Source organism: Bacillus nitroreducens, from assembly GCF_964021195.1.
The window spans coordinates 230,686-346,028 of the sequence record NZ_CAXHYI020000001.1 but is presented as its reverse complement, the minus strand read 5'-3'; the positions used below and the strand labels follow the sequence as shown (position 1 = coordinate 346,028).

108 protein-coding genes, 1 pseudogene and 1 riboswitch (1 of these 110 running past the window's edge) are annotated in these 115,343 nt (G+C 37.7%); of the genes and pseudogenes, 70 read left to right on the top strand and 39 right to left on the bottom strand.

Going from position 1 to position 115,343, the window contains the following annotated elements; translation table 11 throughout:
* From ACWPVE_RS01760 to ACWPVE_RS01725, 8 genes are all read left to right on the top strand, one after another.
* Window positions 1–16, top strand: partial view of a hypothetical protein gene (locus ACWPVE_RS01760; RefSeq protein ID WP_453990305.1) — the 3' end only. Its footprint begins 179 nt before the window's first position; 16 of the gene's 195 nt are visible here — the last part of the coding sequence; its start codon lies off the left edge, out of view; its stop codon occupies window positions 14–16.
* A 92-nt stretch (window positions 17–108) separates the two neighbouring features.
* Window positions 109–561, top strand: coding sequence for a MarR family winged helix-turn-helix transcriptional regulator (locus tag ACWPVE_RS01755; RefSeq protein ID WP_453990303.1), 453 nt, complete (start codon window positions 109–111; stop codon window positions 559–561).
* Window positions 562–669: 108 nt separating this feature from the next.
* Window positions 670–1,413 carry a GTP cyclohydrolase II gene (locus ACWPVE_RS01750; protein ID WP_453990301.1) on the top strand — a complete coding sequence of 248 codons (744 nt, stop codon included), beginning with the start codon at window positions 670–672 and terminating at the stop codon, window positions 1,411–1,413.
* 305 nt (window positions 1,414–1,718) lie between these two features.
* Window positions 1,719–2,309, top strand: a complete 591-nt coding sequence (locus ACWPVE_RS01745; RefSeq protein ID WP_453990300.1) for a cell wall hydrolase — start codon at window positions 1,719–1,721, stop codon at window positions 2,307–2,309.
* A 92-nt stretch (window positions 2,310–2,401) separates the two neighbouring features.
* Window positions 2,402–3,960, top strand: a protein-coding gene (locus tag ACWPVE_RS01740) for an IS3 family transposase (protein ID WP_453990298.1) whose coding sequence is annotated in 2 segments (ribosomal slippage) — window positions 2,402–3,035 and window positions 3,035–3,960 — 1,560 coding nt in all. Because the reading frame shifts where the segments join, the coding sequence is not laid out codon by codon here.
* A 163-nt stretch (window positions 3,961–4,123) separates the two neighbouring features.
* The gene (locus ACWPVE_RS01735; RefSeq protein ID WP_453990296.1) at window positions 4,124–5,080 is read left to right on the top strand and encodes a nucleoside hydrolase; all 957 of its coding nucleotides are present in this window, start codon (window positions 4,124–4,126) and stop codon (window positions 5,078–5,080) included.
* A gap of 198 nt (window positions 5,081–5,278) precedes the next feature.
* Window positions 5,279–5,635, top strand: a complete 357-nt coding sequence (locus ACWPVE_RS01730; protein ID WP_453990294.1) for a DUF4257 domain-containing protein — start codon at window positions 5,279–5,281, stop codon at window positions 5,633–5,635.
* A 223-nt stretch (window positions 5,636–5,858) separates the two neighbouring features.
* The gene (locus ACWPVE_RS01725; protein ID WP_453990292.1) at window positions 5,859–7,478 is read left to right on the top strand and encodes an ABC-F family ATP-binding cassette domain-containing protein; all 1,620 of its coding nucleotides are present in this window, start codon (window positions 5,859–5,861) and stop codon (window positions 7,476–7,478) included.
* 141 nt (window positions 7,479–7,619) lie between these two features.
* Here ACWPVE_RS01725 and ACWPVE_RS01720 read toward each other — a convergent pair whose 3' ends face one another.
* Window positions 7,620–7,832 (bottom strand): spore germination protein, encoded by a 213-nt coding sequence (locus tag ACWPVE_RS01720; RefSeq protein WP_453990289.1) that lies wholly within the window; start codon window positions 7,830–7,832, stop codon window positions 7,620–7,622.
* Between the two features lie 106 nt (window positions 7,833–7,938).
* Window positions 7,939–8,124 carry a hypothetical protein gene (locus ACWPVE_RS01715; RefSeq protein ID WP_453990287.1) on the bottom strand — a complete coding sequence of 62 codons (186 nt, stop codon included), beginning with the start codon at window positions 8,122–8,124 and terminating at the stop codon, window positions 7,939–7,941.
* A 175-nt stretch (window positions 8,125–8,299) separates the two neighbouring features.
* On the opposite strand from ACWPVE_RS01715, the gene ACWPVE_RS01710 reads away from it, so the two are divergent.
* Window positions 8,300–8,455 carry a hypothetical protein gene (locus ACWPVE_RS01710; protein WP_453990285.1) on the top strand — a complete coding sequence of 52 codons (156 nt, stop codon included), beginning with the start codon at window positions 8,300–8,302 and terminating at the stop codon, window positions 8,453–8,455.
* A gap of 66 nt (window positions 8,456–8,521) precedes the next feature.
* On the opposite strand, the gene ACWPVE_RS01705 is transcribed toward ACWPVE_RS01710, so the two are convergent.
* Together ACWPVE_RS01705 and ACWPVE_RS01700 are read right to left on the bottom strand one after the other, a co-directional pair.
* Entirely contained in the window at window positions 8,522–8,716 is a 195-nt protein-coding gene (locus tag ACWPVE_RS01705) for a small, acid-soluble spore protein, alpha/beta type (RefSeq protein ID WP_453990283.1), read from the bottom strand.
* 292 nt (window positions 8,717–9,008) lie between these two features.
* A complete protein-coding gene (locus tag ACWPVE_RS01700) occupies window positions 9,009–9,944 on the bottom strand; it encodes a CobW family GTP-binding protein (RefSeq protein ID WP_453990282.1) in 936 nt (311 codons plus the stop codon).
* A 680-nt stretch (window positions 9,945–10,624) separates the two neighbouring features.
* On the opposite strand from ACWPVE_RS01700, the gene abc-f reads away from it, so the two are divergent.
* Entirely contained in the window at window positions 10,625–12,313 is a 1,689-nt protein-coding gene (gene abc-f / locus ACWPVE_RS01695) for a ribosomal protection-like ABC-F family protein (protein WP_453990280.1), read from the top strand.
* A 46-nt stretch (window positions 12,314–12,359) separates the two neighbouring features.
* Here abc-f and ACWPVE_RS01690 read toward each other — a convergent pair whose 3' ends face one another.
* The 4 genes from ACWPVE_RS01690 to ACWPVE_RS01675 form a co-directional block, all read right to left on the bottom strand.
* On the bottom strand, window positions 12,360–14,291 hold the full coding sequence (locus ACWPVE_RS01690; RefSeq protein ID WP_453990278.1) for a TRAP transporter permease: 1,932 nt from the start codon (window positions 14,289–14,291) through the stop codon (window positions 12,360–12,362).
* Between the two features lie 18 nt (window positions 14,292–14,309).
* Entirely contained in the window at window positions 14,310–15,320 is a 1,011-nt protein-coding gene (locus ACWPVE_RS01685) for a TAXI family TRAP transporter solute-binding subunit (protein WP_453990276.1), read from the bottom strand.
* A gap of 53 nt (window positions 15,321–15,373) precedes the next feature.
* Entirely contained in the window at window positions 15,374–16,237 is an 864-nt protein-coding gene (gene nadC, locus ACWPVE_RS01680) for a carboxylating nicotinate-nucleotide diphosphorylase (protein ID WP_453990274.1), read from the bottom strand.
* A gap of 251 nt (window positions 16,238–16,488) precedes the next feature.
* Window positions 16,489–17,721 (bottom strand): aminopeptidase, encoded by a 1,233-nt coding sequence (locus ACWPVE_RS01675; RefSeq protein ID WP_453990272.1) that lies wholly within the window; start codon window positions 17,719–17,721, stop codon window positions 16,489–16,491.
* 194 nt (window positions 17,722–17,915) lie between these two features.
* Here ACWPVE_RS01675 and ACWPVE_RS01670 point away from each other — a divergent pair, with 194 nt between their 5' ends.
* The gene (locus ACWPVE_RS01670) at window positions 17,916–18,416 is read left to right on the top strand and encodes a DUF1648 domain-containing protein (protein WP_453990270.1); all 501 of its coding nucleotides are present in this window, start codon (window positions 17,916–17,918) and stop codon (window positions 18,414–18,416) included.
* A 39-nt stretch (window positions 18,417–18,455) separates the two neighbouring features.
* A complete protein-coding gene (locus ACWPVE_RS01665; RefSeq protein WP_453990268.1) occupies window positions 18,456–19,145 on the top strand; it encodes a copper homeostasis protein CutC in 690 nt (229 codons plus the stop codon).
* Between the two features lie 117 nt (window positions 19,146–19,262).
* On the opposite strand, the gene ACWPVE_RS01660 is transcribed toward ACWPVE_RS01665, so the two are convergent.
* Complete coding sequence (locus ACWPVE_RS01660; protein ID WP_453990266.1) at window positions 19,263–19,556, bottom strand: hypothetical protein; 294 nt, start codon at window positions 19,554–19,556, stop codon at window positions 19,263–19,265.
* A 24-nt stretch (window positions 19,557–19,580) separates the two neighbouring features.
* On the opposite strand from ACWPVE_RS01660, the gene ACWPVE_RS01655 reads away from it, so the two are divergent.
* The 7 genes from ACWPVE_RS01655 (at window position 19,581) to ACWPVE_RS01625 (ending at window position 31,504) form a co-directional block, all read left to right on the top strand.
* Window positions 19,581–22,517, top strand: a complete 2,937-nt coding sequence (locus ACWPVE_RS01655; RefSeq protein ID WP_453990264.1) for a PD-(D/E)XK nuclease family protein — start codon at window positions 19,581–19,583, stop codon at window positions 22,515–22,517.
* A complete protein-coding gene (locus ACWPVE_RS01650; RefSeq protein ID WP_453990262.1) occupies window positions 22,510–25,716 on the top strand; it encodes a UvrD-helicase domain-containing protein in 3,207 nt (1,068 codons plus the stop codon). The genes ACWPVE_RS01655 and ACWPVE_RS01650 overlap by 8 nt, the downstream gene beginning before the upstream one ends.
* Window positions 25,717–26,060: 344 nt before the next feature.
* Window positions 26,061–26,183 (top strand): hypothetical protein, encoded by a 123-nt coding sequence (locus ACWPVE_RS01645; protein ID WP_453990260.1) that lies wholly within the window; start codon window positions 26,061–26,063, stop codon window positions 26,181–26,183.
* A gap of 1,040 nt (window positions 26,184–27,223) precedes the next feature.
* Complete coding sequence (locus ACWPVE_RS01640; RefSeq protein WP_453990258.1) at window positions 27,224–28,042, top strand: NAD-dependent epimerase/dehydratase family protein; 819 nt, start codon at window positions 27,224–27,226, stop codon at window positions 28,040–28,042.
* A 524-nt stretch (window positions 28,043–28,566) separates the two neighbouring features.
* Window positions 28,567–29,850, top strand: coding sequence for a group II intron reverse transcriptase/maturase (gene ltrA, locus ACWPVE_RS01635; RefSeq protein ID WP_453990256.1), 1,284 nt, complete (start codon window positions 28,567–28,569; stop codon window positions 29,848–29,850).
* Between the two features lie 148 nt (window positions 29,851–29,998).
* Window positions 29,999–30,619 carry a YdcF family protein gene (locus ACWPVE_RS01630; RefSeq protein WP_453990254.1) on the top strand — a complete coding sequence of 207 codons (621 nt, stop codon included), beginning with the start codon at window positions 29,999–30,001 and terminating at the stop codon, window positions 30,617–30,619.
* A 204-nt stretch (window positions 30,620–30,823) separates the two neighbouring features.
* Window positions 30,824–31,504, top strand: coding sequence for a polysaccharide deacetylase family protein (locus ACWPVE_RS01625; RefSeq protein ID WP_453990830.1), 681 nt, complete (start codon window positions 30,824–30,826; stop codon window positions 31,502–31,504).
* Window positions 31,505–31,562: 58 nt separating this feature from the next.
* Here the strand turns inward: ACWPVE_RS01625 and ACWPVE_RS01620 are convergent, their stop codons facing one another.
* The 3 genes from ACWPVE_RS01620 to ACWPVE_RS01610 all read right to left on the bottom strand — a co-directional run bounded on the left by ACWPVE_RS01620 (window position 31,563) and on the right by ACWPVE_RS01610 (window position 35,492).
* The gene (locus ACWPVE_RS01620; RefSeq protein WP_453990252.1) at window positions 31,563–32,885 is read right to left on the bottom strand and encodes a (Fe-S)-binding protein; all 1,323 of its coding nucleotides are present in this window, start codon (window positions 32,883–32,885) and stop codon (window positions 31,563–31,565) included.
* The gene (gene glcD, locus ACWPVE_RS01615) at window positions 32,882–34,294 is read right to left on the bottom strand and encodes a glycolate oxidase subunit GlcD (protein WP_453990251.1); all 1,413 of its coding nucleotides are present in this window, start codon (window positions 34,292–34,294) and stop codon (window positions 32,882–32,884) included. Before glcD ends, ACWPVE_RS01620 begins: the two co-directional genes overlap by 4 nt.
* Before the next feature lie 91 nt (window positions 34,295–34,385).
* The gene (locus ACWPVE_RS01610) at window positions 34,386–35,492 is read right to left on the bottom strand and encodes a CdaR family transcriptional regulator (protein WP_453990249.1); all 1,107 of its coding nucleotides are present in this window, start codon (window positions 35,490–35,492) and stop codon (window positions 34,386–34,388) included.
* Window positions 35,493–35,648: 156 nt separating this feature from the next.
* Here ACWPVE_RS01610 and mnmH point away from each other — a divergent pair, with 156 nt between their 5' ends.
* From mnmH to ald, 12 genes are all read left to right on the top strand, one after another.
* Window positions 35,649–36,716, top strand: a complete 1,068-nt coding sequence (gene mnmH / locus ACWPVE_RS01605) for a tRNA 2-selenouridine(34) synthase MnmH (RefSeq protein WP_453990247.1) — start codon at window positions 35,649–35,651, stop codon at window positions 36,714–36,716.
* A 109-nt stretch (window positions 36,717–36,825) separates the two neighbouring features.
* The gene (locus ACWPVE_RS01600; protein ID WP_453990245.1) at window positions 36,826–37,386 is read left to right on the top strand and encodes a maltose acetyltransferase domain-containing protein; all 561 of its coding nucleotides are present in this window, start codon (window positions 36,826–36,828) and stop codon (window positions 37,384–37,386) included.
* 306 nt (window positions 37,387–37,692) lie between these two features.
* On the top strand, window positions 37,693–39,057 hold the full coding sequence (locus tag ACWPVE_RS01595) for an NAD(P)-dependent oxidoreductase (protein WP_453990243.1): 1,365 nt from the start codon (window positions 37,693–37,695) through the stop codon (window positions 39,055–39,057).
* A 30-nt stretch (window positions 39,058–39,087) separates the two neighbouring features.
* Window positions 39,088–40,371, top strand: coding sequence for an NAD-dependent dihydropyrimidine dehydrogenase subunit PreA (preA, locus tag ACWPVE_RS01590; RefSeq protein ID WP_453990241.1), 1,284 nt, complete (start codon window positions 39,088–39,090; stop codon window positions 40,369–40,371).
* Between the two features lie 210 nt (window positions 40,372–40,581).
* Window positions 40,582–42,000: a dihydropyrimidinase gene (gene hydA, locus ACWPVE_RS01585; RefSeq protein WP_453990240.1), complete on the top strand. Its 1,419-nt coding sequence runs from the start codon at window positions 40,582–40,584 to the stop codon at window positions 41,998–42,000.
* A gap of 121 nt (window positions 42,001–42,121) precedes the next feature.
* Window positions 42,122–43,582 (top strand): NCS1 family transporter, encoded by a 1,461-nt coding sequence (locus ACWPVE_RS01580; RefSeq protein WP_453990237.1) that lies wholly within the window; start codon window positions 42,122–42,124, stop codon window positions 43,580–43,582.
* A 123-nt stretch (window positions 43,583–43,705) separates the two neighbouring features.
* On the top strand, window positions 43,706–44,950 hold the full coding sequence (locus ACWPVE_RS01575; protein ID WP_453990828.1) for a solute carrier family 23 protein: 1,245 nt from the start codon (window positions 43,706–43,708) through the stop codon (window positions 44,948–44,950).
* A gap of 36 nt (window positions 44,951–44,986) precedes the next feature.
* A complete protein-coding gene (locus tag ACWPVE_RS01570) occupies window positions 44,987–45,199 on the top strand; it encodes a hypothetical protein (RefSeq protein ID WP_453990235.1) in 213 nt (70 codons plus the stop codon).
* 160 nt (window positions 45,200–45,359) lie between these two features.
* Window positions 45,360–46,970: a PucR family transcriptional regulator gene (locus tag ACWPVE_RS01565; RefSeq protein WP_453990233.1), complete on the top strand. Its 1,611-nt coding sequence runs from the start codon at window positions 45,360–45,362 to the stop codon at window positions 46,968–46,970.
* Between the two features lie 147 nt (window positions 46,971–47,117).
* Window positions 47,118–48,584 carry a CoA-acylating methylmalonate-semialdehyde dehydrogenase gene (locus ACWPVE_RS01560; RefSeq protein ID WP_453990232.1) on the top strand — a complete coding sequence of 489 codons (1,467 nt, stop codon included), beginning with the start codon at window positions 47,118–47,120 and terminating at the stop codon, window positions 48,582–48,584.
* Window positions 48,585–48,606: 22 nt separating this feature from the next.
* A complete protein-coding gene (locus ACWPVE_RS01555) occupies window positions 48,607–49,959 on the top strand; it encodes an aminotransferase (RefSeq protein WP_453990230.1) in 1,353 nt (450 codons plus the stop codon).
* 140 nt (window positions 49,960–50,099) lie between these two features.
* Entirely contained in the window at window positions 50,100–51,203 is a 1,104-nt protein-coding gene (gene ald / locus ACWPVE_RS01550) for an alanine dehydrogenase (protein ID WP_453990228.1), read from the top strand.
* 243 nt (window positions 51,204–51,446) lie between these two features.
* On the opposite strand, the gene ACWPVE_RS01545 is transcribed toward ald, so the two are convergent.
* On the bottom strand, window positions 51,447–51,761 hold the full coding sequence (locus ACWPVE_RS01545; RefSeq protein ID WP_453990226.1) for a hypothetical protein: 315 nt from the start codon (window positions 51,759–51,761) through the stop codon (window positions 51,447–51,449).
* Window positions 51,762–51,911: 150 nt separating this feature from the next.
* Between ACWPVE_RS01545 and ACWPVE_RS01540 the strand changes: the two genes are divergently transcribed.
* Genes ACWPVE_RS01540 through ACWPVE_RS01530 form a run of 3 tightly spaced genes read left to right on the top strand, consistent with a single transcriptional unit; the run spans window position 51,912 to window position 54,082 of the window.
* On the top strand, window positions 51,912–52,112 hold the full coding sequence (locus tag ACWPVE_RS01540) for a hypothetical protein (protein ID WP_453990224.1): 201 nt from the start codon (window positions 51,912–51,914) through the stop codon (window positions 52,110–52,112).
* Window positions 52,113–52,163: 51 nt separating this feature from the next.
* Window positions 52,164–53,309: a GNAT family N-acetyltransferase gene (locus tag ACWPVE_RS01535; RefSeq protein ID WP_453990223.1), complete on the top strand. Its 1,146-nt coding sequence runs from the start codon at window positions 52,164–52,166 to the stop codon at window positions 53,307–53,309.
* Window positions 53,310–53,338: 29 nt separating this feature from the next.
* On the top strand, window positions 53,339–54,082 hold the full coding sequence (locus ACWPVE_RS01530; protein ID WP_453990222.1) for a hypothetical protein: 744 nt from the start codon (window positions 53,339–53,341) through the stop codon (window positions 54,080–54,082).
* A gap of 33 nt (window positions 54,083–54,115) precedes the next feature.
* Here ACWPVE_RS01530 and ACWPVE_RS01525 read toward each other — a convergent pair whose 3' ends face one another.
* Complete coding sequence (locus ACWPVE_RS01525; RefSeq protein ID WP_453990220.1) at window positions 54,116–55,111, bottom strand: zinc-binding dehydrogenase; 996 nt, start codon at window positions 55,109–55,111, stop codon at window positions 54,116–54,118.
* A gap of 176 nt (window positions 55,112–55,287) precedes the next feature.
* Here ACWPVE_RS01525 and ACWPVE_RS01520 point away from each other — a divergent pair, with 176 nt between their 5' ends.
* Window positions 55,288–56,340: a DmpA family aminopeptidase gene (locus tag ACWPVE_RS01520; RefSeq protein ID WP_453990218.1), complete on the top strand. Its 1,053-nt coding sequence runs from the start codon at window positions 55,288–55,290 to the stop codon at window positions 56,338–56,340.
* A 12-nt stretch (window positions 56,341–56,352) separates the two neighbouring features.
* A complete protein-coding gene (locus ACWPVE_RS01515; RefSeq protein WP_453990216.1) occupies window positions 56,353–57,054 on the top strand; it encodes a gamma-glutamyl-gamma-aminobutyrate hydrolase family protein in 702 nt (233 codons plus the stop codon).
* Between the two features lie 44 nt (window positions 57,055–57,098).
* On the opposite strand, the gene ACWPVE_RS01510 is transcribed toward ACWPVE_RS01515, so the two are convergent.
* The 3 genes from ACWPVE_RS01510 to ACWPVE_RS01500 form a co-directional block, all read right to left on the bottom strand.
* The gene (locus tag ACWPVE_RS01510; RefSeq protein WP_453990215.1) at window positions 57,099–57,422 is read right to left on the bottom strand and encodes a hypothetical protein; all 324 of its coding nucleotides are present in this window, start codon (window positions 57,420–57,422) and stop codon (window positions 57,099–57,101) included.
* Window positions 57,423–57,609: 187 nt separating this feature from the next.
* Entirely contained in the window at window positions 57,610–58,611 is a 1,002-nt protein-coding gene (locus tag ACWPVE_RS01505) for an HAAS signaling domain-containing protein (RefSeq protein ID WP_453990213.1), read from the bottom strand.
* Complete coding sequence (locus ACWPVE_RS01500) at window positions 58,598–58,945, bottom strand: PadR family transcriptional regulator (RefSeq protein ID WP_453990212.1); 348 nt, start codon at window positions 58,943–58,945, stop codon at window positions 58,598–58,600. Before ACWPVE_RS01500 ends, ACWPVE_RS01505 begins: the two co-directional genes overlap by 14 nt.
* 931 nt (window positions 58,946–59,876) lie before the next feature.
* On the opposite strand from ACWPVE_RS01500, the gene ACWPVE_RS01495 reads away from it, so the two are divergent.
* From ACWPVE_RS01495 to thiD, 5 genes are all read left to right on the top strand, one after another.
* Window positions 59,877–60,746 carry a tyrosine-type recombinase/integrase gene (locus tag ACWPVE_RS01495; RefSeq protein WP_453990210.1) on the top strand — a complete coding sequence of 290 codons (870 nt, stop codon included), beginning with the start codon at window positions 59,877–59,879 and terminating at the stop codon, window positions 60,744–60,746.
* Window positions 60,743–61,891, top strand: coding sequence for an IS91 family transposase (locus ACWPVE_RS01490; protein WP_453990208.1), 1,149 nt, complete (start codon window positions 60,743–60,745; stop codon window positions 61,889–61,891). Before ACWPVE_RS01495 ends, ACWPVE_RS01490 begins: the two co-directional genes overlap by 4 nt.
* 357 nt (window positions 61,892–62,248) lie before the next feature.
* A riboswitch (TPP riboswitch) is annotated at window positions 62,249–62,359 on the top strand.
* Between the two features lie 56 nt (window positions 62,360–62,415).
* Window positions 62,416–63,240, top strand: a complete 825-nt coding sequence (gene thiM, locus ACWPVE_RS01485; protein ID WP_453990206.1) for a hydroxyethylthiazole kinase — start codon at window positions 62,416–62,418, stop codon at window positions 63,238–63,240.
* Entirely contained in the window at window positions 63,227–63,871 is a 645-nt protein-coding gene (thiE, locus tag ACWPVE_RS01480; protein ID WP_453990204.1) for a thiamine phosphate synthase, read from the top strand. Before thiM ends, thiE begins: the two co-directional genes overlap by 14 nt.
* A gap of 3 nt (window positions 63,872–63,874) precedes the next feature.
* Window positions 63,875–64,654 carry a bifunctional hydroxymethylpyrimidine kinase/phosphomethylpyrimidine kinase gene (gene thiD / locus ACWPVE_RS01475; RefSeq protein WP_453990202.1) on the top strand — a complete coding sequence of 260 codons (780 nt, stop codon included), beginning with the start codon at window positions 63,875–63,877 and terminating at the stop codon, window positions 64,652–64,654.
* A gap of 97 nt (window positions 64,655–64,751) precedes the next feature.
* Here the strand turns inward: thiD and ACWPVE_RS01470 are convergent, their stop codons facing one another.
* The gene (locus ACWPVE_RS01470; RefSeq protein ID WP_453990200.1) at window positions 64,752–65,522 is read right to left on the bottom strand and encodes a class I SAM-dependent methyltransferase; all 771 of its coding nucleotides are present in this window, start codon (window positions 65,520–65,522) and stop codon (window positions 64,752–64,754) included.
* 375 nt (window positions 65,523–65,897) lie between these two features.
* Here ACWPVE_RS01470 and ACWPVE_RS01465 point away from each other — a divergent pair, with 375 nt between their 5' ends.
* Window positions 65,898–66,188 carry a helix-turn-helix domain-containing protein gene (locus ACWPVE_RS01465; RefSeq protein ID WP_453990198.1) on the top strand — a complete coding sequence of 97 codons (291 nt, stop codon included), beginning with the start codon at window positions 65,898–65,900 and terminating at the stop codon, window positions 66,186–66,188.
* Window positions 66,185–67,057: an IS3 family transposase gene (locus ACWPVE_RS01460; RefSeq protein ID WP_453990196.1), complete on the top strand. Its 873-nt coding sequence runs from the start codon at window positions 66,185–66,187 to the stop codon at window positions 67,055–67,057. Before ACWPVE_RS01465 ends, ACWPVE_RS01460 begins: the two co-directional genes overlap by 4 nt.
* Before the next feature lie 209 nt (window positions 67,058–67,266).
* Here ACWPVE_RS01460 and ACWPVE_RS01455 read toward each other — a convergent pair whose 3' ends face one another.
* Window positions 67,267–68,553: an ATP-binding protein gene (locus ACWPVE_RS01455; RefSeq protein ID WP_453990194.1), complete on the bottom strand. Its 1,287-nt coding sequence runs from the start codon at window positions 68,551–68,553 to the stop codon at window positions 67,267–67,269.
* A gap of 287 nt (window positions 68,554–68,840) precedes the next feature.
* On the opposite strand from ACWPVE_RS01455, the gene ACWPVE_RS01450 reads away from it, so the two are divergent.
* The gene (locus tag ACWPVE_RS01450) at window positions 68,841–69,530 is read left to right on the top strand and encodes an oxidoreductase (RefSeq protein WP_453990192.1); all 690 of its coding nucleotides are present in this window, start codon (window positions 68,841–68,843) and stop codon (window positions 69,528–69,530) included.
* A 36-nt stretch (window positions 69,531–69,566) separates the two neighbouring features.
* Here ACWPVE_RS01450 and trhO read toward each other — a convergent pair whose 3' ends face one another.
* From trhO to ACWPVE_RS01430, 4 genes are all read right to left on the bottom strand, one after another.
* Complete coding sequence (gene trhO, locus ACWPVE_RS01445) at window positions 69,567–70,472, bottom strand: oxygen-dependent tRNA uridine(34) hydroxylase TrhO (protein WP_453990190.1); 906 nt, start codon at window positions 70,470–70,472, stop codon at window positions 69,567–69,569.
* A gap of 121 nt (window positions 70,473–70,593) precedes the next feature.
* Window positions 70,594–71,733, bottom strand: coding sequence for a zinc-dependent alcohol dehydrogenase (locus tag ACWPVE_RS01440; protein ID WP_453990188.1), 1,140 nt, complete (start codon window positions 71,731–71,733; stop codon window positions 70,594–70,596).
* Window positions 71,734–71,753: 20 nt separating this feature from the next.
* Window positions 71,754–72,116, bottom strand: a complete 363-nt coding sequence (locus ACWPVE_RS01435; protein ID WP_453990186.1) for a spore coat protein — start codon at window positions 72,114–72,116, stop codon at window positions 71,754–71,756.
* 6 nt (window positions 72,117–72,122) lie between these two features.
* Window positions 72,123–72,341 (bottom strand): spore coat protein, encoded by a 219-nt coding sequence (locus ACWPVE_RS01430; RefSeq protein ID WP_453990184.1) that lies wholly within the window; start codon window positions 72,339–72,341, stop codon window positions 72,123–72,125.
* Between the two features lie 153 nt (window positions 72,342–72,494).
* Between ACWPVE_RS01430 and ACWPVE_RS01425 the strand changes: the two genes are divergently transcribed.
* Both ACWPVE_RS01425 and ACWPVE_RS01420 read left to right on the top strand, forming a co-directional pair.
* Entirely contained in the window at window positions 72,495–72,707 is a 213-nt protein-coding gene (locus tag ACWPVE_RS01425; protein ID WP_453990182.1) for a hypothetical protein, read from the top strand.
* Window positions 72,700–72,996 carry a spore coat protein gene (locus ACWPVE_RS01420; RefSeq protein WP_453990180.1) on the top strand — a complete coding sequence of 99 codons (297 nt, stop codon included), beginning with the start codon at window positions 72,700–72,702 and terminating at the stop codon, window positions 72,994–72,996. The genes ACWPVE_RS01425 and ACWPVE_RS01420 overlap by 8 nt, the downstream gene beginning before the upstream one ends.
* Before the next feature lie 48 nt (window positions 72,997–73,044).
* On the opposite strand, the gene ACWPVE_RS01415 is transcribed toward ACWPVE_RS01420, so the two are convergent.
* Window positions 73,045–74,271, bottom strand: coding sequence for a helix-turn-helix domain-containing protein (locus tag ACWPVE_RS01415; RefSeq protein ID WP_453990178.1), 1,227 nt, complete (start codon window positions 74,269–74,271; stop codon window positions 73,045–73,047).
* A 269-nt stretch (window positions 74,272–74,540) separates the two neighbouring features.
* Here ACWPVE_RS01415 and ACWPVE_RS01410 point away from each other — a divergent pair, with 269 nt between their 5' ends.
* From ACWPVE_RS01410 to ACWPVE_RS01380, 7 genes are all read left to right on the top strand, one after another.
* Complete coding sequence (locus tag ACWPVE_RS01410) at window positions 74,541–75,842, top strand: MFS transporter (RefSeq protein ID WP_453990176.1); 1,302 nt, start codon at window positions 74,541–74,543, stop codon at window positions 75,840–75,842.
* A 450-nt stretch (window positions 75,843–76,292) separates the two neighbouring features.
* Complete coding sequence (locus tag ACWPVE_RS01405; RefSeq protein ID WP_453990174.1) at window positions 76,293–76,421, top strand: hypothetical protein; 129 nt, start codon at window positions 76,293–76,295, stop codon at window positions 76,419–76,421.
* Window positions 76,422–76,462: 41 nt separating this feature from the next.
* Window positions 76,463–77,179 carry a GTP pyrophosphokinase gene (locus ACWPVE_RS01400; protein ID WP_453990172.1) on the top strand — a complete coding sequence of 239 codons (717 nt, stop codon included), beginning with the start codon at window positions 76,463–76,465 and terminating at the stop codon, window positions 77,177–77,179.
* A 21-nt stretch (window positions 77,180–77,200) separates the two neighbouring features.
* Window positions 77,201–77,803, top strand: coding sequence for a TetR/AcrR family transcriptional regulator (locus ACWPVE_RS01395; RefSeq protein WP_453990170.1), 603 nt, complete (start codon window positions 77,201–77,203; stop codon window positions 77,801–77,803).
* 597 nt (window positions 77,804–78,400) lie between these two features.
* Window positions 78,401–79,327, top strand: coding sequence for a DMT family transporter (locus ACWPVE_RS01390; RefSeq protein ID WP_453990168.1), 927 nt, complete (start codon window positions 78,401–78,403; stop codon window positions 79,325–79,327).
* Between the two features lie 208 nt (window positions 79,328–79,535).
* A complete protein-coding gene (locus tag ACWPVE_RS01385; protein ID WP_453990166.1) occupies window positions 79,536–79,709 on the top strand; it encodes a hypothetical protein in 174 nt (57 codons plus the stop codon).
* Window positions 79,710–79,886: 177 nt separating this feature from the next.
* Window positions 79,887–80,672, top strand: a complete 786-nt coding sequence (locus ACWPVE_RS01380) for an SDR family oxidoreductase (RefSeq protein WP_453990165.1) — start codon at window positions 79,887–79,889, stop codon at window positions 80,670–80,672.
* Between the two features lie 46 nt (window positions 80,673–80,718).
* Here ACWPVE_RS01380 and aspA read toward each other — a convergent pair whose 3' ends face one another.
* The 3 genes from aspA to ACWPVE_RS01365 form a co-directional block, all read right to left on the bottom strand.
* On the bottom strand, window positions 80,719–82,137 hold the full coding sequence (aspA, locus tag ACWPVE_RS01375; protein ID WP_453990163.1) for an aspartate ammonia-lyase: 1,419 nt from the start codon (window positions 82,135–82,137) through the stop codon (window positions 80,719–80,721).
* A gap of 27 nt (window positions 82,138–82,164) precedes the next feature.
* Window positions 82,165–82,863 carry an aspartate/glutamate racemase family protein gene (locus ACWPVE_RS01370; RefSeq protein WP_453990161.1) on the bottom strand — a complete coding sequence of 233 codons (699 nt, stop codon included), beginning with the start codon at window positions 82,861–82,863 and terminating at the stop codon, window positions 82,165–82,167.
* A 197-nt stretch (window positions 82,864–83,060) separates the two neighbouring features.
* The gene (locus ACWPVE_RS01365) at window positions 83,061–84,281 is read right to left on the bottom strand and encodes a dicarboxylate/amino acid:cation symporter (RefSeq protein WP_453990159.1); all 1,221 of its coding nucleotides are present in this window, start codon (window positions 84,279–84,281) and stop codon (window positions 83,061–83,063) included.
* Window positions 84,282–84,664: 383 nt separating this feature from the next.
* On the opposite strand from ACWPVE_RS01365, the gene ACWPVE_RS01360 reads away from it, so the two are divergent.
* The 5 genes from ACWPVE_RS01360 to ACWPVE_RS01340 all read left to right on the top strand — a co-directional run bounded on the left by ACWPVE_RS01360 (window position 84,665) and on the right by ACWPVE_RS01340 (window position 88,536).
* Window positions 84,665–85,309, top strand: coding sequence for a helix-turn-helix transcriptional regulator (locus ACWPVE_RS01360; RefSeq protein ID WP_453990157.1), 645 nt, complete (start codon window positions 84,665–84,667; stop codon window positions 85,307–85,309).
* 81 nt (window positions 85,310–85,390) lie between these two features.
* On the top strand, window positions 85,391–85,783 hold the full coding sequence (locus ACWPVE_RS01355; RefSeq protein ID WP_453990155.1) for a RidA family protein: 393 nt from the start codon (window positions 85,391–85,393) through the stop codon (window positions 85,781–85,783).
* Window positions 85,767–86,891, top strand: a complete 1,125-nt coding sequence (locus tag ACWPVE_RS01350) for a threonine synthase (RefSeq protein WP_453990153.1) — start codon at window positions 85,767–85,769, stop codon at window positions 86,889–86,891. Before ACWPVE_RS01355 ends, ACWPVE_RS01350 begins: the two co-directional genes overlap by 17 nt.
* A 28-nt stretch (window positions 86,892–86,919) precedes the next feature.
* A complete protein-coding gene (locus ACWPVE_RS01345; protein WP_453990151.1) occupies window positions 86,920–88,026 on the top strand; it encodes an alanine racemase in 1,107 nt (368 codons plus the stop codon).
* Window positions 88,027–88,224: 198 nt separating this feature from the next.
* On the top strand, window positions 88,225–88,536 hold the full coding sequence (locus tag ACWPVE_RS01340) for a hypothetical protein (RefSeq protein WP_453990149.1): 312 nt from the start codon (window positions 88,225–88,227) through the stop codon (window positions 88,534–88,536).
* A 487-nt stretch (window positions 88,537–89,023) separates the two neighbouring features.
* On the opposite strand, the gene ACWPVE_RS01335 is transcribed toward ACWPVE_RS01340, so the two are convergent.
* Window positions 89,024–90,376: an IS1182 family transposase gene (locus ACWPVE_RS01335; protein ID WP_453990053.1), complete on the bottom strand. Its 1,353-nt coding sequence runs from the start codon at window positions 90,374–90,376 to the stop codon at window positions 89,024–89,026.
* 675 nt (window positions 90,377–91,051) lie between these two features.
* Between ACWPVE_RS01335 and ltrA (ACWPVE_RS01330) the strand changes: the two genes are divergently transcribed.
* Window positions 91,052–92,350: a group II intron reverse transcriptase/maturase gene (ltrA, locus tag ACWPVE_RS01330; protein WP_453990147.1), complete on the top strand. Its 1,299-nt coding sequence runs from the start codon at window positions 91,052–91,054 to the stop codon at window positions 92,348–92,350.
* Window positions 92,351–92,523: 173 nt separating this feature from the next.
* Here the strand turns inward: ltrA (ACWPVE_RS01330) and ACWPVE_RS01325 are convergent, their stop codons facing one another.
* Complete coding sequence (locus tag ACWPVE_RS01325) at window positions 92,524–93,183, bottom strand: carboxymuconolactone decarboxylase family protein (RefSeq protein WP_453990146.1); 660 nt, start codon at window positions 93,181–93,183, stop codon at window positions 92,524–92,526.
* 472 nt (window positions 93,184–93,655) lie between these two features.
* Here ACWPVE_RS01325 and ACWPVE_RS01320 point away from each other — a divergent pair, with 472 nt between their 5' ends.
* The 3 genes from ACWPVE_RS01320 to ACWPVE_RS01310 all read left to right on the top strand — a co-directional run bounded on the left by ACWPVE_RS01320 (window position 93,656) and on the right by ACWPVE_RS01310 (window position 96,243).
* On the top strand, window positions 93,656–95,221 hold the full coding sequence (locus tag ACWPVE_RS01320) for an FAD-dependent oxidoreductase (RefSeq protein ID WP_453990144.1): 1,566 nt from the start codon (window positions 93,656–93,658) through the stop codon (window positions 95,219–95,221).
* Window positions 95,222–95,797: a hypothetical protein gene (locus ACWPVE_RS01315; protein ID WP_453990142.1), complete on the top strand. Its 576-nt coding sequence runs from the start codon at window positions 95,222–95,224 to the stop codon at window positions 95,795–95,797. It abuts the gene before it with no gap.
* Window positions 95,798–96,042: 245 nt separating this feature from the next.
* Complete coding sequence (locus tag ACWPVE_RS01310) at window positions 96,043–96,243, top strand: cold-shock protein (protein ID WP_077617474.1); 201 nt, start codon at window positions 96,043–96,045, stop codon at window positions 96,241–96,243.
* A 127-nt stretch (window positions 96,244–96,370) separates the two neighbouring features.
* Here ACWPVE_RS01310 and ACWPVE_RS01305 read toward each other — a convergent pair whose 3' ends face one another.
* The gene (locus ACWPVE_RS01305; RefSeq protein ID WP_453990140.1) at window positions 96,371–96,823 is read right to left on the bottom strand and encodes a hypothetical protein; all 453 of its coding nucleotides are present in this window, start codon (window positions 96,821–96,823) and stop codon (window positions 96,371–96,373) included.
* Between the two features lie 628 nt (window positions 96,824–97,451).
* On the opposite strand from ACWPVE_RS01305, the gene ACWPVE_RS01300 reads away from it, so the two are divergent.
* A complete protein-coding gene (locus ACWPVE_RS01300; protein WP_453990139.1) occupies window positions 97,452–98,159 on the top strand; it encodes a polysaccharide deacetylase family protein in 708 nt (235 codons plus the stop codon).
* A 73-nt stretch (window positions 98,160–98,232) separates the two neighbouring features.
* On the opposite strand, the gene ACWPVE_RS01295 is transcribed toward ACWPVE_RS01300, so the two are convergent.
* Entirely contained in the window at window positions 98,233–99,036 is an 804-nt protein-coding gene (locus ACWPVE_RS01295) for a MurR/RpiR family transcriptional regulator (RefSeq protein ID WP_453990137.1), read from the bottom strand.
* 673 nt (window positions 99,037–99,709) lie between these two features.
* Here ACWPVE_RS01295 and ACWPVE_RS01290 point away from each other — a divergent pair.
* Window positions 99,710–100,117: an iron chaperone gene (locus ACWPVE_RS01290; RefSeq protein ID WP_453990136.1), complete on the top strand. Its 408-nt coding sequence runs from the start codon at window positions 99,710–99,712 to the stop codon at window positions 100,115–100,117.
* 159 nt (window positions 100,118–100,276) lie between these two features.
* Here ACWPVE_RS01290 and ACWPVE_RS01285 read toward each other — a convergent pair whose 3' ends face one another.
* On the bottom strand, window positions 100,277–100,798 hold the full coding sequence (locus ACWPVE_RS01285; RefSeq protein ID WP_453990134.1) for a hypothetical protein: 522 nt from the start codon (window positions 100,796–100,798) through the stop codon (window positions 100,277–100,279).
* 158 nt (window positions 100,799–100,956) lie between these two features.
* On the opposite strand from ACWPVE_RS01285, the gene ACWPVE_RS01280 reads away from it, so the two are divergent.
* Entirely contained in the window at window positions 100,957–101,133 is a 177-nt protein-coding gene (locus tag ACWPVE_RS01280) for a hypothetical protein (protein ID WP_453990132.1), read from the top strand.
* A gap of 399 nt (window positions 101,134–101,532) precedes the next feature.
* Entirely contained in the window at window positions 101,533–101,841 is a 309-nt protein-coding gene (locus ACWPVE_RS01275; protein ID WP_453990130.1) for a hypothetical protein, read from the top strand.
* Here the strand turns inward: ACWPVE_RS01275 and ACWPVE_RS01270 are convergent.
* Both ACWPVE_RS01270 and ACWPVE_RS01265 read right to left on the bottom strand, forming a co-directional pair.
* On the bottom strand, window positions 101,838–103,097 hold the full coding sequence (locus ACWPVE_RS01270) for an MATE family efflux transporter (RefSeq protein ID WP_453990128.1): 1,260 nt from the start codon (window positions 103,095–103,097) through the stop codon (window positions 101,838–101,840). The genes ACWPVE_RS01275 and ACWPVE_RS01270 overlap by 4 nt on opposite strands.
* Before the next feature lie 129 nt (window positions 103,098–103,226).
* Window positions 103,227–103,814: a helix-turn-helix domain-containing protein gene (locus ACWPVE_RS01265; RefSeq protein WP_453990126.1), complete on the bottom strand. Its 588-nt coding sequence runs from the start codon at window positions 103,812–103,814 to the stop codon at window positions 103,227–103,229.
* 787 nt (window positions 103,815–104,601) lie between these two features.
* Here ACWPVE_RS01265 and ACWPVE_RS01260 point away from each other — a divergent pair.
* The 3 genes from ACWPVE_RS01260 to fosM all read left to right on the top strand — a co-directional run bounded on the left by ACWPVE_RS01260 (window position 104,602) and on the right by fosM (window position 108,165).
* Window positions 104,602–104,922, top strand: a complete 321-nt coding sequence (locus ACWPVE_RS01260; RefSeq protein WP_453990125.1) for a nuclear transport factor 2 family protein — start codon at window positions 104,602–104,604, stop codon at window positions 104,920–104,922.
* Between the two features lie 291 nt (window positions 104,923–105,213).
* A complete protein-coding gene (locus ACWPVE_RS01255; protein ID WP_453990826.1) occupies window positions 105,214–107,154 on the top strand; it encodes a methyl-accepting chemotaxis protein in 1,941 nt (646 codons plus the stop codon).
* A 588-nt stretch (window positions 107,155–107,742) separates the two neighbouring features.
* Window positions 107,743–108,165 (top strand): FosM family fosfomycin resistance protein, encoded by a 423-nt coding sequence (gene fosM, locus ACWPVE_RS01250; protein ID WP_453990123.1) that lies wholly within the window; start codon window positions 107,743–107,745, stop codon window positions 108,163–108,165.
* A 191-nt stretch (window positions 108,166–108,356) separates the two neighbouring features.
* On the opposite strand, the gene ACWPVE_RS01245 is transcribed toward fosM, so the two are convergent.
* Both ACWPVE_RS01245 and ACWPVE_RS01240 read right to left on the bottom strand, forming a co-directional pair.
* Window positions 108,357–109,448 carry a metal ABC transporter solute-binding protein, Zn/Mn family gene (locus ACWPVE_RS01245; RefSeq protein ID WP_453990122.1) on the bottom strand — a complete coding sequence of 364 codons (1,092 nt, stop codon included), beginning with the start codon at window positions 109,446–109,448 and terminating at the stop codon, window positions 108,357–108,359.
* Window positions 109,449–109,757: 309 nt separating this feature from the next.
* Window positions 109,758–109,970: pseudogene (locus tag ACWPVE_RS01240) on the bottom strand (GTP-binding protein); the annotation flags it as partial.
* Window positions 109,971–110,556: 586 nt separating this feature from the next.
* Between ACWPVE_RS01240 and ACWPVE_RS01235 the strand changes: the two are divergent.
* Window positions 110,557–110,886 (top strand): PilZ domain-containing protein, encoded by a 330-nt coding sequence (locus ACWPVE_RS01235; protein ID WP_453990120.1) that lies wholly within the window; start codon window positions 110,557–110,559, stop codon window positions 110,884–110,886.
* A 699-nt stretch (window positions 110,887–111,585) separates the two neighbouring features.
* On the opposite strand, the gene ACWPVE_RS01230 is transcribed toward ACWPVE_RS01235, so the two are convergent.
* From ACWPVE_RS01230 to ACWPVE_RS01220, 3 genes are read right to left on the bottom strand one after another with little or no spacing between them, the layout of a single operon-like run.
* On the bottom strand, window positions 111,586–112,716 hold the full coding sequence (locus ACWPVE_RS01230; RefSeq protein ID WP_453990118.1) for a Ger(x)C family spore germination protein: 1,131 nt from the start codon (window positions 112,714–112,716) through the stop codon (window positions 111,586–111,588).
* Window positions 112,717–112,720: 4 nt separating this feature from the next.
* On the bottom strand, window positions 112,721–113,815 hold the full coding sequence (locus ACWPVE_RS01225) for a GerAB/ArcD/ProY family transporter (protein WP_453990117.1): 1,095 nt from the start codon (window positions 113,813–113,815) through the stop codon (window positions 112,721–112,723).
* A gap of 8 nt (window positions 113,816–113,823) precedes the next feature.
* Entirely contained in the window at window positions 113,824–115,305 is a 1,482-nt protein-coding gene (locus tag ACWPVE_RS01220) for a spore germination protein (RefSeq protein ID WP_453990115.1), read from the bottom strand.
* Window positions 115,306–115,343: the final 38 nt, after the last annotated feature.

The window sequence follows — 115,343 nt, the reverse complement described above, 5'->3', positions numbered from 1 at the left end:
AGTAGCTAGGAGTTAGCAGGACCTATGACTCACTTGAAAGGTTGACAAGGAATACAAAAATTTAGTAAAATTATCTTGAATTCGAGATAACGAAAAAGGGTGGATCATATGGAAACAAAAGAATCAATTGATGTTCCTAACCTCTCCTTAAAATTTTTTGTCATACTATCTAGGGCATTCCGATCAGTAAATGAGCGGGTAGAAGAGGATGTAAAAGGATACGGATTAAATTTAACTGAATTTGCTGTGTTAGAACTTCTTTATCATAAAGGGGACCAACCAATTCAACATATTGGGAAGAAGGTCTTGTTATCGAGTGGAAGTATAACATATGTTGTGGATAAACTCGAAAAAAAGAATTACCTTATGCGCAAACCTTGTCCTAAGGACCGACGTGTTACTTGGGCATCCATTACTGAAGAAGGTAAACAATTTATGGATTCCATTTTTCCAAAGCATCAACAATCCATTGAAGAAATCGTTGGTGGTATAACTGATGCTGAAAAAGAGGAAATGATGGTCTTATTGAAAAAGCTGGGGTATCATGCTGAAAAGATATAGATAGAGTTTTTTCTTAAAAAGGATGACAGTGTCAATTGCTTGACCTCCCTTTTTAAAAAATACTATACTTTCAAAAACAGAGAGTTCAGTAAGAAAGGGAGAAAAGAAATGGTTACAGAAAAGGCAAAGGGCCTTCTTTTAAATAAAATGAAATTGATTCAAAAGCCTGGTGAGCAGGATATCTGTTTAGTTGGGCCGGTAACTTTACCTGTTCAATTAGATGATCAAGTCGTGACGTTTAAATGGTATACATGGTTACGTGTTGAAGGTGAAATGAGTAAAGAGGAACTATTAGATTCAATGGCTCATATGCCTTTAGCAGAAATGCAACAATCATCTGTCCTTGTATACGGTGATTTTGATACGGAAAATGAAGCATTAATTAGGATGCACAGTATTTGTCATACAGGCGATATTTTTGGAAGTAAACGTTGTGATTGTGGTTTCCAATTGCGTGAATCCATGAGAATGATTGTGTCAAATGGCTGTGGCGCTCTCTTTTATTTAGCCAATCATGAGGGACGTGGAATTGGATTATTTTCAAAATCCCTAGCGTACATTCTTCAAGAAGAAGGGTTTGATACCGTAGAAGCAAATCTTGAACTTGGCTTTAAGGATGATAGCCGCAACTATGAGGATGCTATTCGTGTACTAACTGAGTTACGTGCTAAGCCAGTAACATTGATTACAAATAATCCAAAAAAATTAGCCGCGTTACAAGAACATGGCCTATTATCTGACACACATATCCCATTATGGGGAGACATCTCTGACTACAATAAAAAATATTTGGAGACAAAGGTGCAAAAATCAGGTCATATCTCGACCGCTGAAAAAGTGGCAATGATTTAGTTGAAACAAACATGGTAAGCCGTATGATCGTGGCTTACCTTTTTTTGTTCGTTTATGAATCCCCGTAATAGGAAGAAAATCTCTATTACATGATTGAGATGTTTGTAAAATTCACCCCGTAATTTGCCTTTATATCCAGTATTTAGGGGAAAATAAAAGGCAGGTCAATTTTTCCATATAGAATGTAAATTGAGGTGTCATAAAGACTCTCGTAATCTACCAATTATTGGACAATGAAACGAAATATTACAGCTGTTACTCTTCTAGTAGACTAAAAAACAACGACTACTAGGAGGACGTACAAGATGAAAAACATGAAGAAGATTGGAATTGCAACAGCATTAGCATTTACATTATTAGGAACTAGCGTGAGTGCATCGGCAGCAACTCACACTGTTGAAAAAGGCGATACATTCTGGAATTTAGGTATGGAGTATGGTGTGTCTGTATTGGATTTAAAGGAAGTAAACAATCGAACAAGTGATGTGATTTATCCAGGAGAAGAACTTGAAATTCCTGAATCAATATCAAAAGAAGAAAAAGAATTGCTCGCTAGACTTGTGCACGCAGAAAGCAAGGGTGAGCCATACGCAGGAAAGGTAGCTGTGGCTACAGTGGTATTAAACCGTGTAGATTCACCTGATTTTCCAAATTCGATTAAAGAGGTAATCTATGAGAAAGCAGCAGGTGGCTCATATGCATTTAGCCCTGTATTAGACGGTTCAATTAACCAACCAGCTGATGATGAAGCCAAACGAGCTGTAGACGAGGCTCTTACTTTCCGTGGTCAAGGAAAAGGATCATTGTTCTTCTTTAATCCAGATAAGACATCAAATGAATTCATGTTCTCAAGAGAAGTAACAACTGTTATTGGGAATCATCGTTTTGCAAAATAACTCACGTTAGAAACACTCACTATTTGATATGCTCCCCTTAAAGTAGACAGGTTAAAAAATAAAAATCTGCTTATTTTAGGGGGAGTATTTTTATGTCCAAAAGAGCACGTTCTTTAGAAGAAAAGTTTAAGGTAATCAAAGCCTTAGAAAATGGTACTCATTCATTGGCCGAATTAGAATCCATTTATAATGTGCAACATACATCCATTTATGATTGGATATACAAATATGAAAAGTATGGGATCGAAGGGTTAAAAGAGTCATCGTCCTGGAGGAAATATTCGAAGGAACTTAAATTGAAAGCCGTTAAGGATTATTTAAGTGGGGACTACTCTCTTCGAGAAGTTACAAGAAAATATGAAATTCCGAGTGATTCCACTCTTCGTCAGTGGCTAAAGAAGTATAATGGTCATAGAGAATTAAATGATACGGGAAAAAGGAGATCAGGCTCTATGACTAAAGGAAGAAAGACAACTTGGAAGGAACGAATTGAGATTGTACAAGATGCTTTGGCGAATGAAAAGAATTACCATCAAACTGCCGAGGATCATAAAGTATCTTATCAACAGATATATCAATGGGTACGTAAATATGAAGCTGGTGGATGGGATGCCTTAAAGGACCGACGAGGACGAACCAAGAGTGAAGAAGAGTTAACTTCAGAAGAAAAAATGAAGTTAGAGATGCGTCGAATCGAAAAAGAGAATGAGCGTTTACGTGCAGAAAATGCTTTCTTAAAAAAGTTAGAGGAGATCGAAAGGAGGCAAAAATAAACCAAGTAAGATATGAAGATAAGTATGTGGCAATCAAGGAACTTTATGAGAATGAAAATCTAAGTATCGTTTTACTGTGCGATATCGCAGGAGTTTCACGTGCTGGCTATTATAAATGGTTGAAACGTCAGCCTTCTACCCGAGAACTGGAGAACATAAAAATCGTAAAGGAAATGAAGAATCTTCATAAAAAAGTGGAGGGCATCTATGGATATCGTCGAATGACCTTAAATATCAATAGATTATTTAATCATAAATATAATCATAAACGTATCTTTAGACTTATGAATATTACAGGAATTCAATCTGTGATACGGAGGAAGAGACCGCAATATCAGCGATCCACCCCACAACACATTACAGATAATGTATTGAATCGTGAATTTACAGCTGAAAAGCCAAATGAGAAATGGGTAACGGACGTTACCGAGTTCAAATATGGTTCATCACGTAAGGCTTATTTAAGTGCCATTTTGGATTTGTATGATGGTTCGATTATTAGCTATGTTTTAGGACATTCCAATAATAATAAACTTGTATTTAAAACCCTTGATGAAGCACTTGGTCAATTAAATGGGGAACATCCACTGATCCATAGTGACCGTGGATTCCAGTACACTTCTCATGGGTTTAAAAGAAGGCTGGATCAAACAGGAATGACACATAGTATGTCTCGTGTAGGAAAATGTATTGATAATGGACCAATGGAGTCGTTTTGGGGAACCCTCAAATGCGAGAAGTATTATTTACATAGGTATGAGACATTTGAAGATCTTTCGAAAGCAATTGATGAGTACATCTACTTCTATAATTATGAAAGATATCAAGAAAGACTAAACGGCCTTAGCCCTGTTGAATACAGAGCTAAAGCCGCTTAAGATGCATTTTATTATTTCCACTGTCTACTTGACAGGGGGCAGTTCAATTTAGTGGGTGTTTTTTCGCATTTATGCTGTGGAGCTAACGAAGTGGGTATGTGAGAATTATTTTTCTCATATATTGAGTTAGGATATGAAAAAAATGGGAGGAGAGGGACGAAAGATGACAGTAAAAGTACTCTTTTTTGGGGACCCAGGAATAGATGACTCCCTTGCCATCATGTACGGATTACTCAATCCAAAACTTGAAATTGTTGGGATTGTTCCAAGCTATGGGAATGTGACACAAGAACAAGCGATCCAAAATGTAGGCTATTTAATGTCATTGGCTGACAAAACAGATATCCCAATTATTGCAGGTGCAACTGGACCGCTGTCTGGGGAATTCATTCCTTTTTATCCAGAAATACATGGGGAAGAAGGACTCGGACCAATTCAACCTCCTGAAACATTGCAGACGACAGAGTTATTAAATTTTGACGAAATCTTTACGATTATTGAACGCTATGAAAATGAAATCTATATTGTCGATGTCGGAAGGTCCACATCCCTTGCCATTGCCTTTAACCTAGGTGGGGAAATTATGGAAAAAGTAAAAGGCTATTATATTATGGGAGGTGCTTTCCTAGTACCTGGTAATGTGACACCAGTAGCTGAAGCGAACTTTTACGGAGATCCTATCGCATCAAATTATGTCGTGGAACATGCAAAGAATCTTTCCATATTCCCACTTAACATTACTTCTGAAGCACTCTTGACTCCAGATATGGTAGATCAAATCGAAAAAGCAGGAACCAAAAATCCTTATCGAAATTTAATCAGACCTATTTTTGAGTATTATTTTGAAGCGTATAAGAAAAATGAACCTGGGATCCAAGGGACACCACTTCATGACGTCGTTGCATTAAGTGCGCTTGTAAATCCATCCATTGTCCAATATGCAAGACGTAGAGTAGAAGTCGAGACATTTGGAACAACAAAAGGACAAAGTATTGCTGATTTTCGTCCGAAGCCAGAGGATGAGCCGGTCGAGACATTAGACCGTATAGCATTACGTTTTAATTATAAAAAATTCAGGGCTGATTTTATGCAAGTAATGACTCTGGGAGAAGTAGAGTAGGTCATTTTAAACAGTCCATTTCACTTCGAATCGATCACTGGAAGAAAATAGTAATTTCGTACCATCGTTATATTTCAAATATTCCGAATATATACCCAAGCTTTCTTATACACTTTTGGCATATAATGTGTATAAGGAAGCTTCTGTTTGTTGCCTAAGGTCAAGTATTACAAAATCTGGACTTTAGGGGGTGAAAACATGTTGCTACATTTCATACTCGCAATCTTTATTGGTGGTTCGATGGGTTTGTTAGGACATGCTAAAAAAAGGGGGAAAATCGAAAAACCACGTATGACAAAGCGTTTTATTTATCTAGGCTTTATAGAAGAGATGATTATCGGAATAATTGCAGCAGTTTTAGTTGTCGCTTCAAGTGACACAGACTCCATGTTAAGAGTGGTGTTCCTCTCTATTTTAGCAGGTTACGGGGGAGATAAGGTTATGCAAGGATTTGTATTAATCAGACAGGTTGATAGACATGACATATCATTGCAGCAAAAAAATCTAGAACAGGAGAACAATAAGAAGAATGATAAGAAGAATGATGCCATGTAAAATGAACCGGGTTAAAAAAGAGAAACAGGATTTATGTTGATGACTCTATTTACAGGGAACTGTAGAAAGAGTCATTTTTAATTTTTACCAAAGAATAGAAGAACTAGTAGGTAAAGTCTTTTGTGCAATATCATTGTGACGTAAACATAGGGAAAAAGTAGAGATGTTCCTAGCAAAATGGTATAATCAGTAGCAATGACATGAAATGGAGGATTTACACTGCATGATAACAGTAACTAACGTAAGTTTGCGTTTTGGTGATCGCAAGCTTTTTGAAGATGTTAATATAAAGTTTACACCCGGAAATTGTTATGGCCTTATTGGAGCAAATGGGGCTGGAAAATCGACGTTCCTAAAGATTCTTTCTGGAGAAATTGAGCCACAAACTGGCGACGTGCACATGACACCAGGTGAGCGCCTAGCAATCTTAAAACAAAACCACTTCGAATATGAAGAGCATGAAGTTCTTAAAGTAGTCATCATGGGACACTCCCGTTTATATGAAGTAATGCAGGAGAAAGACGCGATTTACATGAAGCCAGATTTCTCAGATGAGGATGGCATGAGAGCTGCTGAACTAGAAGGTGAATTTGCTGAATTAAATGGATGGGAAGCAGAATCAGAAGCTGCAATCCTATTAAAAGGTTTGGGGATCCCAGAAGAACTTCATTCGAAAAAAATGGCTGAGTTAACGGGTTCTGAAAAGGTAAAAGTATTATTAGCACAAGCATTATTTGGAAAGCCAGATGTCCTCTTACTGGACGAGCCTACGAATAACTTGGATTTAAAAGCGATTCAATGGTTAGAAGAATTCTTAATTAACTTCGAAAATACAGTCATTGTTGTATCCCATGACCGTCATTTCTTAAATAAAGTATGTACACACATGGCAGACCTTGATTATGGAAAAATCCAAATCTATGTAGGTAACTATGATTTCTGGTACGAGTCTAGCCAGCTTGCTCAAAAGATGGCACAAGATGCTAACAGAAAGAAAGAAGAGAAAATTAAAGAACTACAGGCTTTCGTTGCACGCTTTAGTGCCAATGCATCCAAATCTAAGCAAGCGACATCCCGTAAGAAGCTATTAGAGAAAATTACACTTGATGATATTAAACCATCTTCTCGTCGTTATCCTTTCGTAGGATTTACCCCAGAGCGTGAAATAGGAAATGATCTATTACGTGTTGAGGGACTTTCAAAAACAATTGACGGTGTTAAGGTGCTTGATAATGTGAGCTTTATCATGAAAAAAGGTGACAAGCTTGCATTTGTTGGAAAAAATGAAATTGCCATTACAACATTATTTAAAATTTTAATGGGTGAAATGGAAGCAGATAGTGGTACGTACAAATGGGGAATTACCACATCACAAGCATACTTCCCTAAAGACAACTCGAAGTATTTCAGTGGTGATGAAGAAACGCTTGTGGACTGGCTTCGTCAGTTTTCACCACAGGATCAAAGCGAAAGCTTCCTTCGCGGCTTCTTAGGAAGAATGCTTTTCTCAGGTGAAGAAGTCTTGAAAAAGCCGAGCGTTCTTTCTGGAGGAGAGAAAGTTCGTTGTATGCTATCTAAAATGATGCTAAGTGGAGCAAACGTGTTATTACTTGATGACCCAACAAACCACTTAGACCTTGAGTCTATTACAGCGCTAAACAATGGGTTAATAGCATTTAAGGGTTCTATCTTATTCACATCTCATGACCATCAATTTGTACAAACCATTGCAAACCGCATCATCGAAATCACACCAAATGGTCTGGTTGATAAACAAATGACCTATGATGAATATTTAGAAGATGCAGAGCTGCAAAAACAAATCGAGGCAATGTACGCATAATAGAACAGTGTTAGGTGCACAGCATTCGAACAAATGAGGCGGCAATGAATGGTGTTAATAAGTTAGCTAAGTTCGTGAAACTGCCTAATTAAAAAGGAGTGACAATGGTCAAAAACGACTTATTGTCACTCTTTTTTACGTCTACAACATCGTATTTAGATCGGAAAGATCTGGATCAAGTGTATTGGATTTACTTACGAGATTATTGTTTGTAATATAAATGCCTGTATTGAATGAACCTGAACCCGTGATGATTTTACTCGCTGATGTTGGAGAGACGTAAAAGGAATTACCCGTAACGATAACTCCTTCATTACTATTGATTTCAATTGGACCTAAAAAGATAGACGCCATATGCTTACACCTACCCTATAATAAATGACTAGTACTAGCATATGGCTTTCTAGGAAATGTGAAAGGTACAAACCCCTAAAAAGGTAGGATTTTTTCCCCAAGTAGATTATTTACCAATTAAAGCTAAAATTCCTTTGAAAATGAGAACGAATGAAAACACAATAATTGTAAGGACTCCCACTACATTAAATACTGGGTGTAAACTGTTTAAAATGCTATCATATTCGGTTACTTTAATAAGTGCAAATCCAGCTAAAATACATGCTAAAAACAAGATAGAAAGTTTATCCAACAAAATCCCCTCCTTACTACACTTTATGTCCTACAAAGATGAAAGTGATGGGAAAAAATAGGGTTTTTGCATCATTTTAAAACAAATCGGAATATAAACGTATTCGGTGAATAGAATGGTTTTGTCGGGAAAAAAGGGAACATATACAAGTTTTAAAAATGATAGGGTGGGAAAGATGGTATTAATTAAAAATTGTATCATTGTACTTTTATTTGCATTGCTAGTGGTCGGAATGATTTTAATCGGGGTAAGATCGATTGAGGCCAAGGAAAGCTCAACTGTGATGAAGACAACAGGGGAAATATATGATGAAAAGGCCATTCATTTCTAGATGGAATGCTGGCTTTTTGTATTTGTAAACAAAAAGGAGACCCGTTAAGGGCCTCCAAACGAATAGTTATTGTTGTGAACCATTTTTTAACTGTTGCTGGCCCATTGCAACAAGGCGTTTCGTCATTTCGCCTCCAACAGACCCATTCGCGCGTGCGGTCGTATCTGCACCAAGCTGAACTCCAAACTCATTGGCGATTTCTTCTTTCATCTGATTGAGAGCATTTTCGCTACCAGGAACCAATAGTTTGTTTCTTGCCATGATACATCACTCCCGACTCATTTTTTTTGAGTAACCAAACGATTACTCAATCTTAAATTACCACATAATGTGGAAATGATGCTTGGGAATTCGGACCAAACGCTGAGAGTTACAAAGAAGAAAATTTCGTACTCATCAAGTTAGGGATGAAAGGAATTAGCATAAGGGGATAAAATAGGTTCAAGGATGAAAAAATGGAAATTGTGGACAAGCAAAAGTAATTAATACGTGCATGTAAAAAAACTGCGGATTAGTAATAGCATTCACTAGTCCGCGGTTTTTAAAAACTAAATTATCCAGTCTTCTTACTTTCTTCTTCTATTTTCTCCATTTCAGCCTTCATCCAATTTGGATCGATTTGTTCACCAATAAAAACCAAGGTAGTCTTGTAATTCATGAGCTCTTTCATGTAAATGGGTGTTCCATAGGAGTATTGGAATAAATATGTGTTAGCTGAATGGGTAAACTTTAAATAGCCTTTAATTCGATAAATGGTGTCAGGCATTTTCCTGAGCCAATCCTCGAACAAATCCACATTAAGTGGGTTTGAAAACGTGTGAACATACGTTTTTAACTTCAAATCGAGATGAACATGGGTACGCTCATGTGACTTGCGATCTGCTTTTGTTATTTTCCTGAGATCATTCAGTTTCACAGCTGCGTGCTTGGTCAATAAACATTTTGCTTCATTGTTAATGGATTGAATTTCAAAAAGAATTTGTCCTTGTTCCATTTCTGACAGTTGGTCAATTTTATTAAGTAACAATACATCTGCATGACGAACCTGTTCACGCAACAGCATTTGCAATTGTGCGCTTAAAGAATTTCTTTCCTTCCAACGATTCACATCAATAAGTGTGACAATCGATTGGACAAATAATTGTGAAGCGAAAAGTGGAGACATACATGCATCCAACACTTCTATTGGATGGGCAACACCTGTGGTTTCAATATAAATCGCATCCAGATCATGTTCCTGTAAGAGACCTTGAAGATGTACCTCAAGCTGACCTTGGATGGTACAACAAACACAGCCGTTCAACAATTCCTTAAGTGGGGTATTCTCTGATACCGCATTTGAATCGATTGAAACTTGACCTAATTCATTCATCACAACCGCTACTTTCCGACCCAATTCTTTTTCTTGGGTAAGAATATTTTGTAATAAAGTGGTTTTGCCACTACCTAAAAATCCAGATAAAATAAAAACTTCAACTTTTTTTTCCATAGAAACGCCTCATTCTTTTCATATACTATCCCTTATTATATCGGAAAAAAGCTTATAAGAAAAAGGTTTGAAGCAAAATGTAAGATGGGTTTGACAAACAAAGCCATGGCCATTTATAGTAGAATTAACAAATACGAAGGGAATGGTAAGGGGCAATGGATAACTAATCTTATTTTCGTACCAATTTTTCAAAAAGAAGATTATGTTCAAAATGAGGATGAAAACAGTATGTCGCCAAATAACGTACTATTGTTTTGCGTTGTTTGCACTAGAATCCTAAGCGTCGAAATCAATGGTGGTGCAGATTCACGCACCAGAGCGTATGTTATTTAAACGTGTGAAACGCCATTTTCGGCCAAGTTTTGAACAACCTTACATGAAAAATTTGTATCTAGAGAATAGGATTCGTATGCCCATTTCCATGTCCAATTGTGATTCATACAATGGTATGCTCTCCCTGTTTTAACGAGCATTAAATCCCGCATTAAGGGGATAACTGTACGTTAAATAGTGATTAGTAGAACAAAGATGAAAACCTAAGTGATGTCTTTGTGATCTACTTCCTGTGGGGTGCAAGCAAACAATCAGTGAGGATGAAAGAGTCCTGCTGTTTGATGTTTCACTAAATTTGCGTTGGGAACATTACGTCCTCTCTAGATACAGCCTAGGGAGGTTTTTTTATGGAGATTTTAAAGCTGAGCGGAATTCAAAAAAGCTACGGTGATAAGACGATTTTAAAAGATATTGCATTTACTGTTCAAATTGGGGACCGAATTGGAATCGTAGGAAATAATGGAGCAGGGAAAACAACGGTAGCGAATATTTTGACAGGTGAAATTGAAATGGACAAAGGAATGATTGAGTTTCCTTCTGGGGACATTTCAATTGGGTATGTGAAACAAGCTGCTGAAGGATCACTGGATGTCATTGAGGAGGTAGCCCAATCTGGAGAAACATTAGAACAAACAAGTCAACTTGGATTAATGAAAGTACACACATGGGATCGTGAAAGAGCGGCCCATTTAAGTGGAGGAGAGAAAACTAAGCTTTCCTTAGCAAGTGTATGGTCATCTCCATGCGAACTGTTATTACTTGACGAACCGACCAATCATCTTGATTTTAATGGAGTAGAATGGCTCATTGGGGAAATGGCCACTTACCCCGGGACTATCATTGTGATTTCACATGATCGTTATTTTCTTGATCAAACCGTGAGCCAAATCATTGAGATTGAAGACGGAGTGTCTTCTATCTATAAGGGGAATTATACGGATTATTACGAGGAAAAGGAAAGACAATACCAAAGTCAGTTGCATCGCTTTGAGTTACAGCAAAGGAAAAAAGAGAAAATTGAAAGTCAATTGAACCAATTGCATAATTGGTCAGATAAAGCACATCGACAGTCAACAAAACAAGATGGATTTAAGGAATTCTACCGCGTGAAAGCAAAGAAAATGGATAAACAAATAAAGTCGAAAAAGAAAAGACTTGAAAAAGAGTTGGCCAAAAACAAAATCGACAAACCAAAAGAAAGAGAAGAACTTCAGTTTCATTTCAAGCAAAATAAGAAGAGAGGTAAACGAATTGTTGAAGTGAAGAATGGAGAAATGGGATTCGGAAACAGAATCTTGTTTCAAAATAGCCATTTTTATGTGAAATATGCAGAAAAAATTGGGGTTCTTGGGGAAAATGGTTGTGGGAAGACGACTTTACTGCGGATCTTAATGGGAGAATTACAGCTTTCGAATGGAGAAGTTTGGAAAAGTGATTCTTTGAAAGTTGGATATCTATCCCAAGATATAACCGATTTAAATGAAGAAAAAACAATTCTCGAGTATCTGGGGCTAACCGTAAAAGACGAATTGAGTGAGGCGAGAACCATTCTTGCAAATATTGGATTTAATGCTGATAAAATCAAACAACCGATTTCGTCGTTAAGTCTGGGAGAACGTACAAGGATTAAGCTTGTAAAACTATTATTAGATGAAATTGACTTATTGATTTTAGACGAACCGACAAATCATCTTGATCTTGCAAGTCGAGAATCACTTGAGAAAATGCTCCAATCCTTTGAAGGCACTATACTGGTTGTATCTCATGACCACTACTTTCTCGAAAAGATGTGTGACAAACTGCTTGTATTTGAAGATCACGTCATTAGAAGGGTCGAAATGGGGCTGACAGAATATCTACAAAAAGATCAGCAAGAGCCTGTGAAAAATCACAATTTGGAAGAGGAAAAACTTTTAATCGATAATGAAATAAGCGCAACTATCGGTCAATTGTCTTTGTTGTCAAAGGATGATCCGAAGTACGAAGAGTTAGACAAAAAATTACTTGAATTGATGAAAAAGAAGAGAGAGTTATAAAGAAAAAAGTTCAGTGCAAACTTGCACTGAACTTTTTCATACTGTATTAGGCACCTTTCTGAATTGAGGTGTATAGAATATGGCGCTTTTTTTGTAGTACATATACAATAATGAAAATGATAATACCCAAACTACTGTATAGTACATGAGGGTATATCAGCAATAAACCACTGGTAATTAAGAGTATTCGATCTAATTTGGTAGCTTCCATTCGAAATCTACCGATCATGCCTGCTGCTAAAGCGATTACTCCAATTATAGCTGTAAAGAATGAAACAATGATTTCAACTAGTGAACCTTCCAGTAATAAGGCGGGTTCTAACACAAACATAAATGGAACAATAAAACCGACGATCCCGAGTCGAACAGCTTCGAAGCCGACTTTGTTCGGGTTGCTATCAGCAATTCCAGCAGCGGCATAGGCTGCGACAGCAACGGGTGGTGTAATGGCTGAGAAAATCGAGAAATAGACGATAAATAAATGTGCAGCCGTTAACGAAACACCAAGCTCCATCAATGCAGGAGCTGCTAGCATGGCCGTTAAAATATAGGCGGCTGCAACAGGCATACCCATTCCTAACACAATACAGATAATCATGACTAGAATGAGGGTTGGGAGAAGCATACCTTCTGTTAAACCAAGTACAACACTCGTTAATTTACCACCAAGTCCTGTTGACATGATCCCCGAAATCACTAATCCTGCAGCCGCACAAGCGGTTGTTACAGGGATAGATGATTTTGCGCCATCAACCATTGCTTCGAAGATTTGCTTAATTCCCATCCGTGTACTTTTTCGAAACCAACTGACAACGATGATGGCTCCTACTCCATATAAACCAGTTCTGGATGCACTATATCCACTTAATAAAAAATAAAGTAAAACAACCAATGGTATGAAATAGTACCATCCTTCTTTTAGTACCTTAGAGACACTAGGAATGTCCTCTTTATTCGCCGTTGGTAAATGTAATCGAACGGCTTCAAAATGAACCATTGCAAGTAGTGATAGGTAGTAGAGCAATCCTGGAATGATAGCTGCAATCACAATCGACATATATGGAATCTGTGTGATGGCTGCCATTAGAAAGGCAGAAGACCCCATGATTGGTGGTAAGATACTTCCTCCTGTAGAAGCCGCTGCCTCAACTGCTGCTGCAAAGGAAGGTTTGTAGCCAGAGCGCTTACTTACAGGGATTGTAAACGTCCCGGTAGTCACAACATTCGCTGTTGGGCTTCCCGAAATCATCCCAAAAAACGCACTCGCAAGTACTGCGACTTTTGCAGCGCCACCACGTGTTCTTCCAGCTAAAGCGGTTGACAGTTGGAAGAAAAACTCACCAGCACCAGCTTTTTGAAGAAAAGCTCCAAACAAAAGGAACATGTATACAAACGATGCTGCAACTGAAATCGGAGAACCCCAAAGTCCATTGAAACTATAGGCCAAATCTTCAACTACTTCGGCAAATGAAAATTCGCGATGCCAAATAAGTCCACCTAAATGATGTCCCCATAAGGCATAACTAATTCCTATTAACACAATGATGATGATAGGAAATCCAATCGTTCGTCGTGCTGCTTCAATACTTAATACAACAAATACGAAGCCGACAAGAATATCCAAAGAGGATAAAGGGTCAACAATTGGAATTCGTTCTGAAATCCGCTCTGCATGAAAGCAAAAATAGACGCCAGCCCCTAATGCTAACGTGGCACAAATATAGTCAGCGATCGTTGGACGAGTGTTCGTACCGTTACGTTTTGAAAAACTATAAAACAAAAAAGATAAAATTAGAATGAGAGATAAATGGGGCGCCAACAGTTGGATTGGATCTAGCTTACCCCACATTACAGATCCGACTTGGAATACAGAAAGGATAAATGCAAAACCAATAAAAATAGTCAAGTGTGGACCTGTTAACTGACGTTTTTCACCTTCAGTAAAGGCACGAGTTAGATAATTTTTAACTCCCTTCATGGTGGGAACTCCCTTCTACTATTCGAGAATAAGTCCTTTTTCTATAAAAAATCTCTTTGCACCAGGGTGAAGAGGGACTTTCCCAACTTTGCTCATGTTTTCTTCTGATAGTTTCTGAAATTCTTTATGAACTGTACCTAAGTATTCAAAATTTTCATAGATGGATTTCGTCATTCGATACACTTCATTTTCAGGAACATCTTTATGAACAATTAAAATAGCAGGAGTATAGACTGTGGATATATCTTCATTTAAAAAGTCATAACTACCTGCAGGAATCGTACCTTGTTCCATCCCTAGTTTTTCTGCTACAGATTGAAGCACTTCATGATCCATCGTGATAAATTTCATGTCGTTTGTAATGGCCGCTTCTAAAATATCACTCGAAGGAACAGATACTGCATCACCAGTTGTATCTATGCGATTATCTGCCATTAGTTCAAAGGTAGCTGCGCCACTTAAATGATCAACAGATCCACCCCAAGATTTTATATCATTATAGGTTACACCGTACTCTTCTAAAATCGTTCGTGTAATGATTTCACCTGCTGAACCTTTTTGATCAACAGCTAGTCGTATTGGTGCTTTCGTTGCGACGACCTCATCGAATGAATCAAATTCGACATTCGCCCTTGCGATCAATTGATAATAATTTGCTGGGATAACAACACTGATTGCTCGGATATCTGGATAGGCGACTTTATATGGTTCTGTTCCTTTGAATGCGGAATAGGCTGTCATGGCATAGGAGATTCCGTATGGAACTGTATTCGTGCCGACACTAGCCGGATTTTCCACAATTCCACCTGGTTCTACTGTTACAAGTGCCCCTTTATTTTCCCGGCGAATACTTTCTGCGATACCTTCAGTAAAGACTGACCAAGCACCACCTGTTCGCCCACCAATGATGGTTGTTTTGATTTCTTCTGAACGATCGATAGACACGGCTCCAACTTTATTCATGCACCCAGCAAGAAGCAAACTACAAATGATTAAAAGAACTGGTAAGGTCCAATTTCTGTTAGACATTCCTTTTTACCCCCAAAGGTTACGTTAATAATTAAAAATCAATTCGTCTTGTACTATTTCGCAGATAAAGAAGACTTTTTGTTTCCTTCTTTCACTTGCAAACTAATATCAAGTGCTTTTACAGAATGTGTTAAAAATCCTAATGAAATATACTGGACACCTGTCCCCGAGTAGGTTGCTAAGTTTTCTAACGTAATTCCCCCTGAGGCCTCAGTTGTAATTCCTTTCGGCACCAATTGAGAGAATTCCCTGACTTCTTCTGGACTGCGATTATCAAACATGATGACATCAGCACCAGCTGCGATCGCTTCCAATACTTCCTCCTTATTTTCCGTTTCAACTTCAATTTTTACCATATGGCCAATCTTTTCACGTACGGCTTGCACAGCTTTCGTAATCGAACCACAATAAGCGATGTGGTTATCCTTAATCATCACACCATCATATAGACCAAAACGGTGGTTTTTTCCTCCGCCAGAGACAACCGCATATTTATCTAACATTCTCAGTCCAGGCGTTGTTTTTCTCGTATCACAAATGTGAATGGAAGGGTCGTTTAAAGCCTCCACACATCTGTTCGTTGTCGTTGCAATTCCACTCATTCGTTGAATAAGATTTAAAATGACTCTCTCACCAGTTAGAAGATGGGATGTCGGACCGGTTACCGTGGCAATTGTATCACCAGATTTGACGCGATCTCCGTCAGCAAAACGCAATTCCACTTGAATGGTCGAATCTAAAAGATGGTACGCTTCTTTTATAATAGATAACCCAGAGATGATCCCATTCTCTTTCGCAATAAATACACCTTGACTTGTTTGTTCGATGGGAAAAATCGATTGACTTGTTATGTCCAGTTCACCAATATCCTCAAGTAAAAATTCTTGTAACATTTTACGCAATTTGACTATATTCATAGTTTGCCTCCTACATGTAATAAGTTTGATAATAATTTCACAAACTTAGGTAAAATAATTTGAAAAAACAATATGGACCGTAAAGGTGTTTTAACAACTGTCTTGTCACCTATATTTACACAAAACAACATGAATTTCAATAGAATCGTAAAATAAAATTTACATTGGATGATTGTGGAGGTGAAGGAGAGGGGGGACCAGAATGAAAAAGGCACCGTTAGGATACATCCCAATGGTGCCTGTTATGAAGATTAAAATGCCCAGTTACCTTTACGGAAGACAGGTTCAACGGTACCGTCCGCTGTGATGCCATCGATATCCATTTCTGCTGAACCGACCATGAAGTCCACATGTGTAATACTGGAGTTTACTCCTTTTTCCGCGAGTTCTTCACGTGACATTGTTTTACCACCTTCAATACAGAAGGCATATGCATTTCCAATCGCAAAATGATTGGATGCATTTTCATCGAATAGCGTATTGTAAAATAGAACTTTCGATTGTGAAATAGGTGAATTATGCGGAACAAGAGCAACCTCACCTAAATAATGACTGCCTTCATCCGTTTCCACCAGTCGTTTCAATGTATCTTCGCCTGTTTCAGCCTTGATACCAACGATTCGTCCTTTTTCAAAAGTTAAGGTAAAGTTGTCAATTAAACTTCCACCGTAATTAAGTGGCTTTGTACTGCTTACATACCCATTGACACCTTCTTTATTGGGAACGGTAAATACTTCTTCCGTCGGCATATTAGCAACGAACTGAATCTTTTGCTCGTTTTCACCTCCACCGCCGATCCAAACGTGGTTCTCAGGCAGTTCCACCACTAAATCGGTTCCAGGTGCTTTATAATGTAACTTCTTATACTTTTTGTTGTTCATGTATTCAACCTTTGCATGCAGTGTTGCATTGTGTTCTTTCCATGCTTGAACAGGATCCTCGACATCTACACGAGTAGCCTGGAAAATCGCATCCCATAATTTTTCAACTTGCTCATCAGAAGAGAGGTCAGGGAAAACTTTTTTCGCCCAGCTTTCTGAAGGGACGGCAATAACGGACCAGCTTACTTTATCTGCTTGCGCATAATTACGGTATTTCTCTAACGCCTGACCTGCCGTTTTGTTGGCGTTTGCAATCCGATCAGGATTAACACCTTTAAGCAAATCAGGGTTTGAAGATATGATAGATAAAAAGGCAGCTCCACCTTCTGCAAGTTCTTCCATCCCTTTTGCTTTCCACATTGGGTAATCAAGAAATGCTTCATCTGGTGCAAGGTCAAAACGGGTTCGTGTGATTTCGTCATCATTCCACTCAATATATACGTTTCTTGCCCCAGCCTCATAGGCCTTTCTCACAACTTTACGTACATATTCAACAGCGGAAATCGGCGCATTTATGAAAAGATTTTGTCCCTTTTGGACATTCACACCGACCCGAACAGCTAAGTCAGCATATTTATCCAGCATTTGTTCGAACTTTGTCATCTCAATTCTCCTTTGAATCGTACTACTTCTAGCACGAAAGTATGTATTTCCCTTTTTAGTTTATCAGAAACGATACCACACGGGAACTAGGAACCAGTGGGAAGGTACCACTGAATCCTGTTGAGATTTGCTTTTAAAATGAAACCCTCCAGGCTCATTTACCGTATACTTTATGAAGGGAAAGGGGGATTTTTATGGCGAACAATCCAGTGCTTAAACGACGAAAAACCTTATCTGAAAAAATTTTAGAGATACTCTCCATTCTTTTATTAGTTGGAATGTATATTTTTATTATTGTAAATTGGAGTGAAATTCCAAATCGAGTACCCACTCATTTTAACATTGCGGGGGAGCCAGATAGTTGGGGTGGAAAAGGCAGTATTCTCATCCTTCCAATCATAGCGACCTTTTTATTTAAAACGATGTTCATCTTAAGTAAGTTTCCACATGTACATAATTACCCTGTGAAAGTGACACCAGAAAATGCAGAAGGGCTCTATAAAGCCTCACAAAAAATGCTAATCACGACGAACTTCTTTATCACCTTATTTTTAGGAATTGGGGTATGGGAATCGATCACTGTCGCTCAAGGAAAAGAAGGGTTAGGCATGTGGTATATGATTGGAATGCTCCTGTCTATTTTTGGAACAATGGGTTACTATATGTACAAGATGTTCAAACTACGTAATAAATGAACTGTCTACGTGGTTTCAAACTGATAGGAGGAAGCAAGAATGGTTATAGAAGTCATTGTTCAGAATAGGGAAGATGCAGTTACGGCTGAAGCACATGGCGCAAGCAGATTAGAGCTAGTAAGTGCGATGACAGAAGGAGGTTTAACACCTTCCTATGGTACCATAAAGGATGTTGTGCAAGCCGTTTCTATACCCGTCCATGTCATGGTCCGTCCTCATAGTTATTCGTTTACATATTCTGACGATGATAAGAGGGTGATCATAGAAGATGTGAAAATGTGCAAAGAGCTAGGTGCAGCTGGGATAGTCTTCGGTTCGTTAATGGAAAACGGAGAAATTGATGAGGATTTTCTTGAAAAAGTAATTGAAGCAGCAAACGGGTTGAAGATTACCTTTCATCGAGCGATTGATGAGGCAAGAGACACTATTGAAGCTTATCAATCTTTGCAAAAATACAGTGAACATGTTCAAACGGTGTTGACCTCAGGCGGAGCACCAAAAGCATTTGATGGGATTGATAAACTACAAAAAATGCTGGCTTTATCTAAGGAAAAACCATCACCTGCAGTCATGCCAGGCTCTGGCTTATCCCATAACAATATGATTGAATTGCATGAAATCCTTCATGCAACTGAATACCATTTTGGTTCAGCCGTTAGAATAAACGGGAAGTTTAGCAAACCGATAAATGGGAATACTATAGAGAAGATAAAAGAATTAATCAATTAATACAACAAGGGATGTCTGAATGAAAATTTGGACGTCCTTTTTATTTTGTTCTTCATTCAGTAACCTCAATCGAGTATTGGCTAACGGATAAAGAGAAAGCTTGACCGACTATAGAAATTAATTAACGGATATAGAGAAAGACTGACTAATGATAGAATCTAAAATAACGGATATAGAAGAAGATTGACTACCGATAGAATCTAAAATAACGGATATAGAAGAAGATTGACTACCGATAGAATCTAAAATAACGGATATAGAAGAAGATTGACTACCGATAGAATCTAAAATAACGGATATAGAAGAAGACTGACTACCGATAGAATCTGAATAACGAAGATCGAAAGTGACTGATCGCCGATAGAACCCAAAAACGCCAATGGCTAGAAACGAACGGCTACGTATCGGCAATCCTCTAATAGGAGAGTGGAAACAATGGATGTTCTGATCAAACACCTCGAATCCATATGCAAACAACATGAGCTAACTGAAAAAATTCTTATCGTGGATTCTTATATGATTGGCGAGCAAATCATTAGACAGTTTACACGAAAAAACAACCATATAGTGAACCTCAAAATGAAAACAATTAAGGATCTTGCATGCGATGTCTCATCCATACAACAAAGTCAACTCATCAACGATGCAGTAGGATCTCATCTTCTTTATTCACTATTAACGAAGCTCAAACCTACCTTTCGATATTTTGGCGAGGTTGAAATTACATCAACCTTAAGCCGAGCCATGTATCAAACCATCAAAAGTCTTCGTCTAGCAGGATATACGAGCGATTCGCTTTCAATTGAATGGTTTATTTCCCCTGCTAAAGGAGAGGATATGTACCGGATACTAGAGTCATATGAGCAGCTACTTCAAACATACAAAATGGCAGATGTTGCAGAACTTTATCGAAATGCATGCGGAAAATACCATTCTCGAAATCAAGTATTTATCCTTCAAAGCGACTTAAGGACAACGTTTTTACAAGAGGAATTTTTAAAAAGTGTACGACCTGAAATCTACTATCACTTACCAATTGAGGCGGTTCGAGGAATTCAAACACCAGAGATTTCAGTATTTTCAAAAGTGAAGTTCGGAGATGACACACCATTAAGTTATCTCTATGATCTCGAGAATTCACCAACAACAGTTCAGAATCTATCATTATTCTCTGCACAAACAGAAGAAGAAGAGCTTAAAGAAGTGTTATATAAAATCAAGGAAAAAGAGATCAAGTTTGATGAAGCGGCCATTTTCTACACGTCGAGCCCTCGATATGTAACGGCCATGTTTCATCTTGCTGAGAGGCTGGGGTTACCCGTCACCTTTGGAGAAGGTATACCAATCGGCTTGACTCGTCCTGGAAAATTAGTGGCAGGCATTCTTAATTGGATGAAGGAGTTTTATAGTGTTCCAGCTTTTATACACCTTCTTCAGGAAAATTTAATCGATTTCGGGGAGGAGGCACCAACAAAAGCTAAATGGGCAAGTGTTCTTAGAGGAGCCAATATTGGCTGGGGACAAGATCGTTACCTCACACAAATGAAACATAAAATGGATTCATTCATCGAGTCAGACGACCGTTTTCGCGATTATCAGTGGATCTATAACTGGTTTACGAAGGTAATCAAACACATGCCAAATGTTCAAAGTGATGGGACAATTCTCTATCGGGATTTATTTCATGCTGTTTCTTATATTCTGGAAAAATATGCTAGCGTGTCTTCAGGATATGACCTAGCGGCAAAAGAGACATTACTTGAACGAATGAATAATCTCCTGCCATACGCAAATGATGGTATGTCAGAAATCTATCAAAAATTTAAGGAAGATTTTTTATCCCTCCAAGTTGGAAAGTCGCGACCAAAGCCTGGATTTATCCATATGACCAGTTACCGTAATGGCATTTACATGAATCGAGAGAATGTGTTTATTGTGGGGATGGACAATCAACGTTTTCCTGGGAAATCTGGGGAGGACCCACTCCTTTTAGATATAGAAAGAGAAAAAATAGGTCGACTTCTTCCGCTTGAGAAGGAGAAGGTTAAGCGTAATCTTTATTTGATGTTACAGGTATTTGCTTCATCAGCAAACAAGGAGATTACGGCAAGTTTTTGTAGGTTCAATTTGAATGAAAATCGCACCGTTTCACCATCCTATTTATTCTTACAATGCTATCGAATCCAAACGGGAGATTATTTGGCGGATTTTAAGACCTTACAAAAGAACGTGCGAGTTGTCGATCCGAATCATCTACTGGATAGGGAAGATTGGTGGACACGGAAAATCAAAAACTCGCAAAACCAAAAGCTAAATGATTCCTTTTTAGAGCGTTTTTCAACTATTACGAGAGGGCTACATGCAGAACAAATGAGACAGGATCCTGCTTTTACTGTGTATGAAGGGAATATTGAAAGTGATACAACGCATTTAGATCCTCGGAAAAATCAAGAGATTACGATTTCAGCGGGGAAACTAGAAAAGCTCGCAAAATGTCCATATGCCTACTTTATAGAACATGTCTTACGGATAAAGGTGATTGAGGATGATTCCTATGACCCAACGAAATGGTTGGATGCAAAAACAAGAGGGACGTTATTACATGAAATTTTCGAGACATTTTACCGTGATCTCAAATCGCGGAAGGAAAGGCCATCGTTCGACAAACATCGCAGACTGTTATTGCAAGTAGCAACAGAAAAACTAAGCAAAGTAAAAAAACTTATTCCACCACCGAATGCGCGAACGGAAAGACTAGAATCAGAAGAAATCATGGCGTCGTGTGAGACATTTTTACGAATTGAAGAGGAAAGTAGCGAATCAGGTGAACCTTTGTATTTTGAATATTCCTTTGGTGAAGATTCACCTGCAGTAATTGAGTTGCCGTCTGGAACGGTTCATGTACGAGGCATAATTGACCGAGTCGATCAATTACCAGATGGTACCTACCATATCATTGATTATAAAACGGGAAGCAGTTGGGGCTATAAAACGAATGAGTTTTTTAAAGGGGGAAGGCAGCTCCAACATCTTCTTTATACACTTGCTGCTGAGGCCCATTTGGGGATGGATGCTGGAACAGTGAAAAAAAGCTCTTATTTCTTTCCAACAAGAAAAGGAGCAGGAAAACGATTTGTGCGAGAACAGAAAGAAACGACACGAACAAATGGAAAAGACATTCTAGACAAGCTCCTTTCAGTTGTAGAACATGGGCATTTCACGATGACGGATGATGAGATGGATTGTACATTCTGTGAGTTTAAAAGCATCTGCAGACGATCTACTTATGAGAAAAACACATTAAAACAAAAACAACAAGACGGGGCAGCTAAGGGGCTAAAAAGCTTTTTGGGGGTGAGAGCCTATGAGTAAGGTAATTGTGGATCAAGATGCTAGGGATAAAATTATGTATGAATTGAATCGAAACTTTCTTGTGGAAGCAGGAGCGGGTTCTGGAAAAACAACAAGTTTAGTTGACCGTATGGTGAATCTTATCTATACGGGTACCGCAAAAATGAGTGAGATTGTCGCGATTACATTTACAAAAAAGGCGGCGGATGAACTGAAAACCCGTTTTTTAACCATGCTCGAAAAAAAGTGTAAAGAGGAATCAAATCCAGATAGAAGATGCCTACTTGAGGAAGCGTTGCAAAATATTGAACAATCATTTATTGGTACGGTTCACTCTTTTTGTGCCCGTTTATTACGAGAACGTCCAGTCGAGGCTGGTCTTGATGTCAATTTTTCAGAACTAAAAGATGCAGAAGATGACAAAATAGCCGAGGCTGCTTGGTTTATTTACACACAAAAGCTGGAACAGACTGACCCAAAGAAGGCGAGAAAGCTGAAAGAATTAGGTCTAGTGGACAAGGATTTATCCGAATATTTTTGTAAAATAAAAAATTATCCAGACGTTCAGTGGGCGAGTGAGACAGTGGAAAAGCCAAACCTTGAGGATGTGTTTCATCGTTTTATCACTCTATTAAAAGAAGCAAGTCGTTGTATTCCAAAGGAGATCCCGAAAGGTCCAGACAAACTCCAGGAAGCAATTGAACAAGCGCTTCTTCAAACGAGATACAATGAAAAATCCGATTCTTTAATGGTGACCATTTTTCAATTATTTGACAAAAAATTCAACGTAAGTCAGTACAAATGGACTTCAAAAGAAGATGCGAAAGAATATGAAGCCCGAATCTTAGATTTCTTTGAGGTGCACATACAGCCATTGCTAGTAAAGTGGAGTGAATATTGCCACCCATTTGTGATTGATTTGTGTATAGAGGCTCTTATCGAGTATGAAAAAATCAAACAAGAGCGGTCCTTGATGAACTTTCAAGACTTATTAATGGCAACTGCTTCATTGTTAAAAGAAAATTCCGAAGTGCGTACTTATTTTCAACAGCGATACAAGCGGTTACTGGTAGACGAGTTTCAGGATACGGATCCAATTCAAGCCGAAATCATGTTTTATCTGACAGGTGAAGATGTTACAGAAACAATCTGGACCCAGTGTAAGCCTCGTCTAGGTTCGCTATTTGTAGTAGGTGATCCAAAACAAGCCATCTATCGCTTTCGACGTGCAGACATTGATATTTACAATCTAGTAAAAGAATTAATAAGTGCAAGTGGTGGTGAAGTGCTCCAACTTGTGATGAACTTCAGGACGGTCGACACGATTACAAGTCAATTAAATGTTGTCTTTCAGGAGCACTTACCCGAATCTGAAACCGTTCATCAGGCGGCCTATCGTCCACTTTATTCCTATAAAGAGGGGCAGGATTCTGATGGAATGGGGATAAGAAAGCTCGTTTTATCAGATGATTATGCCAAAAACAAAACGATTACTGTGGAAATGGATGCCGAGAGCATAACTGCATATATCAAACATTTAATCAATAACGGTCATGAACCAGGTGAATGTATGATTTTAACGAGACAAAAAGACGGAATTGATGTGTATGCACGTGTGTTAGAGGAAGCTGGAATACCTGTAAGTGTCAGTGGAGAGATGGACATCGGCACCATACCTGAATTTCAAGACCTCATTCGGTTGCTCAATTCGCTTGTTGATACAACTGATCAAGTTGCATTCGTTGCCGTTCTTCGAAGTGTGTGGTTTGGGCTTAGTGACGAAGAACTATTTCAATGGAGTCAGGCTGGCGGAACATTTTCCATCTATGCGAAAATTCCAGAGAAATTGGCAGATGAGACAAGTAGGCATTTTCAAGACGCACTATCAAAGCTACAACAATATGTGAAGTGGAAAAATACTTTATCACCAGCTGTGGCGATTGAGAAAATCATTGAAGATGTTGGATTGTACTCACTTTTTCATGTAAAAGGGTACGGAAAAAGAGAACTCACTAATCTCCTACAAATGACGAAAGGACTAAGGGCCTTGGAAGAAAAAGAGCCAACAACTTTCAGTCAAGCTGTTGAATGGTTAAAGACAAAAGTAGAAGGTAAAACAGATGTCGTCAATCTCGAAGAGGGGGCGAATGCCGTCCGAATTATGAATGTTCATAAAGCAAAAGGGCTAGAAGCATCCATCGTGTTTTTAGCCCATCCTGGGAAGAAGCCTGAAAACCGTCAAAAAATATGGTCACACATTAAACGTGAGGATAAAAGTGCTACTGGCTATTTTATGTTTGGGAGAAGGTATGGATTCACCATGAAATCTGTTGCTCAGCCCCAACAATGGGAAGATTACTCGGTTGCAGAGGAAGCATATTTATTGGCTGAAGAAATTCGTGTTCTGTATGTTGCTGCCACAAGGGCGGAAAAGGCAATGATTATCAGTACATTCCAATCAAAAAATAATAAAAATCCATGGAGCCTACTGATAGAGGGGATGCCTGAGCTCGAGGAAATCGAAATCCCTGAATGGAAAATGGAAGACACTGAAATTGTGGAGAAAAACGTAACTCGAGAAGAATTTGAAAAAGCAACACTTGGATTGCAAGACTGGATCAATGATCGGAAACAACCCTCCTTTTCAACATATAGGCCAACGGATGAAAAACAGGACATTTTTACCCTTGGCATTGAACGTGAGAAAGGTGGAGGACAAACATGGGGAACGGTCATCCATGAGGTTTTCGAATATGTTGTAAAAGGGGAAGAAGTAGAAGAAATTTCTGTGGCAACACTGAAAAGATATGAAATGTCAGTAGGGCGTTTGGATGAGATCGTGGAGGCTGTCAATCAGTTTAAGCAATCGACGATTTGGGCAGAACTTCAACTAACAGACCATGTGTTAACAGAGGTTCCATTTACCCTCAAGATTGATTCCGAGGATCCGTTATATAAACTAGTAGAAAAAGAGGAACAGGATGCTGGAACTGTGTTTGTTAGTGGAATCATAGACCTCGTGTATAGATACAATGGTTCATGGAAGATTGTCGATTATAAGACAGACCGTCCAAAGGATCTTACACAACTACCAGAACTCACAAATTACTACCGCAACCAAATTGAATTATACGGTTTGATTTGGGAAAGAATGACAGGAGAAAAAGTAGCAGATAAGCAACTCTACTTTGTTAGCTCTAATAAAATTGTAGGTGTTTAAAGGCCCATCACCAAGGTTGATGAAGAAGAAATTGTAGTTAGATTAAGGTTGAAAAGCTCTTCATAATGATGATGAAGAGGAAAAGACGATAAAAACAAGGTTGAAACCCCCTTCATAAAGTTGATGAAGGGGAAAAGCGGATAAAAATAAGGTGGAAATCCTTTTCATAAGGTTAATGAAGAGGAAAACATAGTAAAAATAATGTGAAAATCCTCTTCATAGAGTTGATGAAGAGGAAAACATGGCAAAAATAAGATGAGAATCCTCTTCATAGAGTTGATGAAGGGGAAAACATGGCAAAAACAAGGTGAAATTCCTCTTCATAGAGTTGATGAAGGGGAAAAGTGGATAAAAAACAAGTCGAAATCCTCTTCATCTGGCCGATGAAGGGGAAAACACGGCAAAAACAAGGTGAAACTCCTCTTCATAAGGCCGATGAAGGGGAAAATAAAGCAAAAATAAGGTGAAAATCCTCTTCATAAGATCGATGAAGAGGAAAACATGGCAAAAATAAGGTGGAAATTCACTTCATAGAGTTGATGAAGGGGAAAAGCGGATAAAAACAATGTGAAACTCCTCTTCATAGAGTTGATGAAGGGGAAAACACGGCAAAAACAAGGTGAAAACTCCTCTTCATAAGGCCAATGAAGGGGAAAAGCGGATAAAAATAAGGTGTAAATCCTCTTCATAGAGTTGATAAAGGGAAAAGCGGATAAAAATAAGGTGGAAATCCACTTCATCAGGCCAGTGAAGGGGAAAAGTGGATAAAAAACAAGTCGAACTCCTCTTCACCAGGCCGATGAAGGGGAAAATAAAGCAAAAATAAGGTGTAAATCCTCTTCATAAGATCGATGAAGAGGAAAACATGGCAAAAACAAGGTGAAATTCCTCTTCATAAAGTTGATGAAGTGGAAAATAAAGCAAAAATAAGGTGAGAATCCTCTTCATAAGATCGATGAAGAGGAAAACATGGCAAAAACAAGGTGAAATTCCTCTTCATAAAGTTGATGAAGGGGAAAAGCGGAAAAAAAACAAGTCGAAATCCTCTTCATAAGGCCGATGAAGGGGAAAATAGAGCAAAAATAAGGTGAGAATCCTCTTCATAAGATCGATGAAGAGGAAAACATGGCAAAAACAAGGTGAAATTCCTCTTCTTAAAGTTGATGAAGGGGAAAAGTGGATAAAAAACAAGTCGAACTCCTCTTCACCAGGCCGATGAAGGGGAAAATAAAGCAAAAATAAGGTGAGAATCCTCTTCATAAGATCGATGAAGAGGAAAACATGGCAAAAACAAGGTGAAATTCCTCTTCATAAAGTTGATGAAGGGGAAAAGCGGAAAAAAAAACAAGTCGAAATCCTCTTCATCTGGCCGATGAAGTCCCGAACATAGTTGAGACGTATTCGAAAGTTCCCTCATAAGCAAGATGAAGTCCCCAACGGAGTACAGTCGTACTTGAAGCATCCTTCTAAGGATGTTAAAGCCTTATCACGTTAAAGGAGTGATAGCATGAAAAAGAAGATTTCTATCATCGGTGGAAATGGGGTAGTTGGGTCGATTCTTAAGGAAGGACTTCAAGACAAATACGAGATTATCATCCTTGATAAAAAGGTTGACAACTATCCAGACCACATCGAGGTGGATGCGACGAATGCTGATGAATTGATAGGTAAGATTCCACCAGATTCAGATGCGCTCATCAATTTGCTGAATGTTAAAACGGAGAATGATTTTAAAGGTGTTACACAGTTTCAGAAAAAGACTGAAATTCATTTTCTTTCATCCTTCTACATTTTAAGAGCAGCGGTAGAGCTTGGGATTCCAAAGGTGGTTTATGCGAGTAGCAATCATGTGACAGATTTTTATGAACAAGATGGGATTTCGGCACTCGGTCGTGAAATCACAGTGGATGATTATCCTTATGCGCGAAATTTATACGGTACGCTTAAGTTGGCTTCTGAAAATCTTGGCCATATTTTTGCGTATGAGAGAGAAAACAATCTTTCAGTTATTAATATACGAATTGGAAGTGTAAGACATGATGAAATGAAGGATGTCCAAAGGGTTGAACGGTTCCATAAAACCTTATTAAGTCATGTTGATCTGATTCAGTTGTTTGATTTAGCAATTCAAACAAAAATGAAGTTCGGCACCTATTACGGAGTGTCTGATAACAAAGGCAAACCGTGGTCAATTGAAAATGCTAAACGCGAATTGGGCTATGTTTCAAAAGTGACTGCACAGGATTTACTTGAACAAACTGGGTCCGATTTGGACAGCATAATACATAATCAAAATACCGAAGAAAATCCAAATTGGCTAAACTAACCTCGTGCCTCTAATAAAGGCACGTTTTTATGTTCGCCCAGCATGGGCGAACTCTAACGGGTGAAAGTCCCGAGTGCGACCTTGTAGCGGTAAGCACATAGCCAAAAGCAAGGGTGTTCATGGCGACGTGGAATCTGAAGGAAGCTCGAGGCAAACCTCCGGTCTGACGAACAGAAACCATATAGGAGGCAACGTATGAGGATAAGACTGCATAAGAAGTTAAAGTCCAATAGCTACATTAGTTTCATACGTTGTAAATATGGCAGATAGATGGAGGGAAAGAGTTCGTACCTTAACTGGGGAGGTCTCACTAGGCTATACCAAAATCTTATAGAGATATAAGACTGGATAGTGAGAAGTCAGCAGAAGCCGTAGTAGTGAAGATGTCTAATGAAAGTTAGAAGGAGCGAAGGGCTGAACAATTTTATCGTTATAGAAATCTCGATTGGAAGAGGAAATAGACCACTGGCACATAAGCGACAAAGTGGATACCGCCTTCACGAGACAGAAAGGAAATAACAAGCATGTACGAGGAAAAACTACTGGATAGAATTCTAAACAGGGATAATCTTAACCTGGCATTCAAGCAGGTGAAAAAGAATAAAGGTGCAGCTGGTGTAGATGGAATGACCGTAGAGGAATTAGGGGCATATATGGCATTAAATAAGGATGAAATCATCTCACAAATTCGCCAAAGAAAGTATCAACCCTCTCCCGTATTAAGAGTGGAGATTCCTAAGCCAAACGGCGGAGTTAGGCTCTTGGGAATACCAACGGTCAAAGACAGAGTCATCCAACAAGCAATTGCACAAGTACTTACACCCATATTTGATAGGCAATTTAGTGAATATAGTTATGGATTCAGACCACGTCGGTATGCAGAGATGGCTATAGTACAAGCTTTAGAATTTCTAAACGAGGGTCACGATTGGATTGTAGATATTGACCTAGAACGTTTCTTCGACACGGTCAACCATGATAGACTAATGAACCTTGTATCAAAAACAGTAGACGATGGTGATGTCATCTCACTAATTCGTAAGTTCTTAGTGAGTGGAGTACAAATCAACGAAGACTATAAAGAAACAGTCATAGGAACTCCGCAAGGAGGAAACTTATCACCCTTACTCAGCAATATCATGCTTAACGAGTTGGATATGGAACTTGAAAGAAGAGGTCTCCGTTTTGTTAGATATGCTGACGACTGCATTATTATGGTCAAAAGCGAGATGTCTGCGAGACGAGTGATGAGGTCAATTACGAGGTTCATAGAAGAAAAACTAGGCTTGATTGTTAATGCCAGTAAAACGAAAGTGACAAGACCAAATGACCCCTCCATGAAATTTCTAGGATTCGGTTTCTTTAAAGATTATCAAATGGATTTGTACAAAGCAAAACCACATCAAAAGTCAGTAGAAAACTTCAAGTTTAGGTTGAAACAACTAACACGGAGAAACTGGGGTGTTGATACGAAGTATCAGGTTGAAAGAATCAATCAACTAACACGAGGCTGGGTGAACTACTTTAAAATTGGCTATATGAAAACATTGTTAGGTGATATAGATTCACACATTAGAGTACGATTAAGAACTTGCATTTGGAAGAAATGGAAAACAGCCAAAAATCGCAGGAAAAATTTAATCAAACTTGGAATGAACAAACATAATGCATACCAATATAGCCATACAAGTAAAGGAGCAGTCCGCATTGCCTATTCGTGGGTGCTTACTACAACTATAACAAATAAAAGATTAGCCCAGTTTGGGCTAATCTCGTGTAGAGAACACTACATGAAAGTACATGCTTAGTATAAAATTGAACCGCCGTATACGGATCCGTACGTACGGTGGTGTGAGAGGTCGGAGGTTAATCACCTCCTCCTACTCGATTTTAAAAATATTCCTTTTTTCATCATTTGCTATAATGATAGAATAACCCTAAAGGGGTTGTGACTATTTGAAAAAGAGGAAAAGAATGCTGTTATTTATTGGAATCATTTGTATTTTTGGTATCATTTATTTCGCAAGAATTCATTATAAAATCTCTCAGTATGTTGATGTAGTGCCATCCAAACATGCTGATTATTTAATCATACTTGGGGCAAAAGTGAATGGAGAAACTCCATCACTGTCATTAAAGTACCGTATTGATGCGGCTGCAGAATATGCGAAGGAGAATAAGAACACGATTATTATTGCTTCAGGCGGGCAAGGTCCAGGTGAGGCAATTACAGAAGCTGAAGCGATAAGACGCGCGCTTGTGGAGAAAGGAATTGCAGAATCAAGAATCTACCTTGAAGACCAATCGACGAGCACTTATGAAAATGTCAAATTTTCAAAGCGATTTATACCAAAAGATGCACAATTAGGGATTGTTGTAACCAATGATTACCATCTTTATCGATCAATTCAAATTGCGGAGGATGCAGGATTACTGGTGGAGGGATTGCCTGCAAAAACACCGCAAGTCACGAAGATAAAAGCATATTGCCGCGAATACTTATCGGTCACGAAATATTATGCTGAAAAATATTTTCTTAAATCGGAGTCAGCATCCCACTCTAGTGACGAGAGTTAGTCTCGTCATTTTTTTTGTAAGTTGCTGGTGAAAGGATATTTGACTGGCACCACCTTTTATTGGAAACCATGCAACAAGATAAATACTACTTCTTATAGAATATTCCTGATAATTTTCAAAAAAAATCCACAAACTACCCAATAAAGCTTAACAAAAGGGGGAACTTTTGTGAGGAGATACATCTTTTTGTTTGTTCTATTAGTAATGATTCATCAATCTCCTGCAATGGCAACAGAACGTTTTGAACTTGAAAAGACAGGAAAAGTGACATGGGAAGTAAAGACAGATGAAAAGATGGTATCCATCACATTTGATGATGGTCCAAATCCACTTTATACACCTGAGATTTTAGATGTTTTAGCAAGACATAATGCGAAAGCCACTTTCTTTGTTGTGGGATCACATGCTTTAAAATATCCTGAGATCATTCGTCGCGAAGTATTAGAGGGGCATGAAATTGCAAATCATACCTTTCATCACTTGCATATCATACGTGATACAGAAAAGCTCGAACAGGAAATCGTCCAAACATCTGAAGCTCTTAAGGAAATAACAGGTTTCAGTCCTACGCTTTTTCGCCCTGTTGGTGGGAGTTATAATAAGCATATTATTAATACGGCTGCTGAAAATGGACATCATGTTGTTCTATGGTCATGGCATCAAGATACAAAAGATTGGAGGAATCCAGGTGTACAGGCCATAACGAATCGTGTAATCAAGGGTATTAAGCCAGGGAACATTATTTTATTTCACGATTCAGGTGGAAACCGTAGCCAAACAATTAAAGCACTGGATAAAATCCTGACCATATTGGAAAATGACGGATATGAATTTGTAACCGTTTCAGAATTGATTTTTAGGTCGCAAACCAATCAGGATAATTAGGATTTTAAATCACCAAGAAACGTCTCTCGAATACGCAGACGATTCTTGGCTTCCTTTGTTAGTGTTCAACTGCTTCAAGCAATAGATCGACAATATGAACCGCCCTCATTTTATCGGATAATCCTTCCCGTTCAATCCCAAGCTTCATTTGCAACAAACAGCCAGGATTTGCCGTAACAATGGTTTTTGCTTGAGTGTCTTTCACATTCTTCATTTTTGAATCTAATATTTTCATAGACATTTCAGATTCGACAATATTATAGATACCAGCAGAACCACAGCAGCTGTCTGCTTTGTTCATTTCCATATAGGATGTACCTTCAATTGCTTGTAAGAGCATTCTTGGTTCTGAGGCGGTCTTCATCACATTTCGTAAATGACAGGAATCTTGATAGGTAATAACCTGTGCAGGCAAGGACAGCTCTTTTTTATGAAACTCTAATTCAACTAAAACAGAAGATATGTCTTTTAGTTTTTTTGAAAATGCTTTTGCGCGCTCTGCCCATTCTGGTTCATCTTTCAGAAGATGTTCATAATCAATTAAAAAGGCACCACAGCCACCTGCGTTTGTAATAATATAATCTGCTTCGATTTCTTCAAAAGCGACAATATTTTGTTTCGCAAGTTCTTTTGCTTTATTTTTTTCGCCACTATGCCCGTGTAGGGCTCCGCAACAGGCTTGAGTTTTTGGAATGACAACCTCACAGCCAGCTAATTGAAGGAGTTTTGTTGTGGCGTCATTTGTTTTCATGAACATCGTATCCATTAAGCAACCTGAGAAAAAGGCGACCTTCTTTGTTTTAGGACCAATCGGTTCAAGGTGGTAGGGTCGAGTTTTTAATTCCTTTAAGGTTGGTACATCTGGGAGGACGCGTTCCATGGTTGCTAAACTATCAGGTAAAAACTTCATGAGACCACTTTTTCGAACGACTTTTTGCATACCAGATCGTTGATAAACTCCGAGTAATCCAGTTAATGTACGCATCCGATTCTGATGTGGGAATAAACCTTCGAAAACGGTCTTTCTAACCGCCTTCACGGGTAAAGAATGCTTCTTGTGTTGATTGACAATATCTCTAGCTTCTTCTAAAAGGTGTCCGTAATTCACACCAGATGGACAAACAGGCTCACAGGCGCGACAGCCTAAGCACATATTTAATGATTTTTCAAAGTCTTCATCTGGCTCAATGAGTCCGTCTACAACGGCTTTCATTAGCGCAATTCGTCCGCGTGGCGAATGGGATTCTTGATACCCTGATTCAATATATGTTGGACAGGTTGGCAGACAGAATCCACAGCGCATACAATTTAAGAGCTCATTTTCATCCATTCGAGACTTGAATACGTCCTTGATTGTTTGTTGTTCCTGCAATGTTGTCATTTTGAAACCACCACACGTTTTCTTGAATCCTTCGCAAACATTTTACCAGGATTCATAATATTGTTTGGATCAAGACTCGATTTAATGGCCTGCATAGCAGCAATCCCAGCAACACCTAGCTTCATCTCAAGATAAGGTGCCTTCATTACACCAACACCATGTTCGCCTGTAATGGTACCGCCAAGTTCAATCGCCTTTTCAAAAATTTCTTCAAATGCTTTTTCAACCCGTTCTATTTCATCTCGGTCTCGTACATCGGTTAAGCAAGTCGGGTGGAGGTTTCCATCACCCGCATGTCCAAACGTGCAAATATTTAAGTCATATTTTTTGGCGATTTGTCCAATTGCGTTTACCATATTGGCGATTTCAGAGCGAGGTACGGTAGCGTCCTCTAAAATGGTAGTCGGTTTTAAGCGAGCAAGGGCGGAAAGGGCCGCACGTCTGGCTGTCCGCAAGCCTTCAGCTTCTTCTTCTGATTCAGCTGATTTTACTGAAACAGCATTTTCTTCTTTACAAATTTCTATGATTCTAGCAATATCTCGTTCGACAACTTCTGCAGGACCATCTTGTTCAATTAGTAGGATCGCTTTTGCATCGGTTGGAAGACCAATTTTCGCAAAGGCTTCTACAGCTTCAAGGGTAGGTTGGTCAAGAAATTCAAGCGTAATGGGGATGATTTTACTAGCAATAATTTTTGAAACGGACTTTGCGGCTGCTTCAAGGTCCTCATAAAGGGCAAGAATTGTTTGCTTTGTTTCAGGCATCGGTATGAGTTTTAGAGTAGCTTCCGTAATAATTCCTAGAGTCCCTTCAGAACCGACAAACAGGCGAGTCAGGTCATAACCTGCAACATCTTTCGCAAGTTTGCCACCTGTTTTTATGATATCGCCATTTGCTAATACCGCCTCAAGCCCCATTACATAATCACGTGTTACCCCATATTTGAGGCCACGTAGTCCACCAGAATTCTCATTGATATTTCCGCCAATTGTTGAGATTTTCATTGAACCTGGGTCAGGTGGATAAAATAAACCCTTTGCTTCAACGGCATTAATAATCTCCTGTGTAATCACACCAGGCTGAACCGTAATTGTTAAGTTTTCTTCATCGATTTCTAGAATCTTATTTAAATGCTTAAAAAGCAGGACAATCCCACCTTCCGTAGGGCATGTACCTGCACAAAGATTCGTACCAGAACCACGTGGTACAATCGGGATTTTATATTCATTACAAATCTTGACGACTTCAGCTACTTCCTGTTTGTTTCGAGGGGAAATGACTGCATCAGGCATAGATTGAAATTGTGGGGTCGCATCGTACGAGTACACGAGCCGTCCAGTGCTTGTATCATCAAAATTTTCAGGACCGACAATCTTTATGAATTGTTGTTTTACTTTTTTATCAATCATGTAAACGCCTCCAAATATTAATCTTATCTATAAGCATAAAAAAAAGCGGAAAAATCCGCTATGTAGAAACCTACAAAAAAACAAGTGGTTATTAATTATTTTTTGTGGATTTATCTAAAAATAAAATCCCGAGATAAAGTGTGACTAAATCGGTAAAGTTTTTAGGATGTAAGCCAGTATATTCCTCGATTTTGTTTAATCGGTAGGATAGGGTATTGACATGTATATGAAGAGACTTAGCCGTTTCTTTAAGAGATTGGTTTTGTTTAATAAATTCAAGTAACGTGTCAACTAATGTAAAATCTTCTATGATCAGTGTAGCAATAGTCCGTTTTACATACTCATTTTGCACTTTGTTGCTAGTTTCATGGATTAGCATCTCTAATTTTAATTCATCATCGAATTGAATAGAATCGGTCCGTTTGGCAACTTGAAGGGCACGCTCGGCTTCATCAAATGATTTTCGTATGGAATAATCCTCACTACCAATCCCAAATGAAACTTGAATCGAAAAAGTCCGATCTAATTCCAATTTTAGTTTTTGAAGGACTTTTTGTATGTCTTCCTTCGACCGGTTCTCGAACAGGAGGAGAAACCGTTCATTTCCCCATCTTACATATATTTCGTTTTCATGTAAAAGGGAGCTTTGTTGCAGTCGGTTCGAGATCTCGCGGAGTGGAGCTCCTGTATCACTTTTAACAGAACCAATCGCCACTTGCCGTTTAAGGTGAAGGTTTATATGTAAATGCTCCGCACGTTTCAGAAATTCATCTGTTTGATCTTTATCTTGGAGCCAGTCAAATACAAAGGTTTCCAGTGTTCGAGATTCCAATTCCATTTGTTCAGCAAAGTAGCTTTCTTGGATTAAGAGCTCGGTCATTTTTTTCAATAGCTCGCCATAGGCTTCTACTTTTTCAGGATTTCCAGTAATCCCAATCACACCAACCACTTTTTGCTTAAATAAGATTGGGAGATTGATACCAGCTTTGACACCTTGCAGCGTGCTTTCCATATCTTTTGTAATGATCATGTTCTTTCGCTCTTTGCTTGCTAGGAGTGCACCTTCATGAAAGTTTCCGACTCGACTATGATTCGTGCTCGCAAGAATCGTTCCATATACATCAACAATGATGATATCCTCGTCGATTAACCTACGAACCTCTTTTATAATTTTTTTTGCAAGAGACGGAATGAGCATAAGAAAACCTCCGTAAGCGTAGTTACTATTTATTCTATCATTTCCAAAATGTCTTGTAATTGCATTTTTTACGCTTCCAGCCTGATTCTGTTTTATAATAGAGGAAAGAGAATGTGGATATAGTGTAGATAGACACTTTTGAAGGGAAGATCATGGATGTTTCAAGATATCTCAGTTGATGAACTTCGGAAACTACAGAAAGAGAAACCACTAGCGATTGTGGATGTACGCTCTCCTTCTGAATTTGCCGACTCGAATATACCTGGTAGTGTGAATATCCCCATTTTTACGGATGAAGAACGTGCGGAAATTGGCACAATCTATAAACAAGTTAGTCCTGATGCAGCAAAGGAAAAGGGACTTGAAGTCGTATCTGCAAAACTTCCTGCTTTTATAAGAGAGTTTGAAAAACTACCAGAAGAGGAAAAGGTTATTTATTGCTGGCGTGGTGGTATGCGCAGTAAAACATCCGCAACGCTCGTTGATTTAATGGGAATGAAAGCAAAACGATTGATCGGTGGAATCCATGGATATCGTGCGTGGGTTGTCGATCAATTAGATGAGCTAGCGAGAGAATTTAAACCTAAGTCGTTTGTTTTAAATGGATATACTGGAACGGGTAAAACAAAAATATTACGTAAGCTTCAGGAAAAAGGGTACCCAGTGATTGATTTAGAAGGTATGGCAAATCATCGTGGGTCAATCTTTGGGATGGTTGGGAAAAAGCCGCATACTCAAAAAGTGTTTGATTTGATGTTAGTGGAGCGTGTACTTCAGTTAAAAGATACTCCGTATGTGCTGTTAGAGGCAGAAAGCAAACGAGTAGGTAGAGCTTTATTACCTGACTTTATCTTGAAATTGAAGGATGATGAAGGATACCACATCTTTATTGATTTGCCTATGGAGGAACGAGTGCAAAACATTATTGAAGATTACCGTCCGTGGGAATTTCCAAACGAATGCATGTCTGCATTCCAACGTATTAAAAAGAGAATTCATACACCAATTGCTGCTCAAATTGAAAGAGACCTTGAATCTGGTGAGTATCATTCAGCTGTAAGATTACTTTTAGAATATTATTACGACCCGAGATACCACCATTCAGCTGAACAAATCCCAGAGGAAAGAAGTAAAGTATTGCATGTAACAAAAATAGAAGAAGCTACTGCATTAATCGAAGAATTTGTAGCAAAAAACATCATAAAAACACATACAAATTCATGATGATAGCAAAACTGGGGTGGAACGAATCGGGTTTCATCCCTTTTCTTTTAAAAAAGTGGTAAAACTTTGGTATGCTTTCGTTATTGTATATTGAAAAGGAGTTTTACAAATGAAAACAGAAAAAGAAAAAATGATAGATGGCCAAATGTATAATCCAACAGACCCTGAATTAGTAAAAGATCGAATCAACGCACGCCGTCTGACGAGACTGTATAACCAAACTATTGAAACAGATGATGAAGAACGAACCAATTTATTAAAACAACTTTTTGGATCAACGGGAAAAAGTTTATATGTTGAACCAACCTTTCGTTGTGATTACGGGTACAATATCCATGTTGGCGAAAATTTTTACGCAAATTTTGATTGCGTGTTCTTAGATGTTTGTGAAATTAGAATTGGCGCTAACTGTTTTATCGCACCAGGTGTACACATTTATACCGCAACCCATCCACTAGACCCTATTGAACGAACATCAGGTATAGAATTTGGTAAGCCAGTAACAATTGGGGATAATGTTTGGATTGGTGGTAGGGCGGTGATCAATCCAGGAGTGACAATTGGAAACAATGTTGTGATTGCTTCTGGAGCAGTCGTTACAAAGGATGTCACTCATAATGTTGTCGTAGGCGGAAATCCAGCTAAGATTATTAAAAAAATGACAAATTAGTATAATAGAGGAGCGAAGAGAATGTCACAAGATCTTGTGAACCAATCTTTCGCTTTTTTTGCTTTTACATTCTGGATAGTATAAGGCTTATATCTTTTAACATTCTGTATAATGCATTCGTACCATGTTATAAGTAAAATAGACATAAAGTTTGTATTTTTCGGACAATGATTTCTGGTTTAGTCATAAAAAAGTATAGTTGATACTAAGATTGATTGTAAACGCTTTCTGTCCATAGTTAAGTAAGTTGCGATTTTAACATTCTATTTTATGTTGCAACTTTTACTATATGAAGGAGGTAAATCTATGAGTCTTTTAAACACCAGAATCTCGTATCAGGATTTACAGATGAACTTCAATGAAGTAAATCCTGGGTTAACCAACCGTGAAGCAATTGAAGAATCAAATCGCTGCCTTTATTGCTATGATGCCCCTTGTATTACTGCTTGTCCTACTGGAATTGATATCCCTACCTTTATTAAAAAAATCGCATCTGGAAATTTAAAAGGATCCGCAAAAACAATTATGACATCCAACCCGATTGGTGCCAGCTGTGCACGTGTATGCCCAACAGAAGAACTCTGTGAAGGTGCCTGTGTGTTAAATCATTCCACTAAACCGATTATGATTGGTGACTTACAAAGATATGCCACTGACTGGGCGATTCGAAATGAACAAGTTCTTTTTAAACCTGGTAAGAAAAATGGAAAAACAGTGGCAATTGTAGGTGGAGGTCCTGCTGGACTATCGGCTGCTAGAGAACTAGCCTTGCTTGGCTATGATGTAACGATCTTTGAAGCAGAGGATCAAGCTGGCGGACTGAACACATATGGGATCGTCTCTTTTAGACTTCCACAGGAAATATCATTCTGGGAAGTGAAACAGGTAGAAAGTTTAGATGTGAAAATACGGACAAATACGAGAGTAGGAGTGGATATTTCGGTTAAAGACATCCTAGAAGACTATGATGCCGTTATTCTAGCAATCGGTATGTCGAAGGTTCCATCTCTAGGCATTGAAGGGGAAGATTTGGATGGGGTTTTTGATGCAATTGATTTTGTAAAAGAAACAAAAACGCAGCCTATTTCAGATCGTTTCTTAGGCAAGCGGGTTGTTGTAATCGGTGCTGGGAATACGGCCATAGATGGAGCAACCTGTTCTGTACGTTTAGGAGCTGATAATGTAAAAATCCTTTATCGAAGAACAATTGACGAAATGACTGCCTATGACTTCGAGTATGAATTTGCGAAACAAGACGGTGTTGAATTTAGATGGCTTACAGCACCAAAGAAAATAATTGGAGACGAAGAAGGGCGTGTAAAAGCAATTGAATGCATCAAGATGGAGCTTGGTGAGCCAGGAGAGGATGGTAGGAGGCGACCTGTACCAATTAAAGGTTCTGAGTTCACCTTAGAGGTTGATGCGGTGATTAAAGCGATTGGGCAAACACGATACACAAACCTTATCGAGCAATTTGGTCTTGAGCATGACGGTGGAGTGGTCAAAGTCAATCAGGAGACCCTTCAAACCTCCAATGAAAAGGTCTTTGCCTGTGGAGATGTCATTTTTGGAAAAGGTCAAGGTGAAGCAATGGTTGTTTCTGCCGCACAGCAAGGGAAAGATGCAGCATATGCGATTCATGAAGTAATGTTTGGTGCAGTATCCAAATAAAATCTTTAATGGAAAAGAGGAGGCATAACCATGGCAGATTTACGAATAAATTTAGCGGGAATTCAATCTCCTAATCCGTTTTGGTTGGCTTCTGCTCCTCCAACAAATTCAGGTTATCAAGTTCAACGTGCATTTGATGCGGGTTGGGGCGGAGCTGTATGGAAAACATTAGGTGACCCTATTTTAAATGTAACCTCCCGATTTGGAGCAGTCAGTTTTAATGGACAGCGAGTAGCAGGATTTAACAATATTGAATTGATCTCGGATCGACCAATCGAGGTCAACTTAAAAGAAATAAAAGAAACAAAAAAGCTATTTCCGAATCATACGATTATTGCTTCATTGATGGTAGAGCCTAAACAAGAAAAATGGCATGAAATCGTTAAAAAAGTAGAGGAAGTAGGAGTTGACGGATTAGAGCTTAATTTTGGCTGCCCACACGGTATGGCTGAAAGAGGGATGGGTTCTGCATCTGGTCAGGTGCCAGCACTAGTAGAACAACAAACATACTGGGTAAAAGAAGTCGCGCAAACTCCAGTCATTGTCAAACTTACTCCGAATATTACGGATATCACTGCTACTGCTGAGGCAGCTGTAAGAGGTGGAGCCGATGCAATCAGTATGATTAATACGATTAATAGTTTAGCAGGTGTTGATCTTGATACGTGGAATACGATTCCACATGTTGGAGGGAAAGGTGCACACGGGGGGTATTGTGGCCCTGCTGTAAAACCGATAGCACTCAATATGGTGGCTGAATGTGCGAGGAGCCCACATATCAATGTTCCAATTTCAGGAATTGGTGGGATTTCAACTTGGCAAGATGCCGTTGAATTCATGTTAATGGGTGCTACTGGCGTTCAAGTGTGTACAGCAGCTATGCATCATGGTTTTCGAATCGTTGAAGACATGATCGAAGGATTAGACAACTATCTAGATGAGAAAGGAATCGCCTCTGTGATGGATATTGTTGGAAAAACAGTGCCAAGGTATTCAGACTGGGGTGACCTTGATCTTAATTATAAAATCGTGGCACGAATCAATAATGATGTCTGTATCAATTGTAATAAATGCCATATTGCCTGTGAAGATACGTCTCATCAATGCATCGATATGTTAAAGGACGATAAGGGCAACAGCATTTTGAAGGTAAGGGAAGAGGACTGTGTTGGATGTAATTTATGTTCGATCGTCTGTCCTGTGGATGGAGCAATTGACATGGTTGAAGTCCCAAGTGGATTACCTCCAATGACGTGGAATGAACGCCAGGCAGCACTCGGTGCAGTCGGTTGTAAAATAGATTCTATAAAATAATGTTTCACTTATTAGGATCCACAGAGTGTTAAATGGTGCCCACTCGATGTGGTGCCAAAGACGTCAACTTATGGACGTGGCGCTCTAAAATTTGATTCATCAATTGTACTTATATGGGCCCACTCCGAAAACTCTACTTCATGAGATGAGGACTTACCCCGTAAAGAATGTAATAAATAGATTGCTATTCGTTTTTTAGGAGGTTAATGGATGAAGAAAATTATAAAAAATGGAACGATTGTAACAGCAACAGATACGTATCAAGCAGAGATTTTGGTGGAAAACGGCGTCATAAGCCAAATTGGAAATAATCTTTCGACTGAAGGTGCTGAAGTTGTAGATGCTGGCGGATGCTTGATTTTTCCTGGAGGCATAGATCCACATACGCATTTAGAAATGCCATTTGGGGGCACGGTCACGAAGGATGATTTTGAAACGGGAACGATTGGGGCGGCATTTGGTGGAACCACAACGATTATAGATTTTTGTCTATCTAATAAAGGAGAGCCACTTAAAGATGCGATCCAAACATGGCACAAAAAGGCAGCAGGAAAAGCAGTGATTGATTATGGGTTTCACCTATCGATTGGTGAGGTGACCGATGCTGTATTAAACGAGCTTCCTTCCGTGATTGAAAATGAAGGAATTACATCCTTTAAAGTATTTATGGCTTATAAAAATGTGCTTCAGGCAGATGATGAAACGTTATTTAAAACACTATTGGCGGCTAAGGACTTGGGTGCGCTTGTCATGGTTCACGCAGAGAACGGAGATGTCATTGACTATCTCGTCAAAAAGGCATTACGTGAAGGGAAAACGGATCCAATCTACCATGCATTAACACGTCCACAAGAAATTGAAGGGGAGGCGACAGGAAGAGCTGCAACTTTCGCAGGACTGGCCGATTCTCAGCTGTATGTGGTTCATGTAACTTGTGCGGATGCAGTTAAGGCAATCACAGAAGCGCGTGAGAAAGGGTTTGATGTATGGGGAGAAACCTGTCCTCAATATTTGGTTCTCGATCAATCCTATCTCGAAAAACCAAATTTTGAAGGAGCGAAATATGTCTGGTCGCCACCACTACGTGAAAAATGGAATCAAGATGTGTTGTGGAATGCCTTACGAACTGGGCAGCTTCATACATTCGGATCGGATCAATGTTCGTTTGATTTTAAAGGACAAAAAGAATTAGGATTAGGTGATTTCTCGAAAATTCCAAATGGGGGTCCAATGATTGAGGATCGCTTAACTGTTCTGTTCTCGGAGGGTGTGAAAAAAGGAAGAATTACACTCAATCAATTTGTTGAACTGACCTCTACTCGTGCTGCAAAGCTATTTGGATTGTATCCGAAGAAAGGAACTATCGCGGTTGGAGCCGATGCCGATCTGGTCATTTTTGATCCGAACATCGAGCGAACGATATCAGCCAAAACGCATCATATGGCTGTTGATTACAATGCATTTGAAGGAATGAGATTTACTGGAGAACCTATATCTGTTCTTTCTCGAGGAGAGTTCGTAGTACGTGATAAACAATTTGTTGGGAAAATCGGTTCTGGTCAATTTATTAAACGAGCAAAATACGGTAAAAACTATGAAACTGTGAAAGACACATCGGCAATAAGCTAAAGGTACGAAAAACAAGGAAGGAGTCATTTCTCCTTCCTTCTTTGAGAAGGGAAAGAGGTGATGTCTACGCCTTATTTATTCAGAATATTATGAATAAACTAACAGAAGAAAGGGTGCTTGGATGAAAAAAACCAGTAATTCTTTGAAATCTCCAGATTTGTTTCCTATTGGGCATGGGGCTAGGAAGATAAGTACATTAGGTTTTTCTTTGATTTGGGTTGGGATGGCAATTGTACTAGCGGCTTTTGCAATAGGTGGAGATGGGATTCAGCATTTACCTCTCGGCTGGGTAATCGTTGCAACAATCGTTGGTTCTGTTTTAATAGGGATTTTTATGACATTAATCGGTGACATTGGTGTCGAGCATGGAATCTCGTTTCCTGTCTATATGAGGGCTCCTTTCGGTACATTCGGAACTCATATCCCTTCAGTTGTTCGTGGTGTCACCGCCTCTTGTTGGTTTGGGATTAATACCTATTTTGGCGCAACTGCCATGAATGCGATCTTAAATATCCTTGTTGGGTTCGATAACTGGTTTATCTGTTTTTTACTATTTGCCGCAGCCCAATTAGTCAACACGGCTCTTGGAATGAAAGCCATTGAAAGATTTGCAGATTTAGCGGCTCCAGTCATTTTACTTATCTCGTTTTGGATGCTCATTTCACTATCAGGTAAAGCAGCTGACCAAGGTCGAGATGTGTGGACGTGGGTAGAAAATCCTACGACTGGAACAGCAGCAATCACGGCATTTATGGTTGTTGTGATGGCAAACATGGGTTTTTGGGCCACACTTGCTGCTGACATGCCTTCACTCTCTAGGTTCTTTAAAGCTCCAAAACATGAGCGAAATTGGTTTAAACGTAACAAGGCCCAAATTGCAGGAAATGTTATTGTAATGCCAATTGTAAACTTAATCATGATTATCATCGGTGCCGTTGCGTATGTGGCTGTTTTAAATTATGACCCTGTTGTTGCATTACAAGAATCAGCAAGTGGAATTGTCTTAGTGATTCTTTTATTAATGATTGTACTCGCACAATGGTCTACAAATACAGCAGCAAACGTCGTACCTGCGGCAACCATCTTCTCTAATGTGGGAGGGCCAAAATTTCCATTTTGGGCAGGGGTCATTACAGCTGGGATTATCGGGGTCGTCGTTCAACCTTGGGAATTATTTGGGGTCATCATTCCAGCATTGCTTATTATCGGAGGGATTCTATCAGCCATTGTCGGGATCTTATTTACGGATTACTATATTCTCAGAAAAAGAAGGGTAAATGTTCCAGAGCTATATGAAACCAAGGGACAGTACAGATATCAAAGTGGAATCAACTGGGCTGGTATGATCGCCTGGATTATTGGAGGAATTGCTTCCTACTTCTTCTCTGCGTATTCGTTTTTTGTCGGATTTGGTGTAGGTGCCGTCATTTACTATATATTAGCGAAATATTGGTATTTCAATAAGTTTATCCAAGCAGAAATTGTAGATCCAGACGATGAGAAATATCTAGGTGTTACAGTAGGGAGTGATTGGGAAATCTCAGAGACTGAGCACACAGATACAATCGAAGAGGCAAAGTAGTAGTTCGTTTCAACGATGAGATAAATACACTTTTTTTACAAATATAAAAGCAAGGGGGATTGGGCAATGAGCGGCGAGGATACAAGGATTGTTTTGGGAATTAATGAGAAACCGAAACCCGGGATGTTTTTTGTATTAAGTATTCAGCATTTGTTTGCGATGTTCGGTGCAACCATCTTAGTTCCGTATCTTGTTGGATTGTCTCCAGGTGTTGCTTTGATTTCAAGTGGTATTGGTACCATTACATTTCTGATTATTACAAAGGGGCAAGTTCCAGCATATGTTGGTTCTTCATTTGCCTTTATTGCGCCAATTATAGCGGCAACGGCAGCTGATGGACCTGGGGCAGCGATGATCGGAGCCTTTTTAGCTGGTGTTGTCTATGGGATTGTTGCCATCATTATTAAAGCAACTGGCCATAAATGGTTGGTGAAATTACTTCCACCTGTCGTTGTTGGACCCGTTATTATTGTAATCGGGTTAAGCCTTGCCCCAACAGCGGTAGGAATGGCAATGAATTCTCCTACTGGAGAGTATAGTCTTCTTCATTTTTCAGTTGCATTAGTAACCTTGCTTATTGTAATTTTAAGCTCGATTTTCCTGAAAGGGTTTTTGAATTTAATTCCTGTCTTAATTGGGATCATCGGCGGATATATTTATGCTGCCATTGTTGGCATTGTTGATTTGTCAGGCGTAAAAGCCGCTAAGATTTTTGAAGTACCAGATTTTCTGTTTCCATTTGTACATTATTCCCCGACTGTCACTCTCAGCATTATTGCCCTAATGGTCCCTGTTTCCATTGTTACATTATCTGAACATATTGGACATCAAATGGTTTTAAGTAAAGTCGTTCAAAGAGATTTGATTCAAAGACCTGGTTTACACCGTTCGATTATGGGTGATGGTGTTGCAACCATGTTAGCTGCATTAATGGGTGGTCCACCAAATACGACCTATGGTGAGAACATTGGTGTGTTAGCGATTACGAGAGCCTTCAGTGTGTTTGTAATCGGTGGGGCAGCCGTGTTTGCGATCATTTTTGGATTTATTGGAAAGATTACCGCGCTGATTAGTTCGATTCCAACAGCCGTAATGGGTGGAATATCCCTCTTGTTATTTGGAATCATTGCCGCATCAGGTTTGAGGATGCTTGTTGATAGTAAAGTAGACTTAGGGAATAGACGAAATTTAATTATATCATCGGTCATATTAGTAGTTGGAATTGGTGGAGCGATCATGAAATTTTCAGCGAACTTTGAAATTCATGGAATGGCATTATCAGCGATTTTAGGCGTCCTTCTAAACTGGGCTTTACCTGGGGGGACTGTCGAAGAAGATATCAATATATATGAAGTTGAAATCGATTAGTTTCATATTTTAAAATTTTAAAAGGAGTGTCCCAACATGACAGAATATCAATTATTTTTACATGAAAGAGACAGAATTGACTTTTTGCTTCAAAAAGGCTTTACAATCACAAATGTCATTGAAAACTTAAGTGGAGCGTTTGTAGAGTTTACGAAAGAAGATGAAAAAGAGACTTTACACATTGTCACACCAGATGCTCGTAAGTATTTTGCGGTAATGCTCATTAAGCAACAAAAGGAAGGTGCGTAACAGTTTAGAAAAAACTTATAAGGAAAGCCAGTATCTAAAAGGTACTGGTTTTCTTTATTGTATACCGATTTTGAAAAAAACATGGAAAAATACTCCTTTATTGACAAGGTTTCGCGTATAATAGAGCTAATCTGAAAATTCTATATAAAGGAGCTGTACATTGAAATCATATATTACCGTTAAAGATATCCTAAGTCGAAAGCACTTTGAAGACATTCAAGTGATTGCAGGTTTTGATGGACTAGGAAGACAGGTAAAATGGGTCCATGTTGTCGAAGTCATGAACATTCGCAATCTTTTAAATGGCAATGAGCTCATTCTATCGACAGGTGTTGCATGGAAGGAAAATAAGGAAGCTTTCATCTCGGTCATCCAGCAACTAATAGACTCACAGGCAGCAGGCATTTGTATTGAATTAGGTATATACACCTCACAGGTCCCACAAGAAATCATTGACATCGCAAATAAAGCACAGTTTCCAATCATTCTATTTCAAAAAGAAGTACCTTTTGTAGAAATTACCCAAGACATTCACGGACTCCTGATAAATCGTCAATATCAGATGATTTCTAATCTAGAAAGTTACTCACAAGCATTAAATAAACGACTCTTATCGATCGATCATTATCTCGAGATTCTTAAATTTATTCGAAACTATCTTCAAGTACAAGCCATCATTCATTTTACAAACGGAGAAAAACAATTTGTTCCTGAAGTGACAGGTCAAAAACGAAAGCAACTAGTAAAAATGTTTGTAACACAATCAACAGATTCTCCTCATATCGCAAAAATTCCGATTCATCTGTTAGGTGAACGTTATGCAGAATTGGTAATCATCTCGGAGGAAAGAGAGTTAACCGAATTTGATCAACTGATTTTGGATCGAACCGCAACCGCTCTAGCACAACTATTTTTACGAGAGATGTATGTGGAGGAAAAACAAAAGGTAGAGGAAACAGAATGGATAAATGATTGGTTGGAAGGTGAACAAAACGAAGAATCGATCAAAGAATATTTAGCCCTTACATCATCAACGAGTAATCCTAAAGGAGCTGTTGCCTGTATTTGTAAAATGGATTCGAATAACGATTTTACAACCAATGATTTAACGTATTTTAAAATGCTGATTCGTTCCATTTTTGAGATTCAAGGCTTTACTCTATTTGTTGCCGAAAAACGAAATACCGTTGTGCTTATCTTACTCAATGAACGAAACCCTACGACCTGGAAGGAGAGAGTTCAAGAAGGAATCCAAAGGTTGCTAGACTCGGATTTACAAATAGGAAGTGGGAAAGAGCAGCCAGTATTTGGGATCGGAAAATTTGTAGAAGAATTAATCGACCTGCATAAAAGCTATCAATCGGCGATCGAAACCATCCGCATTCAAGATCGTATGTCCACTCCAGCACAAAGTTATTTTTATGATGATTTACATATTTTCCGACTCATATCCTTACTTAATAGACATATTGATTTACAGGAAGCCGTTCTTGAGTATTTAGAACCTGTGATTGCCTATGATAAAAAATACAATGGAAAGCTTATGGAAACCCTTAAAACGTATCTAGCTTGTAACGGTTCAAAGCAAGAAACAGCCAAGCGTTTATTTGTCGTAAGGCAAACGTTATATCACCGCATTCAAAAACTAGAAAAGCTTCTAGGCTCAGATTTCATGAATCACGAAAAACGATTGGCAATTGAATTTATGATTTTATCCTATGAATTTTTAGTATCCTCTAATCAATTAGCAGAGAAAAATGAAGTTTTATAGCTTTCAAGATAGACTTATCAAAATGTGAAAAAAAGACAAAGCGCTATTTTACATTTTGTCTAATGAAAGCACTTTCAAATTAACGGATAATAAACTTATAGAATCGCGATTTCAAGTCATGTTATTACGTAAAGGAGGCTGTACAAAATGTCAGTAGTGAAAAAAGAAACAGAAATTCTAAAAAACTATATAAATGGGGAATGGGTGGAGGCTCTAGGAACTGAAACACTAGAGGTACCGAATCCTGCTACAAAGGAAACAATCGTACGTGTGCCACTCTCTTCAAAAGAGGATGTAGACTTAGCTGTAAAAGCGGCAAGAGAAGCATTTAAAACGTGGAAAAATACGCCAGTTCCAAAGCGAGCGAGGATTTTATACAAGTATCATTATTTACTTACGGAAAACCATGAAAAACTAGCAAAACTTGTTGTCCAAGAAAATGGGAAAGCCTATAAAGAAGCATATGGTGAGGTTCAACGCGGAATTGAATGCGTGGAATTTGCAGCAGGTGCACCAACGTTAATGATGGGAGAGACCTTATCAAACATCGCAGAGGATATTGATTCAGAAATGTTCCGTTATCCGTTAGGGGTAGTGGGTGGAATTACACCTTTTAATTTCCCGATGATGGTGCCAATGTGGATGTTCCCATTAGCAATTGCTTGTGGTAATACATTTGTATTAAAGCCATCAGAGCGAACACCAATCCTTGCAAACGAGATTGCGCGATTATTTACGGAAGCAGGTGCACCGAAAGGAGTTTTAAACGTCGTTCATGGAGCACATGATGTTGTCAATGGCTTGTTAGATCATCCTGATGTTAATGCGATTTCTTTTGTAGGTTCGCAACCAGTTGCAAAATATGTGTATGAGCGCGCGGCTGGCCAAGGTAAACGAGTTCAAGCTTTATCGGGTGCAAAAAACCACCATATTGTCATGCCAGATGCGGATATGGATAAAGCGGTGGCAAATATCATGAGTTCTACATTTGGCAGTGCAGGACAACGCTGCATGGCTTGTAGTGCTGTTGTCGTTGTGGGAGATGGAGAAAAGTTTGTCTCTGCGTTGAAAGAGGCAGCTGATCAGCTAACCATTGGGAATGGAATGGATGATGAAGTATTGTTAACACCTGTTATTCGGGAATCACATCTTAACAAAGTACTTGGGTATGTAGAAAAAGGACTCGAAGAAGGGGCGCAACTGATTCGAGATGGAAGAAAAGAAATGGATGAAATGCCAGAAGGAAACTTTTTGGGTCCAACGATTTTTGATCATGTAACCCCTGATATGACGATTGCGAAAGAAGAGATCTTTGCTCCTGTGTTAAGTCTTTTACGAGCAAAGGATTTAGACGAAGGGCTTGATTACATTCGAAAATCACGTTTTGGGAATGGCGCTACCATTTATACGAAGGATGCACGAGCGGTAAGACAATTTAGAGAAGAAGCAGAAGCGGGTATGCTTGGTATTAATGTCGGAGTACCAGCTACGATGGCCTTCTTCCCATTCTCAGGTTGGAAGGATTCCTTCTATGGTGACCTCCATGTGAATGGTAAGGATGGAGTGAATTTCTATACGCGTAAAAAGATGATTACTTCACGTTTTGATTATTAATGATGAAGGGGGTTGGTGGGTCATGACAAAAGTGACTCATGGTGATGACCTTTTAACTAAGGATCAGGATTATGTATGGCATTCAATGAAGCCTTATAATCCTAATGCGACTCTAATCATGAAGCAAGCAAAAGGCTCCTGGGTAACAGACCATCAAGGCAAACGGTATCTTGATGCTATGTCAGGGCTTTGGTGTGTAAATGTGGGATATGGAAGAGAAGAATTAGCAGAGGCAGCTTATGAGCAGTTAAAAGAAATGGCCTATTTTCCGTTAACCCATAGTCACGAACCAGCGATTAAACTCGCGGAAAAACTCAATGAGATGCTTGGAGACGAGTATGTTATATTCTTCTCTAATAGTGGGTCAGAAGCAAATGAGACCGCTTTTAAACTGGTAAGGCAGTACCATCAGCAAAAAGGGGAACATTCTCGTTATAAATTTATTTCGCGCTATCGAGCCTATCATGGGAATTCAATGGGTTCACTCGCGGCAACTGGTCAGGCGCAACGGAAATATAAATATGAACCACTCGCACCAGGCTTTCTTCATGTTTCACCACCCGACCTATATCGTTCAGAAGATAAGAAGGAGACAAAAGCATCGGACCTCCAATCCGTCAAAGAAATCGACCGTGTCATGACATGGGAGTTAAGCGAAACCATTGCCGGGGTCATCATGGAACCAATCATTACAGGCGGTGGTGTCATTGTGCCTCCTGATAATTACATGGCGGGAGTAAAAGAAGTATGTGAAAAGCACGGTGCACTATTAATTGTGGATGAAGTGATTTGTGGATTCGGGCGAACTGGTAAACCATTTGGTTTTATGAATTATGGCGTGAAGCCAGATATTATTACAATGGCAAAGGGCATTACAAGTGCGTACCTTCCATTATCCGCAACAGCTGTTAAGAAAGAGATCTATGATGCGTTTAAAGGGTCGGAGGAATATGATTACTTCCGACATATTAATACATTTGGAGGAAATCCAGCTGCATGTTCATTGGCCCTTAAAAACCTAGAAATCATGGAACGCGAAAAGCTTTTTGAGCGTTCCCAACAACTTGGTGATCAATTAAAAGAAGCTCTCACAGTTGCTTTAACGGATCATCCGAATGTAGGAGACATTCGCGGAAAAGGCCTCTTAATGGGAATTGAACTTGTTAAGGATAAAGAAACAAAGGAACCAATTGAAGTAAGCCAAGTAAATAAAGTCATTGCTGGTTGTCTACAAAAAGGACTAATTATCGGGAAAAATGGCGCAACCGCTGCTGGATACAATAATGTGTTGACTCTCGCACCTCCATTGTCTATTTCTGAGGATGAGTTAGAGTTTGTTCAACGTACCGTTATCGAAGAAATTAAAGCGTTGTAAGAGGTACTTAAAAAAATAATGCATTGACATACTCATGTCGGATATACTGGAGATAAAAGGAAACACTCGCAATCTTTTTCTGATTTGAAAAAGATTCCGGTGTTTTTCCCAAGAAAAAAGAAACAGAAGGATGGATGGGAATGAGAATTGGCGTACCAAAGGAAATGAAGAATAACGAAAACCGCGTGGCCATGACTCCTGCTGGTGTCATGCAACTCGTTCAACATGGACATGAAGTTTTTGTTGAAACGAGTGCGGGCATGAACTCAGGTTTTATGGATGAATTATATATTGATGCAGGAGCGACGATTGTGCCAAATGCGGCCGATGCATGGGCTTGCGATATGGTTATCAAAGTAAAAGAACCCATTCAAGAGGAATATTCATTTTTACGCGATGGATTGATTCTATTTACGTATTTACATTTAGCCGCCGATCGTGAGTTAACACAACATTTGATAGAAAAAAATGTGGTGGCGATTGCATATGAAACGGTGCAAGCAGAGGATAGAAGTCTTCCTTTACTCACTCCAATGAGCGAAGTTGCAGGTAGAATGGCCACTCAGATTGGAGCATCCTTCCTTGAAAAATCGAAAGGCGGAAAAGGCATTCTCCTTGGTGGTGTACCTGGAGTAGGACGTGGAAAAGTCACCATTATTGGTGGTGGGGTAGTCGGAATGAATGCGGCAAAAATCGCTATAGGTCTAGGTGCACATGTTTCTATTATCGATGTCAATCCGACAAGGTTACGAGAGCTAGATGATATTTTTGGAAACTCTATTACAACTCTAATGTCGAATCCAATGACGATTGGTCAAGCGGTAGCGGACTCGGATCTAGTCATTGGGGCTGTCCTCATTCCAGGTGCTAAAGCTCCGAAATTAGTCACAACGGAAATGGTTCGTTTAATGGAGGAAGGATCTGTGATTGTCGATGTAGCGATTGACCAAGGTGGTATATTCGAAACCGCAACCCATGTTACCACACATGCCAATCCTACATATACAAAACACGGTGTGGTTCATTATGCGGTTGGAAATATGCCAGGTGCTGTGCCTCGAACATCTACCATCGCACTCACAAATGTAACCGTTCCTTACATTCTTCAGATTGCCAACAAAGGTTATGAGCGAGCCTTTGCAGAAAATAAATCCTTACAAAAGGGACTGAACGTCATTGAAGGAAAAGTAGTGTATGAGGAAGTGGCAAAAGCACATAACCTACCGTATTCCCAACTTTTTTAATTAACCTACTGTACTTCTTCGAACAACACAGTGAAAAACGTAAGATACAAAAAACGAATGTAGACATTCGATTCTACATTCGTTTTTATTTTTATTTATTTGTAAAAAAGTCTTTAAAAGCTTGTGTGATTTCAATTCCTTGAAAGATGAATAAACTCGTCACCGTTACAGAACATAATCCAATCATTATAAATCTGAATAACATATACTCATTCCTCCTTGATTTTTTTTAGAAGTCAAAAATCAAAGAGCATTTACCACATAATTCGATTGATAAAAGATAGGCGTTATCCATTTGAAATGGTGCGTGGATTGATTAACATCGTTGTTTTTATGCTTTACTAGGATTAGTAATACTAGGGTGGTAAACAAAGACACAAGCGGTACTTTTAATTTCCCATCATCAGAGAATGGGAGATCATCGTCTAAAGCATGACTACTCATAATCGTATTTTCTTGGATGTCTGGTGACTTAAATGAATGAGAATGCGTAATGGTGGCTGCGAAAGACATGATCGCAAACAGACATACGATGGCAGAGACGATTGGTTTCTTCATTTTTTACCATCTCCCCAGTGTTAGTGTTATTATCTTACACCTTAGAAAAAGGAAAATCTATAAAAATATTTTTATAAAAATTGCGGAAAAAATCAGATATCAATTTCAATGAAAAAATAACTATGTTAACCTAAAAAAGGGGTGAACGTAATGGATAAGCGTATGCAAAATCTCCTTATTGCTATTGTAGGGAGTTTATTGATCATTACATTCGCTGTTTTAAAAATAGTTGACATAAGTGCGGACCATAAACTGAACATGGAATTCGCGGAAACATGTATGGATGAAGGTAGAGCAGTTGTATTTGAATCGAAACATCTCTTAGATCATGGCAATGTAAGTTGTGAGTAAACGAAGAACCATGGATTTTTACGTACTACAAATAGAGGAGCGGTTGGGAATATGACAATTAAGAGAATTACAGAGGATCGATTTGTCGATTCAATTCAATTATCTGAATATGCGTTTCAATATAAAGTACCTGAAGAAAAGCGAGGTGAAATTTCCCGAAAATTAAAAAAGCATCAAATTTATGGGATATATGAAGACCACATGTTAGCTGCAAAGTTACATCTTATCCCCCTCACTTCATATGTTGGTGAGCAGTCGTTTAGGATGGGTGGAATCGCAGGTGTTGCGACATATCCAGAATATCGTAGAAGAGGCTATGTCAAGGAACTAATTACATATGTTTTAGAGACGATGCGAGAACAAGGATTTACGGTTTCAATGCTCCACCCATTTGATGTGTCCTTTTATCGAAAATATGGATGGGAGCTATTTAGCAATCGTCAAAAGACTATGATAAAGGGAAATGATTTAGTCAAACTGGAACCAGCTGAAGGAACGATGAAACGTTTTCTTTTTGAAACTGTAAATCTACATGAACTTAAACAGATATATTCACAATATGCTTCACAATTCTCGGGGATGCTTCTCCGTGAAGATGATTGGTGGAAAAGTGTCGTCGATGATCTGCGCATCGCGATTTATTATGATGCCACCGATAAACCAACGGGGTATATCCTCTATGATATTAAGGACCATAAAATGACGATTGAGGAATTTGTCCCAGTTGATTTTGAAGCACGTCGAGGTTTATGGAATTATATATGTCAGCATGATTCGATGGTGACTGAACTTGAAATGACGACCTATGAAAAGGAGCCTTTATTTTTCGCATTATCGAGACAAAAGACGGTAAAACGAGAAGTATATCCGTATTTTATGGTTCGAATTGTAGATGTTGAAGCATTTTTAAAAGAATATACATTTGCCTATAATGAAACGATAAAGTTACAAATTATAGATCGTTATGCAACATGGAACGAAAAAACATACCTTGTTAAAGATGGTGAAGTCAGAGTGACAGAGGATTGCAATGGGGCTCTAACACTTTCCATTAACGCATTATCTACGGCACTCTTTGGGCACCAACGTCCAACAGACTTATATGCAGCAGGAATGATTTCTGGAAGCGAAAGCCAAATTGCTGCTTTTGAGAAAATGATTCCAAATCGACCAGCCTATATGTATGATTTCTTTTAAAAGGTCTTGGTATAGAAGGAGGCACTTAGGTGGCAATCGTACCGTACTCAAAATTCGATACATATAAACAAAAAATATTATCCTTGCCACTCAATTATAATGAGGAAGATCTAAAAAGTGAGACATTTTTATTGGAGAAGGATGAAAAAAAGCAACTTGAAATTTATTATGCGCCATTTGAATATGTAAATGAAGCGGCAAAGGTCATGATCGTGGGGATTACTCCAGGCTTGCATCAAATGAAAAAATCGTATTCAACCGTTCTTGACCCACAATATCGGGATTTTTCGGATGAACAGCTCCTTCATCAAGTGAAGAAAAACTCAAGTTTTGAAGGGCCAATGAGAAAATACCTTATTCAAATGCTCGATGAACTTGGTTTGCATGCTTATTTAGAAATTGAATCAACAAGTCAGCTATTTTCATCTTCAAGTCACCTGGTTCAAACTGCGTCGTTAATTCGGTATCCTGTTTTTTATAAGGGGAAAAATTATAGCGGTTCTACACCAAAGATGTTAAAAACTGATGTGTTAAAAAAACATATCATGGATAGTTTTACAAAAGAAGTAAGGATGTTACAAAACCCACTTATCATTCCACTAGGGGTCAATGTGACGGCCGTGTTTAATGAACTAGCGCAAAAAGATTATGTGTCATCTGACTCTATTCTTTATGGGTTTCCGCATACTTCTGGCGGAAACGGCCATCGTCACCGACAATTCGCGGAGAACAAGGAGCAAATGAAGGAGAAACTAGCGCGGTATTTTCGATGAAAAACTGCACCCTTACCTGGGGTGCAGTTTGTATTAGTCTTCGATTTTGATAACGATCTTTCCAAATTGTTCTGCTTCATCCATGCGTTGCATGGCTTTTGCCGTATTTTCCAGTGGGAATACCTGGTCAATAACTGGTTTGATTTTATGTTCATTGACAAATTGAAGCATGTCATTGTATTCTTCTGTACTCGCCATGGTTGAACCAAGTAAAGTATATTGACCATAGAAAAATTCGCGAATGTTTAAGTCCACTGTATCGCCCGCAGAAGCGCCGAACGTGACTATTTTTCCACCTTTACGCAGTTGACCAAGAGATTTATGGAACGTTGCAGCTCCAACGGTTTCAACCACGATATCTACTTTTTCTCCGTTTAATGCTTCATTCCAGTCATTATCACTATTAATCGCAACGTCTGCTCCTAATTCTAGAGCGTGTTTCAACTTCGCTTCTGAACGTGAGGTTACAATAACCCGCGCTCCAATTGCTTTTGCAAATAATAATAGGAAGGTCACAGCTCCACTACCGATTCCTGGTAATAGAACCGTATCAGTTGGCTTGACATTTGCGCGCGTGAATAGTGCACGGTATGCGGTCATCGCAGCAAGCGATAATACCCCTGCCTCGTCCCACGTTAAGTGAGCTGGTTTTGGAGCTACATTTTCTGCAGGTAAGGTAATTTTTTTAGCAAATGTTCCGTGATCGGGTAAGCCAAGAATCTCGTGTCCCTCAGGTGGAGCATCACTCTTTTTCTTCCAGCCGAGAGAAGGGTTGATGATCACTTCGTCTCCTACTCGAATTCCTTCGACACCAGGACCGACTGCTTCAATGATTCCAGCACCATCAGAACCAATCACTAATGGTGGCTCTGTTTCTTTATGTCTGTGTAGAACAAATAGATCACGGTGATTCAGGCCAGCACTCTTAAGCTTGACTTTTACTTCTCCTTGTTTGGGTTCAGTTTCATCAATATCAGTATAGGATGTTCCTTCTAAACCAGGAACTTTGTAGTGTACAAACGCTTTCATTTCTTCCCCTCCTATTTTTTAAAACGATAGTTTTATTTTAATAGAATAAGAGAGAAGATTTCAACTAATTCGATTGTGGGTAGGGGGCTGACCACTCATACTCATTTGTAACTATCCCCATTCACATATCTAGCCTATACTAAAATCAAACAAATTAAGGAAAGGGTTTTCGAAATATGCAAAAAAGAGTACGAGATTACGGAATTCACATCGGCACCTTACCAACAGGTCCATTGAATAAAATCACGGATGTAAAAGGTGTCAAAGTGGGTCATGCAACGATATCAAATGGTGATATTCAAACAGGCGTGACGGCCATTCTCCCACATGAACAAAATATTTTTAACAATAAAGTCGTTGCTGCTTCATATGCTATGAATGGGTTCGGAAAGACGATGGGGACACTGCAAATCGATGAACTTGGCACGATTGAAACACCGATCCTCCTGACAAACACGCTTAGTGTAGGAGTTGTCGCCGATTCTCTCATCAAGTATATGTTGAAGCAAAATAAGAAAATAGGTGACACAACAGGCACGGTAAATCCAGTTGTCGGTGAGTGCAATGATATGTTTTTAAATAATATTCGTAAACAGTCGATCACAGAAGAACATGTTAAAATGGCGTTGAAAACGGCAACAACTGATTTTGAAGAAGGCAGTATCGGCGCAGGCATGGGGATGAAATGCTTTGGACTTAAAGGAGGAATCGGTTCGTCATCAAGGACCCTTACATACACCCATGGAACTTATACCGTTGGGGTGTTGGTCCTCTCCAATTTTGGAGAAATCGATCAGTTTTGCCTAAATGGAAAACGAGTGGGATCACAGATTACAGCAAAACTTCCTTCCACGACAACAGATGGGGATAAGGGTTCGATTATGATGATTACAGCAACCGATTTGCCAGTTACATCTCGTCAGTTAAAACGAATCATCAAACGGTCCTCGGTCGGACTAAGTCGTACAGGTTCATTTATAGGGAATGGGAGTGGAGATATTTTTATTGGGTTTTCTACGGCAAATCAAATTAGTCATGAAAACAAAGGGGAAATACGTACCTACAAAGCGATCCATGAAGATGATGTAGATCAAGCTTTTCAAGCAGTCGCTGAGGCAAGTGAGGAAGCGATACTACAGTCGATGATCACTGCAAAAACGACTGTTGGACGTAATGGAAATACCCTTTATTCATTAGCTGAATACATCGATGAGCTTTCATCAAAATGAGGGGGAATCTACATGAGTAAACCAATTATTGGTGTGACCTCACATGTTGAGTTGGATTATAAACACACGTTGTCAAATTATTATGTTCAGGCGGTTATACAAGCAGGAGGTATTCCTGTAATATTGCCAATCGGGATTGATGACGAAGTTTCACAGATTGCTAGTAAAATCGATGGGCTTCTTTTAACAGGTGGAGGAGATATTGATCCGTTGTTGTTTGGGGAGGAGCCACATCCGAAGCTTGGAATGATTTCGCCAGGGAGGGACAGCTTAGAACCGAAATTAATAACAGAAATTCTTGCAGCGGATAAGCCTATTCTCGCTGTATGCCGTGGGATCCAAATCTTAAATATCGCGTTTGGTGGAGATATGTACCAGGATATTTATGACCAACACGAAACCAAGCTCCTCCAACATTCTCAGAAGGCAACCAAGTCTCATCTCGCTCATTTCGTAAAAGCAAAGGATGGTAGTTTATTAGCTTCGATAGCAGGTACGTCTGAATTTAAAGTAAATACGTACCATCACCAGGCTGTCCGTCATGTGCCAGCTCCTCTTGAGGTTTCTGGTGTGGCGTCAGATGGTGTCATTGAGGCAATCGAAAGTAAAGGGCACCACTTTGTGTTAGGAGTACAATGGCATCCAGAAATCTTAGCTGCAAATGGGGATGACATTTCAAAGCGAATCTTTGCAAGGTTTGTAGAAAGTTGTTAAAGAAAAAGGAGTTAAGACATGAGAAAAAGTCTTAACTCCTTATCTTATCTCCAGTATTCTAAATACTCGTAATAGTCGGTTGGCACTTTCTTAATCACTTCATTCGCTTCATTGCGATAAATCTCATATTCTCGGAAGATGTCAACCTTGTTTCCGTTCACAACCTCCGTACCAACAAACTCCATCTCCAATTCTGGGATGAGCCCTTCGATCGGATCTTCTGCATCTGAGTTTGCCTCAACTTCCTCATCCGTGAACGTACCAGATACAGAGATGGTCGTTTTGTATTCATTGACATCATCTGCTTCAATAATGCCTGTCACCACGATAATAGAAAGGATTCCGATTGCAACTAAAAATTTATTCAACCTCACCAAACTCCTTTATCCCTATCTATTATTCATCTATATGCTTCTCGAAAAAAGAATAGGACAACTAATCGAAGGAGTTTGATAGGGTGAAAAAATCAGGGGAACGGTAGAAAAGTCCCGTTGTTTTGTGATTTTTGGAAAAAAATAGGCGAACATGAGAACCGTCCCCATGTTTCATTCTTATTTATCGAATCCGGGATTTACGAAAGCCATCGTAGATGCTGATTGCTGCTGAGATGATGAAGATCATGATGACTGTTACGATGAACCAGGTGTTGAATTGATTTGGGTTCATGGTAAATAAATCATTGGTCATGTAGGTGACAAAATCCGGATTTAAGAAATTAGGTTGTGTGAGTAGGATGATGAACACAATGACTCCTATGATCTCCATCGCAGTATGGGAGAAGGCCAGGGCTTTTGTCCATTTCCCTATGATGAGTTTATATAAAGCGACTGCAATTTCTATCCCAATTAAGAGTACGACTAGTAGCCAGAACCGATCTAATACATCTTGATTTAAAGCAGGTATGACAAATTCAAGTCCGTTACTACCTTTCTCATAAACGCCGATAAGTTTATCCGCGTAAAAATAAAGAGTTGCCCAGATTGCTGTCCATAGTAAGCTCCCGAAAACTTCAAATTTAGAAATAGCTTTTTTCTTCGGGACATAGGTGATTGATTTTAAATCGTCTGGTGCCCATTCTTTCAGACTCGTTGTCACTGGCTGATCACCTTTAGCTTTATCTGCTCTTTCAATAATGGCAAACACGAGAGTAAACCAAAAGAACGTTTGAACGGAAACTTCAAAGACTCTCCAAATCCCCAAGCCAAGCAGGTCTAATATTACGTTAAGAAGTGCTTCATCTCCTTGATAGTCCCAGAAATATTCTGGAAAAACGGAAATAAGTGAAATGACAGCAGCGATTGGGACAATCATTTTTAACAATGTCACATAGACGTCGAAATAGCGGGGACCAATCAAGTGCATCGGGCGATCTTGATAACCGCTTGCTAATTTTGCTGGGCTTCCTAACTTTGTTAACACTTTTTTAACATCATCTTCAGTATAATCATCAGGCAGCATATCCTCGATAGTGGACCTTAACTCAAGTGCAATATCTTCCTGACTTTTTTCGGGAAGTCTACGAGTAACTTCCTGAATGTAGATATCAATCAGATTCATAATCTTCCTCTCCCTCTAATAAGTTGTATAGCTCTTTCGAATTTCGAATCCATTCCTCTTTTAACTGCAAAAAGATTTCTAACCCGTATTCGCTTAAAATGTAATACTTACGGGGTCTGCTTTCGGTTGTGTCCCAACTACTTGTGACTAACTCTTGTTTTTCCAGTCGACGAAGCAATGGATAAAGGGTACTCTGGTCAATGTCAATTCCTGATCCTTCTAATAATTGAACAAGGGAATACCCATATTGGGGAGTTCGTAATTGACTTAAAACCGCGAGTGTCAATGTTCCTCTTCTAAGCTCTGTCATTAATGAGTTTAATAAATTACTCATTCACCCACCTCATTTTTGATACTATGTGATATACAGTATTAATTTTATACTATGTATCATACACTATTATTATTTCGATAGCAATGGGATATTTATAATATAGGCTGATCGATGATGCTTAAAATGAGAAGGCTCTGTGTTTTTATTCTTAAAATATGGCTGTTTTCGCAAACTTTGTTGTTATGGACACAATTGATTTCCGCTGCAGGTGGACGCTTTTAAGCGGGCGTGGCTTGAGCCTCCTCAACGAAATGTGGAGGCGGCTTGAACTCAAAACGAGAAAATTGGCCGACTAAAATCGCCACGTCCTGTGGCGACGTCGGCACTAGCACGTCCTGTGCGTCGAAGACTCCGACAAAGAGGTGTATTTTGCCTCTGAAGGAGGAGTTAAAATTTCTCGAGTTTCTAGCCGCTGCAACTGGACAAGTCACTAAACGCTCCTGCGGGGTCTCAAGTCTCACGCTTTTCTGAGCAGGACTTTGAAAAGCTTCCTTGAATCAACCCACGCACGAAGAAAAATGTGAATACATTTTCGAGGAGTCGCCACCTTCCGCTGAAATCAAAAGGTTGGTTTTATCCAATAGCAACAATCTTTTAGAAAAGAGGCTAAAATATAGAAATAAAAGGCTTTATTGTTTTGGAACAGGAAAAAATTAGGGAAACAAGAGAAGAACGAAATCGCTACGCGATGGATCTAAAAAAGCCCTCTAAGACCAAAAAAGCATAAAAAAATAGAAAAAGTATGTACCTTGTGGTATTGTTTAATCGCCAAACCAAACAATCCAAGAAAGGACATACTTTTTCTAATGAAGATTATACCACGTATTTCACAAAAAATATATTACTATATTTTCCTTAAGTTTAGAGGCCCTCCTTGATTGTTGATTTTATTACGATTCAAAGTAATTAATTTCATTCAGGAGGAACTTACATGAAGCAGTATGAACAACAAGTCGAGCTGTATTTTGAACTTAAGGGTACCCCAGATTCTTCAAGAGAATCCTATTGGCGTAGAATGAGAGCCTTTCTACATTACCTCCAGGAACAAAATAAATCCGTAGAAGATATGACGGTAGAGGATATCCAACAATACATCCTTTATCTCAAAAGAGATAGAGGCCTTTCAGCTGGAACCATAAATAATTATATTTCATCTATTAAATTCTTTTACACTTACGTGTTAGACAAAGATTGGAACAATAGAAAAATTCCTAGGATGAAAAGAATTCAAAAATTTCCTGTCATCCCATCAAAAGACGATGTTTTCTTACTATTAAATTCAACCGACAATTTAAAACATAAAGCCATCCTTCATTTAATCTATGGAAGTGGGCTCAGAGTAAGCGAAGTAGCCAAACTAAAGATAAGTGATATCTGTAGTAAGACCATGCGAGTTCGTGTTGAAAATGCAAAACACAATACCAATAGGTATACCATTTTATCGGAAACAGCACTGAAAGTGCTTCGAGAATATTTCAAAATACATTTCACAAAAAACTTTAAACCGAATGACTGGCTTTTTCCAGGGAGAAATCCATCCGATCATATTCATGTCAAAAGTATTAAGAATACGATTATTAGGCTTAGGGATCAACTCAAACTTGATACGAATATTTCTTCGCATACTTTAAGACATTGTTTTTCCACGCATGCATTAGAGGATGGTGTAGAGCCTGTGTATATCCAACAAATGCTTGGACATAAAAGGTTTACTACAACAGAAAAGTACCTACACATGACCTCTAAAAGTCTTATGGGAATCAAGAGTCCCTTGGATACTCATGGAGATCATCAAGTATGAACACCGTTCAGGAAGTTTTCTTAAAGTTCTATCCAGAGTACAAGGAGAAATACAGATTGTCCAGAGAACAATACAAAGCAGCACAAGCTATCATGAACTGTAGAACATCTAAGTTGGGTGGACATGCCTACTCATGTCACACATGTGGACACTATCAAGTAAGTTATAATTCCTGTCGCAACAGGCACTGTTCGATGTGTCAAGGGGTCAACAAAGAAGTATGGGTCGATAAAAGAAAAAAGGATATTCTTAACGCCCCGTACTTTCATGTGGTATTTACCATGCCAGAACAACTACACATGGTCATTTATCATAATCAGAAATTACTTTATGATTTAATGTACAAGGCTGTCGCAGAGACTTTATCAGAACTTTCTTTGGATCCCAAATACTTAGGAGCACAAATAGGTCAGTTCTCAGTTTTACATACCTGGGGTCAAAATTTGCATTACCACCCTCATATTCACTCGGTAGTAATGGCAGGAGGGCTTTCTAAGCAAAACCAGTGGCGTGCTTCGAGTAAAAAGTTCTTTATCCCAGTAAAAGTATTATCCAAAAAGTTCCGTGGAAAGTATCTCTATTATTTAAAACAATATTATGAATCTGGTTTACTCGAGTTTTATAATGACGCTAAACAATATAAAAATCCTAGGAAGTTTCAGAGTTTAATAGATGAATGTTATTCACTTAACTGGTACAGCTACACGAAAAGGACCTTTTCGGGCCCCCTAGCTGTGGTTCAATACCTTGGTCGCTATACTCATCGTATCGCTATTTCTAACAATCGGATTGTTTCAATCAATAAAGATACGGTGACATTTCGAGTAAAAGACTATCGAAAAAAGAGTAAAAAAGAGACGGTTACCATGAAAGGTGTAGAATTTATTCGGCGATTCTTAATGCATATACTCCCGAAGAGATTAGTAAAAATCAGACATTACGGACTACTTGCCAACCGAAATAAAAAAACAAAGCTTTCACTCTGTAGAAAATTAACCAATAGTCCCAGTTACAAACCAGATTTTGAAGGACTAAATACGATTGAAATCATTTCTAAACTTACTGGGAAAGATGTCACGTTATGTCCATCTTGTAAGGTTTCACACCTTAAATCATTTGTTTCAGAAAAAGAAGAAGTACCTTGAAAACCTCAAACCAAATACACTTTTTTAAAGCCGCTTAAATGGGGAGGGGGAAAGTATGCCCAAATATCAAATTGTCCATGAAAAAATACACTTTTTACAGATCTAAACCAAGGAAATCACGAAGAACAAGAGAAAAGCAAAGAATGAATTCCCATAGGCCGAGACCGCGACTTCATTCTTCTTGGCAATCAAAAATTTTGCGTATTACGTAATAGCACACAAAAAGAAGAAGGCACATTGAACGGTTCATAACCGTTCAATGTGCCTTCTTTCGCGCAAAACTTCCGATTGTCCCCTTTAAGAACCGTCCCCTTGTTTCCCCACATTTCCCAACGTTGTGTTATAATAGGTTCAGTTGAATATTTGTAGGGGAGCTCACGCAGGTGGGCTGAGAGTAAGCGGATTGTAGCTTTGACCCTTAACCTGATTTGGATAATGCCAACGTAGGGAATCATGTGTATGTGTATTCATGCGGTATATCTTTTCAGGTATACCGCATTTTTATTTGGTCTGGAGGAATTAAGATGTTCGAGAAAATTGTAGCTAATGTGAGAGAGAACACACCGCTCGTCCATAATATTACAAACTATGTGACAGTGAATGATGTTGCAAATATGGTGCTTGCTTGTGGGGGTTCACCAATTATGGCGGATGATCCGAAGGAAGTGGGGGATATTACCCGTATTTGTAGTGCACTTGTAATCAATATTGGAACGTTGAATGAGAGAACGATTGAATCGATGATCATAGCAGGGAAAGCTGCCAATGAAATTGGCCATCCTGTTGTATTAGACCCAGTGGGGGCAGGTGCTTCTACATTACGGACAGAAACTGTTTATCGCCTTCTAGATGAGGTTCATTTCTCGGTCATTCGAGGCAATTTATCAGAAATCAAAACGGTACACGCAGGGAATGGAAACACACAGGGTGTGGATGCAGCTGCAGAAGACGTTATCAACGAGGAAAATATCGATGAAATGATCCACTTCGCGAAACAAGTTAGTCAACAAACAGGTGCCGTCATCGCCATCACTGGCGCCATTGATATCGTAGCCAATACAGACGAAGCATACGTGATTCGAAATGGTCATCCGATGATGTCAAAAATAACAGGGGCAGGTTGCATGCTATCTTCTGTCATCGCAGCTTATTGTGGAGCAAACCCACAGGAAGTATTAAAAAGTACGGCTGCAGCTGTAACTGCCATGGGGTATTGCGGGGAATTGGCTTATCAAAAAAATGAAGAGATGAATGGTGGTACTTCTTCTTTCCGAACATATTTAATTGATTCAATGAGTAAGTTAGATTTTACACAATTACAAGGTGGGATGAACATTGAAAGTAGATAAAGAATCGATGTTGTTATATGCAGTAACGGACCGTGCTTGGACAGGGAATCAAACATTAATTGAGCAAGTAGAAGCAGCTCTTAAAGGTGGAATTACCTTCCTACAGCTAAGAGAAAAAAATCTGGACTATGATGAGTTTTTACAAGAAGCAATTGAATTGAAAATGCTCACCTCTTTTTATAACATACCTTTTGTTATTAATGACAATGTGGAAGTCGCCTTAGCATGTGATGCAGATGGGGTACATGTTGGACAAGAAGATTTACCTGTTGAAAAGGTCCGTGAAATGATTGGTCCAGATAAAATTCTTGGGGTATCCGCTCAAAATGTGGAACAAGCGCTTGCAGCCGAAAAAGCAGGTGCCGATTATCTTGGAATTGGTTCAGTTTTCCCAACAAGTACAAAGCACGATGCCAAGCCAATGACATTTGAAACCGTACAAGAAATTTGCAAGAGTGTTTCGATTCCAGTTGTGGCAATTGGTGGAATTGCGAAAACGAATATTCTAGATTTAGCTGGAAGTGGGGTAGATGGTGTTGCCGTTGTATCGGCGATCTTTGCACAATCAGATATCACCGCAGCAACGGAAGAATTACGAAAGCTTTCAACTGAAATGGTAAAGGAGAGATAGAGGATGAAAAAGGTGTTGACGATTGCAGGATCTGACAGTAGTGGGGGAGCAGGTATCCAAGCAGATATTAAAACCATTACAGCCCATAAAATGTATGCGATGAGCGCCATTACATCTTTAACAGCTCAAAATACAATGGGGGTAACGGGAGTGCTTGATTCTACACCTGAATTTGTAGGCGAGCAATTAGATGCTATTATGACGGATATCTTCCCTGATAGTGTAAAAATAGGAATGGTTTCTTCACCTGGCATTATTCATAAAATTGTAGAAAAGCTGGAACAATATCAACCTTCCAATATTGTGGTGGATCCTGTAATGATTTCGACAAGTGGAAGTAAGTTATTGAGTGACTCAGCAATGGATGCTTTAATCACTCGTTTGATACCATTAGCTACGATTATTACACCAAATATTCATGAGGCAGAAGCTCTTGCAGGGATGGAAATTCGTACGAAGGAAGACATGCAAGTGGCTGCCAAAAAATTGTCGGAAACATATAAGGGCGCCATTCTAATAAAAGGTGGCCATCTTGAAGATACGGCAGATGACCTCTTATATAGTGAGGGAGAATTTACGTGGTTCCCAGGTGCGAAAATTAGCAACCCAAATACACATGGTACTGGATGCACACTCTCATCAGCAATTGCATGTAATCTAGCAAACGGAGAGGACATCAAAACAAGTATTCAGGAAGCAAAACGCTACATCACTGGGGCAATCGAAGCTGGCCTTGACCTTGGTAAAGGCAGTGGACCGCTCAATCATTGTTATGCATTATAAAACAGATTAGAAGCAGTGGATTTCAACGGAAGTTCACTGCTTTTGCTTCTGAAAAAATGTCTTCAATTAGGGTTGAAATGCAATAGTCTAGACACATCTATAGTTTCGTAGCGTTTAACACAACGGCTTCCCCTTGGAAGGTAATGACTTTTTGATTTTCGATTTGAATGCGAAACTTTTGTTTCACCTTGTCAGAGGCGTTTACCATATAATCCGTTAATTCAGCTTTTTCAGAGTCTGACAAATGCATGCGGTCGGCCCAGCTTTCAAAATCAAACGGCTTATCGAAACGGTAGAGTTCTTGAATTTCAAAACCTTCACTTTCAAGCATTTGAATCCACTCTGTCTTTTTCCAGGCACGGAAATGACTGTAGTCTCTCTTTTTTTCAACAGTGTTGTAAAACTCATCGAATTCGTTGTTTTCAGGAACAACGTTATCATCTAATAGAAATTGACCACCTGATTTTAATACACGAGATACTTCACTTACGAAACGGGTAATGTTTGGAAAATGATGCGGCGCGATTCTACATGATACAATATCAAACGTTTCATCTGAAAATGGTAGTTTTTCAGCATCACCTTCAACAAACTCAACATTTTCATGACCATTTCCTCTGATAAACTTTTCAGCAGCTGCTAACATTTGAGGTGTCAAATCCAACGCAGTCACTTTTCCGACTATCGGAGCAAGTGCATTGGCTGTATGGCCACCACCTGTAGCGATGTCTAGAGCATGCTCCGTACCAGTCGCATTCACCATTGCGACTAATGTTTGTAAATCCCCACCTTTTCGGTGTCCTTCACTTGTAACATAAGATGCAGCACTTCGCCCAAATTGCTTTTTCACATCAGTTTTGATGTCCATTTTTTCTCCTCCATTGCGATCTATTTACTTTTATCATATAACAACCTTATATGTTAGAAAATTACTAATATTTTATATATTGATATTAGAAAAAGTTATGACTCGTAGAGGAAGAGTATTACTTTTGCTTATGTGGTGTGCATATCTATGTAGAAGCCTGTTTTTGCAAAATTCGAGTGTGAATGCGCAAAGATTTGTTTAGTGCGCAAATTCCGGTGTGAGCGCGCAAAAGCTTGAGTGTGTACGCAAATAATTGTGTGAGCGCGCAAAAACAAGGGTGAAAGCGCAAATCATTGTGTTATTGTACCTATATGGTAGACAATTTTAGAAAAACGCACTCTCTAGTGTTACATTAGTTTAGGGGGAGTGTATAAAATGAGAATTCAAAATAATTATTCATATGATTTAAAGAAACAAGTTGTAGAGATGTTTTTAGAGGGACATTCAGCTGCTGAATTAGCTAAGAAATTCGAGATTAAAAATCAACGTAGAGTATATGATTGGGTAGAGAAGGTTAGAGCCGAGGGGTATTCTGCCTTAAACGATGCAAGGGGGACGAATAGTCAGGGGAAGAGTAAGAAGGCAAAAACGTTAGAAGAAAAGTATGAATTACTAAAGTTGGAGAATGAATATTTAAAAAAGTTGTTGCGTCTAAAAAGGGGGTGAACGATAAAGAAGAACAATACGCTTTTATTCATGCGTATTCAACCCAATATCCAGTAATAAAATTGGTGGAAATAACGAAGGTATCACGTTCTGGTTATTATAAATGGTTAAAAAGGAATGGAAACAATAATCAGGATAGGATTGATGAGTCTTTATTTCTTTATATCCATAAGATATTTACAGATCATCGAGGAACTGTTGGTAGAAAGCGAATCAAACTTTTATTGAAAAAAGAATATGGTTTGATTGTAAATGAGAAACGTATTTCAAGAATCATGCGCAAATATGGAATACAATGTAAAATTCGCAGAAAAAGGTTCAAAAATAGACCTCAACCAAATGGAATAATAACGAACATATTGGATAGAAATTTTCATGCGATAAGACCAGGAATTAAATTAGCGATTGATATTACGTATATTGAAGTGAAAAAAAGTTTTCAGAAATGGATCTATTTATGTGCAATAAAAGATCTATACAATGGGGAGATCGTTGCTTATTCAATCGGAACGAATCAGGGGATGAAACTAGTATATAGGGCATTAGATGACCTGAAAAAAAGAGGGTTTGAGAAAAGAGCGATCTTGCATAGCGATCAAGGCACTCAATTCACAAACCATCGGTATATGAAGCGACTACAAGATATGGGTATTACCCAATCTATGTCCCGCAGAGGCAACTGCTGGGACAATGCATGTATTGAGAACTTCTTTGGGCATTTGAAATGTGAAATGCTTTGTTTCAGCCAACCTGAAACAGTAATTGAAGTACGACAAGCAGTAGAAGCTTACATTAACTATTATAACAATAAACGTATTCAAACGAAATTAGAAATGAGTCCTGTTGAATATAGGACTCAGGTAGCTTAATTTTGTGCGTTTTTAAACTGTCTATTTGACAGGGGCATGTACAAAGGGTGAAAGCGCAAATACTTGAGTGAGCGCGCAAAAGCATGAGCGAATCCGCAAATCCCCTTGCAAAGACGTTGTTTTTCCAACAAACATAACGATAATCTTATAAAGTACAAATAGGCTTAGAGGAAATGCTCCTCTAAGCCTATTTGTTCATTATAAATGGTTTAAGACCCGACATTATCTTTTTGAAATTCGTGAGTCTCGCTTATGTACTGAATAGAAGGGAAGTTGAATGTGAATTCTGTTCCTTCTCCAACTGTACTGGTAACTCGAATGGTTCCGTTCATTGCTTTTACAATGCTATAGACAACCATCATGCCGAGGCCTGTTCCTTTTGAACCTTTTGTAGAGTAATAGGGCTCTCCAAGTCTATCAATCTGTTCCTTTGTCATCCCTACGCCTGTGTCACTTACTGTAATGGTGATATGTGAGCGATCAAATTTTGTTTCAACATATAATCGACCCCCACCTGGCATGGCTTCAATTGCATTTTTCATGACGTTAATAAAACATTGGTGAAATTTTTGGCGATCGCCAGCCATGGAACCGATCAAGGCAAAATTAGTAATAACTTCGACTGAGTTTTGATTCGCAATTGGTCTTAAGATGGACAAGACTTGCTGTAGTTCTCGTTTTACATGAAGAACTTCAATCTTTTCTAAAGCTGGTTTTGAAAAGGTAAGATAGTCTTGAATGACTTGCTCAGCAGAAGTTAGTTCATCTTTTATAATATACAGGTATTCATTTTGTTTATGTCGTGGAAGATTATTAGACATTAACAATTGCACAAATCCCATCGCAGCTGTTAATGGATTTCTAATTTCATGAGAAATGGCTGCACCCATTTGTTCGACAGCCCGTAACTTTTCCGTCTTTAAAACCCTTTGACGTAATAGTAGATTCTTTCGAACAAATTCAATGAAATAGGATAAAACTCCGATTCCTAGCGGTGGAATAATAGAAAAAGCAAACCAAGCATCAAAAGGGTTTTGAGATGGTGTGGTAATTTGCATCGCTGATACAGTTATGATAGAAAAAACAAATGTAATGCAAACCGAAATGCATATTCTCTTACTCGAGCTTTGTTTCCAAAACCATGGGTAGAGCTTCCATAAGAGATAGCCAAGGAATAAATAGGTGATAAGAGTAGCATAGAATCCCGTATCTATGCCATAAAACGCTCGAATGATGATGAGCGCAATCGATGCAAATGGACCAACACCAACATACAGTCCACCGATTATAACTGGAATTATTCGGAGGTCATAGTGAAACGAGGGTGACGGCTTAAAGGAAAATGTAACGCAAACTAATAAAAGCACAATACACCCTACTAGTGCCTCTGCTTTTGATATTCTAAAGTTTCTTTTTCGTTCAAACCATATTAAACCGATAAATAATATAATGATAAGTAATGCAAGGTTAAATAATAAATGCTTTGTAATTTCCATGGGTCACCTTCAACGTAAAGTAGTAAGATTTTATAATATATCAAATAGTTAGAAAATAGATGATTCTATTATAGTACAGATTTTACTACTTTGGGTTTTTTTACTAAAAATGTTGAAAAATATATACATTTATAGATTGAAATGGTGCTTATTGCCTATTCTACCATTAAATGTCCTATAAAACTATCCTAATCTTATGAATCTCGTTGAATGCTATTTATGAAATATACGGGTATACTTGTGTGAGAATCAAATTGTTTTTATCGAAATAAAATGGAGGTGGAAACGTGGAAGGGAAAATAGCCTTACTTGCAGGAGCAACTGGGTTAATAGGGAATGAACTGTTACAGTTTTTGGTGAAGGCACCTGAATATAAAAAAGTGTATGCTCTTGTTCGAAGACCGCTTGAAATCGAACATCCAAAGTTAGTTGAGGTGATTGTTGATTTCGATCATCTTGATGAATACAAAACCTATTTTGCGGTTGATGATGTGTTTGTCTGTTTAGGTACTACGATTAAAAAGGCAAAGACTCAAGAAGCGATGTGGAAAATTGATGTTTTGTATCCAGTTGAGATCGCACGTATCGCGAAAGAAATTGGGGCAAAGCACTATTTGGTGGTAAGTTCCATGAATGCCGATGTGAATGCTAGGTTGTTTTATCCGAAAATGAAAGGGGAACTTGAAGAGAGAATTCAAAAAATAGGATTCAAGAACCTGTCGATTTTTCGACCATCTCTTTTACTTGGTAAGCGAGATGAATTTCGGTTAGGAGAACAAATCGGTGCGATCCTGTTTAAGACTGTCAAGTTCATGTTTGTAGGTCCACTTCAAAAATATCGAGCAATCGAAGGAAAAACGGTTGCTAGAGCGATGTATAAAGTGGCACAACAGAAAGAACACGGAAAAGTGTTTTTTAACTCAGAGGAAATCGAAGCGTATGCAAACTCAGATACCGATGTTACAGCTATCAAATAGAACCTGCTCAAATGTGTGCTGAGCAGGTTTTATTTCTTACGCTAACTGATGTTCTTTTACATATCGGTTATGAGGGTGCTCTTTGCATTCGTTGCTGCATGCTCTGTAATGCTCATGCTCGCAGTCTTCACATAGTAACAAATGCTTGTTACATTCAGGGTTTCCACATTTCACATAGCGTTCTTCAGGTTTGCCACAATGATAGCATTTTCCGACCACTGTTTCTTCACCAGTACGGTTGACTGGTACCGAAATGCGCTCATCAAACACATAGCACTTTCCGTCCCAAAGCGCACCTTTTACTTCTGGGTCGTACCCGTACGTAATGATGCCGCCTTCTAGCTGAGAAACATCTTTAAATCCTTCTTTGACAAGAAAACCAGAAAATTTCTCACAACGAATGCCGCCTGTGCAATAGGTTAAAATTTTCTTATCCTTGTGTTCGCTTAAGTTCTCTTCCACCCATTTTGGCAGCTCACGGAACGTTTCAATGTCTGGTCGAATCGCGCCTTTAAAATGGCCAAGATCATACTCATACGTATTCCTTGCATCTAGGATAATCACATCTTCGTTTTGCATGGTCTCGTAGAATTCCTTTGGTGAAAGGTGCTTCCCCGTTACCTCATTTGGATTTAAGTCTTCTTCTAGACTTAAATTAACAATCTCAGGCTTCACTTTTATTTTTAGCTTTTTGAAAGCATGTCCTTCACTTTTTTCTATTTTAAAAACCATGTCTGAAAAACGGGGATCATTCCGCATATGTTCCATATATTTTTCAGTCTGTTCAACTGTACCCGAAACGGTCCCATTTATGCCCTCTGTAGCTACAAGAATTCTGCCTCTTAATCCGAGGGATGAACAAAATTCAAAGTGAGCATCTCGAAATGCTTGTGGGTCCTCAATTTCTATATACTTATAATAAAGTAAAACTTGATACTCCATTCTCTTCACCTTTTTTCTATCATGCTTGTTCTTTTATGTATAATATCAAAAAATGAGTTCTAAATAAATAATCAAAAACGGGAAAAGGAACTTGGAAATGTTGGCCAAGTTCCTCTTTCGATTAATGCGGCTTCAGTACAACTTTGATACAATCTTCTGTCTTTGTGTCAAATACTTCATATCCATGTTTTGCTTGGTCAAGAGGGAGAACATGGGTGATGATGTCTTTTGGATCGAATTTACCTTCAGACACGAGTTCATGTAGCTTTGGTATGATAGGGATTACGTGTGCTTGGCCCATTTTTAATTGAACATTTCGTTGGAAAATATCACCAAGCGGAAACGCATTATATCTCATTCCATATACACCTGTGATTTGGATGGTTCCGCATTTACGGACAGCTTGAGCGGCTGTCACGATTGCTCCCATTGAACCGCCATGTAGTTTCAAACCAGTTGCCAAAAATTCGAGTGGCGTCATTTTTCCGTCCATCCCTACACAATCAATGACAACATCTGCTCCACCTTGCGTGATTTCCTTTAGGTAATTCCCCACATTTTCTTCACGTTCAAAATTCACGATTTCCACATTGTTTGTTCGTTTCGCATGCTGGAGTCGATAGTCGATATAATCAACGGCAATGACTCTTTTTGCACCAAACATCCAAGCGAATTTTTGGACGAGGAGCCCGACTGGTCCACATCCAAGTACGATAACGGTATCTCCATTTTTAACGCCCGCATTGTCAACCGACCAATAGGCGGTGGAAGAAGCATCTGCCAATAAAACAAGTTGCTCATCTTCCAATTCACTATCTTCTGGGACTTTAAAAGGGGTAAAGTCTCCGTAAGGGACGCGTAAATATTCTGCTTGTCCACCAGCAAAACCACCTGTGGTCTCGGAGTAGCCTAAAAATCCGCCCATTTCTCCATTTTCATTTGCTTCATTACATTGGCTTGTAAAATCATTCATACAATACCAACACTTCCCACATGCCATGTTGAAAGGGACGATTACGCGGTCACCCTTTTTTAGCTTTGTTACTTCTGGTCCCACTTCCTCGACAATCCCAATGGGTTCATGCCCGATGATAAAGTTCTCAGGTGTATTTGGAATCATTCCATGGATTAAGTGCAAATCGGATCCACAAATGGCGGACCTTGTGACTTTGACGATGATATCATCCGCTTTCTGGATTTTAGGATCGTCGACTTCTTTTACAGCAACATCTTTGATGCCTTGATATGTAACAGCCTTCATCTAAATTTTCCTCCTACCCCTTATTTATTCGGTGTTGCAAACGTTCCACGTCTGTCTGTGTCAATTGGGAAAAGCTCCATTCTGGCGATCGCAAGAGCCATGTCTGCTGATTTCAGGTCTAACTCAATTTGTTTTTCAACATCATTTGGATAGAGCCAACCTTTTTGAATCATTAAATCTGATAGCTCCTCGTGTAGATCAATCGCTTGTTCCATTTGACGATACAACGCTTCACGTAATTCTTGATTCGCTGTTTCGGTTAGGGAAACGGCATAATAGCGTATTCCAGTTTTAACCGATAGTAAAAAATCCATTGCAAAAGAAGCGTCTGCCATTTTAGGCATTCCTTCTGCATATTTGGGATCTAAGTAATCTTGATTCATTCGTTCTCACCTTCTGTCTGAATTTGTTCGTGCTTTTTCATAGAGTTCCTTCAGTTCTTCAATCGCTGCAATCGATTGGTGTACATCCTTTTCCATCAAGGCTTTTAAATCATTATCAAAACAAATGCCTTGCATAAGCTTCGAACGCACTAAGCAGATTGTTTTAAAATTGATCATTTCATGGGTTTCCATCGTTTCATGGAAGCCGAGAGCATCAAGGTTCATCGAAACGTCACTCCTTTTTAATTTTTAGGATGACCTATTTTACGTGAAAAATGGTGAAAGATTGATTGCCAAAATTAGTATGAGGGGAGAAGGGATAAGAAACATAGCCAAAGGAAATCTAAGCGTATGAAGAGTGAGAAAGGGGGAAGACAATTGACACAGTACATGGGGCTTCACGAAACCCTTGAGGTTCATGAATTGTTAACCTTTAAAAATTTATGTGTCACGAAAGCATTTACGATGAGTGGGCTCGTTCAAGACCCACAGTTAAAAAGTATTTTAACGAATGATGTTGAATCAGGAAGAAGATTTATCACTCAACTTCAGGAATTGATTACAGATAGGAGCAAAGAAGACAATGAATGATATTTTTAAAAAGTTAATCGGTATGGGCGGGATGACCGATCAGGTGATTGCAACAGATTGTCTAATTTCTGCAAAAGCCAGTGTTCGGAATCTGGCATTTGCGATTACGGAAGTATCTACACCGAGAGTAAGGCAAGTTCTGCGCGAACAGCTTCGTCATGCGGTGGAAACCCATAAAAACATTTCCGATTACATGATTGCTAATGGGATGTATCACCCTGGTGATTTAGGTGAACAACTTCAAAGTGATCTCTCCATTACAAAAACAGCTTTAGAGCTTACAGACTAACATAAAAAGGTATTTTTCTTCTGGGAAAAATACCTTTTTGTTGATTGATTATTTAGTTGAAGAAATTTGTTTATAAGTTTCTATGCTAAATTCTTTATAAGGTGAATTTGGCAAATGGTCAAACAAATCCACAGCCTTTTTCGCTGCTAGGAGCGCCATATCTCGTTTACCTAACTCAACTAGGCAGAGTGCTTTATGTGTTTCTTTTAAATAAAATTGAGACAAATCAAATGGATGATGGTGGTAATCTGGGATTTCTACTTGGTCGAAATATTCTATTGCTTCCTGATATCGACCAAGCCCACGAAGTGCTTTTCCTTTTTCGAGAAAAAACCATTCCTTAAATTGTTGTTGTTGGAATTCTGGATCTTCAATAAACGTATCAACCATTTGGAGTGCTTTTTGATAATCATGTGTAACTGAATTAAGCGATTCAATGTAAAAGAGTTCAGCCGCCACCTTTGACATTTTATCCTCAGAAAACTCCGCATACTGTCTCAATTTTTTTAAATAATGCTCATGCAGTGGACGGTCACCAGCCATCATGGCATCCGCAGCCGCCAATCTATATAAATCGTCAATTAAATAAAATGTTTTATTTTTTTTCGAAAATGCGATGGCTTCATCCATCACTCGTTTTGCAGAATCTGTATCTCCTACAGCAAAGTAGAGGACGGCTTCATGATAATCTAGGTCTAATCGAGAGACTGGGTCTAAATAGACATGATTTTTTTCAATTTCTTTCCGTTCGTGAAGGACGGTTTTTAGGGCTTCATCATATTGATAGTTGATGAGATAGACAAGTCCTCGAAAACGCGCAATATTCACTCTTCTAGTTGTCACATTCATTTTGTCATACAGTATGGCAGCGCGATCCAGCGGCTCCTGCCAATTTTTCTCCTTTTCCCAATAAAGGCTATATCCATATAGCTCGAGTAATCGAGCGGCTTCATACCCTTGAGATAACTGCGGAACCACTGGTTCAATGAGGGCTTTTAGTTTTTTATATTTCTCTTCATCTTCGTTATAATCCACTGTATATATCGTTTCAGCTTCCTCTAATGTTTCCCTTAATTCATCGAAATTCACTTCATTCAGAAGCTCGGATACTTCAATTCCTAATCGTTCTGCTATATAGGTTAAGCTCTCCATCGATGGATTTGCTTTGTTATTTTCAATGAGACTTAGCATGCCTTTTGTTAGTTTTTTACCTGCTAGTTCTTCTAATGTTAATTTCTTCTGTTTGCGTAATTTGCGTATTCGTTCGCCAAGCATGTTGAGTGGGACACTCCCTATTTTTTTATTTGTCTAGCGCACGGCGCCGTTAGATCATTGGTTTAATCCAATCGAGTGGGGGTTGGTTTTCTTCTAATGACTGTACCTGCACAAAAACGTGGTAGAAGGTAGTCGACGATCTAATTTCTAGGCGCCTGCCGCTTTTTGTTATTTTGTTTAATTATATTAAACTTTTTGTTGAAAAGAAAGAAATTTGATGATATGATTTGTTTAATTAAATTAAACTTTTCTGGTTTGGGGGATTTCACATGAATGAACAACAAAAGCTCAAACGGGCAACGTATCATTTATTTACATTCACAATTAGTAAACTCATTTCTTCCTTCGGCGCACAAGTCTACGCATTCGCAATTAGCTTTTATATACTTCAACTAACAGGGTCTGCGACAAGTTTTGCGACAAATTTGATTTGTAATCTTTTGCCTAGGGCACTTGTGGCACCGCTTGCAGGATATGCGGCGGACAAATATTCTCGGAAAAAAATTATTATTATTTCACAACTCGTTACAACACTAGCCATCGTCGGGCTACTCATCGTCAGCATGACCTATGGTTTATCACTGATTGCGATTTACACAACAACTGTTGTCTTATCGATCGCAACTTCATTTACAGGCGTCACGTTTACTTCATCGGTAACAGGTTTAGTCGACGAGGATCGAATTCAACGAGCAATGTCATTGAACCAAATCTCCATGTCATTTGCAGCGATTGGAAGCCCAGCAGTTGGTGGTCTCCTATATGGGACCGTTACTATGGAAGTATTTTTAGGGATGTATATTGCCGCTTCCGTTCTTGCCGTTTTATTAGAATCGACGATGAATTTCAATCTGTTCGCAAAACGAAAGGTGAAAGAAGAACAAGAACTGAAGGAAACAATGTGGCAAAGCATGAAAGCAGGTATTGGCTATTTAAAAACCAAACAGGTCCTCATGATCATGATTTGGATCTCGTTAATCGTGAACTTTCTATTCGGTGCATTTGAAGTGGGGTACTCGTTCATTCTGATTGAAAAACTAAAACTAGAATCACAGCATTTTGGATTCACACAAGGGGCATTTGCAGTAGGTATGCTCTTATTCTCGATCTACTTCTCCGTTCGAAAAGAAGTGAAGTTTCCGTTCCTTGTCTCAAAACGCGGTATTATCGGGATGGGGGTTATGATGGGAATGATGTCCGTTCCTCTAATCATCTCATTATCGTATTGGTCCGTATTCGCGTACTATTTCATCGCGATGTTTACATTTGGTTCAATGATTATCGTTGTTAATACTCCAATTCAAGTAATGATGCAAAAGATGATTGACGATGACTTCAAAGGCCGAGTGTTTTCGATCTTGGAATCTATGGCCGTCGCATTAATGCCACTTGGAATGATTATTTTCGGCTATTTATACGACGTTCTACCAGGTCAATATATCTTAATCACATCAGCCGCCGTTTTAATTGTGGTTGTACTTATTCTTACGAGACCGAGTGTTGTTCGAAAAGCACACCCCGAACTAGCCGAAAAGAAAACCGTCGTGGAAAAGACAAGTACGGCTTTATAGGTTGGAGTAATATAGAGCAAAAATTACGGTAAAGGCGTATCTAAACAAATGTTGTTTGGATGCGCTTTTTTTATTGTGTTTAAGTTGAACTTTGGAATATGGATATAGGCTAACTTGGACGGAGGGAGCAAACAGCTGCGTTGAAAGCCAGATAGATTTAGAGTATGCCAGTCCGAATCAGTAGTTGATTTGGACAGCTAGAGCAAAAGTGCGGCTATGAAAGTCCGAATTCCATACTGATTCGGACAAAGCCAAAAGTATTTCGCAAAGCCAGTCGGAAACATCGGTTGAACCCGCCAGACATTAGTGAAATAAGTTGTGATGAATCCGAAACCACTGTTTATGTAACACATATTCGAACCATGTGAACAAAATGTGACAATGTGTCACTTTTTATTGATTAGTGACACCGTGTCATATAAAATAGAGACAGTGAGGTGACATGATGTCATGACAAAAACTAAACCTAATAATGAAGTGAACAAATTAACATTACGAGAACTCGTTAAGAAGCTTCAATCGCTTGGTGTCAATGCGTCAATCTGCAAGAAACCAATCACAGAACGAAGTTTAACATGATTTCAAAAACTCGCATTAACTCTAAGTAAGGGAGACAAATTATGTCTGTAGGTATTAGAATTGAACAATTGAGAGATATGAAAGTTGAACTTTTACGTTTTATGATGCCGTATAAGTTTGCAATTGAAGAAATGATGACTAAAATCAATATTTTAAAGCAAGAATTTAAATATATTCATGATTACAACCCAATTGAACATGTTTCCTCTCGGTTGAAATCGCCTGAGAGCATTTTAAATAAGATCGATCGTAAAGGGTATGACTATTCTATTGCGTCTATTAAAGAAAACATACATGATATCGCGGGGATTCGGATTACGTGCTCATATATATCGGATATTTATAAAATCAGTAAGATGCTTCAACAACAAAAGGACATTACCTTAATTGAATGCAAGGATTATATAAAAAATCCAAAACCGAATGGGTATCAAAGTTTGCATCTAATTGTGCAAATCCCTATTTTTATGTCGGACCGCGAAGAATTAATAGATGTTGAAGTTCAAATCCGAACAATCGCAATGGATTTCTGGGCAAGCCTAGAACATAAAATTTACTACAAGTACAATAAAGAAATTCCACAGCATATCAAAGATGAATTAAAGGAAGCAGCTGTTACTGCATCTCAATTAGATAAAAAAATGGAAAAACTTCAGAAGGAAATGAACAAAATAAAAGAATCAACGAAAGAGGCTGAAATGTACAGCAATGAAGATAAGATTTTTCTTCCATACGACTTTTTGCCATTAGTTAACTAGCTGTGATAAGGGAGAAAGGAAATGCCTAAGATTACATTTTTTAATTTACCTGATGATAAAAAACAAACATTGATTAAAGCAGCAAAAAAGGAATTTTCTAGTGTCCCATTATTTGATGCATCCATTTCCAATATTATTAAATCGGCAGGGATTTCCCGTGGCAGCTTTTATCAATATTTTGAGGACAAAGAGGATGCCTTTTTCTTCTTATTAGGAGAATTTGCAAAGGAAAAAAAGGCCGTCTTCCTCACGATGTTAGAGGTAAATAAGGGTGATTTGTTTACCACCTTTAACGAATTTTTCACACTATTTTTAAATGAAAAAGATGAACTGACTTTCTTAAAAAATGCTTTGCTCAATATGACCCACAAAATTGAACGTACATTCGATCAAATGACAAGTGAACACGAGTACAATGAAAATTTTAAAGAGTTAAGTTTACGGATTAATACGAGTGATATGAATATTAAAGATGAGCGAGAGTTATTTCATGCGATGCAAATCATGACATCCGTTTTTTTTAGAAATTTAATTCATGCATTTGCCAATGAAGAGCCTCGAGATGTTGCATTTAGGAATTTTCAAACCGAGATGAATTTATTAAAAAGAGGTCTAGTCCAGTAGAGGCAGCTGAAAAACTTACGTTTTTTATAGGTGATTAAATTGATAAATCAAAAAAGACGACTAAAATTCATTTTTTGAATTAAAAGTCGTCTTTTTTATGCATATGATACCATTTCACCCTGGGTTATACGAAAGAGAAGTCCACAAGTTCATTAATTTTCCGTAGCATATTATCCTGCGGAACGACAATATCATAGATTTGCATAAACGGACTAAAATTCATTGATTGTTGTTTTTGAATCATAGAACCCACCCACATAGAATTGATACAACCATTATACAATGAAAAAAGGTATTATTTTCTCAAATTCAGAGAAAATAATACCTTTTTAATTAATGTTGATTGGGCGGAAGGCACGAGACTCCTGCGGGAAAAGCGTGGCCAGGGGAGACCCCGCAGGAGCACAGCGACGAGGAGGCTCCCGGACCGCCCGCGGAATGCGAGTGGCTGCAGCGGAAATCAACACCAATTTTAGAAAGGGACTTTTTCAGTGCTCTCAGTCCAGTAGGAGGAGTTTTTCTACTGGGCTTTTTTTCGAGCTTTTTTTCAATAGAAATGAAGTATAATAGATGCATTACCAAGGAATGGATGGATGAATGGTGAGGAAACTTTCCTTATATGGTTTGTTATTGTTTGTAATGATTTCGTGGGGGCTTAATATTGTTGCGATTAAAGTATTGGTTCATCATTTTCCACCTGTCTCCATTACTGGACTACGTATCTTAGCTGCGGGTATCGTGATTTTTGCCTTTTTATACATGAAAAGGGATCTCCAAAAAATGACGGGTCGAGAGTTTGGGTATGTTGCATTAAGTGGATTAACGGGGATCTTTGGACACCAAGCGTTGCTGTCAGTTGGCTTAGTGAGCACAAGTGCTACAAACGGAGCATCAATACTTGCTCTCATACCGCTTGTAACCAATATCTTTGCGGTTCTTTTTCTAAAAGAAAGAATGACGATTTTAAAAATAAGCGGTGTCATTTTGGGGATTACTGGGATTTATTTTATTTTAATTGTAGGAGGAGGGTCTTTTACAAAACTTTCAATTGGTGATTTATTTATCTTTTTATCAGTGATTGCACAAGCGTTGAGTTTTCTCTTTATCAGAAAAGCATCATATACATTAAATACAAAAACAATCACATGTTACGCATTGTTAATGGGTGCGGGCTTTTTAATGATGTTAAGCTTCGCAATGGAAGGGCAAGTTATGAGTGCCATCGGAGCTGCCCCGTCTTACGTTTGGCTCATTTTTATCGCATCTACGATTATTTCAACAGGAATTGGAAATCTGTGCTATAACTTTGCTATTTCTCAAGTTGGACCTGGTGAAGCAGCCATCTTCTTAAATCTTGCACCACTTTTTTCATTAGTCGGATCTGTTCTACTATTAAATGAACCTTTTAAATTAATTCAATTAGTTGGTTTTATGATGATCATTGTTGGTGTACTAATGGGAACAGAATTATTTGTCCGAAAACCACAGGTGGATAAAAAGGTCGAAGTTTCAGTGACGAAATAGATAAGTGGGGTCAGCTCTTTTTTTTGGAGCTGATCTTTTTTATAGACAGGTCTACCATTGAAAACATCAATTTATGGTAAAATAAGTAAAAGGTATCGTTTGGTACTTTTAGTATAAGTCGTTGCAAGTTTGCTTCTTGGTTGAACACCCAACTTGTAATAGATTTGTTGGATATGAATCTATTGTCTGAATGGACGGGGGATCTTTTTTGCTAACGATCGTGAGGATTGGCTTTTCGGTGTTTGCATTCTTCATAGCGTTGTATGGATTGATAACGGGTAACGATGAATTCATGCCTCATATGATGTTTTGTTTAGGTGCAATGTTTTTAGTTATGGGCATTTCCGAACTAAAAGAGAAAGTAGAAAAAGAAATGCTATAGTATGCATCCTTACATCTGGTTTTGTTCTTTTTGCATTTTCACTAGGTTTTTTTTCGTAAACATAGTTGGTTTGCCTTACGTAAAAATAAAGATCTCTTAAGAAATAATTATCAAAAAGTGGAAGATAGTGAGCTAGAATAGAAGAATAACCACTTAATTCTAAGGAGTGAACAACAGATGGAACTTAATCTAAATGGAAAAACAGCGATCGTTGTAGCGTCTAGTCAAGGTCTTGGGAAAGCCATTGCCGCACAGCTCGTGAAAGAAGGGGCTAATGTGATGCTAGCAAGTCGGAATGAGGAAAAATTGAAAGCGGTACAAAATGAGCTTCAAGCATTTGGTAAGGGAAGCGTTTCTTATCATCAAACAGACATTACCAAAACAGGGGACATTGAGGCGTTAATACAACAAACGGTTGATACATATGGCTCAATTGATCTTCTTGTTAACAATGCGGGAGGACCTCCAGCGGGTACATTTGATCAATTAGATGATGAAGCTTGGCAGGCGGCATTTGAATTAAATCTATTAAGTTATATCCGAATGATTCGTGGGACCCTACCTTATATGAAAGAAAAGGGTGGGAAGATCGTCAACATTGCTTCAACTTCCATAAAAGTACCTATTCCTGGATTGATACTTTCGAATACCTTCCGACTTGGTATTGTAGGGTTAGCGAAAACATTAGCTGACGAATTAGCACCGTATAATATCCTAATTAATACAGTTGCACCAGGTCGAATAGCAACCGATAGAGTGGCCCACTTGGATAACGTGAATGCTGAGAAACTTGGAAAGTCTATTGAAGAAGTGCAACAAATGTTCAAAGAAACGATTCCATTAAAACGCTATGGCACACCTGAAGAATTCGCAAACTTTGTTACGTTTTTACTTTCAGATGCAAATTCTTATATGACTGGGCAAGCCTATGTAGTTGACGGTGGTATGGTAAAGGCCATATAAAAAAGAATCCTGTCCCTAAAAGGGGGACAGGATTCTTATCCTTATTTTATACTCTTTCTAGCAATCTTGCTCCAGAAATTCCTGGTTCAGTCATTTCAAATGGATTTAAAATAAGCTCTAATTCCTCTTCCGTTAAAATATCATATTGCAAGCAAAGGTCACGAACTTGTTTTCCATTTACAATTGCGTCTCTAGCAATTCGTGCAGCAACTTCATAACCGATATGAGGATTTACTGCGGTAATAATGCCAACGCTTTTATCTACATATTCTTTCATTCGTTCTTCATTTGCCTTAATTCCTGATAGACAATAATCCGTAAATGCTTGGAATGCATTTTTCATGATGTTGAGTGATTGAAGTAAATTGAATGCCAATACAGGCTCCATTACATTTAACTCAAATTGGCCAGCTTCTGAAGCTAACGAGATTGTATGGTCATTTCCAATCACTTGGAATGCAACCTGGTTAATCATTTCAGGCATAACTGGGTTTACTTTCCCTGGCATGATGGAGGAACCAGGTTGTCTAGCTGGTAAAATCAGTTCTCCAAGTCCTGCGCGTGGACCAGATGCCATTAATCGTAGGTCATTAGCGATTTTAGACATATTCATCATACTTATTTTTAATGCAGAAGATACTTCGGCATAGGCATCGATATTTTGAGTCGCATCTACTAAATGTTCAGCACTCACTAATGGAAGTCCGCTAATATCAGCTAGATAGCCCACAACATTTTTAATATAGCGTGGTTCGGCATTTAGCCCAGTACCAACGGCAGTTGCCCCCATATTCACCTCATATAAATGTTGGCGAGATTGTTCAATCCGCTTGATGTCACGTCTTACAACGCGGGCATAGGCAGCGAACTCTTGTCCAAGTCGAATGGGTACTGCATCCTGAAGATGTGTTCTCCCCATCTTAATGATATGATCAAATTCGACTGCTTTTTGTTGGAAGACATCTTCCATATACTTCATCGTTTTCACTAATTTTTCAATTAAATTAAGTGTCGCAATATGAAGTGCTGTTGGAAATGCATCATTTGTTGATTGAGACATGTTCACATGGCTGTTAGGACTAATTTCGATATAATTTCCTTTTTCATGTCCTAGTATTTCAAGTGCACGATTGGCAATCACTTCGTTTGCATTCATATTTATAGAAGTTCCAGCTCCACCTTGAATCGGGTCTACGATAAATTGATCGTGCATGTGTCCATTAATAATTTCATCAGCTGCTTGTACAATTGGATTACCAATGCCTTCATATAAATGCTTCACATCCATATTGGCTAATGCAGCTGCTTTCTTAACCATTGCAATTGCAACAATTAATTCCTTATCAATTCGATAACCGGTAATCGGAAAATTTTCAACAGCACGTAGGGTCTGGATTCCGTAATAAGCATCAACAGGAACTTCTTTTTCTCCAAGAAAATCTTTTTCAATACGATATTGATTCATGAAAAACTCCTCCTTAGGTGTATCTAACTAGTAATGTAGGACTCTATTACCCAATGAAACTTCCACAATCGTTTTTGCTAGTATTTGACTAGGATCGATTACATTCATTCCATCTTTGTCGCTAAGAACGAGTGGGATTTCTGTACAAGCTGCTATTATAGCATCTGTGCCATTTTCTTGCATGGTTTGAGCGGCTTGCATGATCAAAGTTTTTCCTTTTGAAAGATCTCCGCCTTTAATGGAATAAATCGCTTCCATTATTTTAGCCTGTGTGAGTTTGTCAGGCAATTTGATTTGTATACCGTATTTTAAGAGCTCATCTTGGTATAAGTTCGTTGCAATCGTTCCATCTGTAGCGAAAAGAGCTACTTGTTTACATCCAGAATGATGAATAAATGCAACCGTCTCTTTTGGCATATGCAAGATAGGTACGGACACAGCAGTTTGAATGCCCTTCCAAAAATAATGAGCTGTATTACAGGCAATAGCGATTAAGTCCACACCAGCCGCTTCTAATCGCTTTGCGGATTGTTGCATGAAAGGGAGGGGGTCTTCTCCATTTCCTAAAATGGCTGCAGTTCGATCAGGAATTTGTGGATAATTATCTGCAATGACATGCAAATGATCCTGATCCTTACTGGCAGGTGTACATTGGATAATCTTATTCATTAAATCAACTGTTGCAAGTGGCCCCATACCACCTATTATACCAATCTTTTTTCTCATACCAACTAAAACCTTCTTTCAAATGGTTATTCTCATGTTTTACCAAATGTCATCTTATATAAGAACGCTCTTAGTGACTGTAATGTTATGAGAATAAAGAGACTATCGAAAACAGAATCGAGTACTCTAAAAAAAGATCGTTGAAATTTGGTTGCCCAAATTCTAACGATCTTTTTCGTTAGTGACTGATCGTGCGATTACATGCTAACTCCGCTTGAGGCTTTTAGTTCACGCTTTTCTTCCACTGCATTTACAATAACTGCAGCTGAAGCATCACCAGTGACGTTTACAGATGTTCTGATCATATCAAGAATACGGTCGATTCCAGCGATTAATGCAATCCCAGCTACTGGTAGTTCTACGGCAGTCACAACCATTGTAAGCATGATTAAGCCTGCTCCAGGAACACCTGCTGTACCAATTGATGCGAGAGTTGCCATTAGTATAATCGATAATTGTTGTGCAAAGGTTAGGTCAATCCCGAAAAATTGAGCGATGAAGATGACACACACACCTTGATATAATGCAGTTCCGTCCATATTAATGGTTGCTCCTAATGGAAGGACAAAGCTGCTTACTTTTCTTGAAACCCCGAGGTTTTCTTCCGTGTTTTTGATTGAAACAGGAAGTGTTCCTGAACTACTAGTTGTACTGAAAGCTACTAAACTAGCAGGTGCAATCCCTTTAAAGAATTTAATTGGGTTCATTTTTGCAAATAATTTAACAGAAATCCCATACGTTACAGCTGCATGAAGAATACAACCAAGATAAACAACTAAAATAACTTTAATTAATGGTAGAAGGACTGATGCCCCGTATTGACCAACAGTCGGTGCAATCAAGCCAAATACCCCAATTGGTGCGACCTTCATGACGATACCTGTGATTTTGTACATGATTTCTGCAAGACCGTCAAAGAAATTATAGACAGGCTTTGCGCGTTCGCCAACCATTGTAATTCCTAGGCCTAAGAAAATCGCAAAGAAAATAATTTGAAGCATATTCCCTTCGACTAAGGAAGCAAGTGGGTTTGTTGGAATAATATTTAATAAAGTATCCACGACTCCAGGAGCCTCTGCTGGTTCAGCCGTGTCGGTAGCGGCTGGAATATCGAGTCCCTTTCCAGGTCCAAAGATATTGGCAAGGCCCAAACCAATGGTAATAGCAATAGCCGTTGTAGCTAAATAATAGAAAATCGTAATACCACCCATACGGCCTATCTTCTTAATGTCGCCTGTACCTGAAACACCCACTACTAAGGACGATAGTACGAGTGGAACAATGATAAATTTAATAAGATTTAAGAATAAATCCCCTAATGGTCTCACGACTTCAATACTTGGTCCGACAATAACCCCTGCGATAATAGCAATAATAAAGGCAATAAAAATTTGTGTCAGTAAACCAATCTTTTTCATGTTTTTCCCCCCTATGTTTTAATAATTAGTGTTTCCCATCCCGTTTTGAGAAACAGTAAAGCTAAATTTGACACCTTAAAATAAAGTGCGTGTCTCTGTTCAAGTAGTCATTCGTAGTTGTAATAGATCCCCTTCATTCAAACGAGTACATTCACTCCCTTCAGCTAAGTCGAATTTTGGAAATAAGAATAGATCAAGTTTTAGTGAAGTACAAATTACCTACATGAAGAAAACCCTTACATATATTTATACATCATTTATTAATAAGAGTAAATATACTAAAAAAATATAAAATTTTAATATTTATAACTTATTATTGAATTTATAGAAAAAATTATATAAACTAGAAGTGAAATCGAGATGGGTTAGAGAGGATTTTGTTTATGAATCACATTTTGCAACAGTATGTTCCGATAGCAGAAATGATTGCGAAAACCTTTGGGAAAGACTGCGAGGTTGTCTTACATGATTTAACGGTTCCACAGAACTCTGTTGTGTACACAATTCACAATCATGTAACTGGGAGACAGGTAGGGCAAAGTTTTGATCATTTAATTACAAATGTCTTGCTGTCACAAAATTTTACAAATGATTATTCCGCGAATTATTACTTTCATACAGATGACGGAAGATTAATTAAATCATCTACCTTATTAATTCGTAATCAAGAAAAAAAGGTGATTGGTGCACTCTGTATAAATGTGGATACGACTAAGATAACCGAACAAATTCAATGGTTGAATCAATTGATTCCAGAGAGTCCAGTAGAGGCTCCACAACAGTCTACCCCTTCAGAAGAGATGGAGCATATTTTTGAAATTGCAAATGATTTAATTGATAAAATTATTGGTACGAAACCAGTGGAATCATTAAGACGAGACGAAAAAGTGAACATGATACGGTTCATGGAACAAAAAGGACTGTTTCTGATTCGAGGAACCATTGATCGAGTAGCGGAAAAACTGAATATCTCAAAAGTAACAGTTTATAGCTATATCGATGAAATAAAGGGGAAAAACAAAGGATAGAATATTCTATCCTATTAAATTACTTTCGATATATAAATTTTTATATCATTTATATAAATTATTATTGGAGGAGGAAATAAAATGAAAGTTATTTCAATAAAAGGTGCAAAACCGAATCCTGGGCATTATTCTCCAGCCGTTCAAAAAGGAAATTTACTTTTTATCTCTGGTCAACTTCCTGTGAACCCTTTTACAGGTGAACGTGTTCAGGGAAGTATTACAGAACAAACAAATCAAGTGCTAGAAAATCTAACGACAATCCTAGAAACTGCTGGCGCTAAAAAAGAAGATGTCATGAAAGTGACGATTTATATATCTGATATTGAATTATGGGATACCGTTAATGAAATCTATAGCCACTATTTTGGTGAGCATAAGCCAGCAAGAGCCATTGTCCCTACGAATCAATTACACTATGGATTTACAATAGAACTGGATGCAATAGCAGTGATGGATCATGAAAAGGAAGATTAATATGAACTATATTTGCTCTGATTGTAAGAAAGCGTACCCACTCGAAAGTCATAAATGGAAATGTGATTGTGGGGGACTACTCCGCTTGGAGTATGAAACAAAACCAGTGGATTTTAACGAAACATCGGGTTCACGCGAATGGTCTCTATGGAAATATGTTGATGCATTACCGTTTGAAAAAGAGGATGTATGGCGCGACATTACGTTAGGTGAAGGAAACACACCAGTAATAAGAATTTCGGATAATCTCATGGCAAAAGCAGAATATTATATGCCTACTCTATCATTTAAAGACAGAGGGGCCGTCGTTTTGATTGCGATGGCAAAAAAGCTAGGTGTGGATCGAGTGATTGCCGATAGTAGTGGTAATGCGGGAACAGCAATTGCTGCATATGGTGCAAGAGCTGGTATACAATGTGATATTTTTGTACCTGAATCAACATCTGAAAAGAAACTAAAACAGATTGAAGCACACGGGGCAACCGTTCATAAGATTCCAGGAAATCGAGAAGCTACGGCAGAGGCAGCTATCTCCATGGTAGAAGAAACGAATTCGTTTTATGCGAGCCATATATATAATCCATTGTTCTGGGAAGGAACAAAGACATATGTATATGAAGTATATGAGCAATTAGATGGTCAAATGCCTGACGCCTTTATTATTCCAGTCGGGAACGGGACCTTGTTAATGGGAGCATATATTGCTTTCAAAGAATTATTAAGCAGTGGGCAGATTCAAAAAATGCCGAAAATCCTTGCTGTTCAAGCTGGTGCATGTGCCCCGATTGTAAAAGCATTTGAAGAGGGAAAAATAACGGTAGAACCTGTTGAAAATAAAGGGACTTTAGCTGAAGGTATTGCAATTGGAGCTCCAGCAAGGGGAGCGGAAATCTTAGAAGCGATTCGGGCTACTGGAGGAGACATTGTGAGCGTTACCGAGGAAGGCATTCTTGATGCTCGAAATGAACTTTCATCTAAAGGGATATATGTAGAAATTACATCAGGGGCCAATTATGCTGGTTATTTGCAGTTTGTTGAAAAATACCCTGAATTAAGAGAACAACAAGTGATGATGCCTCTATGTGGCGCGGGCATTAAAAGTAATTAAGAATTCTATTTTCTGGGAGGAGAAAAAAATGAAAATCAAAGATGTACCTACACCAAGCTTACTGATTAACAGAGAAATCATGATGGATAATATTACATTTATGCAAGGAATTGCGGATAAATATAATGTAGCACTTCGCCCACATACAAAAACACATAAATCTCCTAAACTAGCGAAATTGCAAGAAGAAGCTGGAACAAAAGGAATTACAGTTGCAAAGGTTGGCGAAGCTGAAGTCATGGCCGAGAATGGTCTAACTGATATTTTTATAGCGAATGAGATTGTCGGAGAAGATAAATTAAACCGCATTAAAAAGTTAGCGGAAACAATCGATATTTCTTTTGGTGTCGATAATATTGAACAAATCCAGATGATCGAGAAGGTGTTTAGCGAAAGTCAAAAACCAGCTCAAGTATTGATTGAAATTGAAGTTGGTGAAAATCGCTCTGGTGTGATTGAAGAAGTGGATTATATCAATCTAGTAAAATACATTATGGAATGTTCTCATGTGAATCTGAAAGGGATTTTCTCACATGATGGTCATACGTATAAAGCGAAAGACCTTGAAGAGTGCCGTGAGCTTTATAATGCTGCTCAAGCTCGTACTCTCCATTTTGCAAAACTTGCAGAGGACTTGGGCTGCAAACTAGAAACAGTAAGTATTGGTTCAACACCACCATTAATGCATGACTTCGGAGTGATGGAAGGTGTGACTGAATTACGTATTGGCACATATATTTTAATGGATGTAGCACAAGGTAATGCGATTGGGACGTATGACCGCTGTGCGGCTACTGTGTTAACAACAGTTATCAGTAAACCAACGTCTGAACGTGTGATTACCGATGTCGGTGCCAAAGGACTTACGATGCAATCACGCAGCCAAGGAATCTGCGCAACAAAGGGCTTAGGATATATTAAAAATACCGGTGGTGTCGTGGTCGACCAAGTCTATGATGAGCACGCAATTATTTATAATGAAACGTTTCGAAATAATGTGTCAATCGGGGATAAAGTAGAAATCATTCCCAACCACATCTGTCCAGTCTGCAACCTATATGACGTAGCATATCTCGTTTCTGGTGATGAAGTGGTGGATGAAGTTCCGATCTTATGTAGAGGAAAATTACAATAAGCAAATTGGGTGTAACCATAAACCTAGGTAACATGGATAAACAAAATCAAAGGCTGACCGTTCGATATGGGTCAAGCCTTTTTCGTGTTAGGACTAAAACGGTAAATAAAAGAATAGTATATATGGAGTATTCCGAAACTTTCTCGCTCTATAAACGTATTTTATAGTGTCAGCAGTTTGAGGAAGGGGGGATGAACAATGGTACGATACATCACATTTGCGCTCCTTATAACTGTCGTTGAGGTGGCAGTTCTTTTTGGAATTTCCCTATATTTTGATGCAAATTTGGTAACGACCTTGTTTTTCGGCTCTTGTTTCTTTATCATAGTCGCATTCCTAACGGGATCCTCAGGGGATATTTTTAGAAAAAACTCAGAGTTAGCTGTTTTTAATACATTTCTCGGAAGCTACAGAGCGAAGCATGAAAGAATAATTTTGAAAATAAGCCCATTTTTAACAGGATCATTTCTCTGTTTGGGTGTGTATTTTGTGATAGACCATTTTATATAGATAAAAGTGAAACAGTAGCACCTGTTCAATTTGAATGGGTGTTTTTTTACGTGACCATTGAAAGCTTCAGTGGCAAACAGGATAATTTTAGGGTCTGAAAGATGATCACCTGTCCTGTGGGTGTGTGTTTCGAGGAAGAGGTAATAGGATATATATCTACCCTTTCATTTTAGGTTTGAATCACACAATTGACGTTAAGAAATTCACGATAAATGAAGAAATATCGAAGAAGATAGAACGGACTTCAGGATATATGAGATAGATTAACGAATTAAAAAACGTATATAACTATGTTATTAGAACCTTTACTAGTTCATTGATTAATTAATTCCTTTATAAAATAATGAAGACCCCAACGGAGTTGGAGGTCTTCAGAGTGTAGAGAAAGGGGTATTTTTTCTCTACACTTTTTGTTTTCGGTGGTTTTTGTAGTTGTAAGTTGACATTATTCTTTATCAAAAATCTTGAAAATATCACTCCCAACCATCTAGCCTTGCTTGGCTAGGTGGTTGGCAATCTTTTTCATGTTCTGGCAGGCTGCTGTAAGTAATACCTGCTCACTAGCATTTTTAATTCCCCGTAACCTACAGTAGCGAAGCCCATGCAGCTCTTTTGAGTCTGCGAAGCTTCGCTCTACGGTTTCTTTTCTAAACTTATAAAGAATTTTCCCTTCTGGAGAGAGGCGATTTAGCCTCACCTTATCTTTATGATCTTCCCAAACATGACGAGTAACAACTTTTTGCTTATTCTGGGATCTAGTGCATTGTTCAAGAAGAGGGCAGGTTGAACATTTCTTGGGATCTGACTTGTACTCTCGGTAACCTTCTCTTGTAGTTGAACGATATGTTAGTTCCTCGCTATTTGGACAAACATAAATGTCATTTTCTTTATTATATTTAAACTTCCATTTTGGAAAGAGTCCTTTTGTTGGTTGATACCTTCTATGGGCAATAACTCCAAAGATCTTACGATCTGATAATCCTTTGCAAATCGGATTAGTTAAGTATCCAGAGTCAAGAGCAACAGCTTCCACATTAAAGTTAAATCGTAAGATTTGACGATCTAAACGGCTAAGATATGGTATTGAATCATGGACATTACCTGGAGTTACGAATGCATCAGTTATAATGTTAAACTTCAAATCTGTTGTCCGATGGTCTAAATAACAGAACATCTCTTGCTTATTGTCTCGCGACATAAACCCACTTTCTGGATCTGTGGTACTTACTCTAATCTCTTTTGTTTCTTTCACCTCCTCCTTTTCCTTTAAAGGCTTTTTTCCATGTTCAGCACGATCTTCTTCAATTGCCTTATTTAACTCATTTAAATATTCACGAGTTTCTACTTCAACTTCTTCCCTTGTAAATTTATGTTTATTCGCATTAGCTTTGAGATGAGTGGAGTCCGTAAATAAGACTCTTCCGCCAACCATTTTGTGATTCATTGCAAGAAGAACAATTTCATCAAAGATTTCTTGGAAGATGTCTGTATCTTTAAAACGCTTATGGCGATTCCAGCTTATTGTGGAATGATGTGGTACAGGATCTTTAAATCTGAGACCTAAAAACCAACGATATGCGACATTAAGTTTTATCTCTTGTTCAAGTTGTCTTTCGGAACGGATACCATAAAAATATCCAATAAACATCATTTTAAAAAGAACAAGAGGGTCGATCGAAGGTCGACCATTATCTTCAGAGTAGTAAGGTTTTACTCTCTCAATTATAAAAGAAAAATCTATGTATTTATCTATTTTTCGTAACAGATGGTTATCTGGAACAAGCTCGTCAATTGATACAAATTCAATTTCATTTTGTGTATTTTCCCTAGTATTTAACACAATATCACCAACCCTAATTTATTAACTATATTATAACATATTAATGCGGTGAATTAGTAAAGTGTATCAAAAGAATAAAGGCTGTCGAGACTTTCTCGACAGCCTGAAGACCCCAACGGAGTTGGAGGTCTTTTACTTTTTTTAGCGTGCCCAGCAAGCCGTTAATTGCTAGTTGGTGGGAGTCCAACCTGAGTAAGTGCCAAGACGCTCAGTAGCTGACAGGCAACTGGTGGAGAAATCCTAAGGTTGAAGCCCTGTGACAAAGTAACTCTCGTAGAGAGTGCGAGCAAGCTAACAGGTTGTAACATGAAGTGAATCCTGCCGCCTCGTAAAAAGAGACCTTTAAATAAGGACAAAGAGAAGTCGAGACTGGTGAAAATAGGCGAAGACCATGGAAGGTGTGGAGAACTTGGAAATACAGCACCGAAGAATCTCTCGGGGTAAGGGGAACGACATGTTAGTAAAGTAGTTAACGGAACTGGGGATACCCTCCTCGTCACTTTCTTACGAAAGTAAAGCAGAAACCTATAAGTGCAAACAAAATGGTGGATGGATGAGAGGGAGTCGGAGGGGGTCATAGTACCAATGATGACAACGACAACATAACGTTGTCTAGGGAAGGACGGCATAAGCCAATACCCTACTTTGTTCACAAGTTTAAAGGAGGTAAGAGTAGTGAATGCTGGAAAACTAGCTAACTACACCGATGTAAAAGCTCGAGAACTCTGGAAAACTTTATATCTTTGTGCCAAGGAAAATCCTACACGGCGATTTCATGCGTTATATGACAAAGTATATCGACCAGACATACTTGCAGAGGCATGGCGTAGAGTTAAGAGTAAAAAGGGAAGTGGCGGAATTGATGGACAAATGATTGAAAAGATTGTCCTAGAATACGGTGAAAGTAAGTTTATGAATGAACTTTATCTAGAACTCAAAGAGAAAAGATTTCGACCGAAACCTGTTAGAAGAACATATATCCCTAAAAGTGATGGGAAACAAAGACCGCTAGGTATCCCAACAATCAAAGATAGAATAGCACAAATGGCAATGAAAATGGTTATTGAACCTATTTTCGAAGCGGACTTCCAAGAATGCTCGTTTGGTTTTAGACCAAAAAGAAGTGCCCACAAGGCAATAGCGAAGATAAGAAAGACAAGCAAGAAATCCTATTGGGTAGTAGATGTTGATATAAAAGGTTATTTTGATAATATCAATCAAGATAAACTCATGAACCTTATTCAAATGAGAATTAGTGACAAAAGGGTTTTAAGTCTTATCCGCAGATGGCTTAAAGCTGGAATCATGGAAGATGGCCATTTCCGTGACTCCGTCACAGGCGTGCCGCAAGGTGGGGTCATTTCGCCGTTATTATCGAACATCTATTTAAATGTGTTGGATTCCATTTGGATAAAGAAATTCTCTCATTTAGGAGAGTTGATTCGCTATGCAGATGATTACGTGGTAATGTGTAAAACCAAGAAACAAGCACTTGAAACCATAGAAGTAATAAAAGGTATTATGTACAAACTTGACCTTACACTAAGTGCTGAGAAATCTAGATTGGTCAATATATGGGGTGACTCAGATGGTTTTGACTTTCTGGGATTACATCATAGAAAGTTTCCTGTAATGAACAGGGGAGGCTCTAAAATCTATGCCATGTCACATATTCCGACAAAGAAAGCAATGAAGAATATGAGATATAAAATTAAAGAATATACCGGGAAAAGGAATAAGCTTTTCCTAGATATGCTTGAATTGATAAAGGGACTGAATAGGAAGCTCCAGGGATTCAAGAATTACTATCTCATCTCACCAATCGCCAAGAAATGGCTCAACAGAATTGATTGGTATGTAATCGAAAGGTTAACGCTGTTTTGGAATAAGAAGAGAAATAAACGCAATAAACATAGTGGGATTGGTCAAGTTAATAAAATGACTCAACATACACTTGTGAAATTGGCAAAGTAAGGAAAGTACGTAAAGCCAAAGAAAGAAGAACATCGGAAAGCCGTATGAGGGAAAACCTCACGTACGGAATTGATGAGGGGAAGCAGGAAAAGAAATTGCCCTCCTATCTGGCTTAGTAAGGTGGAACACCCTGAAACCCGAAGACAAAGAAGGCAATATTTAATTCCTGTTTTCTACTCTACTTCTTCATAGCTTTGGATGAGATTTGCTATATGTGCATAGGCACCACCTGCTCGAAGTGCTGCGGTTACCATGATTGCTTCTGCAAGCTCCTCATTTGTTGTCCCAAGTTTTACAGCATTTTTTGTATGGACATCAATACAATACGGGCATTGAGTCGCATTAGCAACAGCTACAGCAATGATTTCTTTAAACTTACTAGTTAATTTTCCTTCTTTTGTAGCGGTTGCACTAAAGGCACCATACGCTTTGAAACCATCTGGTGCAAACTTGCCTAATTGACCTAGAAGTTTTAAATTCGATCGAGCATACAGGGTATCGGAAGCATCTTGGGTATTTGCATTATGTACATGTGTACTATGAGTTACTGCGCCGCCAGCTTCAATTGCAGCTACTACAAATACGGCCTCGGTTAATTCTTCTAATGTAGCTCCTGCTTTTTTCGCAGCTTTTGTGTGTGAATCAATGCAATAAGGACATTCTGTCACATGTGCGATAGCTACAGCGATGATTTCCTTTTCTTTTCTGGATAAGGCTCCTTCTTTCATAGCCGCCTTACCGAATTCATTAAACGCTTGTAACTGTTCTGGAGCAAGATCTTTAATTCTTGCAAAATGCTTTACATTGTTTTTCGGATAAAAGCTTGTAGACATTTGAAAACCTCCTTCAAAATTCAAGTTAGTTTTTCCACTCTTATTGATGAACATTCAGAAAGACGACAAGAACATGGATGCCTGGATTATTTGAGGGAAGAAATGATGAACGGAGTAGAGCTGATCCCCGAGGTCCTTCAAAAGTTGAATCAGGACCCAAACGGTTTGGAGTAGCAGTGAAAGAGTCGTTTATAAGCTGGATGAAGTGAGGAATGTTTTGGAGTCTTCGTCAAAGAGTCCTTCATAAGTTGAATGAAGTCCCAAGCAGGTAGGGGAACCTCTAAGAAAGTATTACATAATCAAGATGATCCATTTAGTTAAAGAGCAAAAACCGTAAAGTTATTCTAAAAGCCAAGGGTAAAATGCGAAGAGAGTCATCACCTTCGTCCAGCATTTTTCCACCCATGTATGATACCTAAAATCCTGGAAAACCTAATCACAAACTTACTTATATAGGAAATGAGGGTTTATTGTGGTAAACGAGAAAAAGTTTCCAGAAACACCTGAGCCATTATGGAGAGTCAATGTTGACATTCCCGAATTTCCTCCATTAGAGGAGGACATAGAGGTAGATGTTGTGATTGTGGGTGGTGGAATTACGGGGCTAACCTCTGCGTATGTTTTGGCAAATGAGGGGCTTCAAGTGGCTGTCTTAGAGGCCGATCAAATACTGAATGGTACAACTGGTCACACAACGGCTAAAATTACTGCCCAGCACGACCTAATTTATGATGAATTCTTAACAAACTTTGGTATTAATACGGCAAGGCTATACTATGAAGCGAATACTGAAGCACTCGAATTTATACAAAAAACAATTGAAGAGCATGGAATTGACTGTGATTTTACAGTGGAAGATGCAATTATTTACGCAACGACAGACCAATATGCCCAAAAGCTCGAAAAAGAGGCAAAAGCCTATAAAAAGTTAAGAATCGACGGTGAACTCATAGACAAAATTCCGTTTCAAATTGAAGTGAAGAATGCCCTTGTGATGAAAAATCAGGCACAATTCCATCCAGTCAAATATTTATCACAACTTGCTCAGATTGTTAAGGAAAAAGGCGGTCTAATCTTTGAAAATACCGTTGCTGTTAATGTAGAAACAGGGGAAAAACCAACCGTTCTCACACGTAATGGGAAGCGGGTGACGGGTGGTTTCATTCTTGCATGTTCTCATTTTCCTTTTTATGAAGGGACAGGTTTTTATTCCGCAAGAATGAAAGCACTACGTTCGTATATTGTAGCCGTCAAATCAAAAGAAAGTTACCCAGGCGGGATGTATTTAAGTGTTGATAAACCAACTCGTTCATTGCGAACTGCTTCAAATAATGATGATGAGTACATCCTAATTGGTGGTGGTGGCCACCAAACGGGTGAAAGAAACGACACAAAAGAAGATTATGATGCATTATTGACATTTGGCGAACAGGTTTTTGAAGCCGAGGATGTAAAATATCATTGGTCGGCACAGGACCTGGAGACATTGGACAAAATTCCTTATATCGGAGAGTTAACGACGGGTGAGCCAAATATTTTAGTTGCGACGGGATTTCGCAAGTGGGGTATGACAACTAGTACAGTTGCAGCCTTATTATTTAGGGATATCATTCTTAAAAGAAAAAATCCATTCCGTGAGATCTATTCACCAGCTCGCTTTTATGCACATCCTTCTCTGAAAAATTTCTTTGTGAACAACGCGAAAGTGGTGAAACATTTACTTCAAGGGAAAATGGATAACCCACAAAAAAGTGTAGATGACATTCCTAACGGAGAAGGTGCAGTCATTTCCATTAATGGACATCGAAAAGGTGCCTATAAGGATGAAAGTGGGAAAGTGTACATTGTTGACACTACTTGCACACATGTAGGTTGTGAAGTGCATTGGAACAATGGTGAAAAGTCATGGGACTGCCCATGTCATGGTTCACGATTCTCCTATACAGGTGAGGTTTTAGAGGGGCCAGCAGAAAAGCCATTACAACAATACGATTATACCATGCTCGATAACCTTACTTCAGAGGATTCTGGATATTGATTGGATGAAGTCACAAGCAGGGATACGATTCCTGCTTGTTTCGTGGTGAAAAAAGAAGGGACAGCCTTTATGTTTGATGGTGAACGCATCCTACACTATAATCAAAAGCAGATGAAAGAAAAGATAGTAAAAAAATCGTTGAACGACGGGGGAATTGTAATGGAACTACAAAAAATTACCTTAATGGATGCTTATTTGATCGAAACCCTACGCAATAAAGGAATTTCTAATCAAGAAATCCTAACTAAAATTGAACAAGGAAATGTAGAAGAGTGGAAGGATTTACATAAGCACTTTGATTTTAATGAACTATTAACATTTGCCGATCAAGATCGTAAGGTACTTGAATCTGTTCTGGAAGATGGCTATCAAGTAAAATATGTCACTTTCCAAGGAATGCAAAATCTAATCAAATATCGATTTGGCAAAGTGAAAGATAAAGATTATCAACTGACTGAAACTGGAATCACGAACCTACAACTAAATGAAGATCAAGTCAACACCCTGAAACAAATGCTTTCTGCAAACTGGATCTTTAACCAAGACGGAGAGTTTGTATCATTGTTTCATAGATAAACAATAGACTTAAGAATCAATTTTCACTTTTAAATGGGGGCGTTTTTTAACGCTCTCCTGTCTACTTCAATCTGTTCAAATAATTTATTTTTAAATATAATTTGCTATTCATGTGGTTATCTGTTATTCTAAAGAAGAATTATTTTTGTTCTCAACAGATTAAAAAGTATTTTGTTTTTCGTCTAAGGTATTTGAACAAGGATAGTAACATTGTGTGGAAGGTCCACACTAGGAGGAAATGTAAAATGGAACAAGGTAAAGTGAAATGGTTTAACGCAGAAAAAGGTTTTGGATTCATCGAGCGTGAAGGTGGAGACGACGTATTCGTACACTTCTCAGCAATCCAAGGCGAAGGTTTCAAATCTTTAGACGAAGGTCAAAGTGTAACTTTTGATGTTGAGCAAGGACAACGTGGTCCACAAGCATCAAACGTACGTAAAGCGTAATAATAACCATAGACAGTTAAGAGGTGTACCAATTTCGGTATACCTCTTTTATTTTTTGTCTCTGTTAAATTCTAAAGTTGATTTTTAGACAAGAAATGGAAATTCTTCTTATTATGGAGCTCCCTATTCAATCCCAATAGTTAAAAATGATTTGCCCTACCGTTTCTGGCTTCCAAAAAGCAATTTGTTCTAACTCAGCATTATTTAAATCAGTTTTCTTTATAAGGTTCTGATTTAAAGGAGCATTAAGCTCACCTGTACCTAATACTTGGTAGAAAGAAGAAAAATGTTCATGAAAAACAGGTCTATCGATGAATGTAATGTTTCCAAATTCAACTTTCGAAGCGAAAGCAAGGTAAGGATAATGTTCATTCAGCAGTATACATAACCGATTACGTAAAATCTCAACTTGAGCATAATAGAAATTTGTTGGGTATTGTGGCGTAATGAAATCAATTACTTTTCCACGATTACGAGAGGTAAAGTCGAAACATAATTGTTTAAATTGCTTGCCGTCTACTTGTGGAGGCTTATTGACAATTGAATCATAAAAACCTGTTACTCCATTAGGTAGTTTCATCCTGAGTTCACCATCCGTTACACTCCGAATTTAGATAAACCCAAACGATCATAGGGATCTTTCATTTCAAATACAAATGATGTTAATAGGAATTCTTTAATAGAGTGTTATGTATTTTCATTGATGCGATCTGTAAAGGTAGTTAAGAACATACATCAATATTTTAACAGAAATATCTACCAACTTTATTAAAAAAACGAAGGTAATCCACAGTAAAATTGATGTGTGATGTTGCTTTTTATATAAGAAAAGAGAAATACTTTTAACTTAAAATTCCCGAGCCCTATACCTGAAACCTATGGTGTGATTTTAGAGGTTTACTTTTGTGTAGGTTGAGCATACCTATTTTTATTTGCTCCGCGGATAAAAGTAGAGAAGGGGATATCGGTGCAAAAATTGGCTCATGCTTTATTTAGTAAGCCATTTAATATACATTCATTTTATGTAAAAGGCGCTCGTGATTTTTTGTTTTTTAGTCTGACCTCCAATGTTAATCATGAGTGTCATAGAACCCGTTGCGATTGTTATATTTTGTATAGGATCTGTCTTTTTCCAGTCGCTTTCCGTATCATCATGGGGAATGAGAACAATAGAGTTTTTTCTATTTTTTATTGAAAGGGAGTAAACGATGAAGCGAAAACTCATATGGATTATTCTAAGTATATTACTAGTTGTCCTTTTATTATTTGGGGCATATAAGCTAATGAATTCAAGGTCTTTCCAGTTATATGGGGGACTTACACAGCAAGTAGAAACCAATCAAAAGGTAGTCGCTTTAACTTTTGATGATGGGCCAACTCAGAATGTGAATGAAATTCTACCACTTTTAGAGAAGTATAATGTAAAGACCACGTTCTTTTTAATTGGACAAGATATTGAGAAACATCCTGAACAAGCAAAGCAGATTGTGGAAGCGGGTCATCAGGTCGGAAATCATACGTATTCCCACCAACGTATGGTCTTGAAATCACCGTCCTTTATCAAAGAAGAAATTGAAAAAACGGATGAACTAATTCGCGACGCAGGTTACGAGGATGAAATTGATTTCAGGCCACCAAACAGTAAAAAACTTGTCGGGTTGCCTTATTATCTAAACAAGGTAAAGAAAGAAACGATTACCATGAATCTAGAACCCGATACCTTTTACAGTGATTCAGAGGATCGCATCCATTATGTGATCGAGAACATCACTCCTGGATCAATCATTCTCATGCATCCGATGTATGAGGACATTGACAAAGTGTTGAAAGAAATAGAAGGGGTTATTCAAGGGCTCCAAGATGAGGGGTATACGTTTGTTACCGTTAATGAGTTGCAAAAATTAACGAATAAGTGAACAGAATCAAAATACTCAAAGACAATTTAACCCATGCGCAGGGCAACACTCAACGTGTTGCCTTTTTGAATGGTTACTTTCTCCAATCATCTGGAACGGTTTCCATATAAAATTGCAAAAGTAGGTCAATTAAGAGAATGACAATCGAATTATATGACGTAATATTAAACGAAACATCAAACGGTTCGCGCGATCCAGAGACAGGAAGAATGACATCGGCAATCTCGGCTAAGGGACTGTTAAGCCCACTTGTAATCGCTGCAATTTGAATACCATTACGCTTTGCAATTCTTGCTTTAGAGAGTACGTAGGTAGAATCACCTGATCTTGAAAAAACAACCATAAGTTGAGTTTTGGCAAGTTTGTTGATGTAAATGCCACCTGAAGCACTTAAATCCACTAACCAGGTATCTTTCCCGATGATTTGAAACTTTTGTGAAAAATAAGTTGCCGCAATCTCTGAAATTCCTGACCCGCACACGGCGATTAAAGAAGAGTCAATCATCAGGTTAATAAACTTCTCAAGCTCCTCTTCTTTTAATTGTTCAATCGTTCTTGAATAGTTTTCCTGTAAGGAGTCCATTAAATAGGAGGCTGTTTGCTTCATTGACGAATGCTCTTCATTTTGTGTCTCGTTTAGGAATTCATATTGATTTTTTAGATAAAACTTTAATTCACTATAGCCACTCAAACCAAGTTTCGTACATAGTCTTGATATACTTGAAGTTGACGTAAAATTATTTTTGGCTGCTTCACGAATACTGTATGTTTGTAACTCATCCATTCGATCAATTAAATCGAGTAAAATCGTATATTCTGTGTCGTTAATGGTATCTCCAAACTTTGTAAGAATTTTTTTGAGTAATAATCGTTTCATAGTCATGAACTCCTTTTAATGCGCCCTTTACTCATATAGTAGCTAGACCATGCGAAATGGGCAAGTTAATAGAGAAATAAAAAGGATCTCCTAAAATAGTAAGCCGTTTCCTTTTAGAGTACGCTGAATGAGAAAAGAATATATAAAAATAAGAATTTTGAGTAGGAATTATATGGTAGAATCAGATGAGGAATTATTGTATGAACGGACCAGACTAGTTTGAATAGGCAGTAAAATAATCTAAATTTCTATTTCTGCTTTAACTAACTGGTACAATAAAATAAAAATCTAAGCTATAAGACTGATTAGCGACCAGTCGTGATAGGATGATTATTGAAATTGACGGTTATTGTCATCAAGTTCTACTTACAGGTAAAAAATGTTCCAAACAAGAGCTAAAGCAAAAATATTTACAAGCAAAAAAGTTAACACATGATATAAAAGACTTACCTACTATATTTCTTAGATTACACAAATTTGAACCATTACCTTATGCCGTTGATGTTAAAGTTGAGTTTGTTATTGACACTGATACAGATAGAATTTACTCACCTTCATACTAACCAAACGGGTGCGTTGGTCCAAGAAGGGTTATCGCATTTTTTGTTTGAGTTTGGCAGGTTTGTTGAATAGTAAGCTATTGTTGAGAAAAGCTAATGCTGAGGTGACTTCTATGAAGAAGAGCAGTACGATGGAACAATCCAGGAATATTCCGAAATCAATAGATGAATATATTGCACAATTTCCTCAAGAGATTCAAGAAATCCTAAATAAATTAAGACAGGTTATAAAGGAATCCGCGCCAAATACGGAGGAAAAAATAAGTTATGGAATGCCTACTTTTGTGTTAAATGGAAATTTGGTGCATTTTGCTGCATATAAAAATCATATAGGGTTTTATCCAACTTCAAGCGGAATTAATACATTTAAACAGGAATTATCTGGATATAAGACCTCGAAAGGTGCAGTGCAATTTCCTATTGGAAAAAACATCCCTTATGAATTAGTTAGTAAAATCGTAAAATTTAGAGTCAGTGAAAACAAGAAGAAGGCGGAAAAGAAAATAAAAAAGAATAAATAATTTAATTGCTATTCGTATGAGGAGAGGCACTTTATTTTGGTATCAAGAAAATAAAGATTGTGTAGAAATATACTTAAGCGAACGGGCTATTACGGAGACCCCCAAAAACAGAAGAGACTGTTCTCTTCTGTTTGATTTACGTGGAAATAGCACAATAAGTTATTCTTTAATTTTTTTTATAGAGTTATAATCTTGAACGAAAGACCAATAGGAACTTTCCTCCGAAAAAGAAAATTGGTTATTGACGATAAATTCTCCAAATGCTAAGAATCCCTCTATTATGGCTTTCGAATACTCATCTTTAGGAATTGTATTTGATATTTGATTGTCTTTACTAAATATATTTTTAACACAAAATGTAAATCCAGAGTGATTGGTTACGATCTTAACTTCATATAAGGAATCTAAAATTGATATTTCATACTCTTTATTTCCTGGTGTTAATATAGGTTCAGCTAATGTTTGCCATGTAAATAACAAATCTGTTGTTTCCATGTTTTCGTGAAGGATAACTTCAGAGCTGTATTTTAATCTGATTGCTCCTTCTAGATAATCATGGTCATTTTCTTCTAAGATTTGATTCACTAAATCAGCAGATAATGGATTATCTATTGATAAAAAAGTAGACTCATTATCTATGTTGTTGGTAATATCCTTAATCAAAGTTTCAAACTTTAGCATACTATCACTTCCTTAAACTGGATATGCTGTTTTTACATTCCTATATTTACTTTATATAAAGGTTTTAGCTTCTTCAACTATAGGGGCAGCATAGTTTAACAAATATTTGGTAAACTGAGGGAGAAAAATAAGTCGAAGTAGGGATGGTGATATGACTAATGAAGCATTTAATAGGTTTATATATTGTTATGGCAATTATGGTATTTGTTACGTTAACGAGTGAATTTATTTTTAAAGGTGATTATTCAGCTATTGCAAGTTGGTTAATAGTGATGTTGTTCCTGTTTGGAACCATATTTTTTGCCAACGCAAGATATTATTTATCCAAGAAGTAAAGTACTGAATTACCCCATTAGTTTGCAGCATTTCTTCTTCAAGTAACGGTGCAGTTTAGTGCAGGAGTAGAAAAAGGGGCTGTCCAAAAAGTCACTGAAAAATGACATTTGAGGACAGCCCTCATTTTTTGTTTTTTGGGTTTACTAAAAAATCTGGTGTTGATTTCCGCTGCAGGTACTCGCTTTCCGCGGGCGGTCCGGGAGCCTCCTCGTCGCAAGGTCCTGCGGGGTCTCCACTGGCCACGCTTTTCCCGCAGGAGTCTCGTACCTTCCGCTACAATCAACAAGGTTACAAAATTTAATAGTATTGACTCGTAACTTTTAAAAAAACACACAAAAAAATCATCCTTTTTAGTAAAATGAAGTTACCACACAACATTCCAGAAAGGATGATTTTTTATGAGCAATCAATTGATTACTAATGAAAATTATAACACGCAAACTTCCCTTTTTCCAGAGTTCGAAGAGGAGAAACTAGAAGTTCAAAATGAAGAAAGACAAAAAGTACCTAATCCAAGACAATTAGCCCCTACTTTCAAACCCTACGATAATCGACAAATTCAAATGATTTATGATATCGAATCTCTTATTCCACAACATCACGAGGCCCGTGTAGTAGACGAAAAGGCAAGGGAGAAAAACGGTCGTTTTTCTCCCTTGCCTTATTTTTTAGGACTTATCGGACAGCCCCTTTTTTGTAGGTTTTAATTAATTAGTGCCTTAAAAGATTTCTTTTTCCAAAAAAATCGGTAGTAAATAGATTGAGCCAAGAAATTGACTATGAACGCAATTGGGTATGCAAGCCATATTCCATTTATACCAAGCGTTGTATAATGTGACAAGAAGTATGCTGCTGGAACTTCAATTAGCAAAATACTTGTAATCGTAAAAATTGTTGGCCAAAGAACAGTACCTGTTGCTCTCATTGTTGCTGAGATTGCCTGAGTGTGACCCAAAATCAAATAACTCCAAAATGAGATAATAATAAGACCTTTTGCTATACTAATCGTATCGGAATTGTCTAAAAAGATCCCTAAAATAGGGGATGGTATCAGGTAAAGAATGATTATTAGAATACCACCCAGAAGATAATTAAGAGTAATCGCTATTTTTGTAATGTGTTTGATATTTAGGATATTCCCTGAACCTACGGCTTGTGCAACAAATACTGAAATGGCAATTGAAATGCTCATCGCTGGTATTTGAACGTAGCTTGCAATTTGATTCACGATTCCGTATGCAGCCGTTGCATTGGATCCATAATCATTTACAAAAGTTATGACTACAATTTCTGACAATGCGATTGAAACCATACTTATGCTTGTAGGAATGGCTAATTTTAGCAAGGTTTTCAATACGGAGCCTTTCAAGTGAAGATGTTTCAAAATAATAGAATCTAATTTGAGTACATGACTTTTTCCGTGTAAGTATACTAATAGAATCATAAATGTAATGAAATTTGATAATACAGAAGCGTAAGCAGCACCATTTAATCCAAATTCTGGTAAACCTAACCAACCGAAAATAAGAATTGGAAGCAAGGTGATATTTAAGAAAATACTAATCAATAAGAAATAAAAAGGTGTTTTTGAATCTCCAACACCTCTCATAAAGGTTGTATAGCACATATATAAGAAAGTAATAGGTAATGTAACAAATAAAATACGTGAATATTCTGTACTTTCAACCAGAATATTCTCAGGTGTTCCCATCCATTTTAAAATATCTTCTGTAAAGAGCCCTCCAATTATGGCGACAGCAATGGATATGATCATCGTAAATGCCAAAGTTACTCCAACAACTTCCTTCATTTTTGAGATATTTCCACTACCGTACGTTTGCCCAACGACAATTATTCCAAACACTTGACCTAATGATTGCAAAACACTTGCAAAAATGACAGGAATGAGGAATGCAATCATAGGTTTTGCTAAGACCATCGTTTCATTTAAAGATTTTTTCATTTCAGATAACTCCTGATAGGTTTTATTTCAAAAGAACCCCTCACTTTTTGGAATCAAGATTTTGAAGTGAGGGAAAGTTCATTGAGTATGAACATTTAAGTCATAACTCGTGGATTTTTATATAAAAAATTATGATAAAATCTGATAATATAAGCCAAATTGAGTATCATACCATAACAGTTTGCTGTGTTTACGTTTCGGGATACGTGTTTGTAAACCCCACTCAGGATACTGTTTAATAATTTGAACTTGATCACCAGTAGCAACAGCAATAAATGATATATAATGATCTTTTGTCATAGGATGATCGCTTGAAATGAACCATTCATTATCAATTTCTGTAATTGATAGCTTTTCTTCGTCTGTTGCTTTCTTCGCTTCCAGTCGTTCTAGCTTTCTTCCACAGCAAGATAGGGTGATATCTCCAGTGGCTAATACAACATTATTACATGACGGACAGACAAAATAATTTGACTTTTTCATATTTCCTCCTACAAATTCATTCAACGATAATTCACCATCTAAAATATTTTCTATATTTACGCCCAATAGGGTAGATAAACTTGGTAATAGCGTGACATCTGGACAGCCATATCCACGCTCCCATTTTGAAATCGTTCGATCAGAAATGTTCATTTGATCAGCTAATTGTTTCTGTGTCAGCTCTTTTTCTTTCCGCAAATTATAAATTAACTCTCCAACTTTACGATTATCCATCATTTTTTCCTCCTGCTCTATTACCATCTTAGGGGTTTATATGGTTAGCATCAACAAACGCTCCGTAGAGTTAAATATAGGTAAAGTTTACCTATTTTCTTTTGCTCATATTTTTATGATTGTAATCATTCGACTGTTTAGAGCTGTTATTCATTTATGGATTCTTCCTCATATGATTAACTATATGGAAAATGAAAATTAGGATTTTTCAAAAGTAATAGCTAATTGTGAAAGAGTATACTTAAAGTAATGGGTGCGTTAATCCAAGACGGATTAATGCTTTTTTGTTGAACGAATTGTACGAACGGAGCAGTTTAGTGTACAAGGATATGTATGACATAGGGAGATTTAGTATATACAAAAATGGATTTATTAAACTTTATCGTTTTTGAAGTATACGAGATAAATAAAAAGAAGGAACCCTCGTGTGACATCGAAATAGGTCACGATAAATCTAATACGAGGAGACAAACTTGATGGTTTTTTAGATTACTGCTAGATTCAGTTAAATAATTCTTTAGTTGTAAGTTGGTTATATGATTAATATTGATATTCCCAAAATAATTGATTAGTAGTTATTCTGAAAACCGATCCATTTTTTATCTGCCACATAAGCCTTTGCGGTATCCGATAGGATCATACTATTCCCCCAAAAAATTAATAGGATTTGTTCAAATGTTCACAAACTTTCTGTTGACTTGTGACTTTAGTATTAAGTAATATATTACTCGTAGTCCTTTATTCATAGATTTTAGGAACATCACGATAATTTAAAGGAGTGGGTAGTATGATACTAGAGAAATATATTACATACATGAATAATAGTGATTTTGAAGGAATTGCAAGTTTGTTTACAGAGAACTGTCGTTTTAATGATGGTGGAGCAAGGACCATTCAAGTGGAAGATCTAGTAGTGGATGGAAGGGAAGCCTTAAAGAAAGCTTTTGAAGCTGTCTGGGAGAACAATAAAGTTCGTGCTGAAATTGTCAAGTTGAATACAAATTCAATGGAATATGATGTATACCTTGGAGAGATTAAACTAGAGTGTATTGGTTGTGCGACACTGAAGAATGGACTTATTGATGAATATATCGTAAGACCAAGATAAAAAAGAGGGTATAGAAATAAATATCTTTCGTGAAATAGCTTCGGTTTATGATAACAAAGGAGTACAAAAACTCTTTGTAAGTTGTCGTGGTTTATGTTATTAATCCTACGCTTACGGAGAGTTTTTCTATATAATCTAGAACCTTATAGTAAGGTAGGTAAGGTTCACCTCTAAGTTGTGAGTTTTAAGAAATCCTATTAAATTAAGAAAGGGATTATTACTTTGAGTAAGCGGAAAAGTAGATTTATAAGTATTAAATTCAAATTGATTGTATCTTTTTCTATATTAATAATGTTAGTTTCTATTTGTATAGGATTAATATCGATTAAAGTGTCTAGCGATATACTAGTAAAAGAAGCAAGGAATGCGGTATTTTCTGTAGCAAAGGAAGAGGCAAAGCTAGTATCAGCAAGACTTCAAACACCAAGAGAAGCATTAAAAACACTAGCCTCGTTAGAAACGGTAAAAAAGATGGATTGGGATGAACAAAGGCAAATACTTCAAGAGGTATTGAGAACGACATCATTCATAGATATTGGTATTATGCAAAAAGACGGGTCAGTTCGTTATACAAATGGGGATAGGGGGCAATTCAATCTATCACATCCAATCAGTGCACCACTGAATGGTGAACCCAATGGCATATTCTTTGAAGAAAATACTGAATTAGAAGAACTTTACATACTACAATCGGTACCAATTGAAGAAAACGGTGAAATTGTTGGAGCTATTATTGGACTAGAAGACGGAGAATCTTTAAGTCATCTTATTGCAGATATTAAGTACAAAGAAAATGGATTTGGCTATATAACAGATGGAAATGGAACGACGTTAGCATATCCAGTATTGGATTATGTATTCATGCAAATGAATCCAATCGAAGCAGCAAAAGCCGATGATAAGTTTCATAGTTTAGCCTCAATGGTAGAAAAAGCAATCACAGAAAAAACAGGTACAGCAGATTACAACTATGATGGAACGGATTATATTGCAGGTTTTGAAGAAATAGAAGGAACAGATTGGTCCTTTATCCTACTTGCAGTAGAGGATGAAGTGTTAGAGGCTATACCAAGCTTGGAAAAGTCTATTAATTACATATCCTACATCATGCTTATTCTGGCAGTTATTATTACGTATTTTATTGGTAGGTCTATTGTAAACCCTATTGTTCAAATAATAGGGCATTCTAAAAAAATAACCCAATTACACTTAAGTGAAAATGTAAAAGAGAAATACATTAAACGAAATGATGAGGTTGGAGAATTAGCAAAATCACTTCAATCATTAACAGAGAGTTTACGTGGGATTGTAATTGAAATTAATGATTCTTCTACACAGTTAACGATTGCTTCGGAAGATTTAACCGAAATCTCGCAAACTTCTTCGAGTGTAGCCCAAGAAATAGCTAGTGCTGTACACGAGATTTCAGGTAGTGCTTCTGACCAAGCGAAAAATACAGAAGAAGGCTCTCAAAGAGCTGGTGTTTTAGGAAAAACAATCGAAACAGTTGATGAATATATCTGGAAAGTGAATGACTCTACTTTAAAGGTAAGTGAAATTGTAGGTGAAGGAATTGCTGAGATGAATACCTTAAGCAATGTGACAGAAGAAGGTACACGAACAATGGAAGAAATCTCAAAAGTAGTTTCTAAAGCAAATGAAAGCTCTAAAAAAATCGGTGAAGCAAGTAATTTAATTAACTCGATTGCTTCTCAAACAAGTCTTCTTTCGTTGAATGCGACAATCGAAGCGGCAAGAGCAGGGGAAGCTGGGAGAGGTTTTGCTGTAGTCGCAGAGGAGATCATGAAGCTTTCAGAGCAAACAGCAAAATCAACTAAGATAATTGACGATATTGTTTCGGAGTTACAGCAGAACACGATGAATTCGGTGGAATCTATGAATAGAGCAATGCAAATTTCAGTGGAACAAGCTGATAGTGTTATTAAGAGTAGAGAAAAATATTTGATGATTGAGCAGTCTATGGATCATGCTAGGGAAGTTACTGATAAATTGAGTTCTGCGGGTAAAGAAATGAACCAAATGAGAGAGCAGATACTAGAAATTCTAAATACTCTTTCTGCTATTGCTGAAGAAAATGCTGCTTCTACAGAGCAAGCGTCGGCTTCTATGCAGGAACAGGCATCATCCGTAGAAGAGGTTGCTGTTGCAAGTGATCATTTGGCAGAGTTGGCTAAGAAGTTACAGGAAATTGTGGCACGATTTAAAGTTTAGATATTGCAATCAATTAAACACTTCAAAGAGGTTTTTAAAATAGTTATTCAACATTAAAGATTTTCCTTGATTCGCAAAGGATTTATAAAAAATAACAAAAAAGACTTCTCATTAGTTATGTATACTTTTGAGAAGTCTTTTTTTGTTGACTCTTATCTAAAAAAGCTTTTTATATGTTGGAATCGTGAAAGATGAATATTTTTCTTATGAAACTAAGATGTAGGAAAGTTTAAGAAGGAATTAAGAAGGTAATAGAGAAAACTTTATTATGGTAACTTTTCCCCTTAAGAATGAAGGTGGATTATTGTAATCGAAGTAATTTTACTCTACTATTGGATTTTCAATGGTAAATTATAATCCTTCAAGTCACGTTATGTCGTTTAAAGTCTCTAGTTTTTTAACTAACTGGTCCTTACGATTGTTCAACAAGACAGTCGCTTCCTTTGCGAACGAAACAGTCCTTGTTCGACTAACGATTCCAAGAGTTGAAGATAGAGCTGTCATCGGGGCACCTTTTTGAGGTATTATCGATGCGGAATATTTTCTGTACGATTCAACTAGTAAAATCCCTACTTTTGAGGTGGTATTATGTCCGTAAAGGGTCTTAATCATTTGTTATTTTCTGTTTCTAATTTAGAGAAGTCGATAGACTTTTATAAAAATGTGTTTGATGCAAAGTTGTTAGTCAAGGGGAAAAGTACAGCCTATTTTGATTTGAATGGTATATGGCTGGCGCTCAATGAAGAAAAGGATATTCCCCGTAATGAAATAAGTCAGTCATACACTCATATAGCATTTTCAATAGAAGAAGCTGAGTTTGATGAAATGTACAGTAAACTAATAGAATTGAATGTGCATATCCTTTCAGGTCGTCCAAGGGACGAAAAAGATAAAAAATCCATTTACTTTACGGACCCAGATGGTCATAAGTTTGAATTTCATACAGGTACTTTACAAGACAGGCTGGATTATTATAAAAAAGAAAAAACACATATGGAATTTTACAATTAACAGTTTCTCTTTTCAGATTACTTTTAGTAGCATCATATAACAAAAAAGTCCTTAAAGGACTTTTACATATTTATATTGCACTATCAGGAAGATTATTTGAAATGGAAGTCTAACTTAAATAGTAAACTTGGGTCTAGTAAAAGTCTAAACTTCAAGGAGCGAATAAAGCATAGGCCACAAAGGCCTATGCTTTAGGATTCATTTAAAGCTTTATTCAAAGTTTCAAGATTTTGCCTCATTATACTAATGTAATCAGCACCATTTTTTATATCCTCTGCTGTTACAGATTCAAGGTTATGAAGGGTTAAGCTTTGAGCGTTTATTTCTTTTTTTACCACTTCAGCTATTTTAGATGTTAGGTTTTGTTCAAAAATAACAAACTTGATGTTATGTTCTTTAGCAGTGTTTATTATGTTTTTTAAATCCTTTTGAGTGGGCTCATTTGATGGTGATAAACCAGAGATACTTATTTGTTTAATTCCGTACCTTGACTCCCAATACCCGTAGGCTGCATGTGAAACTAAAATTTCTTTCTTTGAAGACTGCTTAATAACACTCTCAAATTCTTGGTCTAATGTCTGCAAGTTTTTTACTAGTTCATTAAAGTTTTTTTCGAATTCTTCTTGAGCCTCAGGTTTTAATTCCTCAAGTGTATGAAGAATACTTTCAGCTAGTTCTACAGCTTTTAAAGGATCTAACCAAACATGAGGATCAACATCGTGATGATGATGGTGGTTGTCCTCATTACCTGAATGACTGTCGGGATACTCCTCATGCTCTTCATTTACAGCTTCACTGTGGGTTTCTTCAGCATTTGAATGAGAGTGATGGTCGTTGTGTTCGGTATCAGTTCCTTCCACACTTTGGTGATTTTCTTCGTGATCATTTAGTACATTAGATAATTCCATGCTTTCTGTCGCCTTCACCAGTTGCACCTTTTCATTTTGTAATAGTTTCTCAGCAGCATCAATGAAGCCTTCCACACCTACACCAATATATATAAGAGCGTCTGCTTCCGCAATCTCTACCATCGTTTTTTGAGTAGGTTCAAATGTATGAGCATCAGAACCTGGAGGGAATATACTTAAAACTTCTACGTGTTCGCCACCAATTTTTTTTGTAAAGTCCTGTAACGGAAATACCGTAGTAAAAATTTTAAGTCGTTCAGATGTTGTAGGTGTGTTCTTGTCTTCGTTTGTGCTTGTTTTGTTTTCTGAAGCACAGCCAAACAAGAATGTGGTCGTTAATATGACTAATAATGCAAAAATGTGTTTAGTTTTCATAATTTCTCCTCTCAATCATAATTATGACGATTTAATTAGTGTAGTTATATATCGTAATCATTCCGATTATGATACCAAAAAAATTTATCTTTCATGTAGACTTGGAAGTGAATCTGATAAAGTATTCCAGTCCATCATGATTTCTTCGTCTGTTAATAAACATTCATTTAAACGATTCATAATTTGTTATTTCCATACTTATACTTATTAAGAGCAGCTCGATCTCCAAATATAGGTTCTCAATCCTTCAAAACATCTGGTTACTCGTCAATATATGTAAAGGTTTGAGCTACTTGGATAGGTTTACTGACAAATGCAGCCATTATGGATTTCAACTAGTTTTTCTTCTGTACGAGAAAACTTACCATTTTTCACCAAAGTTGTATCAACATTAATTTCACTAATCTCATTTACAATAACAGCGACACGTAAGCCCTCTCTGTTTTGCACTACATCGTTTAATAAAGTAGTTTTACCTTAAACAATGTATCCACTTAAAACTGTGTCAGGTTTTATATTCATTTTCATCCTCCATTTCCACTACAAATCGTAATGATTTCGTTTTACTTGAACAATATTACGATAAAACTAGATAGTTTTCAAGTTAAATTATTGATTAGCACAAAAAATATAAATAACGGGGATCTCATTTCATTAACGTTATCATTCCAATTCAAATATAGATTGCACCTGTATTTGTTGGATATATTGATGAACAACAGGAAGTAACATTAAATTATGAACACAGTGAGTATAAATGGTTATCTTTTAAAGAGGCGATAGAAATGACATCATTGCCTGGAAATGATGAGGTCCTAAAGGCTATTGAGAAACATTTTGTTATTAGAAAACCACCTAAATATTTGCGTATTGTAAATTTAAATCCCTATCTTTAACAAAAGGATGCTCTCGTCCAAGATTAAGCCGTTCTCTTGTTAACTTCCCCCCATATATATAAACAAGTATAAAAGCATTGGATTTCACAGTCGAAATCACACTGCTTTTAATATTAATTAAGGAAATATATGCTTTTTAGTATAGAGCAAATAATTTGTACCTTCAGTCTATTTGTAATATTATATAAAATTATTACATTGCGGGGGTATTGATGAATAAGAGGGTGCATCCAAGGTTTTATTTCGACAAGCCAATAAGTGGAAGGCTTTTTATCAATGAAATTAAGGGGAAAGTTTCTGATAATAAATATACTCCAATTGAGATAATAAACATTAGCTCAGGAGGTCTATGTTTTAAATCGATACTTAATTTTCCGAATACAAGGGACTACTTGCTGCAGATAAGGTTTAGTGAAGAAGTACTTAGAGGGAATATTGTTTGGAGACATAATAAGCATAGTTACTACTTGTATGGGTTTAAAATTGAATCGTCTTCTATAGGGTATTTACAATTATTTAATGTATTAAAAAAGGCTAAATGACATCAAGAATGTTATTTAGTGGAATGAGAAAAAATTATGAAACCTTCCCATTTTAGTGATTGGAGTACCTTTAAAAAGCAAAAAGACTAACAATAACAGTCAAAAGAGCCGATAATGGCTCTTTTATTTTTCCTAAAAAGTGTTGTAAGAAATGCTTGTGACGAGGATGGATGTATCCCTACCTTCAAATTGAGGAGTAGGGGCTTTTCTTAGTATGAAAAAAGCCCTCTCTTTGATAATCACATCTGGAAGTAATTAAGGAAGAGCGAATGTAAAATAAAAAGGAGAAAATGGACCGAAGTATTTATACAAAATCTAGAAGTTTAAGCATAAACTAAAAGAGACTTTAATGATGTAGGGACTTAATTTTTACGGTGTTTAATTTATAATTCTAGAAATTTATATGACTAATTTTGTAACATAGTCGAAAAAATACAGAATTAAAAATCTAGTCAATTCTGGACTAAGTTTCATTTTCTACGAGATGTTAAAGTGTCTATTTATTTAGTAAGAAATTCTCCTTGATTAGGTAAATGTAAATAAATATAAATTAGTTTATTTACACCTAGCATCAGCGCCTAGCTCCTCGACGTCATAAGCCAATCCATAAAGAAGATTAAAGAACAACCCTCTTGAGGTATCGTCTTGCATGCTTGTCGGGGATGTTCAAGGCGCTTGTGCATTTGCTCCTAAAACAAGTTAATCAACTGATCCAATTCGCTTAATTTCCACATTTATATTTGGATTTATCATTAGTGTTGAGTAATTTTTTCTTAAATCTTCCTCGGTTAAATGGGAGTACTTTCTTACACTTTTTATTTTTCTTCCGATGCCAATGGGATCTGTATTTAAATTTTTAAATTCCTCAAGTATAATTCTAAATTCTTTGTTTAGTGCTTCACTAATCAGTTGCTCCATTTTGTTTAATGTATCTTTATTTTTCAGGGAAGTAGAGGGTTGAAATTCTAATATTGAAACGGATACCGTTGCATTTAAATGTACAAATTCTTTATTCTTAATTTCAATGTTTCCTTTGTACTTTATTGGATGAAGTGTAACCTTAAAAATATCACTTTTAGAAAGGATGTGTTTTGCAATACCCCTTTTCTTTAGTTCTTCAGAAGGAATCTCTACAGTTATATCACCTAGGAATGCATTGTTATTTGTGAATAATTTTAGGTAAAAGGTGTTTATCAACGAAATAGATCCCACAATTTTATCATCTCTGAATAACGCAACACCACCTATAGAAGGTGCTACCCCATTTACACTTTTAATCAGGGGTAGTGTAGGGTCGATACCAACTTCATATAGTGTAGTAATAAAATCATGTAAGTTGGAGTTGATTAACATTTCTTTCTTTTCGTGTTTATCCAATAGTTGATAGATATAGGATCCCATTTCGGGATATTCTTCATAGTTTGTATTGTTAATTGTCTCCTCAGCATTATCAGTAATGGCTAAAAAGATTAAAGAACTGATACTACTATCTCTTTGTAATGTATCCAAAAAAGAAGTAATTCCTACTGTTTCTGCCATATTTTTATTAAACAGTATGGTCCTTAATTGACCAGAACTAATGTCATGGCTTGTTTGTTCCTCTAGTTTTTGTCGGATTTGTTTGCTAGTCCTTCCTTCAGCTGAAATGGTTACACTGGTCTTTTCTTCTTTTCGATCAAATTGTAACAAACTGATAGTGCCTTTGTATGTATTGTCATCAAGCACGTCATAACCAATAATCGTTGAAATTCCTTGCATTTCTATTATTTTTTCAGGAGCCATGCATGCAGTACAAAAAAGAGAAAACAGCAGAATAACAATTTTTTTCATTCTTTCAACTCCGTCTGGAACGTGTATTAATTTTTGATCTTATAAAGATGATTACATACAAAAAAATTGGATATATAAACCAGAGGAAAAATCCTGTTTTGCCAACTTGATCAAAAAAATAATTATTATCTACTCTTTTAGTAATTAAAAAGCTGCAGATAAAAAGGATAATGGAGATGAGCCATATTCCATATTTTTGTTTTATATTAAAAATCTGTTTAATACCCTTGGAGGAAATGTATAGAGTGATACATAGGTTTGGAAATATAACTAAAATCCATAATGGAACAGCAATAAATTCAAAGCGTTCAATAAATGGAAAATGGACCGTACTAATCATGCTGACAACGGGCCAAACATTCTTCTCTAATTCCTGAGCGCTAAAAAACAAAATTGAAACTACAGTTATTATTAAAACAAGAATGGTCGTCAACCAGACTGCTATTTGACTAAAAAGCTGAAGTTTATTTTTCTCTTTTATAAATGGAAAAATAAAAAGCAACGTCTCGAAACCTAACATTGTATAACTACTCTTGAAAACTCCGTTCATCATTTCTGAAGGAGTTGTCGTCATTATTGGTAAAATCCTTGTTAAGTTTATGGTTTGAAGTGGTTGGTAAACAACAAATAGTAGCCAAATAGTTAATAAAAAGGATAAGAAACAAACACCAGTCACTACTCTGAATCCACCTGATACAGCATAAATGGTTAACATTAATAAAGCCAATACTCCGACCCATTCATAGACACCTTCATATCCCCATGTTAGTGATAACTCGACATAACTAATGGTAGTCGAATAATGGACGGCAATAAAGTAAATGACAATAAAGAAGTTGAAAATACTACCAATAAAGCGTCCAAATATATGATCATGAATTTCAAATAGAGTACCACCCTCATTTTTATTTAGGATAGATATCATTACCCATGTCAGTAAGCTCACGAATAAACCAGAAAGTAAAATGGATATCCAAGCATCTTTTTTTGTTTCTAGATACATAATTCTTGGAACTCCAAGAATCCCCATACCAATTTGCGAAGTGTGTATGATAAAAAAGACCATAAATGCGTTAACAAAACCTATATTTGATTTCATTTTGCACCTCAATAATCATCTAAATCTGTTGAATTTTTCAATCGTTTCTTTAGGCGAATGGAGTCTTTTGTTCGATTTACTATAGGACGTCTCGTATAAAAATGGTGGGGGAGACGTATTAAGAAATATTTCAAATCTTTAACTCTTAGGGGGTATAGAGGTGCTAGATAAGGTTTATGTAAAGAAGTTAATTTTAACAAGTGAACCATTAGAATACATAGACCGACAATGATTCCGTTTAACCCCCAAACACCTGCTAAAATAATAATTGGAAATCTAGCAAGTCTGACTGCAGTGCCCATTTCATAAATAGGAGCGCTAAATGCCCCTAATGCACTAAATGCAACAATAATAATTAAAATATTGCTAGTTAACCCTGCCTCAACTGTTGCTTGGCCAATGACAATTCCTCCTACAATTCCCATTGTTTGTCCTACTTTTGAAGGAAGGCGGGCCCCAGCTTCTCTGAGTAACTCAATTAAAAATTCTAGTAAGAGTGCTTCTAATAAGGGTGGAAAAGGGACTTGTGAACGTGATTGTCCAATGACAAATAACAATTTAGATGGTATAAGTTCAAAATGATAAGTCATGGCAGCCACATATATGGCTGTTAAAAATAGAGAACCTACCATAGCAAATAATCGGATAAAACGAATAAATATACTTAAAGACCACCTCAAATATATATCCTCTGTTGATTCGAAAAATGAGAAAAAGTTAGCTGGACCAATAATGGCTACTGGGCTACCATCTAGAAAAACTCCAATTCTGCCGTTTAAAATCGAATAGATGAACCGATCAGGAAGCTCTGTTAATATAAATTGTGGAAGTAAAGAGTAATGATTATCTTCTAGGCATTGAGCCAAAACGGAACTATCAATTATATTTTCTGTCCTTAATTGATTAATTCTATCCTTAAGTGTCTGAAGAGTGTCATCGTTCGCAATATCTTTTATATATACAATTCTTACTTGTTTTTGAATGCGATCCCCAATTATTTTTTCATCCGTACACAAATTATTATCTTTTAGATTTTGCCTTATTATCTTAACGTTAGATGTTATTGATTCAGTAAATGAAATTTTAGGTCCATATACTAATGACTCTGTTTCTGCTTTCTCAATGGAGCGTTCAATGGGATTTGCGCAGTTCACAATGAAACCCTTTTTCTCGTCTAAGAAATAAATATAAGCAAATCCATTTAAAAGGGAAGAGATTACTTCTTGTTCTTCTATATTTACCTTTATTTCTTCTATAGGTATGTTTTTCGTTAAATAGGTGTATTGTAAAGATTCTACAGAAAGTTCTTCAATGTATTTAATGACAAATTCATTTAGAATCTCTGGCTTAATTAAATTCTTCATGAAAATAATTTGAATTCTCTCTTTACTAGATTCAATCATTCGACACTCCAAGTCGGGCGATTCATTAAGAGTCGATTTGATTTTTTCATAACCTGGAAATTTCTCACTAATATGACGCTTTGTCATTCTAAACATATCCTTCAACTGTTTTTAATACTATCTGT

Excerpts from the sequence above, each read along its gene's own strand:
- ACWPVE_RS01490 (WP_453990208.1), top strand. The coding sequence starts at position 60,743 with ATGAACACCGTTCAGGAAGTTTTCTTAAAGTTCTATCCAGAGTACAAG.
- ACWPVE_RS01325 (WP_453990146.1), bottom strand. The coding sequence starts at position 93,183 with ATGTCTACAAGCTTTTATCCGAAAAACAATGTAAAGCATTTTGCAAGA.
- ACWPVE_RS01520 (WP_453990218.1), top strand. The coding sequence starts at position 55,288 with ATGCAAAAAAGAGTACGAGATTACGGAATTCACATCGGCACCTTACCA.
- ACWPVE_RS01575 (WP_453990828.1), top strand. The coding sequence starts at position 43,706 with ATGTTTTTTGTATTAAGTATTCAGCATTTGTTTGCGATGTTCGGTGCA.
- ACWPVE_RS01685 (WP_453990276.1), bottom strand. The coding sequence starts at position 15,320 with ATGTCTAACAGAAATTGGACCTTACCAGTTCTTTTAATCATTTGTAGT.
- ACWPVE_RS01625 (WP_453990830.1), top strand. The coding sequence starts at position 30,824 with ATGATTCATCAATCTCCTGCAATGGCAACAGAACGTTTTGAACTTGAA.
- ACWPVE_RS01340 (WP_453990149.1), top strand. The coding sequence starts at position 88,225 with ATGGTACGATACATCACATTTGCGCTCCTTATAACTGTCGTTGAGGTG.
- aspA (WP_453990163.1), bottom strand. The coding sequence starts at position 82,137 with ATGAATCAATATCGTATTGAAAAAGATTTTCTTGGAGAAAAAGAAGTT.
- ACWPVE_RS01260 (WP_453990125.1), top strand. The coding sequence starts at position 104,602 with ATGATACTAGAGAAATATATTACATACATGAATAATAGTGATTTTGAA.
- ACWPVE_RS01705 (WP_453990283.1), bottom strand. The coding sequence starts at position 8,716 with ATGGCAAGAAACAAACTATTGGTTCCTGGTAGCGAAAATGCTCTCAAT.
- ACWPVE_RS01300 (WP_453990139.1), top strand. The coding sequence starts at position 97,452 with ATGAAGCGAAAACTCATATGGATTATTCTAAGTATATTACTAGTTGTC.
- ACWPVE_RS01415 (WP_453990178.1), bottom strand. The coding sequence starts at position 74,271 with ATGCTTGGCGAACGAATACGCAAATTACGCAAACAGAAGAAATTAACA.
- ACWPVE_RS01730 (WP_453990294.1), top strand. The coding sequence starts at position 5,279 with ATGTTGCTACATTTCATACTCGCAATCTTTATTGGTGGTTCGATGGGT.
- ACWPVE_RS01270 (WP_453990128.1), bottom strand. The coding sequence starts at position 103,097 with ATGAAAAAATCTTTAAATGAAACGATGGTCTTAGCAAAACCTATGATT.
- ACWPVE_RS01235 (WP_453990120.1), top strand. The coding sequence starts at position 110,557 with ATGAATAAGAGGGTGCATCCAAGGTTTTATTTCGACAAGCCAATAAGT.
- ACWPVE_RS01600 (WP_453990245.1), top strand. The coding sequence starts at position 36,826 with ATGAAAACAGAAAAAGAAAAAATGATAGATGGCCAAATGTATAATCCA.
- ACWPVE_RS01345 (WP_453990151.1), top strand. The coding sequence starts at position 86,920 with ATGAAAATCAAAGATGTACCTACACCAAGCTTACTGATTAACAGAGAA.
- ACWPVE_RS01555 (WP_453990230.1), top strand. The coding sequence starts at position 48,607 with ATGACAAAAGTGACTCATGGTGATGACCTTTTAACTAAGGATCAGGAT.
- ACWPVE_RS01410 (WP_453990176.1), top strand. The coding sequence starts at position 74,541 with ATGAATGAACAACAAAAGCTCAAACGGGCAACGTATCATTTATTTACA.
- ald (WP_453990228.1), top strand. The coding sequence starts at position 50,100 with ATGAGAATTGGCGTACCAAAGGAAATGAAGAATAACGAAAACCGCGTG.
- ACWPVE_RS01710 (WP_453990285.1), top strand. The coding sequence starts at position 8,300 with ATGGTATTAATTAAAAATTGTATCATTGTACTTTTATTTGCATTGCTA.
- ACWPVE_RS01610 (WP_453990249.1), bottom strand. The coding sequence starts at position 35,492 with ATGCTCATTCCGTCTCTTGCAAAAAAAATTATAAAAGAGGTTCGTAGG.
- ACWPVE_RS01370 (WP_453990161.1), bottom strand. The coding sequence starts at position 82,863 with ATGAGAAAAAAGATTGGTATAATAGGTGGTATGGGGCCACTTGCAACA.
- ACWPVE_RS01725 (WP_453990292.1), top strand. The coding sequence starts at position 5,859 with ATGATAACAGTAACTAACGTAAGTTTGCGTTTTGGTGATCGCAAGCTT.
- ACWPVE_RS01465 (WP_453990198.1), top strand. The coding sequence starts at position 65,898 with ATGAGAATTCAAAATAATTATTCATATGATTTAAAGAAACAAGTTGTA.
- nadC (WP_453990274.1), bottom strand. The coding sequence starts at position 16,237 with ATGAATATAGTCAAATTGCGTAAAATGTTACAAGAATTTTTACTTGAG.
- ACWPVE_RS01665 (WP_453990268.1), top strand. The coding sequence starts at position 18,456 with ATGGTTATAGAAGTCATTGTTCAGAATAGGGAAGATGCAGTTACGGCT.
- mnmH (WP_453990247.1), top strand. The coding sequence starts at position 35,649 with ATGTTTCAAGATATCTCAGTTGATGAACTTCGGAAACTACAGAAAGAG.
- abc-f (WP_453990280.1), top strand. The coding sequence starts at position 10,625 with ATGGAGATTTTAAAGCTGAGCGGAATTCAAAAAAGCTACGGTGATAAG.
- ACWPVE_RS01735 (WP_453990296.1), top strand. The coding sequence starts at position 4,124 with ATGACAGTAAAAGTACTCTTTTTTGGGGACCCAGGAATAGATGACTCC.
- ACWPVE_RS01275 (WP_453990130.1), top strand. The coding sequence starts at position 101,533 with ATGAGCAATCAATTGATTACTAATGAAAATTATAACACGCAAACTTCC.
- ACWPVE_RS01440 (WP_453990188.1), bottom strand. The coding sequence starts at position 71,733 with ATGAAGGCTGTTACATATCAAGGCATCAAAGATGTTGCTGTAAAAGAA.
- ACWPVE_RS01505 (WP_453990213.1), bottom strand. The coding sequence starts at position 58,611 with ATGAATCTGATTGATATCTACATTCAGGAAGTTACTCGTAGACTTCCC.
- ACWPVE_RS01495 (WP_453990210.1), top strand. The coding sequence starts at position 59,877 with ATGAAGCAGTATGAACAACAAGTCGAGCTGTATTTTGAACTTAAGGGT.
- ACWPVE_RS01305 (WP_453990140.1), bottom strand. The coding sequence starts at position 96,823 with ATGAAACTACCTAATGGAGTAACAGGTTTTTATGATTCAATTGTCAAT.
- ACWPVE_RS01525 (WP_453990220.1), bottom strand. The coding sequence starts at position 55,111 with ATGAAAGCGTTTGTACACTACAAAGTTCCTGGTTTAGAAGGAACATCC.
- preA (WP_453990241.1), top strand. The coding sequence starts at position 39,088 with ATGGCAGATTTACGAATAAATTTAGCGGGAATTCAATCTCCTAATCCG.
- ACWPVE_RS01745 (WP_453990300.1), top strand. The coding sequence starts at position 1,719 with ATGAAAAACATGAAGAAGATTGGAATTGCAACAGCATTAGCATTTACA.
- ACWPVE_RS01285 (WP_453990134.1), bottom strand. The coding sequence starts at position 100,798 with ATGCTAAAGTTTGAAACTTTGATTAAGGATATTACCAACAACATAGAT.
- ACWPVE_RS01365 (WP_453990159.1), bottom strand. The coding sequence starts at position 84,281 with ATGAAAAAGATTGGTTTACTGACACAAATTTTTATTGCCTTTATTATT.
- ACWPVE_RS01535 (WP_453990223.1), top strand. The coding sequence starts at position 52,164 with ATGACAATTAAGAGAATTACAGAGGATCGATTTGTCGATTCAATTCAA.
- ACWPVE_RS01400 (WP_453990172.1), top strand. The coding sequence starts at position 76,463 with ATGTCTGTAGGTATTAGAATTGAACAATTGAGAGATATGAAAGTTGAA.
- ACWPVE_RS01420 (WP_453990180.1), top strand. The coding sequence starts at position 72,700 with ATGAATGATATTTTTAAAAAGTTAATCGGTATGGGCGGGATGACCGAT.
- ACWPVE_RS01720 (WP_453990289.1), bottom strand. The coding sequence starts at position 7,832 with ATGGCGTCTATCTTTTTAGGTCCAATTGAAATCAATAGTAATGAAGGA.
- ACWPVE_RS01280 (WP_453990132.1), top strand. The coding sequence starts at position 100,957 with ATGAAGCATTTAATAGGTTTATATATTGTTATGGCAATTATGGTATTT.
- ACWPVE_RS01230 (WP_453990118.1), bottom strand. The coding sequence starts at position 112,716 with ATGAAAAAAATTGTTATTCTGCTGTTTTCTCTTTTTTGTACTGCATGC.
- ACWPVE_RS01470 (WP_453990200.1), bottom strand. The coding sequence starts at position 65,522 with ATGGACATCAAAACTGATGTGAAAAAGCAATTTGGGCGAAGTGCTGCA.
- ACWPVE_RS01255 (WP_453990826.1), top strand. The coding sequence starts at position 105,214 with ATGTTAGTTTCTATTTGTATAGGATTAATATCGATTAAAGTGTCTAGC.
- ACWPVE_RS01650 (WP_453990262.1), top strand. The coding sequence starts at position 22,510 with ATGAGTAAGGTAATTGTGGATCAAGATGCTAGGGATAAAATTATGTAT.
- ACWPVE_RS01700 (WP_453990282.1), bottom strand. The coding sequence starts at position 9,944 with ATGGAAAAAAAAGTTGAAGTTTTTATTTTATCTGGATTTTTAGGTAGT.
- ACWPVE_RS01545 (WP_453990226.1), bottom strand. The coding sequence starts at position 51,761 with ATGAAGAAACCAATCGTCTCTGCCATCGTATGTCTGTTTGCGATCATG.
- ACWPVE_RS01640 (WP_453990258.1), top strand. The coding sequence starts at position 27,224 with ATGAAAAAGAAGATTTCTATCATCGGTGGAAATGGGGTAGTTGGGTCG.
- ACWPVE_RS01310 (WP_077617474.1), top strand. The coding sequence starts at position 96,043 with ATGGAACAAGGTAAAGTGAAATGGTTTAACGCAGAAAAAGGTTTTGGA.
- ACWPVE_RS01560 (WP_453990232.1), top strand. The coding sequence starts at position 47,118 with ATGTCAGTAGTGAAAAAAGAAACAGAAATTCTAAAAAACTATATAAAT.
- ACWPVE_RS01750 (WP_453990301.1), top strand. The coding sequence starts at position 670 with ATGGTTACAGAAAAGGCAAAGGGCCTTCTTTTAAATAAAATGAAATTG.
- ACWPVE_RS01540 (WP_453990224.1), top strand. The coding sequence starts at position 51,912 with ATGGATAAGCGTATGCAAAATCTCCTTATTGCTATTGTAGGGAGTTTA.
- ACWPVE_RS01455 (WP_453990194.1), bottom strand. The coding sequence starts at position 68,553 with ATGGAAATTACAAAGCATTTATTATTTAACCTTGCATTACTTATCATT.
- ACWPVE_RS01620 (WP_453990252.1), bottom strand. The coding sequence starts at position 32,885 with ATGACAACATTGCAGGAACAACAAACAATCAAGGACGTATTCAAGTCT.
- ACWPVE_RS01430 (WP_453990184.1), bottom strand. The coding sequence starts at position 72,341 with ATGAACCTTGATGCTCTCGGCTTCCATGAAACGATGGAAACCCATGAA.
- ACWPVE_RS01755 (WP_453990303.1), top strand. The coding sequence starts at position 109 with ATGGAAACAAAAGAATCAATTGATGTTCCTAACCTCTCCTTAAAATTT.
- trhO (WP_453990190.1), bottom strand. The coding sequence starts at position 70,472 with ATGGAGTATCAAGTTTTACTTTATTATAAGTATATAGAAATTGAGGAC.
- ACWPVE_RS01675 (WP_453990272.1), bottom strand. The coding sequence starts at position 17,721 with ATGACAAAGTTCGAACAAATGCTGGATAAATATGCTGACTTAGCTGTT.
- ACWPVE_RS01350 (WP_453990153.1), top strand. The coding sequence starts at position 85,767 with ATGAAAAGGAAGATTAATATGAACTATATTTGCTCTGATTGTAAGAAA.
- ACWPVE_RS01515 (WP_453990216.1), top strand. The coding sequence starts at position 56,353 with ATGAGTAAACCAATTATTGGTGTGACCTCACATGTTGAGTTGGATTAT.
- ACWPVE_RS01225 (WP_453990117.1), bottom strand. The coding sequence starts at position 113,815 with ATGAAATCAAATATAGGTTTTGTTAACGCATTTATGGTCTTTTTTATC.
- ACWPVE_RS01580 (WP_453990237.1), top strand. The coding sequence starts at position 42,122 with ATGAAAAAAACCAGTAATTCTTTGAAATCTCCAGATTTGTTTCCTATT.
- ACWPVE_RS01405 (WP_453990174.1), top strand. The coding sequence starts at position 76,293 with ATGACAAAAACTAAACCTAATAATGAAGTGAACAAATTAACATTACGA.
- ACWPVE_RS01390 (WP_453990168.1), top strand. The coding sequence starts at position 78,401 with ATGGTGAGGAAACTTTCCTTATATGGTTTGTTATTGTTTGTAATGATT.
- ACWPVE_RS01395 (WP_453990170.1), top strand. The coding sequence starts at position 77,201 with ATGCCTAAGATTACATTTTTTAATTTACCTGATGATAAAAAACAAACA.
- thiD (WP_453990202.1), top strand. The coding sequence starts at position 63,875 with ATGAAAAAGGTGTTGACGATTGCAGGATCTGACAGTAGTGGGGGAGCA.
- ACWPVE_RS01245 (WP_453990122.1), bottom strand. The coding sequence starts at position 109,448 with ATGAAAACTAAACACATTTTTGCATTATTAGTCATATTAACGACCACA.
- ACWPVE_RS01380 (WP_453990165.1), top strand. The coding sequence starts at position 79,887 with ATGGAACTTAATCTAAATGGAAAAACAGCGATCGTTGTAGCGTCTAGT.
- ACWPVE_RS01595 (WP_453990243.1), top strand. The coding sequence starts at position 37,693 with ATGAGTCTTTTAAACACCAGAATCTCGTATCAGGATTTACAGATGAAC.
- ACWPVE_RS01355 (WP_453990155.1), top strand. The coding sequence starts at position 85,391 with ATGAAAGTTATTTCAATAAAAGGTGCAAAACCGAATCCTGGGCATTAT.
- ACWPVE_RS01295 (WP_453990137.1), bottom strand. The coding sequence starts at position 99,036 with ATGAAACGATTATTACTCAAAAAAATTCTTACAAAGTTTGGAGATACC.
- ACWPVE_RS01655 (WP_453990264.1), top strand. The coding sequence starts at position 19,581 with ATGGATGTTCTGATCAAACACCTCGAATCCATATGCAAACAACATGAG.
- ltrA (WP_453990256.1), top strand. The coding sequence starts at position 28,567 with ATGTACGAGGAAAAACTACTGGATAGAATTCTAAACAGGGATAATCTT.
- ACWPVE_RS01500 (WP_453990212.1), bottom strand. The coding sequence starts at position 58,945 with ATGAGTAATTTATTAAACTCATTAATGACAGAGCTTAGAAGAGGAACA.
- ACWPVE_RS01670 (WP_453990270.1), top strand. The coding sequence starts at position 17,916 with ATGGCGAACAATCCAGTGCTTAAACGACGAAAAACCTTATCTGAAAAA.
- thiM (WP_453990206.1), top strand. The coding sequence starts at position 62,416 with ATGTTCGAGAAAATTGTAGCTAATGTGAGAGAGAACACACCGCTCGTC.
- glcD (WP_453990251.1), bottom strand. The coding sequence starts at position 34,294 with ATGATTGATAAAAAAGTAAAACAACAATTCATAAAGATTGTCGGTCCT.
- ACWPVE_RS01220 (WP_453990115.1), bottom strand. The coding sequence starts at position 115,305 with ATGACAAAGCGTCATATTAGTGAGAAATTTCCAGGTTATGAAAAAATC.
- ACWPVE_RS01360 (WP_453990157.1), top strand. The coding sequence starts at position 84,665 with ATGAATCACATTTTGCAACAGTATGTTCCGATAGCAGAAATGATTGCG.
- ACWPVE_RS01290 (WP_453990136.1), top strand. The coding sequence starts at position 99,710 with ATGAAGAAGAGCAGTACGATGGAACAATCCAGGAATATTCCGAAATCA.
- ACWPVE_RS01570 (WP_453990235.1), top strand. The coding sequence starts at position 44,987 with ATGACAGAATATCAATTATTTTTACATGAAAGAGACAGAATTGACTTT.
- ACWPVE_RS01435 (WP_453990186.1), bottom strand. The coding sequence starts at position 72,116 with ATGAATCAAGATTACTTAGATCCCAAATATGCAGAAGGAATGCCTAAA.
- ACWPVE_RS01265 (WP_453990126.1), bottom strand. The coding sequence starts at position 103,814 with ATGGATAATCGTAAAGTTGGAGAGTTAATTTATAATTTGCGGAAAGAA.
- hydA (WP_453990240.1), top strand. The coding sequence starts at position 40,582 with ATGAAGAAAATTATAAAAAATGGAACGATTGTAACAGCAACAGATACG.
- fosM (WP_453990123.1), top strand. The coding sequence starts at position 107,743 with ATGTCCGTAAAGGGTCTTAATCATTTGTTATTTTCTGTTTCTAATTTA.
- ACWPVE_RS01690 (WP_453990278.1), bottom strand. The coding sequence starts at position 14,291 with ATGAAGGGAGTTAAAAATTATCTAACTCGTGCCTTTACTGAAGGTGAA.